General features: G+C 62.6%; 98 protein-coding genes (2 of these 98 cut by a window edge). 49 read left to right on the top strand and 49 right to left on the bottom strand.

Translation table 11 applies throughout. The features are described from left to right. Positions 1-839 carry the 5' portion of a LacI family DNA-binding transcriptional regulator gene (locus HWX91_RS09515; RefSeq protein WP_028194890.1) on the bottom strand. The gene continues 196 nt to the left of window position 1, outside the view, so the window shows 839 of its 1,035 coding nt (coding positions 1-839); it begins with the start codon at positions 837-839; its stop codon lies beyond the left edge, outside the window. A gap of 191 nt (positions 840-1,030) precedes the next feature. Between HWX91_RS09515 and HWX91_RS09510 the strand changes: the two genes are divergently transcribed. The 5 genes from HWX91_RS09510 (at position 1,031) to HWX91_RS09490 (ending at position 7,466) form a co-directional block, all read left to right on the top strand. Further along, positions 1,031-2,188: an ABC transporter ATP-binding protein gene (locus HWX91_RS09510; protein ID WP_028194889.1), complete on the top strand. Its 1,158-nt coding sequence runs from the start codon at positions 1,031-1,033 to the stop codon at positions 2,186-2,188. Positions 2,189-2,199: 11 nt separating this feature from the next. Further along, positions 2,200-4,206, top strand: a complete 2,007-nt coding sequence (locus HWX91_RS09505) for a beta-galactosidase (protein ID WP_028194888.1) — start codon at positions 2,200-2,202, stop codon at positions 4,204-4,206. A 74-nt stretch (positions 4,207-4,280) separates the two neighbouring features. After that, positions 4,281-5,534 carry an ABC transporter substrate-binding protein gene (locus HWX91_RS09500; RefSeq protein WP_028194887.1) on the top strand — a complete coding sequence of 418 codons (1,254 nt, stop codon included), beginning with the start codon at positions 4,281-4,283 and terminating at the stop codon, positions 5,532-5,534. 71 nt (positions 5,535-5,605) lie between these two features. After that, positions 5,606-6,604 (top strand): carbohydrate ABC transporter permease, encoded by a 999-nt coding sequence (locus HWX91_RS09495; protein ID WP_030100277.1) that lies wholly within the window; start codon positions 5,606-5,608, stop codon positions 6,602-6,604. A 10-nt stretch (positions 6,605-6,614) separates the two neighbouring features. Beyond that, a complete protein-coding gene (locus tag HWX91_RS09490) occupies positions 6,615-7,466 on the top strand; it encodes a carbohydrate ABC transporter permease (RefSeq protein ID WP_028194885.1) in 852 nt (283 codons plus the stop codon). A 6-nt stretch (positions 7,467-7,472) separates the two neighbouring features. Here the strand turns inward: HWX91_RS09490 and HWX91_RS09485 are convergent, their stop codons facing one another. The 5 genes from HWX91_RS09485 to HWX91_RS09465 all read right to left on the bottom strand — a co-directional run bounded on the left by HWX91_RS09485 (position 7,473) and on the right by HWX91_RS09465 (position 12,794). Next, positions 7,473-8,213: an energy transducer TonB gene (locus HWX91_RS09485; protein WP_244144033.1), complete on the bottom strand. Its 741-nt coding sequence runs from the start codon at positions 8,211-8,213 to the stop codon at positions 7,473-7,475. After that, positions 8,206-8,604: an ExbD/TolR family protein gene (locus tag HWX91_RS09480; protein ID WP_028194883.1), complete on the bottom strand. Its 399-nt coding sequence runs from the start codon at positions 8,602-8,604 to the stop codon at positions 8,206-8,208. The genes HWX91_RS09485 and HWX91_RS09480 overlap by 8 nt, the downstream gene beginning before the upstream one ends. Next, positions 8,601-9,260, bottom strand: coding sequence for a MotA/TolQ/ExbB proton channel family protein (locus tag HWX91_RS09475; protein ID WP_028194882.1), 660 nt, complete (start codon positions 9,258-9,260; stop codon positions 8,601-8,603). The genes HWX91_RS09480 and HWX91_RS09475 overlap by 4 nt, the downstream gene beginning before the upstream one ends. 37 nt (positions 9,261-9,297) lie before the next feature. Continuing rightward, on the bottom strand, positions 9,298-11,643 hold the full coding sequence (locus tag HWX91_RS09470) for a TonB-dependent receptor (protein ID WP_028194881.1): 2,346 nt from the start codon (positions 11,641-11,643) through the stop codon (positions 9,298-9,300). 233 nt (positions 11,644-11,876) lie between these two features. Further along, complete coding sequence (locus tag HWX91_RS09465; protein WP_028194880.1) at positions 11,877-12,794, bottom strand: NAD(P)/FAD-dependent oxidoreductase; 918 nt, start codon at positions 12,792-12,794, stop codon at positions 11,877-11,879. 173 nt (positions 12,795-12,967) lie between these two features. Between HWX91_RS09465 and HWX91_RS09460 the strand changes: the two genes are divergently transcribed. Beyond that, positions 12,968-13,453, top strand: coding sequence for an Rrf2 family transcriptional regulator (locus HWX91_RS09460; protein ID WP_042274091.1), 486 nt, complete (start codon positions 12,968-12,970; stop codon positions 13,451-13,453). Here HWX91_RS09460 and HWX91_RS09455 read toward each other — a convergent pair. Beyond that, positions 13,431-14,303, bottom strand: coding sequence for a LysR family transcriptional regulator (locus tag HWX91_RS09455; protein WP_028194879.1), 873 nt, complete (start codon positions 14,301-14,303; stop codon positions 13,431-13,433). The two genes, HWX91_RS09460 and HWX91_RS09455, sit on opposite strands and share 23 nt — an antisense overlap. A 200-nt stretch (positions 14,304-14,503) precedes the next feature. Here HWX91_RS09455 and HWX91_RS09450 point away from each other — a divergent pair, with 200 nt between their 5' ends. From HWX91_RS09450 to HWX91_RS09405, 10 genes are all read left to right on the top strand, one after another. After that, positions 14,504-15,469 (top strand): sugar ABC transporter substrate-binding protein, encoded by a 966-nt coding sequence (locus tag HWX91_RS09450; protein ID WP_028194878.1) that lies wholly within the window; start codon positions 14,504-14,506, stop codon positions 15,467-15,469. A 78-nt stretch (positions 15,470-15,547) separates the two neighbouring features. Continuing rightward, complete coding sequence (locus HWX91_RS09445; RefSeq protein WP_028194877.1) at positions 15,548-17,173, top strand: sugar ABC transporter ATP-binding protein; 1,626 nt, start codon at positions 15,548-15,550, stop codon at positions 17,171-17,173. 3 nt (positions 17,174-17,176) lie between these two features. Continuing rightward, on the top strand, positions 17,177-18,178 hold the full coding sequence (locus HWX91_RS09440) for an ABC transporter permease (RefSeq protein WP_028194876.1): 1,002 nt from the start codon (positions 17,177-17,179) through the stop codon (positions 18,176-18,178). Between the two features lie 45 nt (positions 18,179-18,223). Continuing rightward, entirely contained in the window at positions 18,224-19,156 is a 933-nt protein-coding gene (gene rbsK / locus HWX91_RS09435; RefSeq protein WP_028194875.1) for a ribokinase, read from the top strand. A gap of 133 nt (positions 19,157-19,289) precedes the next feature. Continuing rightward, complete coding sequence (locus HWX91_RS09430) at positions 19,290-20,393, top strand: nucleoside hydrolase (protein WP_028194874.1); 1,104 nt, start codon at positions 19,290-19,292, stop codon at positions 20,391-20,393. Between the two features lie 156 nt (positions 20,394-20,549). Beyond that, complete coding sequence (locus HWX91_RS09425; RefSeq protein WP_028194873.1) at positions 20,550-21,023, top strand: VOC family protein; 474 nt, start codon at positions 20,550-20,552, stop codon at positions 21,021-21,023. 283 nt (positions 21,024-21,306) lie between these two features. After that, positions 21,307-22,551, top strand: coding sequence for a Crp/Fnr family transcriptional regulator (locus tag HWX91_RS09420; protein WP_042274112.1), 1,245 nt, complete (start codon positions 21,307-21,309; stop codon positions 22,549-22,551). 80 nt (positions 22,552-22,631) lie between these two features. Further along, complete coding sequence (locus HWX91_RS09415; RefSeq protein ID WP_028194871.1) at positions 22,632-23,405, top strand: flagellar motor protein; 774 nt, start codon at positions 22,632-22,634, stop codon at positions 23,403-23,405. Positions 23,406-23,500: 95 nt separating this feature from the next. Continuing rightward, complete coding sequence (locus HWX91_RS09410; RefSeq protein WP_028194870.1) at positions 23,501-24,208, top strand: OmpA family protein; 708 nt, start codon at positions 23,501-23,503, stop codon at positions 24,206-24,208. A 285-nt stretch (positions 24,209-24,493) separates the two neighbouring features. Further along, a complete protein-coding gene (locus HWX91_RS09405) occupies positions 24,494-25,387 on the top strand; it encodes a sterol desaturase family protein (RefSeq protein WP_042274088.1) in 894 nt (297 codons plus the stop codon). Here the strand turns inward: HWX91_RS09405 and HWX91_RS09400 are convergent. The 6 genes from HWX91_RS09400 to HWX91_RS09375 all read right to left on the bottom strand — a co-directional run bounded on the left by HWX91_RS09400 (position 25,310) and on the right by HWX91_RS09375 (position 32,520). After that, a complete protein-coding gene (locus tag HWX91_RS09400) occupies positions 25,310-26,488 on the bottom strand; it encodes an MFS transporter (protein ID WP_042274085.1) in 1,179 nt (392 codons plus the stop codon). The genes HWX91_RS09405 and HWX91_RS09400 overlap by 78 nt on opposite strands. After that, positions 26,485-27,279, bottom strand: a complete 795-nt coding sequence (locus HWX91_RS09395) for a DeoR/GlpR family DNA-binding transcription regulator (protein WP_028194868.1) — start codon at positions 27,277-27,279, stop codon at positions 26,485-26,487. Before HWX91_RS09395 ends, HWX91_RS09400 begins: the two co-directional genes overlap by 4 nt. Positions 27,280-27,450: 171 nt before the next feature. Beyond that, a complete protein-coding gene (locus HWX91_RS09390; protein ID WP_028194867.1) occupies positions 27,451-27,894 on the bottom strand; it encodes a copper chaperone PCu(A)C in 444 nt (147 codons plus the stop codon). A 49-nt stretch (positions 27,895-27,943) separates the two neighbouring features. Next, entirely contained in the window at positions 27,944-29,515 is a 1,572-nt protein-coding gene (locus HWX91_RS09385; protein WP_028194866.1) for a PepSY-associated TM helix domain-containing protein, read from the bottom strand. Positions 29,516-29,658: 143 nt separating this feature from the next. Then, positions 29,659-32,037, bottom strand: a complete 2,379-nt coding sequence (locus tag HWX91_RS09380; RefSeq protein WP_028194865.1) for a TonB-dependent receptor — start codon at positions 32,035-32,037, stop codon at positions 29,659-29,661. An 81-nt stretch (positions 32,038-32,118) separates the two neighbouring features. Continuing rightward, positions 32,119-32,520, bottom strand: a complete 402-nt coding sequence (locus tag HWX91_RS09375) for a DUF2946 domain-containing protein (protein WP_028194864.1) — start codon at positions 32,518-32,520, stop codon at positions 32,119-32,121. Positions 32,521-32,748: 228 nt separating this feature from the next. Here HWX91_RS09375 and HWX91_RS09370 point away from each other — a divergent pair, with 228 nt between their 5' ends. Beyond that, on the top strand, positions 32,749-34,923 hold the full coding sequence (locus HWX91_RS09370) for a tetratricopeptide repeat protein (RefSeq protein WP_028194863.1): 2,175 nt from the start codon (positions 32,749-32,751) through the stop codon (positions 34,921-34,923). On the opposite strand, the gene HWX91_RS09365 is transcribed toward HWX91_RS09370, so the two are convergent. After that, the gene (locus HWX91_RS09365) at positions 34,916-35,872 is read right to left on the bottom strand and encodes a LysR family transcriptional regulator (RefSeq protein ID WP_028194862.1); all 957 of its coding nucleotides are present in this window, start codon (positions 35,870-35,872) and stop codon (positions 34,916-34,918) included. The two genes, HWX91_RS09370 and HWX91_RS09365, sit on opposite strands and share 8 nt — an antisense overlap. 104 nt (positions 35,873-35,976) lie before the next feature. Between HWX91_RS09365 and HWX91_RS09360 the strand changes: the two genes are divergently transcribed. The 8 genes from HWX91_RS09360 (at position 35,977) to HWX91_RS09325 (ending at position 43,080) form a co-directional block, all read left to right on the top strand. Further along, positions 35,977-37,092, top strand: coding sequence for an aryl-sulfate sulfotransferase (locus tag HWX91_RS09360; RefSeq protein WP_028194861.1), 1,116 nt, complete (start codon positions 35,977-35,979; stop codon positions 37,090-37,092). A gap of 30 nt (positions 37,093-37,122) precedes the next feature. Then, positions 37,123-38,451, top strand: coding sequence for a uracil-xanthine permease family protein (locus HWX91_RS09355; RefSeq protein WP_028194860.1), 1,329 nt, complete (start codon positions 37,123-37,125; stop codon positions 38,449-38,451). An 87-nt stretch (positions 38,452-38,538) separates the two neighbouring features. Continuing rightward, the gene (locus tag HWX91_RS09350) at positions 38,539-39,645 is read left to right on the top strand and encodes a porin (RefSeq protein ID WP_042274082.1); all 1,107 of its coding nucleotides are present in this window, start codon (positions 38,539-38,541) and stop codon (positions 39,643-39,645) included. A 596-nt stretch (positions 39,646-40,241) separates the two neighbouring features. Next, entirely contained in the window at positions 40,242-40,439 is a 198-nt protein-coding gene (locus tag HWX91_RS09345) for a hypothetical protein (RefSeq protein ID WP_028194858.1), read from the top strand. 108 nt (positions 40,440-40,547) lie between these two features. Further along, positions 40,548-41,117: a phasin family protein gene (locus HWX91_RS09340; protein ID WP_028194857.1), complete on the top strand. Its 570-nt coding sequence runs from the start codon at positions 40,548-40,550 to the stop codon at positions 41,115-41,117. Positions 41,118-41,175: 58 nt separating this feature from the next. Then, positions 41,176-41,364: a hypothetical protein gene (locus tag HWX91_RS09335; protein WP_035519566.1), complete on the top strand. Its 189-nt coding sequence runs from the start codon at positions 41,176-41,178 to the stop codon at positions 41,362-41,364. Between the two features lie 120 nt (positions 41,365-41,484). After that, positions 41,485-42,060, top strand: coding sequence for a carboxymuconolactone decarboxylase family protein (locus HWX91_RS09330; RefSeq protein ID WP_028194856.1), 576 nt, complete (start codon positions 41,485-41,487; stop codon positions 42,058-42,060). Between the two features lie 123 nt (positions 42,061-42,183). Continuing rightward, positions 42,184-43,080 carry a helix-turn-helix domain-containing protein gene (locus HWX91_RS09325; RefSeq protein ID WP_028194855.1) on the top strand — a complete coding sequence of 299 codons (897 nt, stop codon included), beginning with the start codon at positions 42,184-42,186 and terminating at the stop codon, positions 43,078-43,080. A gap of 15 nt (positions 43,081-43,095) precedes the next feature. On the opposite strand, the gene HWX91_RS09320 is transcribed toward HWX91_RS09325, so the two are convergent. The 4 genes from HWX91_RS09320 to HWX91_RS09305 form a co-directional block, all read right to left on the bottom strand. Then, complete coding sequence (locus HWX91_RS09320; RefSeq protein ID WP_028194854.1) at positions 43,096-44,289, bottom strand: porin; 1,194 nt, start codon at positions 44,287-44,289, stop codon at positions 43,096-43,098. A gap of 147 nt (positions 44,290-44,436) precedes the next feature. Next, complete coding sequence (locus HWX91_RS09315) at positions 44,437-45,813, bottom strand: c-type cytochrome (protein WP_028194853.1); 1,377 nt, start codon at positions 45,811-45,813, stop codon at positions 44,437-44,439. Next, positions 45,810-47,588: a GMC family oxidoreductase gene (locus tag HWX91_RS09310; RefSeq protein WP_028194852.1), complete on the bottom strand. Its 1,779-nt coding sequence runs from the start codon at positions 47,586-47,588 to the stop codon at positions 45,810-45,812. Before HWX91_RS09310 ends, HWX91_RS09315 begins: the two co-directional genes overlap by 4 nt. After that, on the bottom strand, positions 47,588-48,319 hold the full coding sequence (locus HWX91_RS09305) for a gluconate 2-dehydrogenase subunit 3 family protein (protein WP_028194851.1): 732 nt from the start codon (positions 48,317-48,319) through the stop codon (positions 47,588-47,590). Before HWX91_RS09305 ends, HWX91_RS09310 begins: the two co-directional genes overlap by 1 nt. Positions 48,320-48,700: 381 nt before the next feature. Between HWX91_RS09305 and HWX91_RS09300 the strand changes: the two genes are divergently transcribed. The 3 genes from HWX91_RS09300 to HWX91_RS09290 all read left to right on the top strand — a co-directional run bounded on the left by HWX91_RS09300 (position 48,701) and on the right by HWX91_RS09290 (position 53,331). Continuing rightward, positions 48,701-49,606: a LysR family transcriptional regulator gene (locus HWX91_RS09300; RefSeq protein WP_028194850.1), complete on the top strand. Its 906-nt coding sequence runs from the start codon at positions 48,701-48,703 to the stop codon at positions 49,604-49,606. A gap of 165 nt (positions 49,607-49,771) precedes the next feature. Beyond that, positions 49,772-51,730: an aconitase family protein gene (locus HWX91_RS09295; protein ID WP_028194849.1), complete on the top strand. Its 1,959-nt coding sequence runs from the start codon at positions 49,772-49,774 to the stop codon at positions 51,728-51,730. Positions 51,731-51,867: 137 nt separating this feature from the next. Then, entirely contained in the window at positions 51,868-53,331 is a 1,464-nt protein-coding gene (locus tag HWX91_RS09290) for an MFS transporter (protein ID WP_028194848.1), read from the top strand. Positions 53,332-53,337: 6 nt separating this feature from the next. Here the strand turns inward: HWX91_RS09290 and HWX91_RS09285 are convergent, their stop codons facing one another. After that, positions 53,338-55,704, bottom strand: coding sequence for a DNA polymerase II (locus HWX91_RS09285; protein WP_028194847.1), 2,367 nt, complete (start codon positions 55,702-55,704; stop codon positions 53,338-53,340). A 218-nt stretch (positions 55,705-55,922) separates the two neighbouring features. Here HWX91_RS09285 and HWX91_RS09280 point away from each other — a divergent pair, with 218 nt between their 5' ends. Beyond that, a complete protein-coding gene (locus HWX91_RS09280; RefSeq protein ID WP_028194846.1) occupies positions 55,923-56,348 on the top strand; it encodes a PRC-barrel domain-containing protein in 426 nt (141 codons plus the stop codon). Positions 56,349-56,434: 86 nt separating this feature from the next. On the opposite strand, the gene HWX91_RS09275 is transcribed toward HWX91_RS09280, so the two are convergent. From HWX91_RS09275 to HWX91_RS09260, 4 genes are all read right to left on the bottom strand, one after another. Then, positions 56,435-57,445, bottom strand: a complete 1,011-nt coding sequence (locus HWX91_RS09275) for a DUF2891 domain-containing protein (protein ID WP_028194845.1) — start codon at positions 57,443-57,445, stop codon at positions 56,435-56,437. 10 nt (positions 57,446-57,455) lie between these two features. Next, positions 57,456-58,409: a DUF979 domain-containing protein gene (locus HWX91_RS09270; RefSeq protein ID WP_028194844.1), complete on the bottom strand. Its 954-nt coding sequence runs from the start codon at positions 58,407-58,409 to the stop codon at positions 57,456-57,458. Then, positions 58,406-59,113: a DUF969 domain-containing protein gene (locus HWX91_RS09265; RefSeq protein WP_028194843.1), complete on the bottom strand. Its 708-nt coding sequence runs from the start codon at positions 59,111-59,113 to the stop codon at positions 58,406-58,408. The genes HWX91_RS09270 and HWX91_RS09265 overlap by 4 nt, the downstream gene beginning before the upstream one ends. A gap of 338 nt (positions 59,114-59,451) precedes the next feature. Further along, complete coding sequence (locus HWX91_RS09260) at positions 59,452-60,360, bottom strand: LysR family transcriptional regulator (protein ID WP_081832951.1); 909 nt, start codon at positions 60,358-60,360, stop codon at positions 59,452-59,454. 135 nt (positions 60,361-60,495) lie between these two features. On the opposite strand from HWX91_RS09260, the gene HWX91_RS09255 reads away from it, so the two are divergent. Then, positions 60,496-61,659: a M20 aminoacylase family protein gene (locus HWX91_RS09255; RefSeq protein WP_042274078.1), complete on the top strand. Its 1,164-nt coding sequence runs from the start codon at positions 60,496-60,498 to the stop codon at positions 61,657-61,659. 86 nt (positions 61,660-61,745) lie between these two features. On the opposite strand, the gene HWX91_RS09250 is transcribed toward HWX91_RS09255, so the two are convergent. The 11 genes from HWX91_RS09250 to HWX91_RS41285 form a co-directional block, all read right to left on the bottom strand. Further along, positions 61,746-63,068, bottom strand: coding sequence for an NAD(P)/FAD-dependent oxidoreductase (locus HWX91_RS09250; protein ID WP_042274075.1), 1,323 nt, complete (start codon positions 63,066-63,068; stop codon positions 61,746-61,748). Then, on the bottom strand, positions 63,068-64,360 hold the full coding sequence (locus tag HWX91_RS09245) for an NAD(P)/FAD-dependent oxidoreductase (protein WP_028194840.1): 1,293 nt from the start codon (positions 64,358-64,360) through the stop codon (positions 63,068-63,070). Before HWX91_RS09245 ends, HWX91_RS09250 begins: the two co-directional genes overlap by 1 nt. Positions 64,361-64,433: 73 nt before the next feature. Beyond that, a complete protein-coding gene (locus HWX91_RS09240) occupies positions 64,434-66,005 on the bottom strand; it encodes a DUF3138 family protein (protein WP_028194839.1) in 1,572 nt (523 codons plus the stop codon). A gap of 37 nt (positions 66,006-66,042) precedes the next feature. Continuing rightward, positions 66,043-66,954 carry an ABC transporter permease subunit gene (locus tag HWX91_RS09235; RefSeq protein WP_028194838.1) on the bottom strand — a complete coding sequence of 304 codons (912 nt, stop codon included), beginning with the start codon at positions 66,952-66,954 and terminating at the stop codon, positions 66,043-66,045. After that, positions 66,951-67,922, bottom strand: a complete 972-nt coding sequence (locus tag HWX91_RS09230) for an ABC transporter permease subunit (protein ID WP_028194837.1) — start codon at positions 67,920-67,922, stop codon at positions 66,951-66,953. The genes HWX91_RS09235 and HWX91_RS09230 overlap by 4 nt, the downstream gene beginning before the upstream one ends. After that, positions 67,919-69,082 carry an ABC transporter ATP-binding protein gene (locus HWX91_RS09225; RefSeq protein ID WP_028194836.1) on the bottom strand — a complete coding sequence of 388 codons (1,164 nt, stop codon included), beginning with the start codon at positions 69,080-69,082 and terminating at the stop codon, positions 67,919-67,921. Before HWX91_RS09225 ends, HWX91_RS09230 begins: the two co-directional genes overlap by 4 nt. Positions 69,083-69,279: 197 nt before the next feature. Further along, the gene (locus HWX91_RS09220) at positions 69,280-70,401 is read right to left on the bottom strand and encodes a polyamine ABC transporter substrate-binding protein (protein ID WP_028194835.1); all 1,122 of its coding nucleotides are present in this window, start codon (positions 70,399-70,401) and stop codon (positions 69,280-69,282) included. Between the two features lie 73 nt (positions 70,402-70,474). Beyond that, entirely contained in the window at positions 70,475-71,911 is a 1,437-nt protein-coding gene (locus tag HWX91_RS09215; protein ID WP_028194834.1) for an aspartate aminotransferase family protein, read from the bottom strand. 37 nt (positions 71,912-71,948) lie between these two features. Then, a complete protein-coding gene (locus HWX91_RS09210; RefSeq protein WP_028194833.1) occupies positions 71,949-73,283 on the bottom strand; it encodes a glutamine synthetase family protein in 1,335 nt (444 codons plus the stop codon). A gap of 32 nt (positions 73,284-73,315) precedes the next feature. Then, positions 73,316-74,110, bottom strand: coding sequence for a gamma-glutamyl-gamma-aminobutyrate hydrolase family protein (locus HWX91_RS09205; protein ID WP_028194832.1), 795 nt, complete (start codon positions 74,108-74,110; stop codon positions 73,316-73,318). A gap of 304 nt (positions 74,111-74,414) precedes the next feature. Beyond that, positions 74,415-74,636 carry a hypothetical protein gene (locus HWX91_RS41285; protein WP_171983793.1) on the bottom strand — a complete coding sequence of 74 codons (222 nt, stop codon included), beginning with the start codon at positions 74,634-74,636 and terminating at the stop codon, positions 74,415-74,417. Positions 74,637-75,044: 408 nt separating this feature from the next. On the opposite strand from HWX91_RS41285, the gene HWX91_RS09200 reads away from it, so the two are divergent. The 3 genes from HWX91_RS09200 to speB all read left to right on the top strand — a co-directional run bounded on the left by HWX91_RS09200 (position 75,045) and on the right by speB (position 78,302). After that, positions 75,045-75,596, top strand: coding sequence for a cupin domain-containing protein (locus HWX91_RS09200; RefSeq protein WP_028194831.1), 552 nt, complete (start codon positions 75,045-75,047; stop codon positions 75,594-75,596). A gap of 89 nt (positions 75,597-75,685) precedes the next feature. Beyond that, positions 75,686-77,179, top strand: a complete 1,494-nt coding sequence (locus HWX91_RS09195) for an aldehyde dehydrogenase (RefSeq protein ID WP_028194830.1) — start codon at positions 75,686-75,688, stop codon at positions 77,177-77,179. A 136-nt stretch (positions 77,180-77,315) separates the two neighbouring features. Further along, positions 77,316-78,302 carry an agmatinase gene (gene speB, locus HWX91_RS09190; protein ID WP_028194829.1) on the top strand — a complete coding sequence of 329 codons (987 nt, stop codon included), beginning with the start codon at positions 77,316-77,318 and terminating at the stop codon, positions 78,300-78,302. Positions 78,303-78,353: 51 nt separating this feature from the next. Here speB and HWX91_RS09185 read toward each other — a convergent pair whose 3' ends face one another. The 3 genes from HWX91_RS09185 to HWX91_RS09175 all read right to left on the bottom strand — a co-directional run bounded on the left by HWX91_RS09185 (position 78,354) and on the right by HWX91_RS09175 (position 81,528). After that, complete coding sequence (locus HWX91_RS09185) at positions 78,354-79,565, bottom strand: MFS transporter (protein ID WP_028194828.1); 1,212 nt, start codon at positions 79,563-79,565, stop codon at positions 78,354-78,356. Further along, a complete protein-coding gene (locus HWX91_RS09180) occupies positions 79,562-80,095 on the bottom strand; it encodes a MarR family winged helix-turn-helix transcriptional regulator (protein WP_028194827.1) in 534 nt (177 codons plus the stop codon). The genes HWX91_RS09185 and HWX91_RS09180 overlap by 4 nt, the downstream gene beginning before the upstream one ends. A gap of 125 nt (positions 80,096-80,220) precedes the next feature. After that, the gene (locus tag HWX91_RS09175; RefSeq protein ID WP_081832950.1) at positions 80,221-81,528 is read right to left on the bottom strand and encodes an alpha/beta fold hydrolase; all 1,308 of its coding nucleotides are present in this window, start codon (positions 81,526-81,528) and stop codon (positions 80,221-80,223) included. 368 nt (positions 81,529-81,896) lie between these two features. On the opposite strand from HWX91_RS09175, the gene HWX91_RS09170 reads away from it, so the two are divergent. Both HWX91_RS09170 and HWX91_RS09165 read left to right on the top strand, forming a co-directional pair. Then, complete coding sequence (locus HWX91_RS09170) at positions 81,897-82,577, top strand: class II aldolase/adducin family protein (RefSeq protein ID WP_028194825.1); 681 nt, start codon at positions 81,897-81,899, stop codon at positions 82,575-82,577. Between the two features lie 188 nt (positions 82,578-82,765). Beyond that, positions 82,766-83,920, top strand: a complete 1,155-nt coding sequence (locus tag HWX91_RS09165; protein ID WP_028194824.1) for a sigma-54 interaction domain-containing protein — start codon at positions 82,766-82,768, stop codon at positions 83,918-83,920. Here the strand turns inward: HWX91_RS09165 and HWX91_RS09160 are convergent. Genes HWX91_RS09160 through HWX91_RS09145 form a run of 4 tightly spaced genes read right to left on the bottom strand, consistent with a single transcriptional unit; the run spans position 83,911 to position 87,824 of the window. Next, a complete protein-coding gene (locus HWX91_RS09160; protein WP_042274072.1) occupies positions 83,911-84,690 on the bottom strand; it encodes an ABC transporter permease in 780 nt (259 codons plus the stop codon). The two genes, HWX91_RS09165 and HWX91_RS09160, sit on opposite strands and share 10 nt — an antisense overlap. A 26-nt stretch (positions 84,691-84,716) precedes the next feature. Continuing rightward, positions 84,717-85,571, bottom strand: coding sequence for an ABC transporter permease (locus tag HWX91_RS09155; protein ID WP_081832949.1), 855 nt, complete (start codon positions 85,569-85,571; stop codon positions 84,717-84,719). After that, a complete protein-coding gene (locus HWX91_RS09150) occupies positions 85,555-86,694 on the bottom strand; it encodes a PhnD/SsuA/transferrin family substrate-binding protein (protein ID WP_028194821.1) in 1,140 nt (379 codons plus the stop codon). Before HWX91_RS09150 ends, HWX91_RS09155 begins: the two co-directional genes overlap by 17 nt. Before the next feature lie 53 nt (positions 86,695-86,747). After that, a complete protein-coding gene (locus HWX91_RS09145; RefSeq protein WP_028194820.1) occupies positions 86,748-87,824 on the bottom strand; it encodes an ABC transporter substrate-binding protein in 1,077 nt (358 codons plus the stop codon). 465 nt (positions 87,825-88,289) lie between these two features. Here HWX91_RS09145 and HWX91_RS09140 point away from each other — a divergent pair, with 465 nt between their 5' ends. The 7 genes from HWX91_RS09140 (at position 88,290) to HWX91_RS09110 (ending at position 96,482) form a co-directional block, all read left to right on the top strand. Beyond that, positions 88,290-89,471: an LLM class flavin-dependent oxidoreductase gene (locus tag HWX91_RS09140; RefSeq protein ID WP_028194819.1), complete on the top strand. Its 1,182-nt coding sequence runs from the start codon at positions 88,290-88,292 to the stop codon at positions 89,469-89,471. A gap of 45 nt (positions 89,472-89,516) precedes the next feature. Further along, complete coding sequence (locus tag HWX91_RS09135) at positions 89,517-90,602, top strand: ABC transporter substrate-binding protein (RefSeq protein ID WP_028194818.1); 1,086 nt, start codon at positions 89,517-89,519, stop codon at positions 90,600-90,602. 44 nt (positions 90,603-90,646) lie between these two features. After that, positions 90,647-91,489 carry an energy transducer TonB gene (locus HWX91_RS09130; RefSeq protein ID WP_028194817.1) on the top strand — a complete coding sequence of 281 codons (843 nt, stop codon included), beginning with the start codon at positions 90,647-90,649 and terminating at the stop codon, positions 91,487-91,489. A gap of 108 nt (positions 91,490-91,597) precedes the next feature. Beyond that, positions 91,598-92,305, top strand: a complete 708-nt coding sequence (locus HWX91_RS09125) for a MotA/TolQ/ExbB proton channel family protein (RefSeq protein WP_028194816.1) — start codon at positions 91,598-91,600, stop codon at positions 92,303-92,305. Continuing rightward, positions 92,305-92,715, top strand: a complete 411-nt coding sequence (locus tag HWX91_RS09120; protein WP_028194815.1) for an ExbD/TolR family protein — start codon at positions 92,305-92,307, stop codon at positions 92,713-92,715. Before HWX91_RS09125 ends, HWX91_RS09120 begins: the two co-directional genes overlap by 1 nt. 56 nt (positions 92,716-92,771) lie before the next feature. Further along, positions 92,772-93,842, top strand: a complete 1,071-nt coding sequence (locus tag HWX91_RS09115) for an ABC transporter substrate-binding protein (protein WP_028194814.1) — start codon at positions 92,772-92,774, stop codon at positions 93,840-93,842. A gap of 327 nt (positions 93,843-94,169) precedes the next feature. Then, a complete protein-coding gene (locus HWX91_RS09110) occupies positions 94,170-96,482 on the top strand; it encodes a TonB-dependent receptor (RefSeq protein ID WP_028194813.1) in 2,313 nt (770 codons plus the stop codon). Between the two features lie 86 nt (positions 96,483-96,568). Here HWX91_RS09110 and HWX91_RS09105 read toward each other — a convergent pair whose 3' ends face one another. Beyond that, on the bottom strand, positions 96,569-97,588 hold the full coding sequence (locus HWX91_RS09105; protein ID WP_028194812.1) for a VTT domain-containing protein: 1,020 nt from the start codon (positions 97,586-97,588) through the stop codon (positions 96,569-96,571). A 254-nt stretch (positions 97,589-97,842) separates the two neighbouring features. Beyond that, complete coding sequence (locus HWX91_RS09100) at positions 97,843-98,796, bottom strand: LysR family transcriptional regulator (RefSeq protein ID WP_042274065.1); 954 nt, start codon at positions 98,794-98,796, stop codon at positions 97,843-97,845. A 151-nt stretch (positions 98,797-98,947) separates the two neighbouring features. On the opposite strand from HWX91_RS09100, the gene HWX91_RS09095 reads away from it, so the two are divergent. Continuing rightward, complete coding sequence (locus tag HWX91_RS09095) at positions 98,948-99,553, top strand: peroxidase-related enzyme (RefSeq protein ID WP_025496449.1); 606 nt, start codon at positions 98,948-98,950, stop codon at positions 99,551-99,553. 88 nt (positions 99,554-99,641) lie between these two features. Here HWX91_RS09095 and HWX91_RS09090 read toward each other — a convergent pair whose 3' ends face one another. Then, on the bottom strand, positions 99,642-100,892 hold the full coding sequence (locus HWX91_RS09090; protein ID WP_028194811.1) for an MFS transporter: 1,251 nt from the start codon (positions 100,890-100,892) through the stop codon (positions 99,642-99,644). Between the two features lie 132 nt (positions 100,893-101,024). Further along, complete coding sequence (locus HWX91_RS09085) at positions 101,025-102,008, bottom strand: LysR substrate-binding domain-containing protein (protein ID WP_028194810.1); 984 nt, start codon at positions 102,006-102,008, stop codon at positions 101,025-101,027. 335 nt (positions 102,009-102,343) lie between these two features. Between HWX91_RS09085 and HWX91_RS09080 the strand changes: the two genes are divergently transcribed. Then, the gene (locus tag HWX91_RS09080) at positions 102,344-103,072 is read left to right on the top strand and encodes a DUF899 family protein (protein ID WP_028194808.1); all 729 of its coding nucleotides are present in this window, start codon (positions 102,344-102,346) and stop codon (positions 103,070-103,072) included. A gap of 76 nt (positions 103,073-103,148) precedes the next feature. On the opposite strand, the gene HWX91_RS09075 is transcribed toward HWX91_RS09080, so the two are convergent. Beyond that, the gene (locus HWX91_RS09075; RefSeq protein WP_028194807.1) at positions 103,149-105,116 is read right to left on the bottom strand and encodes a putative bifunctional diguanylate cyclase/phosphodiesterase; all 1,968 of its coding nucleotides are present in this window, start codon (positions 105,114-105,116) and stop codon (positions 103,149-103,151) included. Positions 105,117-105,774: 658 nt separating this feature from the next. Here HWX91_RS09075 and HWX91_RS09070 point away from each other — a divergent pair. After that, a complete protein-coding gene (locus HWX91_RS09070) occupies positions 105,775-106,053 on the top strand; it encodes an HU family DNA-binding protein (protein WP_006049832.1) in 279 nt (92 codons plus the stop codon). Positions 106,054-106,360: 307 nt separating this feature from the next. Here HWX91_RS09070 and HWX91_RS09065 read toward each other — a convergent pair whose 3' ends face one another. The 3 genes from HWX91_RS09065 to HWX91_RS09055 form a co-directional block, all read right to left on the bottom strand. Beyond that, positions 106,361-107,479 (bottom strand): 3-deoxy-7-phosphoheptulonate synthase, encoded by a 1,119-nt coding sequence (locus HWX91_RS09065; RefSeq protein WP_028194806.1) that lies wholly within the window; start codon positions 107,477-107,479, stop codon positions 106,361-106,363. 111 nt (positions 107,480-107,590) lie between these two features. Beyond that, positions 107,591-108,397, bottom strand: coding sequence for a DUF72 domain-containing protein (locus tag HWX91_RS09060; protein WP_028194805.1), 807 nt, complete (start codon positions 108,395-108,397; stop codon positions 107,591-107,593). A gap of 1,193 nt (positions 108,398-109,590) precedes the next feature. Next, complete coding sequence (locus HWX91_RS09055; protein ID WP_028194804.1) at positions 109,591-110,322, bottom strand: TetR/AcrR family transcriptional regulator; 732 nt, start codon at positions 110,320-110,322, stop codon at positions 109,591-109,593. A 297-nt stretch (positions 110,323-110,619) separates the two neighbouring features. Here HWX91_RS09055 and HWX91_RS09050 point away from each other — a divergent pair, with 297 nt between their 5' ends. The 4 genes from HWX91_RS09050 to HWX91_RS09035 all read left to right on the top strand — a co-directional run. After that, positions 110,620-111,801 carry an isovaleryl-CoA dehydrogenase gene (locus tag HWX91_RS09050; protein ID WP_028194803.1) on the top strand — a complete coding sequence of 394 codons (1,182 nt, stop codon included), beginning with the start codon at positions 110,620-110,622 and terminating at the stop codon, positions 111,799-111,801. A gap of 146 nt (positions 111,802-111,947) precedes the next feature. After that, the gene (locus HWX91_RS09045; RefSeq protein ID WP_028194802.1) at positions 111,948-113,555 is read left to right on the top strand and encodes a carboxyl transferase domain-containing protein; all 1,608 of its coding nucleotides are present in this window, start codon (positions 111,948-111,950) and stop codon (positions 113,553-113,555) included. Between the two features lie 28 nt (positions 113,556-113,583). After that, positions 113,584-114,369, top strand: a complete 786-nt coding sequence (locus HWX91_RS09040) for an enoyl-CoA hydratase/isomerase family protein (protein ID WP_028194801.1) — start codon at positions 113,584-113,586, stop codon at positions 114,367-114,369. A gap of 107 nt (positions 114,370-114,476) precedes the next feature. Continuing rightward, positions 114,477-115,343: the start of an acetyl/propionyl/methylcrotonyl-CoA carboxylase subunit alpha gene (locus HWX91_RS09035; protein ID WP_028194800.1), read on the top strand. It continues 1,167 nt past the right edge of the window; the window shows 867 of its 2,034 coding nt (coding positions 1-867); the start codon lies at positions 114,477-114,479; its stop codon lies off the right edge, out of view.

Raw genomic sequence — 115,343 nt, 5'->3', positions numbered from 1 at the left:
TCGCGCGCGAGTTGAATATCGGTAATGCCGATCACGGACAGATCGCGCGGCACGTTCAGGCCAAGATCCGCCGCGGCATGCATTGCGCCGAGCGCCGGCAGATCGTTGGTCGCGAAGATCGCGGTGAGTGTCGGATCGGCTTCCAGCAGCTCGCGCGCCGCGGTGTAGCCGCCCTGGATCGTATCGGGCGCATGCTCGACCCGGCCTTTCGGCACACCGGCTCCCTGCAGCGCATCGACAAACCCCTGATAGCGGGCCGCGTGAATGCCCGAGGCTTTGCTGCCGACGATCGCGCCGATCCGCCGATGGCCGAGTTCGAGCAGATGCGTGCCGGCCAATTCACCTGCCAGACGAAAATCGACCGCGACGCACGGCAAACCCGGCGGCTCGTTGGGCCGCTCCCACATGCACAGCACCACGGGCGTGCCGCGCGATTCGGTCGTATGCAGGTCCGTGAAATCGAGGTTTGCATTTGTCACGAGCACGCCCTCGGAGAGCGTGCCGGCGATCTGATCGAGGTACGCCCGCCCGATCAGCGGATCTTCGTTGGTGTTGCAGATGATCACGAAATGTCCGCTGCTGCGCGCCGCATGCTCGACGGCGAGTGCGAACTCCGGATAGAACGGATTGGCGATGCTCGATACCATCAACGCCAGCGTCGGCGCGCGGCCCTCGGCGAGCGCGCGGGCCGCCAGATGGGGGCGGTAGCCGAGCGCGTCGACGGCTTCCAGCACCCGCTGCCGGGTGCTCGCGCCGACCCGGCCGCGATTGCGCAACACGTTCGATACCGTGGCAGGCGTGACACCGGCACGGCGTGCGACTTCGCTGAGTGTGGGCATGGCGTTCCAATATATGAGATGGCTGTCCGACATTTGCATCGCGGCTCAAGGCGCGGCACCATTTGCCGCACAGACAAAACGATATCGGAGACAGGCAAGGCCCACGATCGCATGCGATCGATTTTTTTCGGCCTTGCTGATTAAGCGCTTAATCTTCGATGTCGAGCCGATTAAATCACGGAGTTGATGCAATGGCGAGCATTTCGTTGAGAGGCGTGCAGAAGGCGTATGGCGACGGCGCACCGGTGATTCGCGACGTCGACCTGGAGATCGGCGAGAACGAGTTTTGCGTGTTTCTCGGCCCGTCGGGCTGCGGCAAGTCCACCTTGCTGCGGATGATCGCCGGCCTCGAAGACGTGACCGACGGCGACCTGTCGATCGCCGGGCGCCTCGTCAACGACGTCCCGGCGGCGCAGCGTGGCGTGGCGATGGTGTTCCAGAGCTACGCGCTGTTTCCGCATATGACCGTGTTCGAGAACATGGCCTTCGGCCTCAAGCTTGCCAAAACCCCGAAAGAAGAAATCGACCGCAAAGTGCGGGAAGCCGCGCGGATCCTGCAACTGGAGGCGCTGCTCGAGCGCCGGCCGAAGGCGCTGTCCGGCGGCCAGCGGCAGCGCGTGGCGATCGGCCGGGCCATTGTGCGCGAGCCGGGCGTGTTTCTGTTCGACGAGCCGCTCTCCAATCTCGACGCAACGCTGCGTGGCCAGACCCGAATTGAAATCGCGCGGCTGCATAAGCAGTTCGCCAAAGCCAGCGTGGTGTATGTCACGCACGATCAGATCGAGGCCATGACGCTGGCCGACAAGATCGTGTTGCTGCACGCGGGCAAGGACACCGAGCGCTACGGCAGCATCGCGCAGATCGGCGCGCCGCTTGAGCTATATCACCGGCCGAGAAGCCGCTTCGTCGCCGGTTTCATCGGCTCGCCGCGCATGAATTTTTTGCCGGGGAAGGTGAGCTCGATCGATCCTCAAGGCGTGGTCATCACGCTCGATCACACAAATGAAAACGTGCGCGTGCCGGTCAGCGGCGATGGCCTCCATGCGTCGCAGGCCGTCACGCTCGGCGTGCGCCCGGAACACTTGGAATTCCTCGGCGCGGAAGGTTCGGAAAACACGCAGGATGCCGTGCTGACCCGCACCGTGTCGCTCGTCGAACAACTCGGCGAGCACAGTTATGTCCACCTCGATCAACCCGGTGGCGCCGCGTTGATCGCCAAGGCGCCGGGCGACACCCGCCTCGCGCCGGGAGACCGCGCCGCCTTGCGCGTCCCCAGCCGCGCCTGCCACCTGTTTACCGAAGACGGCTTTGCCGCTGCTTCGCTCGAATCCGTCGAACATTACGCATAGGGGACATTCGGATGCGCCTTGGAGTCTGTTATTACCCGGAACACTGGCCGGAGTCGATGTGGGAAGACGACGCTCGCCGGATGAAAGCACTTGGCATCCAGCAGGTGCGAATCGCCGAATTTGCATGGAGCCGGATGGAGCCGACGCCCGGCGAATATGACTGGGGCTGGCTGGATCGCGCGGTCGACGTACTCGGCGCCGCCGGATTGCAAGTGGTCATGTGCACGCCGACGGCGACGCCGCCCAAGTGGCTGATCGACCGCCATCCGGACATTTTGCCGATTGGCGCCGATGGCCGTCCGCGCGCGTTCGGCTCACGCCGTCATTACGATTTTTCATCGCCTTCGTATTTCACCGCGTCGCAGCGAATCTGCACGGCGGTTGCCGAGCGTTACGGCAAGCATCCGGCCGTTGCGTACTGGCAGACCGATAACGAATTCGGCTGCCATCACACGGTTGTCAGTTATTCGCCGGCGGCAGTGGGGCGCTTTCGCGAGTGGCTCAAGGCGCGCTATCAAACCATCGACGCGCTGAACCGCGCATGGGGCACGGTGTTCTGGAGCATGGAATACCGCAGCTTCGACGAAATCGACGCGCCGGTGGCGACCGTGACCGAAGCGCACCCTTCGCACCGGCTCGATTATCGGCGCTTCGCCTCCGACGAAGTGGCACGCTACAACCGCATGCAGGTCGAGATCATCCGCGCGCATTCGCCGGGGCGGCCGGTCGCGCACAATTTCATGCAGCTCTTTACCGAGTTCGATCACTACAAGGTGGCGGCCGATCTCGATGTGGCGACCTGGGATAGTTATCCGCTCGGCGCGCTGGAAGAGCAGTGGTTTGCGCCGGACGTGAAGGCGCGCTGGCTGCGCACCGGGCACCCTGACTTCGCGTCGTTCAATCACGATGTGTACCGCGGCATGTCGAAGCTGCCGCTGTGGGTCATGGAGCAGCAGCCCGGCCCGGTGAACTGGGCACAATGGAATCCGGCGCCGCTGCCCGGCATGGTGCGGCTGTGGAGTTGGGAGGCATTCGCGCACGGCGCGGGCTGCGTATCGTATTTCCGCTGGCGCCAGGCGCCGTTCGCGCAAGAACAGATGCACGCCGGTCTGAATACGCCTGATAACCGGCTCGATGTTGGCGGCAACGAAGCCGCTCAGGTTGCCGACGAGATTCGCGCGGTGCTCGCCGCGAACGCCGACGCCAATGCCGCGATTCGCTCGAAAGTCGCGCTCGTCTACGACTACGAAGCGAAGTGGCTCTTCGAGATTCATCCGCAGGGAGCGGATTTTCACTATCCGCGCTTCGCATTCGAGTACTACTCGGCATTGCGCGCACTTGGCCTCGACGTCGATATCGTGCCGGTCGATGCGGCGCTCGACGGCTATCGTCTGATCGTCGTGCCGCCGTTGCCGGTCGTGCCGGCCGATTTCGCCGCGCGGCTGGCGAGTTCGGGCGCGCAGGTCGTGCTCGGCCCGCGTACCGGTTCGAAGACGCAGGACCTGCAGATTCCGGCCAATCTGCCGCCGGGCGCGCTTGCCTCGGTGCTGCCGCTGCGCGTGTGGCGCGTCGAATCGATGCGGCCGAATGTGACTGAAGCCGTGCGGCTTGAAGACAGCGGCAACGCGAGCGCGGAAGGCGGCGTGGCGCGCCACTGGCGCGATTTCATCGAAGGCGAAGACGACAGCGGCAACGATGCAACGGAGGCGCTCGACGTACGCGCCCGTTTTGCCGATGGCCATCCCGCTTACGTGAAAAGCGGCGCGTTCCATTACCTCGCGAGCCTGTTCGACGATGCGCTCACGGTTCGTCTGTTCGCGCGGATTGCGCAGGAGGCCGGCCTCGACCCGGTTGCGCTCGGCGACAGCGTGCGCTTTAGCCGGCGTGGTGCGCTGACCTACGTGCTGAACTACGGCGACGAGGCGCACACGCTGGCCGATATCGCCGACGACGCGTTCGTGATCGGTTCGCGCACCGTCGAACCGCAGGGTGTGGCCGTCTATCGATCAGGGAAATGATCTGAAGCGCTGAACGAAGGATTCCATGTAGTAACAACAACGACGCAAAATCACGGAGCAAAGGAGACAGCAACATGGCACTGAAACCTCGCAAGATTCTGCTGGCACTCGCGCTGGCCGCGGCGGCCGCAGGGGCCTCCGTCGTCAACACGGCGCAGGCCGGCACGCTCGCGGTCAACATCGCGTTCAAGGGCGCGAGTCAACGCGCCGTCTGGCAGTCGATCATCGACGACTTCAAGAAAACGCATCCCGGTACCGACGTGAAGGTGTCGTTCATCGACGAAGAAGCGTACAAGGTCCAATTGCCCGGTTGGCTCTCCACCGTCGCGCCCGATATCGTCAACTGGCATGACGGCGAACGGATGGCGTATTACGCGCAGCGCGGCCTGTTCGAGGATCTGAGCAGCGACTGGGTGAAGAACGGCTGGAACGACATGTATGCGTCGACGAAGGAAGCGTCCTCGTATAAGGGCAAGCAGTACGCCGCACCGACCGTGTACTACTCGTGGGGCATGTTCTATCGCAAGGATCTGTTCCAGAAGGTCGGCATTGCCGGCGAGCCGAAAACGTGGGACCAGTTTCTCGACGACTGCAAGAAACTGAAAGCGGCGGGCATTGCGCCGATTGCCGTGGCAGGCCGCGATTCATGGACGCTGGCGGGCTGGTTCGATTATCTCGATCTGCGCCTGAACGGCAACGCGTTCCATCAGAAACTGATGGCGGGCGATATCGCGTACACCGATCCGCGCGTGAAGAAGGTCTACACGACGTGGAAACAACTGATTGACGCCGGCTATTTCATCGACAACTCGCTCTCTTACGATCTGGACGCGGTGCAGCCGTTCCTGTTCCAGGGCAAGGCCGCGATGATGCTGATGGGCACGTTCATCACCGGTGGTTTCCCGCCGAGCGTGAAGCCGGAAATGGGTTACTTCCAGTTCCCGATCATCGACGCGAATGTGCCGACCGCCGAAGAGGGGCCGGTCGAATCGCTGAATATTCCGACGAAGGCGAAGAACAAGGCGGATGCGCGTGCGTTCCTCGCCTTCGTCGAAACGCCGGCAAACGGTGCGAAGCTCGCGGAGGGGCTCGGTTCGCTGTCGGCGAACAGCAAGTCGCCTGAACCCGAGGATCCAATCTCGAAGATCGGCTTCCAGATTCTCGCGAACACGAAGGGCGGCATTGCGCAGTTCTACGATCGCGACATGACGAAGGAAATGGCCGATGAAGGGATGAAGGGAATGCAGCAATTCATTTCCGATCCTTCGAAACTCGACGACATCCTTGCGCAACTGGAACAGACGCGTAAGCGGATCTACAAGAAGTGAGCGGAAGTGGCCCGTTGACGCATAAACGGGCCGCCAACCTAAGCGTCAACTCGCTACGTTCGATCGGGAGAATGATCGTGTCGCATTCCGTCACCCGTCATACCGTTGGCGGTCCTGCTGAACCCGGCGATTCCGGCTTGCCCGGTGCAGGCATGCCGGCATCGGGCGGTGCTACGCGCGGCGGGCCGCCTCGCGTGGCGCGCCGGCGCCGTCCGTCGCCGACCGCGCGACGGCAGCGCCGCGCCGCTTTTCTGTTTCTCGCGCCGGCCTGCGTGATGGTGGCGATCTACGTCGTATGGCCGATCATCTCGACCGTGCGCCTGAGTTTTTTCAATTGGGATGGGATGACCGACCCGTCTTTCGTCGGTCTCGCCAACTATATCGAGTTGTTCCATACGCCGACGTTCTACACGGCGCTGAAGAACAACCTCATCTGGCTGCTGCTGTTCCTGCTTGCACCGCCGATGGGGCTCGCCGTCGCCCTCTATCTGAACCAGGCGGTGGCCGGCATTCGCATCGTCAAATCGCTGTTCTTCGCGCCGTTCGTGTTGTCGGGCGTTGTGGTCGGTTTGATCTTCTCGTGGTTCTACGACCCGACCTTCGGCTTGCTTGCGCTGATCCTCGGGCACGGCGTGCCGGTACTGGGCGATCCGCGTTACGCAACGCTCGGGATTGTGTTCGCGGCGCTGTGGCCACAAACCGCGTACTGCATGATTCTTTATCTGACCGGTTTGACTTCGTTGAACGCCGAACAGATCGAGGCCGCGCGCATGGAGGGGGCGCGTGGCTGGTCGATGCTGTGGCACGTGATCCTGCCGCAATTGCGGCCCACCACCTTCATGGCGATCGTCGTCACGGTGATCGGCGCGTTGCGCAGCTTCGATCTGATTTCGGTCATGACCGGCGGCGGACCGTTCGAAAGTTCGACGGTGCTCGCGTACTACATGTACGACCAGGCGATCAAGTACTACCGTATCGGCTATTCCGCAGCGGTGGCCGTGGTGCTGTTCGCGATCATGCTGGTGTACATCGTTTATCACCTGCGCCGCATGCTGCGCACCGAGCAATAAGGAGCCGGTCATGTTTCCGATCCCGATCGACAAATGGAAGCCGCTCACGCGCCGCGCGTACAAACTGACTTTGCCGCTCGCGCTGCTGATCTGGCTGCTGCCGATGATCGCGGTGCTCGTGACCTCGGTGCGTTCCACCGAGGAGCTGAGCGAGGGCAATTACTGGGGCTGGCCGAAGCACTTCGCGATGTTCGACAACTATCGCGAGGCGCTGACGACTTCCCCGATGCTGCACTACTTCTGGAACAGCGTGCTGATTACGGTGCCGGCCGTGGTGGGGTCGATTGCGCTTGCGGCCATGGCGGGTTTCGCGCTGGCCATCTACCGGTTCCGTGGCAATTCCACGCTGTTTGCGACGTTTGTCGCGGGCAACTTCGTGCCGGTTCAGGTGTTGATGATTCCAGTGCGGGACCTGTCGTTGCAGCTTGGTCTGTTCAACACAGTGAGCGCGCTGATTCTGTTCCATGTGTCGTTTCAGACCGGATTTTGCGCGCTGTTTCTGCGCAACTTCATCAAGCAGTTGCCATTCGAACTGGTTGAGGCGGCGCGCATCGAAGGCGCGAACGAATGGACCGTGTTCTTCAAGATCGTGTTGCCGCTGATCCGTCCCGCGCTTGCCGCATTGGCAATTCTCGTATTCACCTTCGTGTGGAATGACTACTTCTGGGCCTTGTGTCTGACGCAAGGTGACGACGCCGCGCCGATTACTGTCGGTGTCGCGGCGTTGAAGGGACAGTGGACCACTGCGTGGAATCTTGTGTCCGCCGGGTCGATTCTCGCCGCGTTGCCCTCTGTCGCGATGTTCTTCGCCATGCAGAAGCATTTCGTGGCCGGCTTGACGTTTGGCGCGACGAAGGGCTGAGCTTCGCTAGTTCACGTTGAAATGCACACGAATGTCTTGCCGGCTTTCGACAGGATGCCCTGCCTGCATCGCCGGAAAGAAACGCCATTTGCGCAGCGCTTCAAGAAGGAGTTGGTTGAGCCGGGGATTGGGCGTCGGTTTGATGAGCTCCACATCGACCGATCCGTCGGCGTGGATCACGAAGCGGGCCGTCGCGACGGTTTGATACGCCTGCTCGCGCAAATCATCGGGCAGTTCCGGCAACGGTTGGGAAATGGAATGCGCCGCGGCGTCGCCAACTGATTTTGCGGACGGTATAGCGGTTGCGCTTTCGTCGGAGGGGGCGGCAGTGCGCGCGGGCGGCTCGGCGGCCGTCTTCGGCTCTTGCATTGCGGGCGTCGACTGAGCCGGCGGTACGTTTTGCACCGGACGCGCCTCCGGCTTCGACGGCACAGGGGGTGGCGTGCGTGAATGCGTCGACGTGTGAGCGCGCGGATCAGCAGCTTGCCGTGGTTTGCCCGCAGCGGGCTGAACGGGCGCAGGCGGAGCCACGGAAGGCGTCGCAACTGTAGCTTTCGGCGGATCGAGTTCCATCACCCGCATCTCGAGGGGCTTGTCCTGCACGCGCGCGGCGGGCGACGGACGCAACCAGTGCCCTACCTGAATCAGGAACGCTATCCATACGATTAGCGCGACCAGTACCGCCAGTGCGAACCGTATCGACGGAGAATCGCCTGCGGCGATGGCCACGCGCATCCGCTTATTCACGATGTACGGCGATCAGGAACCGCTCGGCGCCGGCACGGCGTGCGGCCAGCATTGCCTGAACCACCACGCCGTGGCCGGCAGCGTCGTCAGCGGCAATCACGACATTGCCGTCCGGTTGCAACAGCCGTTTCACCATCGGCTCGATCTGATCGAGACGAACTGACTGATGGTTCACAAAGATCGCGTTGCTGCTGTCCACGGAAATCGTAAGCGGTTCATGGGCCGCCATTTGCTGTGCGCGGCCGGCCGGGAGATTGATCTTGACGGCGTCGAGCCGTTGCATCGCGAGCGATGCGAGCATGAAGGTCGCCAGCAGAAAGAACATCACATCGATCATCGGAATGATTTCGATGCGGCCGCGCTTTACCGCGCGCGAACGCTTGAACTTCACGGCAGCGCTCCCGCGGGCGTGTCGGCAAGACGGATTTCGCCGAGCCGTGCATTGGCGAACGACTCGAGTTCGTCCATGAGCCGTTCGAGCCGGCGCGAGAAATAGTTGAATGCAAAGAGCGCAAACAGGGCAACCACCAGGCCGATCGCGGTCGCCACCAACGACTGTGCCACGCCGCCTGTCACGCCGCCCGGATCGACGAGGCCATCGCCACCGAACAACTGGAACGAATGCATCATGCCGACAATGGTGCCCAGCAGACCCAGCAAAGGCGCTGCCGTCACGATGGTTTCCAGCACCCAGAAACCTTTGCTCATGTCGCGTTCGATCTGCGAGGCAACCGATTGCGCCTTTGCTTCGCGCAGCCACAGCGGCACGGAAGGATCGGGCGCCCACGGCGCGCTCATGCGTCTGAACGCGTTCTGACTGGACGCATCCTTTAATCTGCCGGCCCAATCGAGGGCCGAGCCGGGCGCGGCGATTTCGTGCGTGATGGTGTGCGCGTTACCCTGCGTGCCCGGCAAGCGGCCAAAGCGCAGAAACACATACGCCCGCTCGAGCGTAATCGCGACCGCCAGAATAGCGAGTACCGTCAGCGGATAGATGACCCATCCGCCCACGCGTACCGCTGCCAGAACACTTGCCCAATCTTGCATGTCCTACCTCTTCGTCGCTCTGTATAGCCTGACGGAATCAGAAATTCTTGGTGATGCCGGCGTAGACGGCGAAGTGCGGGCCATACTGCGGCGCGCCCACGCCGATACCCGATCCGTCGCGCAACTCATAGACGCGGTTGAACGCGTTGACGACCATCAGCCGTGCGTCGAACTTCCCGATCAGCGGCTGATTGAAGTGCTGTATCACGCCGAGATTGACCTGCGCATAGAGCGGCAGCTTGTCGGTGTTCGCAAAGCCGCTACGCAAACCGCTTCCCACCAGCCCGTCGAACGTGAACGTCGTTCTGCCGAGATCGTAGGTCCCGCCGAATGAAGCGGTAATGCGCTGGTCGTGATCCAGGTAGACCCAGTGATCGTTGATATAGGCGAGTTCCGCCGGATCGAAATTGAACTGTGCCGAATCGATCTGGGTTCCCTGTGCGCGGCTCCACGCGAGATTCATGTACGCCGATACATTGTTCTGCTTGTAGTTGGCCGTGAACTCGACCCCATACACGCGACCCTGCCGGTAGTTGAACGGCGTGAAGATGAGCGCGGAACCGAACTGTCCTTCGTCGAGCAGGTTGGTCGACTTCTTGTAGTAAGCGTCGAGTCCGACCGTAACGTTCGAGCCCAGGCGCTGGGTCACGCCGAGATCGAAATAATGGCTGCGTTCCGGTTGTACCTGGCCGTTCTCGCTCGACGGACTCTGATTGGTCGTGCCGTTAAAGCGGCTGATAGTCGAGCCCGACACCAGTTCGAACGCCGGTGGCGTGAAATAGCGCGCGTAGCCGGCATGGAGCGTCGTTGTCGGCGTAAGCGTATAGACGAGGCCGATGCGCGGGCTAAGCTGGCTCGCGCTGACGTACTCGTCCATCTTGTCATAGCGAAGGCCATAGTTCAGCGTGAGCTTGTCGGTGAGTTTCCACTCGTCCTGCACGTAGGCGCTGTACAGATAGCCGGTCTTGCTGCTGGAATCCTGAATATTGAACGGTTGATCGGATAGCTGGTTGCCGTTGCTGTCTGTCGCGAATACGTTGACGCTGTCGTTGAACACCGCGTGTTCTTGCTGGAAGAAGATACCGGCCCGAACCGTATGCTTGTCGTTCAGCCGCCAGGTTGTGTCTACCTGCGCGCCGTTGGCCGAATTGCTGTGAAAATCCTGCGACGCCACGCCGTTGAAGAGCAGATCGCCAACCGGATCGGGATTGAACTGGGTTCGCGTGTAGCGCGTAAAGAGGGCGACCTGATAGTCGAGGGCGCCGCCATTGGTGCCCTGAAGCGCGACCACGGCAAAGTTGTTCAACTCCGATTGCGTTTCGTTCAACTGGGCTGAGTCGAAGGTGTTGTTGCCGTTGAGCGTGAAGTTGGTCTGTAGGCCTGGCGTGTTGGGAATCTCGAACTGGTTGCTGGTGGTGCCGAACATCACGCTCACGCGCGTGAGCGGGTTGATGATGTACGACATGTAGCCGAACGCATCGCCCTGCCGGGTGTGGTCGTGAATCGCATTCGCACTGGAGGTGGGATTCTCGATCCCGAGGTTGTTCATGCCGACTGAGCCGCTGAAGTAGTAGCTGAACGGCCCCTGGCTGCCGAATACATCCGCGCTGGTCTTGATCGTCTGATGGCTGCCGCCGAACACGTCGATGGACCCGCCGTTGCCTGCATCGCCGGACTTCGTGCGGATGTCCACGACGCCTGCGGTGCGGTAGCCGTACTGCGCCGGCAATGCGCCGGTGAGCAGGTTGACCTGGTCGATGATGCGAGTGTCGAGCGACTGGCCGAAACCGCTGATCGGCTCGGGAATGATGATGCCGTTGATGCGGTATTGCAGGTTCGCGTGGTCTCCGCGCACGTGCAATTGACCATAGGAATCGCTTGCCACGCCGGGCGCCTGCAGCAACACCTGGTTCAACGGCGTGTCCTGTCCCGCGGGCAGGGCGTTGATATCGGCCTGGCTGAAGCGGTACACGCTGCTGCCGGTTTCCGGCTGCAGCCCATTGCGGGCCCGATCGAGACGTTTTGCATTCACCTGAACGTCGAGTGTGTCGCTTTGAGCGAGTTTGATGCTGACCGCGCCTGGCGCGCCCGCGGTGGTGGTCGCGATGCTGCTGCCGCTCGCGAACCCCGGGGCCGTGACGACAACCGCATAGGTGCCCGGACTCACGTGAGCGATCGCGAAATGGCCGTCCGCGTCCGTTTTTGCTTCGCTGATGGCGGCGCCGCTTGCGGTCTGAATGCTCACCGTGGCGTTCCGGACGGGCTTGCCCGCTGTGTCGGTGACGGCGCCCGTCACCGAAGCGTCGTCGGGCGCGGCATGGACATGAGCGGCGATAGCGAACAGCAGCAAGGCTGCGTGAGAGACGCGCGTGCGGTTTTTCATCTTTATTTATTCAGGGTTGAGCACTGGATGGAGGCGTTTCCGTCTTGTCGACGTTCTTCGGCTACGCTGTTCGGCGCGCCAGAATGTTATATCATTACATCGGTAAACGAAAATAACAACCTGATGGCGGGCGCTGTGAGCGCTTTGGGGATGAGAGAAGGGTGTTTGACGCGCGAGTGGCGGCCCGGGTCCGGACCGCCATCGGGTTAGCGCAGGGCGCGCCGCGATAGGGCTTACTTGTGCTGTGCCAGCTCCGGCACCAGCGAATGATGCGCACCGACGCCCGCTGCCACGCCGGCCGCCGACGCAAACGTCGCGTTGGTCATCTTGTTCGACACGTCGCCCGCCGCATAGACGCCTTCTACTGTCGTCTGCTTCAGGTCGTCGACCCTGATGACGGGCCCAAGCGGCGCGTCATCGAATGCACAGCCGAGTTGTTCCGCGAGCGTGCTGTTTATGTGCGTCCTCGGTGCGACGAACAGCGCGTCGATCGCGACAACGCGTCCATCGGCCAATCTGAGCGCCTCGAGGTGTGGAGCCTGACCGAGCAGTTCGACTACCGGCGAGCGCTCGATGCGAACGTTGCGCGCCGCCAGATGGGCAAGTTGTCCTGCGTCGGGCTCGAAGGTGCCCTGCGTGAAATACGTCGTCGGACCCCAGTCGGGAATGAGGAGCGCCTGGTAAGCCGACAACGGATGATTGCCCAGTACGCCGAGACGCCGGTCCCGAACCTCGTACCCGTGGCAGTACGGGCAATGCAGTGCCGTCCTGCCCCAGCGCTCCTGCAAGCCCGGTATGACGGGCAGTTCGTCTCGCACGCCGGTCGCGAGAATAAGCCGGGAAGCCGATTCAATGCGGCCGTCCGAAAGCGCGACGCTGAAGGCGTTGTCAGTCCGTTGCGCGGTGACAGCCTCGCCTTTGACCCACTGAACCGTTGGGTAGGCCGCAAGCTGCGACGCAGCTTCGCGAATGATCTCCGCGGGCGGTTTGCCATCCTGGCCGAAGAAGCCGTGAGCGTGCGAGGCAAAACGGTTGCGCGGCAAGCCGGTGTCGATGACAAGCACGTTCCTTCTGGCGCGCGCAAGCTGCATGGCGGCCGACAGGCCCGCGAAACTCCCGCCCACAACGATCACATCATGCTGGGTATGCATATCCTTTCTCCTGGTTTGTGCCGACGTCCACACCGATGGGCCATGGTCAAAATGACGCCAACCGCTTCATGAAACATCACGAGTTGCATGATAGGGCGATGCTATACTTAACGCAACTTCGAATGTTGCGTGAGTGGGTTCGTCCGCCATGCTTCCTGAACCTGAGGCGATGAATGAGAACGGATAGCCGCCTGTCGCGAATGCTGCATGCCCTGATTCACATGGACCGGCATGATGGCCCGCTGACGTCTGAAACGATCGCGCAGATGCTGGGCACGAACCCCGTCGTCGTGCGGCGCATGCTGGCCGGCCTAAGGGATCAGGGTTACGTGCAGTCCGAGAAAGGGCACGGCGGCGGTTGGATCGTGTCGAAAAATCTTGATGAACTGACGTTGCTGGACGTCTACCGGGCCGTCGGGGAGCCGCCGATTTTTTCCGAACTGTTCACGGAAGATCATCCGGAATGTCTCGTCGAGCAAGCCGTCAACGTCCGTCTGTCAGAGACGGTTCGAGAGGCAGAAGCTGCGTTGCTTGCGCGGTTCGGCGCAATTACAGTCGGGATGCTGGTACGCGATTTCGACGAACGGTTTGCACGCAGCCAGCAGCCGGATTCGACGCGCCGGCCCGCGCGCCGGTCTAACGAAAAATCTCGGCAATGAGGTTAGCCACGGTCCGGATGCGCTCGCTATCGCGCAGGGCGGGATGCAGCACCATCCACACGTCTTGGTCGAGCGCCTTGATGTGCTTCTCGACGCAGACCAGGTCGCTCGTGGTGTCGCCCGCGAGTTGAGCCAGCACGCCGAGCCCGGAGCCCCCCAGCACGCCGTCGAATACGCCCATGCCATAGCTGCTGCGCAGCGAGGGGGCCGGCGCGCCGGGCAGGCTCTTCAACCATTGCGTGGCAGGGTGATCGGGCTGCCGGTCGTCATAACCGACGAACGACAGCTTGTCCCATTCCTTGCGCACGATCGCCGCCTTGTGGCGCAGATAGTAGTCGCGCGAACCGTAGAGCCCAAAACGGATCCTGCCGATGCGCCGGACATACAGATCGCCCTCGTCGGGACATTCGGACCACAGCGCGATGTCCGCTTCGCGGCGGGCAAGGCTATACGGCCGCCGTGAAGTCAGCACTTCGATGGCGAGGCCGGGCAGCCGATCCTGGAACGAACCGAGCAGCTTAAGCAAAATGTAAGAAGGCCATTCGACGGCATTGATCCGCACCGTGCCGTGAGCGGCTGCGCCCCCGGTCACGTCCGCGGCGCGCTCGATCTGGTGGGCGAGATCCTCCATCTGCTCGGCCCAGGCCAGCACCCGCGCGCCGAAGGCCGTGACCGTGCAGCCCGACGGGACCCGGTCGATGAGCGGCTCGCCCAGCCGCCGTTCAAGCTCGGTCAGGCGGCGCGACAGGGTCGGCGCACTCAGATCGCATGCCGCAGCGGCCGCTCGCATGGTTCCGCCGCGCGCGATCTCCACCAGAATCCGCAGGTCGTCCCAGTCTATGTGTTCCATTTTTGTAACGCTAAGTTTTAAAATTGGGCATAGCATAACGTGGATCGCGAGGATAGCATTGGACCTGGCCGTACTCGTCCCAGCATCTGGCAAGGAACCCAAGGGTTTCACCGGGGGTGGCGGCAAGTGTGGCGAACCTGCCCATCACGCGACTCAACGGCTATCAGTACGTAGACCGAACGAGCAAAAAGGAGACATTAATGATTCGTCATTTCCAACCGGCGCGGCGTCGCGCTATCGTAGCCAGCGCGGCTTTCCTCGCCGTATCGATTCTGCCGATGCCCGCAGCGTTCGCCCAGACTGCCCACAAGCCGAAAGTCGCTCTGGTGATGAAGTCGCTGGCGAACGAGTTTTTCCTGACCATGGAAACCGGCGCGAAGAACTATCAGAAGCAGAATCCCACGAAATTCGATCTCGTCACGAACGGCATCAAGGACGAGACGGATACGGCTAACCAGATTCGCATCGTCGAGCAGATGATCGTCTCGAAGGTCGACGCACTCGTGATCGCCCCGGCCGACTCCAAGGCGCTGGTGCCGGTGCTCAAGAAAGCGGTCGACGCCGGCATTATCGTGGTCAACATCGATAACCAGCTGGATCCGGCCGTGCTCAAGTCGAAGGACCTGAACATTCCGTTTGTCGGTCCGGATAACGCGAAGGGCGCGCAGAAGGTGGGTGACTATCTGGCCAAGCACCTCAAGTCGGGCGACAACGTGGCCATCATTGAAGGCGTGTCGACCACCACCAACGCGCAGCAGCGCACAGCCGGCTTCAAGCAGGCCATGGCAACGGGCGGCATGAAGGTCGTCTCGCTGCAATCGGGCGAGTGGGAAATCGACAAGGGCAACGCGGTCGCGAGCCAGATTCTCAATGCCAACCCGGACGTCAAGGCGCTGCTGTGCGGCAATGACAACATGGCAATCGGCGCGGTCTCGGCGGTGCGCGCGGCAGGCAAGGCGGGCAAGGTGCAGGTGGTGGGCTACGACGACATCGACGCGATCAAGCCGATGCTCGCCGACGGCCGCGTGCTCGCCACCGCCAATCAGTACGCCGCCAAGCAGGCCGTATTCGGTATCGATACGGCGCTCAAGGCGCTCGCCGAGCACAAGAAGCAGTCGGAATTGTCGGGCGTCGTCGAAACGCCTGTCGATCTGGTCACCAAGTAAGACCGGCACAACGCGTGGCCCGGCCCGTATGAAGGGCGGGCCACGCCGCTTGATCTTCGTCCCCGCTTTATCGATCTGATGTCTACTCCCATCCCATCCTCGACCGACGTCCCGCCCGTGCTGAGCGTGCAAGGCATCGGCAAGACCTATGCCGGGCCGGTGCTCGCCGATATCTCGCTGGAGCTGCACGCCGGCGAGGTGCTGGCGCTGACCGGCGAGAACGGCGCGGGCAAGAGCACCTTGTCCAAGATCGTCGGCGGTCTCGTCACGCCGACCACTGGCTCGATGACGCTGGGCGGCGCGGCTTACGCACCGGCCAGCCGCAAGGACGCCGAGGCGCTCGGCGTGCGCATGGTCATGCAGGAGTTGAACCTGCTGCCGACTCTCTCGGTGGCGGAGAACCTGTTTCTGAACCGCTTGCCGCAGCGCGGCCTGTTCGGCCGGATCGACCGTACGAAGCTGCGCGAAGACGCCCGGCACGCAATGGCGCAAGTCGGGCTCGACGCGATCCACCCCGACACGCTGGTGGGCACGCTGGGCATCGGGCATCAGCAGATGGTCGAGATCGCGCGCAATCTGATCGGCGATTGCCGCGTGCTGATTCTCGACGAACCCACCGCGATGCTGACCGCCCGCGAGGTCGACCTGCTGTTCGAGCAGGTCGAGCGGCTCAAGGCGCGCGGCGTGGCGCTGGTGTATATCTCGCACAGACTGGAAGAGTTGCGGCGGATCGCGCGCCGCGCCGCGGTGCTTCGCGACGGGCGGCTCGTCCATGTCGACGAAATGGCCAATCTCTCGGCCGACCGCCTGGTCACGCTGATGGTGGGGCGCGATATCGGCGAGCGGATCGATCTGGGCGAGCGGCGCATTGGCGAGGTGGCGCTCAAGGTCACGGGCATGAGCCGCGAACCGGTCGTGCGCGATGTGTCCTTCGAGGTGAAGGCGGGCGAGATTTTCGGCATCAGCGGTTTGATCGGCGCGGGCCGCACGGAACTGATGCGGCTCATCTACGGGGCCGATCGCGCGGATGCCGGCATGGTATCGATCGCCCATGGCGGCGGTCCGCTCGAACCCGTGAAAGTCTCGTCGCCCGCGGACGCCGTGAGGAACGGCATCGCACTGATCACCGAGGATCGCAAGGGCGAGGGCCTGCTGCTGACGCAGCCCATTGCCGCCAATATCTCGCTCGGGCACCTGCGCGCGGTGGCGAAGCATGGCGTGGTGGACGGCCGTCGCGAGGCGGCGTTGGCGCGCGAACAGATCGACGCAATGAGCATCCGCAGCACGGGGCCGTCGCAACCGGTGTCCGAACTCTCGGGCGGCAATCAGCAGAAGGTGGTGATCGGACGCTGGCTCGCGCGTGATTGCCAGGTATTGCTGTTCGACGAGCCCACTCGCGGCATCGACGTCGGCGCCAAGTTCGATATCTATGCGTTGATGGGCGCGCTGGCGCGCGAAGGCCGCGCGCTGGTGGTGGTGTCGAGCGATCTGCGCGAGTTGATGTCGATTTGCGACCGGATCGGGGTGATGTCGGCAGGGCGCATGACCGGCCTGTTCGAGCGCGGCAGCTGGACCCAGGACTCGCTGCTGGCTGCGGCGTTCGCAGGCTACACGAATCGTGACGCGCTGCTGCACGATCCGATCGAACCCGACGCACGGGCGCCCGGCACCCCGGCGTCCGACGAAAAATCTGTGGAGTATTGAAGCATGACCGCACCAACCAGCCTGCCTACCGTGCAGAACGAACCGCCCAAAGACGCGAAGCCGATCGGCACGCGGCTGGGATTCTCGAACTACCTCGGCCTGCTCGGCGCCTTGCTCGGGATGATCGTCCTGTTCTCGCTGCTGAGCTCGCATTTCCTCAGCTACGACACCTTCAGCACGATTGCGAATCAGATTCCCGATCTGGTCGTGATGTCGGTCGGCATGACCTTCGTGCTGATCATCGCCGGGATCGACCTGTCGGTTGGCTCCGTGCTGGCGCTCGGCGCGGCGCTCACCAGCGTCGCAGCGCTGCAGTGGCACTGGCCGGCGTTGCCCGCCGCGTTGCTCGGCATGGCGGGCGCGGCCTTGACGGGCTGCGTGACCGGGGCAATCACCGTGGCCTGGCGGATCCCTTCGTTCATCGTGTCGCTCGGCGTGCTCGAGGCGGCCCGCGGTCTCGCGTATCAGATGACCAACTCCCGCACGGCCTACATCGGCGACGCGTTCGACTTCCTGTCCAATCCGATTGCGTTCGGCATTTCTCCCGCGTTCCTGATTGCGATCGTCGTGATGATCGTGGCGCAATGGGTGCTGACCCGCACGGTGTTCGGCCGCTATCTGGTGGGCATTGGCACGAACGAGGAAGCCGTTCGCCTCGCGGGCGTCAATCCGCGGCCCTACAAGATTGCCGTATTTGCGCTGATGGGACTGCTGTCGGGTCTCGCGGCGCTGTTCCAGATTTCGCGGCTCGAGGCCGCGGACCCGAACGCCGGCTCGGGCATCGAGCTGCAGGTGATCGCGGCCGTGGTGATCGGCGGAACGAGTTTGATGGGCGGCCGCGGCTCGGTGATCAGCACCTTCTTTGGCGTGTTGATCATCTCGGTACTGGCCGCGGGTCTCGCCCAGATCGGCGCGACCGAGCCGACCAAACGCATTATCACGGGGGCCGTCATTGTGGTGGCTGTCGTGCTGGATACCTATAGAAGCCGGCGTCGCGCCGCATAATTGACCATTGGCGACCACGCATGGCGGGTCGGCGGGAGAGTGAAAGTGTCGAAAGAAGTGAAGCAGGGCCGCGTGCTCGTGGTGGGCAGCATCAATACCGATCTGGTCGCCCGTGCCCCGCATTTGCCGCGGCCGGGCGAGACGATCGGCGGACATGAGTTCTCGCAGGTTGCCGGCGGCAAGGGCGGCAACCAGGCGGTGGCGGCGGCCCGCATCGGCGCGCGCGTGGCGATGATCGGGCGGGTGGGGAAGGATGCGAACGGCGCGCAGCGGGTCCAGGATCTGGAAGCGGAGGGCATCGACTGCGCGGGTATCGAAGTCGACTCCGCGCAGCCTACCGGCGTGGCGATGGTAACGGTCTCGGACGACGGGCAAAACACGATCGTGGTGGTTGCGGGCAGTAACGGCGAACTCACCCCTGAGAGCGTTGCGCGTCAGGAAGCGGCGATCAAGGCCAGCGACGTCGTGGTGTGCCAGCTGGAAACGCCGTGGGATTCCGTCCACGCGGCACTTGCGCTGGGCCGGCGGCTGGGCAAGATCACCGTGCTGAACCCGGCGCCGGCAACCGGCCCGCTGCCCGCGGAATGGCTGCCGCTGGTCGACTACCTCGTGCCGAACGAGGTCGAAGCGGGGATACTCGCCGGCCTGCCGGTCGAATCGCAAAGCGGCGCGCGCCGGGCGGCGCTGGAATTGCAACGCGGCGGCGCACGCAATGTGATCGTCACGCTCGGCTCGCAAGGCGCCTACCTGCTGCCCGAGGGCGGCGAAGGCACGCATTTCCCGGCGCCGCAGGTGCGGGCGGTCGACACGACCGCGGCCGGCGATACTTTTATCGGTGTCTTTGCCGCGCAACTCGCCGCGCGGCAGCCGCTGGAAGGCGCGATCAGCCTCGCGCAACGCGCGGCTTCGATTTCCGTCACGCGCGCCGGCGCGCAGCCGTCGATTCCGACTCGCGCGGAAGTCGACAGCGCAGTGTGAGGCGGATGCCTGTTGTGACATGAGGCAGTTCGACCTGCAACTCTGGGTAGCTTGACGTTGAATGACCGGCACCATCTCCGGATGGTGTTCCCTTGGTTTAATCGCGATCTCCACTGGAATCAATGGACGAAACATGAAACCACAATATATAGGCATCCTGATAATATCGCTGACCATCACCGCATGCGGCGGCAACGTGACGGCGACCGATCCACTCGCCAACGCGCCGAAGGTCATCATCGACTCGGACTTCAACACGATGGGCGACGACGGCCAGTTGTTCGCCATGACCACGCAGTTGATGGGGCAGGGCAAGGTCAACCTGCTCGGGTTGACTGTCGTGACCGGCAACGACTGGTTGCTGCAGGAAGAAGCGGATGCACTGAAGGCCGTGGAGCGCATGGGCGTGCAGAACGTGGTGGGCGTCTACGGCGGCGCGGACTATCCGTTGCAATACGACGTGGCGAGCATTCGTGCGCAGCAGGCCGCCAATCCGCAAGGCTATTTCGGCGCGTGGATGCGGCCTGAACCGACCCAGCAGTCACAGCTTGTTGCGCCGCCCGATGGCTTCGCGGTGTCGACGAAACTGCAGGCTCAAAGCGCCGCGGACTTCATGATCCAGACCATCAAGCGCTATCCGAATCAGGTCACCATTCTCGAGGTGGGGCCGCCCACCAATCTCGCCACGGCGATCATGAAGGCGCCGGAGATCGTGCCGCTGATCAAGCAGATCGTGTACATGGGCGGGGCGATGGCGGTGCCGGGCAATGCGAACGCCGTGGGTGAACTGAACTGGTGGTTCGATCCGCTGGCCGTACGCACGGTGCTTCAAACGACGATTCCGCAGGCCGTCATTCCGCTCGATGTTACGGATACGGTACCGCTTACGCAGAGCATCTTCGATCAGATCGTCAACAACCCGAACAAGCAGACAGCGGTGACGAGAGCGTACGGCATCGTGAATGCCGGTTCGTTCGGCGAGAACACCCATCTGTTCGATACGCTGACGATCGCGTATTTCATGGATCCGACCTATGCCACGCAGACGAAAAGCGCTTATCTGGATATCGATGCCACGAGCGGCGAGGATCAGGGGCATGTGACGGTCTACCCCGACCAGCCCGCGCCGGGGGCGTCGCCGAACAAGATCACCTATGTCACGCAGTTCGACAACAACCGGTTTTTCAGCCTTTACGTCGACTTGCTAACGCGTCCGGTGCCGATCACGCTGCCTTGATGGCGCGAGAGGCCGGATGGGGTTGTCCGACATCGTGCAGGCAAAAAAGTTAAACTTTTCCGCACCCGGTGTCGATTTTAACGGTCCTGCTTCGTCGTCTCAGTGGTGGCGCGCGGTTTTCCTCCGCATTTTGTCCATCCTGACAGGAGATTTGCCATGACGATTCAAAAGATCACCCCTTTCCTTTGGTACTCCACGCAAGCTGAAGAGGCCGCGGCGTTCTATACGAAGATTTTTCCGGACTCACGCGTCGTCCGGGTGACGGCGGTGCCGAGTGCCGGTTCGACAAAGGTCGTCGAGTTTGTTCTCTTTGGGCAGCCCTTCATCGCGATGAACGCCTCAGGACCCGACTCGTTCAACCACGCGATCTCGCTGATGGTGAGCTGTGACGATCAGGCGGAACTTGACCGGTACTGGAATGCCTTTATCGAAGATGGCGGCTCGCCTGAGGCCTGTGGCTGGCTGAAGGACCGCTTCGGTGTCTCCTGGCAGCTCACCCCGACCGAGCAGATCAGCATGATCGCCGATCCCGATCCGGTCAAGGCCACCCGCGTTGCCGAAGCCATGATGAAAATGGTGAAGCTGGACGTCGAGGCGCTGAAAGCCGCCTATCTGGGCACGGCGAAATAACGGAAAATTATGCTGCGGTTTCACCTTGCGCGTCACTGGCGGCGCGAAGGGCGAAACGCGACGGTAGCCGGGGGCTGCAGCGCATGCCCAGCCTGATCGCGCACCGACCGCCGCTGCTTCACCAAACGTTTGCGCCGTTGCAGCTATTCGACTGACGATTGGTCAGGTTAAAGATTTGCGTTTTGCATGTCGTTATCCTGTCAAACAAGTCAGGGCCATCGGCCATACCCGCGCCTCATGAGAGCGCGGGATGGCCGAGGCAATAGCTCTCCGGGGGAACATCTTGAATCACCAACGATCGCCATGGCCGCGCACAGCGGCGCCAGGTGAGGTCATCTATGCTGAAGGCTTCGCGGGCGACGCCGTCATCTACGTGATCGCAGACGGCAAAGTCGAAATTTCCACGCAATGCGATGACAAGAAGGTCATCCTCGCCACGCTCGGCAAGGGCGAGTTCTTTGGCGAGGCGTCCTTGCTGCCCGCCGAACCGCGCGCGCATACCGCGAGAGCCATCAGCTTCTGTCAATTGACCGTGATCGCGGCGGGCGTCGTCGAAGAAGAGCTCGAACGCGTATCGCCGCTGTTGCGCCATATCGTGCGCACCATGATTCGACGCGTGAAGAAGAAGGACGATGTTCTCGCCACCAATACGCATGCCGATTTTCTTCCGGGCGTGCTCTCGTACGCGCACGTCCTCTCGTTGATGGCGGGCATCGACAACACGGACCGCGTGGACGGACGCGCGCGCCGCGCTCAAGGAGAGGAGTGTTCGGTGCCGCTGCCGGAAGTCATCAAGAAGTGCCATGCGATTGCCGGCCATTCGCGTCCGCATGTGATGGCAATGCTCAAGCGTATGGAAAAACTCAATCTGGTGACGCTCGAACCGGGCCGCTCCGATCGCCTGAGCACGCTGTCGGCGCGCTATTCCGCGCAGGACGGCGCGGCCGGGCGGCAGCTCGTCACCTTCGATCCGGTGCGGATCACGGAACGGGCCCAGCAGGTGGCGGACCACGATCTCGACGTGTCCATCAACAGCGAGCTGGAGCTGATCGAGCTGGCCGACCTCGAAGCCCTGATCGGCGTCGAGAAGAACCTGATTCTCAACAAGCTCGCGCATGCGGAAATTGCCGAAGACGTCTTCGCGTTTCGCAAGACGCGGGTCCTGAACTACGTCGAGGAAAAGGGCATTACGTATTTTTCCCGGCGCAATCCGCGGGGCACGAGCGAGCTGAAGACGCTGGCCGATCTGGAACTGGTCGACCAGCGCACGCTGTTCGAAGCCGTGAGTGCGTTCGACACCTATGACCTCGCGAAATTGCTCGCTGCGGTAACCGGCGAGCCGATCTGCGAGCGCCTCTTTTCGGTGATGACCGAGGCGCGCAAGAAGGAGGTGTCGTGGGTCATGCGCCGCGAAATCAAGATCGATCCGCTCGAGATTGCCGAGATCGAGGAGCGCTTCATCGAGACCGTGCGCGCGCTCAAGTTCTCGGCTGCCGCCGCAGCGCCGCTTGCCAATGTGGGTGCCTGACGCCTTTGCCTGCCGGCCGGACGGCCTGGTGCTTTGCAGGATTGCTGCCCGGATGACCGGGCAGCCGTTCGAGAGGATGTATGGATCTTTTGACGCTATTTGGCGCCTTGTTTGGCGTAACGGCCATCGTGGCCGGCTTTTCGCTCGAGGGTGGGCATTTCACTTCGCTGTTTCAGACGGAGGCGTTCGTTATCGTCCTCGGCGGCACGCTCGGCGCGGTGATGATCCAGAACACCTGGGCCAGGTTTTACGACGGCATCAAGCAACTGCGGTTCGCCTTTGTGAAGGCGCGCCAGGTTGACCGGGACAGCCTCGCGGTCCTGCTCGAGTGGGGCGATCAGGCGAAGCTGAACGGCATGCTTGTGTTCGAGTCGCTCGAGGTGAGCGAGGCCGGCGGCTTCAATCCGTTCGCCAAACGCGGTCTGGAGCTTCTGGCCAACGGCGTGTCGACTGCCGTACTCGAAGACGCGTTGCAACGGGAGCTGGACGCCTATGAGCGCAACCACATGGCGGCCGCGCGCATCTGGCAGCAGGCGGGCGGCTACGCGCCGACGTTCGGCATTCTGGGGGCGGTGCTCGGCCTGATTCAGGTCACCGGCCACATGCTCGAACCGGCGCAACTCGGCGAGGGGATTGCCGTCGCATTCGTGGCCACCCTGTACGGCCTCGCGTTGGCGAATCTGGTGTTCCTGCCGTTGTACGGCAAGATCCGGGCGCAGGTGGACAGCGAGTTGCGCTTCCGGCGCTTGTACCTCGACGGCCTGCTCGCAATTTCACGCAAGGAGTCGCCGCATACGATCGAAACCCGGCTGGCGGGGGACATCCGGGAACGGTCGGCCGAGTTGCTGGGTTGAGCGCATTCGACCGCGCTCGCGAAGCCGGCCGTGACCAGCCGGCACCGGCGAGCCGCGCACCTGATTAAACGCATTCGGAAACAGACGTTCCTGGCATGAACACCTCTTCGGGTAACAAGCGCCTTGCGGCGGACAAAACCGGCTATCGGCACGCTGACGGGAATGGCGACGCAGACGATGAAGCGCAGTCCGGGCGCTGGCTGATTTCCTATGCGGACCTCATCACCACGCTGATGGTGTTGTTCCTGGCGCTGTATGCGTTGCAGTTGGCAAAGAACCGCGAGCTTGAAGTAAAGATACTGGCGCAGCGTGCGGTGAAAACGGCAACGGCCGCTCAAGCGGTTCAGGCTCCGCCCGCGGTGCCCGACGCGGCAAGACGGCAACTGCTTGCCTTGCTTGCGCCGCTTCAGGATAACCGGCAGATTACGATTTCGAACGCTTCGCAGGGCGTGGAGATCGCGATCAACGCGAAGGTGCTCTTCAACTCCGGCGATGCACATCTGTTGCCGGAGTCCTTCGGCGTCTTGAACCAGATCGCGGGGGTTCTGCGCGAGCGAGCGAAGAACAACATCCTCGTCGAAGGGCACACGGACAGCGTGCCGATCTCGAGCGCGAAGTACGAGTCGAACTGGGAGCTGTCGTCGGCGCGGGCCGGCGCCGTTGTTCGATTTTTTGCGGGCCGGGGCATCGAGCCGCACAGAATGGCCGCGATCGGCAGGGCGGACAATTTTCCGCTGATCATCGGCGACGATGCGGCGGCGCGCGCCGCGAATCGCCGCGTCACCATTCTCGTGGCGTATTGAGTTGACGCACGGGTGAGCGCATACATGGTGAAAGCCCGCTTCGAACCCTGCATGGCAAGCTGGTAACCGGCGCAGCGAGCGGCACTTGCGCGCCGCGAAACAGGCTGCGAAGATCGCGTTGAATCGCGCTATCCTCTGATGTATCGGATTGTCCGACGCCTTTCGCCGCGGCTACGATTGCCTTCGGCGTTTCAGGCAGCGGGCCGACTGTTGCCGATCATGGCCAGATCGGTTTTGAGTGATCGAGCGACTGAGCGCACCGCACCGTATTGACCGGGGAATTACATGTTCGCGTCGAACCCGTTTGGCGAACTGCTGCACCATGCGAGCCAGTGGCTGCTCGGTTTCGCGCTCGTTCTGTTGACGATGGCCGCGGGTGCGGCGCTGGAGCGACGCTGGCCGGCCGAATTACTGCAATCGCGGGCCGGCAAGCGCTTCAACATCGTCTACGCGGCGCTGTATTCGGCGCTCGCGGAAGCCGTGCGGCCGCTGTTGGCGATGGTCAGCGTCGCGATCGTCAATGCACTCGGCGGCGGCTGGATCGTGCTGGTCTCGCGCGGGTGGAGCGCGGTGGCTTCCATCGTGATCGTGCTACTGACGATCGATCTGCTCGAATATGCGTTTCACCGCTTGCAGCATGCATGGCCCGTGTTGTGGCAACTGCATTCGCTGCACCACAGCGCCACCGAATTCAATATCACGGTGACGTTCCGGCATCACTGGTTCGAAGTGCTCATCAAGGGCTGCCTGCTTTATCCGTTGGTGGGCGTGCTGTTCAAGGTCGAGCCGTGGATTGTCGGTGTGACCTCGATCATTTTCATGTTCGGCAATTACTTCGCGCATATGAACCTGCGCATCGACCTGGGCCGCTTTACCGCGTGGGTCAACAATCCGCAATACCACCGCCTGCATCACTCGAACCGTGCCGAACACTTCGACCACAACTTCACGCAGTTGCTGCCGCTCTGGGATCACCTGTTCGGCACGTTGTGGCTGCCCGCGAAGCACGAATGGCCGGCCACCGGGCTCGACGACGGCGCGCAACCGCGCTCGCTGCTCGGCGCGCTGAGCTGGCCGCTGCGCGCGCACGCCGCGCCCGTTCTAGACCAGCCTCGCGCTGCGCACCGCTTTACCGCCCAGCAGGCAGACGACCATGGTGGCCAGGACGAGCACGCATAACGCGAGGCGCAAGCCGAGCAGGCCCGCGCCGAGGCCGATCAGCGGCGGGCCGACGAGGAAGCCGGCATAGCCCGCTGTGGCCGCCATCGACACACCGATAGCCGGCGTAGCCGTTGAACGGCCCGCCGCGCTGAAAATGACCGGGACGATATTCGCCAGACCGACGCCGACCATGGCGAAGCCCACGCAGGCGGTGACCACGCTCGGCAGGCTCAACACCAGCGTGAACCCGGCCACCGCCAGAAGCCCGCCGAAGCCGATCACCTTGCTCGAACCGAAACGGCGCACGGAGACGTCGCCGACGAAACGGCAGGCGGCCATCGAGAAGGCAAACGCGGAATAGCCGACCGCGGCGACGCTGGCCTCGCCTCTCAAAGCCGAGCGCAGATACACCGCGCTCCAGTCAGCCACCGCGCCTTCCACCAGCATGCAAAGAAACGCCAGCAGCGCGAGCTTCATCACGGCGCCCGTGGGCCACGCGAATCCACTCGAAGACGCGGCCACGCGCGGGCCGAGATCGCGCAATGCGAGCAGCGCGGCGGCCAGAATCAGGGCGGCGATGAACACGTCCGGCAGCACGAGACCGCCGATCACACCGACGCCGCCTTTCTGCAGCATGGCGCCGGTTGCCGCGCCGAGCAGGCCGCCTGCACTCCACGACGCATGAAACGACGACATGATTGGCGACTTCCATTGCGTTTCGATCGTGCTGGCGTGACCGTTCATCGAGACGTCGAGCGCGCCGTTCGCCGCGCCGAGCGCAAGCAGCGCGATACACAGTGTCGCCATGTTCGGGGCGAAGGCGGGCAGCGGCAGCGCGACGACAAACGCCGCGCCGAGCAGCGCGGTAGCCCGGCCGCTGCCGAAGCGCGGCGCCAGTTGTCCGGCGAGCGGCATCGCCACGATGGCCCCCAATGCGAAGGCGAACAACGCGATGCCGAGCGACGTGTCGCTGAGCGCCAGGCTTTCCTTGATGCGCGGTACTTCGACCGCCCAGGCGCCGATCCCGAATCCGTTGGCGAGAAACACGCCGAGGGTGGCCACACGCTCCTTGAGCGGCCGGGTGTCCGGTTGAACGAACGGCTTATTGAGTGTGTTCATGAGCGCGCCACCATGACGTTGTCGCAAACCGTTTCGAGCAGGGCACGCCGCTCGGCCGTCACATCCGCTTCGACGAACAGGTAGTCCACGGCGCGCGCCGGCGCCACGAAAAACGGCGCGGCGGTGATCAGCTTTTCCGATGTCAGGGCAATCGCGACCTGGCTGCTGGCTTTGACCATCGCCCGTTTGAGCTCGGCCTCTTCAGCGTCGCACGCGGCGACCCCTTCGTCCGGATCGAACGCACATGTGCCGAGGAAGCATAGGTCGGGCTTGATCTGCTGGATCTGCAGCAAGGCTGTGGCGCCGGTCGAGCCGGCTGCGTGCGCGGCGATGCGCCCGCCGATCAGAATGATGTCGAAGCCGGGCCGGTTTAGAAGCCGCGCGCACGCCTCGGGCGAATTCGTTACGACGGTGAGATCCGCGTTGTCAGGCAACGCCGCGGCAATCGCGACATTGGTCGAGCCGGTGTCCAGCAGAATGATCTGCCCGGGCCGCACGATCGACGCAGCGGTGACGGCCAGACAGGCCTTGCGGTCCACCGCTTCGTGCATGCGGACTGCAGCGCTTTTGGCGGCGGGCGAAATCAGCAGGGCGCCGCCGTAGACGCGTTTGCAATGACCCTGATCGGCCAGTTCGCGCAGATGGCGGCGCACCGTGTGCTCGGATGTCTGGAGCTCCGCCGCGAGTTCCGAAGCGAGGACGCGGCCCCGTGCTCGTAGCCGTTCCAGAATCAGCTGTTGCCGTTCCACGGGCAGAAGCCCGTCCACCGCGTCTTGCCGGGTTCGTTGCATGACGTTACCTTGCTCGGTTACGAAACGATCATAATCGAGCAAAATATAGCTTAATCGAGCATCGCGTGCAACGCCGGAAAACGGGGGCGGGTTGGGGCCGCCGGGTGCGGCATGCAGCGTCAGTCCACGCGTTGCCGGCGGACCGTCGATCCGCCGACATTCCGGTCTCGGTTACTGGCTCATCGTCCCCGCGCTTTTCACGGCGCAGTTGGCGGTGACTTTCTCGCCGTCGCTGAACGAGAACGTCAACGGGATCGTCGTGCCGACCTTGAGCGGCTGTTTCGGGTGCTCCAGCATCACGTGATAGTTACCCGGCGCAAAAACGAGGGAGCCGTGCGCGGGCACGGCCACCTGATCGACCATCGCCATCGACGAGGTGCTGCCCTGGCTTTGCGTTTGATGCAGCATGGCCATGCCGAACGCGTCGGCGCTGACGCCGACGAGATTGACCGGCTGCTCGCCCGAGTTGCTGGCCTTGAAATAGCCGCCCGACGGCAGATCGCCCGGCAATGCGCGGATCCAGCAGTCCGAGATGCTCGCCGCGGTGCCCGCGAAGGCCTGCAGGGATGCTCCGCTCAACAACGCGGCGAGTAGCAGTTGGCGTGATGCTTTCATGATGTACTCCTTGCTTTTGACAGCGGTAATGAAGCGCTAAGTGGATTGCCTACGCGGCTTGCCGCGCGGCGGGGCCGAAAATCGTGCGGTCCGCAAGCCATACCGCGAGCAGCGTGAGACCCATTAATGGAAAGACGATGCCGAGCAGAACGAGGCCGGTTTTCCAGCCACGCATCGGCGGTGCGGCGCGCTCGCGCGAGGGTGCGCCGAGCGAGCGCTGGGGGCGCCGTTTCCACCACATCACGCAACCGGTCACGGCCATCCCCGCCAGCCCGAGCGAAATCGCCGCGCAGAGAATCTGATTGGCGACGCCGAAATAGCGGCCCATATGCAGCGACGTGCCGTACGACACGGCCTTCGACACCACGCCGTAATCGCCGTAACGAATGTCTTTCAGCACGGCACCGCTGTACTGGTCGATGTAAAGCGTGCGCTCGTCTTTCGGGTCGGCGGGAAAGTACGAAACCGTATAGACACCCGTCGCGGAGGTGGGCAGCACGATGTCGTAGCCGCTCGGGACACCGAGCGATGCAACGAGCGCGACGATGCGCCCGAGGGGCAGCTCCTGCACCGTGTGCGGATCGGCCGATTGCGGTACCGGAGTGTTGCCGACAGCCCATGGCGTGAGCGGCAAGGGCAGGTCGTCCATCACCATGCCCGGCATCGAATCCATGTTCGCTTCGTGTGCGCTGTGCTCGCCGTGCCCGCCGTGTTCAGTGTGTTCGGCGTGCTCATCGTGTTCGGGGACCGCGGCCCGGGCAGCGTGAGCCGCATCGATGGATTGCGTTCCGGCACGGCTATCCGCCATGGCCGCCTGTCCGGCGGCGCCGGCGCCCATGCCCGGCAGCGCGGAACGCAAGGGCAGGCCGCCCCATGCGCCCGGTGGCGCGCCGAGATTGGCGGCGCTTGCAAGTGCCTTGAACTGCTTACCCCATGAACCCGTCCACGGCAGACCGCTCAGCACGAAGACGAGCGCGCCGAGCGCGAGCCAGATACCCATCACGGCGTGCAGGTTCTTCCAGAGCGGGCGGCCTTTTAGCGAGAAACGCGGCACCAGCGCCGCGCGCGCGGTGGTTTTCTCGCGCGGCCACCAGAGTGCGACGCCGGTACCGATCATCACCAGCGTCCAGCACGCGGCCAGCTCCATCAGCAATTCGCCGGGCTTGCCGAGCAGCAGCTTGCGGTGAAGCATGCGGTCCACCTGCATGAAGCGGTGCTCGACGCTCAGCGTGCCCAATACTTCGCCGTTGTACGGGTTCAGATAGACACTCTGCTTTTCGCCGTCGGCGAGACGGAAGATGAACTCGGTGCTGCGGTTCGGTGCGTTGGAGATAGGCGCCGTCACCGCGCGCGCATTGGCCGGCATCGCCGCGCGTGCTTTGGCGAGCAGGACTTCTTCAGTCAGTCTGGGCGTGGCCTGCGGTTCGACGATCAGGCGGTGCGGGTAAAGCAGCGGCTCGATTTGCGGCTGGAAGCAATACAGCGTGCCGGTGATCGCAAGCACCACCAGAAACGGCATCACAAAGAGAGCGGCGTAAAAGTGCCAGCGCCACAGTGTCCGGTAACCGGCGTTCGCAGCGCCGGTCGACGAAGTCGTGTGTTGAGCAAGGGTGGTGGACATTCAATCCTCCTGAAAACAGACAATGAGTCGATCGGTTTGCGCAGCGACGCATGGGCCGGTGTGCGCCTCGCGAGCAGCTCGACCCGGATCACAGGACGACAGGTCTACAGCGCGAGTGCAAATGGCCCGGCCACACTGGGTGTTCACATGCGCAGCTTCGCTTCGACGTAAAACGTGCGGCCCGGATACGGGTGGTAGACGAAATAGCGTTCGTCGAACAGGTTGTCCACGCCGATACCGATCTCACTCAGCTTCGTCGGCTTGAACGTCAGCTTCGCGTCGACCACCGTGTACGAACTGGTGCCGCCGAATACATCGGGATTCGTGTCGGTATTGGTGAGCGTGTTGTACTGACGGCCCGAGTAGCGCGCGGCGAGCGTGAGCGCCGCGCGTTCGTCGATGTGATACGTTGCGGCGAGATTGACGCGCCACAGCGGAATCCGATAGAAGTACTTGCCGACGCTGGCCGGGTTCTGCGCATTCGCGAGGATCTTCGACTGCGTGTATGCCACGCTTCCCAGCAGATCCAGACCGTGTACTAACACATCCTGTCCCACGTAGCTCGTTTCCACGCCACGCGAGCGCACCTTGCCGATGTTCTGGAAGTTCGTCACGTTCGGAATCACGGTCGTATCGGTCTGGCTGAAGATCGTGTTCTTCACGTCGTCCTGAAACAGCGAGAAGCGGAACACGCCGTTCCAGTGTGCCCATTCGGCGGTCAGCTCTTTCGAGAGATCGTCTTCGGGTTTCAGGTTCGGATTGTTGTTGACGATCGATGAACCGTTGATTTGCCCCTGGAACATCTCACCCACAGTCGGAAACCGATAGGCACGGCCGACCGAGGCGCGCAAGGTGAGATCGTCGGTAACGTCGAACGATAACGAGGCTTTCGGCGAGAAGTGATGCTGGCTCGCGTCGGCGTACGGAATGCTTGCGCCGGGCAGCGCCTGCGAGCCGCCGTACGCTTGCCAGTCTTCGTACCGTACGCCGTAGACCAGCTTCCAGCGCGGCAGGAAACGCCATGCATCCTGCGCGTACAGCGCCTGGGTTTGCGTCTTGCCGGCGAACGCATTGGCAAACGAGGTGGCCGAACCGTCGCGCCAGTTCAGCGTGTTGTAACTCTCGTTGTCGAGGAAGTAGTTGTCGTAGTGGTAGCCGAAGCTCAACGCGTGGTTCATTAACCCCGCTTGCGGCGTGACTGGGGTATAGGTGGTGCGCAGATCGAGCGTTTTCCAGCCGGTGCCGTCGCCAAAGATCACGGTGCCTGGCCCGTTGCCCGGCGCACCGGAATTCGCGGTGCGCGCGACGCTATTGCCTACGTCGTAGTACGAAGCAACTGCTTCGCCGTTCCAGCCGGTGGCGTTGCGTGTTTTCAGCGTGAGCCCGTATAGCCAGTTCTCGCTGTGGCCGAGACTCGGTGCGAGCGCGGCCGCCGGAATCGTGTACTCGTAGCCGCCGATCGCGACCTTGCCGCTGTATACGGGGTTGCCGTTTGCGTCGCGCAGGAAAGTCGAGGTCGCGCTGTTATAGGTCTGATGCCAGTAGCCGAGCGTGAAGGCGCCCTGCAGCGTCGGCGTGAAGTCGTATTGCATCTTCAGCTTGAACTGGTCCTGCACCGTATGCTCGATCCCTTCGCCGTTCACGCCGAGCACCGCGGTCGGCGTATTGGTCTGGTTGTTGTAGAAGTACGCCCCGGTCACCGGCGTGTCGCCGGCCTTCGCGGGCGTGCTGGACCTGGCGAGCGTGGCGAATTGCAGTGGCTGGCTGGTGTTCTCCAGGTGATTCACGCCCAGAAAATACGAGAACTTGCCGATCCGGTCGCCGATCGAGGCACTCGCTTCGCTGCCGTTGAAATTCTGGTTCACGCCGAACAGGCTGAAATGCTGGGTGAAGGCCTTGACGTCGGCGTTGGCTTCGAACTGCTTTGGCATGCGGGTGCTGATGAGCACCGTGGCGCCGAGTGAATTGCCCGGATAGAGCGCGGAGAACGGCCCGTAGAGCACGTCGACCTGCTGGACCTCGTCGGGAAATACCATCGACCAGCGTGGCGGAAACGAATAACTGTTGCCGAGCAGATTGCTGAGCAGCAGACCGTCCGCATAGACCAGACCGCGCGCGCTCTGCGAGTTGCTGGTGCCGCGTACGGCGATGATCGAATTCAGGTCGCCGATAAAGCGCTTGCGCACCGCGAGGTTCGGCATGTACTTCAACACGTCTTCGGTGTTGACGACATTCCAGTTGTCGAACTGCTCGCGCGTCACGGTCTCGACCGAGGCCGGCAGGTTAGGGTCGACGGCGCGTGGTGCGGCAACGGCATTGGCAGTAACGCTGAGCGCGGGCAGGGTGGCATCGGCGGGGGCGTTCTGCGCGTGAGCCGGAGAGGCGATCAGGACAGGCACGAAGGCGGGTGCCAACACGGGAAAATACACTGGAAAGTACGACAGCGGCCGCCGGCCGGACGGAATGCGCCGCGCGCCACGGCGGGCGCAGAAGGGCAGCCTTCGCAGAGCGAAGTTGAACATGAACGTTTCCTTGATGCATTGAACAGGCGATCGCGCGCGCCCTCAACGGGTGCGAAGACGCGCGACCGGTAACAACGGCGATCAGGAAACGGCGGGGGGATCTCGTGGGCGCCCGGACGGGAACGCGCCAAGCGGTGTGAAGCGGGTGGAGAGGGCGGACGGCGCGGTGCCCGCCAGCGCGAGCGCGGCAGGCGGTTCGACGACCGCGATGCCCGGCAGGGCGACGTGGTGTTCGAGCAGGTGGCAGTAGCCGCATGCGCCGAAGGCGTCTTCGTGGCTGAGATGGACCGGTGCCGGGCTGGTTTGGGTGGACGGGCTCGCGAGGCTCTGGGTGCGCGGCTGGAGCGCCGAACACAGCACGGTGAAAGGATCGTGCGCGCGGTTCGACACCAGCATCTGACTCACGATCGGCGCGAACACGACGAGCCACATGGCGATCAGGCCAAGCCATGCGGTCATGCGGTTGCGGGAACGTAGAGTCATGATGGTCAACGTAAGGACGCGGGCGATTCTAGCATTCCCGCGCAGTCTTTTCTCGTCTGATTCCGCTTATAGCGCGGGATTAGAAGCCCGAAACCCGCTCATTTCCGGGCCTTGCCGCGCGGCCGTTTGCCGTAAGCTGCGTGGTACAGGTTGCGCTTTCCGGGCGGACGCTTCGGGCCGGCCCGAATACCGCCGACCCGAATACCGCCAGCCCCACTACGACGACTCATGGCATCCACGCAGACATTCACGCCGACGCGGGCATCCCCGATAAGCGACCTCAATCAGCAGGCGGCGTCGCTCTGCTCGGCCGGACAATTCGCCGAGGCCCTGGCGCTGGTGAAGCCAATCCTCGACCCGCATGCCGCCGTACCGGAAGACGCGCGGGCCGACGCGTTGAATATTGCCGGAGCCTGCGCATATGGGATGGGCAATCTGCCGGACGCGGAAAACCATTGGCGCCAATGCCTGCGCGCCAGACCCGATTACGCCGAGGTGTACGGCAGTCTCGGCATGCTGCTCAAGTCGCTCGGGCGGCTCTCGGCGGCCAAGGCGGTCTATCGGCAACTGGTCGCATTGCGGCCCGGTCAGGCCGACGCACACAATAATCTCGGCACCGTGCTCTACGGTCTGGGCTACAAGGACGAGGCGGAGGCCTCGTATCGCCAGGCGGTCACGATCCACCCCGGCTATGCCCAGGCCCATTACAACCACGCGATCGTGTTGCACGAACTGCACCGCCTGCATGAAGCCGAAGCCGCCTATCGCCACGCGCTAATCGGGCTGCCCGCGCATGCGGAGGCGTACAACAATCTGGGCAACGTGCTGATGGGTCTCGGACGTGTCGACGACGCCGATACCGCGTACCGGCAGGCGCTGACCCTCAAGCCCCAGTATCCCGAGGCGCTCAACAATCTCGGCGGCGCACTGAAGGCCGCGTTGCGCCTGCCCGAAGCCGAACTCGCTTGCCGGCTCGCGCTGGCGATTCGCCCGGATTATCCCGAGGCGCACCTCAACCTCGGCGCGGTGCTGGCGGATCTCAAGCGTCTGCCCGAGGCCGAGGCGGCCTACCGGCAGGCCATCGCGCATCGCCCGGACTATGCGGAGGCTCACTATAACCTCGGCCTCGCGCTGTCCAATCTGGAGCGTCTGGCCGAAGCCGAAACGGCCTACCGGGAGGCGATTCGCTGCGGGCCCGAGATCGTCCATGCGTACAACAACCTGGGCTGCGTGCTGCGTTTGCTCGACCGCTTGCCCGAAGCCATCGAGGCATTCTCGCAAGCACTCGCGCTGCGCCCCGATCTGGCTGAAGCGCACTACAACGTCGGGACCGCGCTGGCGCAACTCAAACAGCTACCCGAGGCCGAAGCCGCTTACCGTCGCGCGCTGGCTTTACGCCCCGATTATGGCGACGCCAGATTCGGTCTGGCCGTGCTGTTGCTCGGCATGGGCCGCTTCGAAGAGGGTTGGCGCCTGTACGAGTGCCGCTACGACCAGCCGGGTTTCGTGCATCACAAGACGCGTTCCATGTTGAGCTGTCCGCAGTGGCAAGGCGACACGCTGGCCGGCAAATCTTTGCTGGTCTGGCAGGAAGACGGGCTCGGCGACATGCTGCAGTTCGGCCGCTATTTCGCGTTGCTGAAGGCGCAAGGGGCCGCGCATATCGCCTTTGCGTGCGCACCGGCGTTGCACCGGCTGATGGTTGCGGTGGACGGCATCGACGCCGTGCTCGATCACGACACGGCACTGGCCCGCGTGGCTGCCTCCACCTACGACTGCTGGACGAGCCTGTTGAGCGCGCCGCTGCATTTGCGCACAACGGTCGATACGATTCCGCGCGCGCTTCGTCTCGCGGCCGAGCCGTCGCTCGTCGAAAAGTGGCGCCCGATACTCGAGACCATGCCGCCCGGCCGCAAAATCGGCCTGGTCTGGAAGGGCAACCCGAAACACCATAACGACGCGAACCGGTCGATCCCCACGTTGACCACGCTCGCACCGCTCTGGAGCGTGCCCGGCATCAGCTTTGTGAGCCTGCAGAAAGGCCAGGGGGAGGATGAGGCGCGCAATCCGCCAGCCGCTCAGCCGCTGCTGGAGCTTGGCTCGATGGTGAACGATTTCGCGGACACCGCCGCGATCATCGAGCAACTCGATCTGGTGATTTGCGTGGATACGTCCACCGCGCATCTGGCCGCGTCGCTGGGCAAACCGTGCTGGGTGATGCTGCCGGAGAAAGACATCGACTGGCGCTGGATGCACGGGCGCAGCGATTCGCCGTGGTATCCGCACACGCTGCGGCTGTTTCGCCGGGCAGCGGGCGAAGCGTGGCCCGTGACGGTCGAACGCGTGCGGCAGGCGTGTGTGGAGCGCTTCTGCGTTGCGAACACGTCCGGACTCCTTAGCTGACTCGTTGCGCACGTTTGCGGCCGGATTGCGACGCGGTGTGGAACTGGCTCTCGGTTTGCTCGATCGCGTGGCCGAGGAACTGCAGGAACATGCTCATCGCGACGGTCGTGGTCAGGTCCGAGCGTTGATAGAGGCAACTGAACGACTTCGCGCCGGCATCGGCGAGCGCGGTCCACGCGAGCCTGCGCTGCGCGACATCTTCCGCTACGTTCTCGCCAATCAGGAAGCCGATGCCGATACCGTCGGCGATCAGCCGGCGCACCATCGAAACCGAACTCGTCTCCACCAGCGGGCGTGCCTTACGTTGCTCGCGGTGATCGATCTGATCCACCATGGCCCGCAACTCCGTATCCGGGGTCATCAGAATGAGCGGGTAGTCGAGACAGTCGCGCAACCGGGGCCGCTTGCCGAGCTTCGTGAGCGGATGCCCCGGCGGCGTGACGAGCCCGAGGTGCTGGGAAAACGCGCGCACTTCCACGACGCCAGGCGGCGGCTTGCGGCGCAAGCCATAGCCGATGTCGGCTTCGCCGGTCTCCACCCACTTGAGGATGCTTTCGCCATTGCCGGAGCGCACGCTATACGTGACGCCCGGATAGCTTTTCATGGCCGCCTGGATAGCTTCGGGCACCAGCCGCTCGGCCGTCGACGGCGACACCGCGAGGTTGATATGTCCGCGGCGCAGCGAGCGCAAATCCTCCACCTGCGTCATCGCGTTGTCGAAATCGCGCTGACCGCGCCGCACCGCAGCAATAATGATCTCACCGGCCGTGGTGAGTTGCATGCCGCGCGGCAAACGGTCGAACAGCGGCGAGCCGACCTGCTCCTCCAGGTTGAGGATTTGCTGGTGCACAGCGGCAGCGGTCAGGTGCAGCGAGTCGGCCGCTTTGCGGATCGAACCACGTCTGACCACTTCGTCGAAACAACGGAATGTCTGCGATATTGGACGCATAAATCAACCGTATAGTTTTTCCATACGGCCCGTTAAGAATAATCAGGTTTTATTGACGGAACGGATAGCCTAGATTTCGCTTCATCATCTTAACGGAGCGAATCGTGACCACGACAGTCGATCAAATTACCCAGCGCCGCCGCGGCGTCGGCCTCATCGCCCACGACCCCAGGGTTTCATTCGGCGGGTATACGCTGATCGCTCCGCAAACGGCGGGCGGCCACGTCTATCTGATCGATATCGAGGGCGCGGTGGTGCACGAGTGGAAGATGCCGGTGCGGGCCGGCCGCCACGCGGTGATTCTTCCTAACGGCAATCTCGGCTACAACGGCAACCATGCAAAATCGGAAAACCGTTACGCGCCGTGGTCGATGTGGCACGGCGGCGATTTCTCCGAAGTTACGCCTGAGGGCGAGGTGGTCTGGCATTACGAAGACCCGGCGCACCACCATGACGCGCAGTGGCTCGCCAACGGCAACCTGCTGTACGCCGCGTGCGCACCGGTGCCGGCGGGGTTTGCCGAGCGCGTGCCGGGCGGCACCGCGCACGGTCCCGAAGAAGTCATGTATGGCGATGTGATCCGCGAAGTGAATCGCGCGGGTGAACTGGTCTGGGAATGGAAGGCCTGGGAGCACCTGAAGCCCGAAGATTTTCCGATCGCGTCCGGCTTCGGCCGGTATCACTGGCCGCTCGTGAACGGCCTGGGCGTAAATGCAAAGGGCGAGGTGCTGATGAGCCTGCGCACCACGTCGGGCATCATCGCCGTCGATCGCAGGAGCGGCGAGCTCACGCTGCATATTCCGCCGAGCGTGGTATCGCACCAGCACGCTCCGGTGGCGCTGGCCAACGGCAACATTCTCACGTTCGACAACGGCAATTTCCGCAGCGGCGCGCATGTGGCTTTCTCGCGCGTGCTCGAGATCGATCCGAAGAACAACGAAGTCGTGTGGTCGTACGCCGACGACATGGTGAATGCGTTCTACAGCGCGTTCATGGGTAACGCGCAGCGGCTCGCGAACGGCAACACGCACATCACCGAGTCCGCGACGGGTCGTCTCTTCGAAGTGACGCCCGCGGGCGAGGTGGTGTGGGAATACGTGATCCCGTGGTTCGGCGAGTACCCGGACGAAGCGGCGCGCAAGACCGGCCCCGGCCAGTTGAACAGCGTCTTCCAGACCTTCCGCTACAGCCGCGAGCAATTGCCGTGGCTGCGTGCCTGAACGCCGCCTTTTCGATCCCCCGGGGGTAACGTGAATTCTGACCCAGCCACACATAGCGTCGATACGCGCTTGCCCGCATGGCAACTCGTGCTGTTCGGCCTGCAGCATGTTCTGTCGATGGCGGCTTCGCCCGTCACCGCGGTTTTTCTGGTGTCACGGATGCTGGCGCTTTCGCCGGGCATGACCGTGCAACTGATCGGCGCGACTTTCTTTGCCTGCGGTGCCGGCACGCTGCTGCAATCGCTTGGGGCCGGGTCGATCGGTTCACGGCTGCCCTTCGTGATGGTGCCGGGCGGCGCGCCCGCCATGCTGTTCGCCGTAATCGCCACGCAGACGGACCTGCGCACGGCCGCTGGTGCGGCGATTCTCACCAGCCTGTTCTACTGGCTCGTGTTGCCGGTATTCGCGCGCTGCCTGCGCTTTTTCCCGCGTGTCGTGGTGGGGACGATGCTGCTGCTCGTCTCGGTGAGCCTCATCAAGATCTACGCCGGGATCATCGTCGGCCAGCCGGGAACGCCTGGCTTCGCGCGGCCGCAGTCATTGGGGCTCGCACTGCTCACGATCGTGGCCACGCTGGCGGTGGCGCGTCTGTTCAAGGGCACCGCGGGACGGCTCGCCGTGCTGCTGGGTCTCGCGATCGGCACCTGTGCCGGTTGGGCGATTGGACTGATGCCGGCGGGCGGCATGTGGGCCGGTCCAATTTTCACGTTGCCGGTCTTGCTGCCTTTCGGCATGCCGCGCTTCGATGTGCTTGCCGCGCTGCCCATGCTGATTTTCAGCGTCATTTCGATGGCCGAGGCAACCGGGCAGACGGTGGCCGTGGGCGAGATCACGGGCAAGAGGATCGACATGCGCCGCGACGTGCCGAGAACGATTCGCGGCGATGCGGTGGCGTCGCTGCTCGGCTCGCTATTGGGTACCTCACTCATCATCACGAGCGCGGAGAATATCGGTGTCGTGCAGACCACCGGCGTGCGCTCACGCTACGTGACCGCGACAGCGGGCGCGATGCTGATGGTCATCGCGCTGTTTGCGCCGCTCGGGCGCTTTGCCTACGCGATTCCCGCGCCGGTGGTGGGCGGCACGGCACTGATCGTATTCGCGATGATCGGTGTGATGGGCGTGAACCTGCTCGGCAAGGTCGACCTGCATGCACGCGGCAATCAGTACACGCTTGCGGCCGCGCTGGTGGTGGGCCTGCTGCCGATTCTTGTTCCCAACGTGTATGCGTCGTTCCCCGGCTATTCGCAGATCATCCTGGGCAACGGCATGGCCGCGGGGACACTCACCGCAATCGTCGTCAACCTGGTGTTCGGCGCATGGCGTGTGAGGCCGGTGGAGAAGGTCCAGGCAATCTGATCGCGGGTTTCAGTGCCTGCCTTTGGTTTTTTTAGCTTTTAACGCAAGCCCTCGCAGTTCTCCCTCAAACGCTTCAATCCTTTTTCCATGAAAACCAATTTCGCTTTCCGCGCGACGGATGTCGCGTGCATGGCCGCGCTCGTCGTTTCCACCGCGGCCAACGCCCAAAGTAGTGTGACGCTATATGGAAGTCTCGACGCGGGCCTCGGCTACGTGAGCAATCTGCACGGCGCGCATGCTTATATCGCCGAGCAGGGCACCTTTCAGGCCGACCGCTTCGGCTTCCAGGGCGTCGAAGATATCGGCGCGGGCCGTTCGGTGGTATTCAGGCTCGAAAGCGGTTTCGTCACGACAACCGGTGCGTCGGCGAGTAGCAGTACCTTCTTCAATCGTCAGGCCTACGTAGGGATATCCGATCCGATGTTCGGCACCGTGACGCTCGGCCGCCAGACCGACTGGAATTTCGATTGGCTCGGCTCGGTGTCGACCGGTCAACTGCTCGGCGACTTCTCCGCATTTCACCCCGGCAATCTCGACGGCCTGGGAAGCACCTTGCCGGTACAACTGTCGAGTACGGTGAAATGGAAAAGCGCGAACTACAGCGGATTGAGTTTCGGCGCGCTATACGGGTTTCCCGGCGCTTCGGCCAGCAACACGAATGGGCGGACCATCAGCTTCGGCGCCCACTATACGAATGGGCCGCTCAAGCTGGTGGCGGTCTACTCCGAATACCGCGATCGTTTGTTGCCGCTCTCTAACGGGCTCGGTCTGACTTCGTTCGAAGGACAAACGCTCGCGCCCGGCGCGAGCTTCAACGCGAAACAGGTGCGCGACGCGGGAATAGGCGGATCGTATCGCTTCGAACGCGTGACGCTGCATGCACTCGCGACGGATGTGAGGATTCAGTCGGCCGGCGGCAGCGAGCACTTTCGCACCGTGGACGGCGGCGTCAACGTGCGCCTGACACCGGCGGAAGAAATCGCGGCGGGAGCCTGGTCCGCGACGCTTGCCGGGCATCGCTGGACGCAACTTACGGTGGCGAACGTGTACTCGCTGTCGAAAACGACGCAAGTCTACGCGGACTTGATGTTCGAGACCGCCGGTGGCGGGGCCGTGGCGAATACGCTTGGGATCGGCGCGGCGTCGGGCGGCAGACAGACGGTGTTTCTGAGCGGGATACATCACCTGTTCTGATTCGAACGTGGAGCGATGCCGATGGTGGCCGCCGGCTTCGACGTGGCCGGTGGTGTGTCGGGTCGCGCAGCCCGATCCGATAAGAAGGCAAGCAGCTTTTGTCGCTGATCAGAATATTAGGTATTGCGACAATGCGCGTGGGTTGTAATAAATATTTCGCAATGTATGGGTATAAGGTCGCCGCATTAAAACGCTGGTCCGTAAATATAATATTCACGTATAAATAGAAGCCAGGCGACATAGAAGTGAATTGATATTGTTATGTAAGCGATCTTTTAAAATCCCGGGAGATCGGTCGAATTCGCCTGTCTGCCTTGCGAGGCGGTGATCCGTGGCCTTAGGCGAGACGCGTCCGGACGTCATTCAATACAAAAATATTAAGCAGACGAAACAGAAATCAACAGACAAAATGGCTGTTTTGATAAAACGCAAGCGGCATATTGCAATTGAAAATTTACCGGTTATGATGGCGGCTCCGTGAAGCGGTTTCTCGAATGATCGCTCTACGGAGGCGGCAGAAATATTTGCCGGGCATTCAGGCTGGAGGGGGGTAATTAATGCTCCCCACGTCAGATAGACCAAATCGAGGAGACGATATGTTGAGTCCCCATGAATTCGCTACCTTAATGCTCATCAAGAACGCGCCGGATCAGATCGAATTGGGCCGCGCCGAGCTCGACGCGCTGATCGAGCGACAACTCATATCACTGGAAAACCTCGCGTCGGGACGCTCACGTCCTCAGATCACCAGCGAAGGCGATTCCATTCTTAAGGCGGTCGCCCGGATGCGCTAGGCATCGGCGATATCTGCTGCGATTTATTCGTTATCGCGATCCACCGAAATCTGTCGGCCCGTCCGGGTGGGCGTTCGCGCGTCGGATCGAAAATTGAGGAATTCAACCATGAGTCTATTGAGTCCCGAGCAGGCTGTTGCCATCAAGACCAACGTCGACACGTTCTTGGAGGTGGCCGGAAAGATTTTTGAGGGTGTCGAAAAACTGGCCGCACTGAACCTGCAAGCGCTCAGGGCCACGCTGGCCGAGACGCAGGAGAACATGAGCAAAATGTCCGCTGCGGGCGAGCCGCAGCAATGGTTCACGCTGCCGGCAGATTTCGCCGGCCCCTGCGCGGAAAAATCGCTGTCGTACGGCCGGCAGGTGTTCGACATCGCAGCGGCTACGCAGGCTGAAGTCACGCAACTCGTCCAGGCCTACTACGAGCGGTATAACGATCGCGTGCAGACTCTCGTCGACGAAGCGGCGAAACGTGCTCCCTCAGGGTCGGAAGCCGCGATCGCCGCATGGAGATCCGCGATTGCCGCCACCACGACCCTGTGTGAAACACTGCAGAAAACGGGGCAACAGGCCGTGAAGATGGCGGAGAGCAATCTTGAGGCGGTTACCGCCTCAGCGTCGAAACCGGCACGCAGCAACGGCGAACTGACTCCTGTAGCCGCAAGTACCAGGCGATAGCAGTGACGCGGGCAGCAACACCCGCAGTGAAGCTGGCCGTTCCGCCATGGAGGGTGCGATGAGTGAAGCAGTGGGAATCGTGATGGGTTCGTTCGTGCTGGCGATGGCGCCCGTGTTCGTCGCCGCTCATTATTACCGCGAGCTGATGCATCGAAAGCGGCTCAGGCAACTGGATCATTTTCATTACTGGCCGTACTGGAGCATGAGGCGGCCGGAGCGCGCCAATCAACGCACGCGGGGCAGGTGAGGGCGTGACGGCGGCTCGAAATTTATTACATCCGAGGTAATTGGCGAGCCGCACGCACACGCCTAATCTTCGGTCGTCGCGCCGCTCATCCCGAGCGGCGCATACGATCGAGGACCTGTCATGTCGACCTTCCAGATTCATACGATTGATTCCGCACCCGAACCATCCCGGCCGGTGCTGCGGCAACTCCAGCAGAACTTCGGCCTTATCCCCAACATTGCGGGAGCCATGGCTGAATCGCCGGTGCTGATCGGCGGCTTCATCGGTATCTTCCAGAAAGTCCATTCGGGCACGTTTACGGAAGCGCAGATCCAGACCCTTTTGCTGACTAACGCGGTGACGAACGCGTGCTCGTGGGCCGTTGCGTTTCACACGGCTCTCGCGCTGAAAGAGGGGCTTTCATCCGCCGATGTCGAAGCGATTCGCGATGGCCGGACGCCTGCCGACAAGAAGCACGCGGCGCTCTCGACGCTGACGAAAACGGCGATCGAAAAGCGCGGACACCTGAGCGACCATGAAGTGAACCAGTTTATCGAGGCGGGTTTCCGCAAGGACCAGGTGCTCGAGGTTCTCACGGTGCTGGCTGCTTCCACGATCACGAACTACACCGGCAACATCACGAAGCCGGCACTCGAAGCACCTTTCCAGGAGCACGCCTGGACCGCGCCGGTCGCCTCTCGCCGAGCCGTTCAGTAACAGGGAAGGGAGTATGCTGATCGACGCGGTTCTAACTACCGCGTGGCGCCGGACATCCACGGATGCGCCGGCGCCGCCGCTCACCCAACCCGATCTGCACCGACTGGCGAAAAAAATACACCGATGAATCCCGCGAATCCCGAACGGAAGACGCCGTCGAATGAACTTGGCGCGTTGTTGCGTCACTGGAGAGACATGCGCGGTATCAGCCAGTTGGACTTATCGTTCAACGCGGGCGTGTCGCAGCGGCACATCAGCTTTGTCGAAAGCGGCCGCAGCGTGCCGAGCCGTCAGATGCTGCTGGATCTCGCCCAGGCGCTCGATATCCCTCTGCGCGAACGCAACACGCTGCTGCTGGCCGCAGGCTATGCACCGATGTATGCCGACAGCGCGTGGAATGCACAGGAGATGCGCAGTGTCACCAGCGCACTCGGGCGCATGCTGCGGCAGCATGAGCCGTTTCCCGCGCTCGTGATGGATCGCTACTGGAATGTGCTGATGACCAACGATGCGGCGCCGCGTTTCTTCAATTGCTTTATCGACATGGCGGCGCGCAAGGGGCCGCGCAATATGCTGCATCTGATTTTCGATCCGGACGGCATGCGGCCGTTCGTGGCCGATTGGCAAACAGTGGCGGATAGCCTGATTCAGCGCGTCTATCGGGAGTCGGTCGGCCGTGTGGTCGACGAGCAGACACGCGAGTTGCTCGCCGCGTTGCGCGCCTATCCGGATGTGAAGCCGGATGTGAAGCCGGATGTGAAGCCGAACGTAAAACCGGACGTGCAAGCGGACGCGAAATCTTCCCAGGACTCACTGGGAGCCGGCGCCGCGACAGCAGGCATGCCGGTCATACCCATCGGCTTCGTCAAGGACGGCAAGGTCCTCAACTACTTTTCAATGGTCGCCACGGTGGGCACACCACGCGCCGTCGCCGCGCAGGAACTGCGTATCGAATGCATGTTCCCCGCGGACGACGAAACGGAAGCACGGCATCTTGAACTGATCGACGCGCTCCCGTAACAGCACTGAGCCTCGTCAGAACCGGTGCCGCAAGCCAATACTGACGATCGCCTGCGACTGCGTGTCCGACGAGTGGCCGTTGCCCTTGTCGCTGACCGATGCGGTTGCCGCGACCGGATTGCCGAGCGCATCCAGCGTGACACCGGACGCGTGCTGATAGCCGCCCATCAGATACACCGTGGAGCGCTTCGACATGTTGTACTGCGCGCCGAGCGTGACGTTGTGATATTGCGCACGCTCGTCGACACCTTGCACCTCGCCGCCACGCGTGTAGCTATAGCCCGCGAACAGTTGCACGGTCGGGCGGATGGTCCACTGTCCGAATACGCCCGCGACGTTGAATGTTGCATGCCCGTTGAACAATGAATCGGCGCCCGAGCGGTATTGCACATTGCTGTAGTTCACGCCGAGAATGGCCGGTCCGAAGTTGTACGTCGCGCCCGCGGCGATGATCTGTTGCGATTGCGCGCTCGCGTAACCTTCATTGATCGACGAGTTGAACAGGCCGTCGTCGGTGCCGCTCCATTTGCCGTATGTCGAATCCTTCGTTCCGCTCTTGCTGTTGTCCGAACGCTCATAGCCGACGCCCACATGCAACGGGCCATTGCCGTACCCGGCGCCCACGCTCCACGTGTTCTGCTGCTTCAGGCTGCCCGGTTGGCCGCCGAACCCATACAACGCGCCGAACGTGAAGCCCGAGTAGTTCGCGCTCGTGTACTTGACCGAGTTGTTGACCCGCGCGGTCTGATCGAGATCGTCGATGTCGCCCGGATGCGCGCCAAAGCCGCCGACCATCGCGACCGGCGCAACCGGCGCGACGAAGTCGTTCAGCGACGTGTACTGGCGGCCGAGCGTGACCGTGCCGTATTGCTGGCTGCCAATCCCGACGAACGCCTGACGGCCGAACAACCCGCCGTTCTGGCCGGTCTTGCCGTTCGTGATGTCGAAACCGTCCTCCAGCAGGAACAGGGCGTTCCAGCCGCCGCCCAGGTCTTCCTGACCCTTGATGCCGAAGCGGCTGCCGGAGAGATTGCCACTCGTTACCGCGACGTTCGAGTGTCCCGAGTAAGCGCCGGTGGTGCCGGTGCGTTCGTTGCTGCGATACGTGATACCCGCATCGACGATGCCGTACAGCATGACGGAACTCTGCGCGGACGCAATACCCGCGAAAGACAACAACAGGGGTGCAGCAAGCAAGTGCTTTTTCATCGTAGTGGTAACTTGGTTGGATCGTCGATCTCAGGTCGCCTGCATGGCGATCTCTCTTTTTTTCCGCGCACCCGCAGTCCGCTCCTGAACAACGGAGCAGACTGCGGGAAGCGGGGGAAGCGGCTTGCGATTTCTGGCGGCGCGAGCTTATCGGCTTAGTGAAGCGCCGGGAGGCATCTCCGGCGCCGTCACCTTGACGGTCTTGCGGACCTTGGCGACATCCGCGGCACTGACCGTCGAACCGGTGTTGCCCCAGCTATTGCGCACGAAGTTCGTGACGTCGGCGACTTCCTGATCGTTCAGACGCCAGCCGAAAGGCGGCATCGTGAACGAGGACGGCGCGCTCTTCGTGCCTTCGAGCGTGTTGCCGGTCAGCAGCACGTGAATCAGCGAGGTCGCGTCCTTGCCCTGCACGACCGGATTGCCGCCCAGTGCCGGGAAAACGCGCGTGTAACCCCGGCCGTCGCTGCGGTGGCAGGCGGTGCAGTTGTCGCGGTAGACGGCGGCGCCGGGAGCCGTGGCGTCGCCGGTACGCAGCGCGTGAGCGGCCGTATCGTTGTACACGTATGGCGTTTCCTGCGGATCGGTCGACGGCAGCGTCTTCAGGTAGCGCGCGATCGCGCTCAGGTCGGCGTCGCTCATGTGCTGCATGCTGTGCTGAACGACGTCGGTCATACCGCCGAATGCCGCGCTGTGCTGGGTACGTCCGGTCTTCAGGAACTGCACGAGATCGGCCTCGCTCCAGCCGCCGATACCGGTACGCGGGTTGCCCCGCAGGCTCGACGGAACCCAGCCGTCGATTGCCGCGCCGCCGGCAAGAAATTCGCTTCCGTCCAGATCGCTCAATGCGCGCTCCTGCATCGTCACCGCGCGCGGCGTGTGGCAGGCGCCGCAGTGGCCGAGACCCTGCACGAGGTACGCACCGCGCGCTATCACCGGATCGGCATAGTGCTGCGCGTCGAACGTCATGGGCTGCGGCGCGAACAGATGACGCCAGATGCCGAGCGGCCAGCGCATCGACAGCGGCCAGACGATATCGACCGCACGGTTCGCCTGGTTCACCGGCGCGACACCCTGGGTGAAGTACGCGTACAACGCGTGCATGTCGTCGTCGCTCAGGCGCGCATACGACGGGTACGGCATCGCCGGATATAGCGTGTCGCCGTTGGGCCGCACGCCCGCGCGCACCGCGCGATCGAACTGCGCGAAGGTCCACGAGCCGATACCGGTATCGCGATCGGGCGTGATGTTGGTCGAGTAGATCGCGCCGATCGGCGTGTCGAACTTCAGGCCGCCCGCGAATGGCTTGCCCGATTGCGCCGTGTGACACGCAATACAATCGCCGGCACGCGCGAGGTATTCGCCGTGCGCGATCAACGCGGCGTCGGCGGATTGCGGCGGAGTGGGTGCCGGAGTTGCCGCTTGCACGGCAAGCGGTGCGCACAGCGCCGCAACGGCGCAAACAGACGCCGCGCTCACGCGCTTGAATGCCTGTCCCAGGCGTTGGATGTCGATTTTCTTCATACGCTCACCAGCGGCCCGGGGTTCTTCAGATACTGCTCGCGGATCGCGCGCGCCGACCAGTAGGCAAGCGCGGCGACGAGGCCGGTCGGGTTGTAGCCGATGCCTTGCGGGAATGCCGACGCGCCCATCACGAACACGTTGTGCACGTCCCAGCTCTGCAGATAACGGTTCAGCACGCTGGTCTTCGGATCGGTGCCCATAATCGCGCCACCGACCAGGTGAGTCGTCTGGTAGCGGCGCGAATCGAAGTGCGCGCCGAATTCGCGCGTATAGACGCCGATGGACTTCGGCCCCATCTGTTGCGCGATCTTGTGCATCTGCCCGGTCACGTATCGCGCCATCCTGATGTCGTTGTCCTTCCAGTCGAAGGTCATGCGCAGCAGCGGCTGGCCGTACGAATCGCGATAGGTCGGATCGAGATCGAGGAACACGTCGCGGTACGACATGTTGGAGCCGTGCGCATCCATCGAAATGGTGTGCGCGTAGTGGTCCTTCACCGATTTCTTCCAGTCCACGCCCCAGTTCGGCGTGCCCGCCGGTGTCGCGATGCCGCTGATCGGTTTGGTGCCCGCCTGGTTCACCCACAACGGCGAGCCGCCGACGAAACCGAGCGGGCCGTGATCGAAGTTGTCGGCGTTGAAGTCGTCCACCGCGACGCCATTGCCACCCGCGCCGATGAACGGATTGGTGAAGGTGTCCTTGTCGAAGAACGCCGTGATCGTCGAGAGGTTCTGGTACGCGAAATTGCGGCCGACCACGCCTTCGCCCGAAATCGGGTCGTACGGCTTGCCGATGCCCGACAGCAGAAGCAGGTGGACGTTGTGATACTGGAACGCCGCGACGATCACGAGATCGGCGGGTTGAAAGACTTCGTTGCCCGCCGGATCGACGTACGTCACGCCCTTGGCGCGCTTTTTCGTATCGTCGAGTTCGACGCGCAGCACGTGGCAGCGCGAACGCAGTTCGAAGTTCGGCAACGGCTTCAGCGCGGGCAGAATGTTCAGATTCGGCGAGGCCTTCGAATACATGTAGCACGCGTAGCCGCTGCAGAATCCGCAGAAGTTGCACGGCCCCATCTGCACACCATACGGGTTCGTGTACGGACCCGACGTATTCGCCGAAGGCAGGCGGTAAGGGTGCAGCCCGAGTTCGCGCGCGGCCTTGCCGAAGCGCTCGGCCGAGTAAGTGTTCAACTGCGCGGGAAGCGGGAAGTTGTCGCTGCGCGGCGCGTCGAACACATTGCCGTCGCCGACTATCTTGCCGTTGACCTTATAAGCCTGGCCGGAGGTGCCGAACACCTTCTCGGCGAAGTCGAAATGCGGTTCGAGTTCTTCGTAGCTGACGCCGTAATCCTGGATCGTCATGCCTTCCGGAATGAAGCGCTTGCCGTAGCGTTCTTCGTAGTGGCTCTTCAGACGCAGCTCTTCCGGCGTGATGCGGAAATGCACACCCGACCAATGCAGGCCGGCGCCGCCGACACCTTCGCCCGGCAGGAATGCGGCAAGCTGACGATACGGCAGCGCCGTTTCGCCGACGTTATGACGGATCGAGACGGTGGTCTTCGAAAGATCGAGGAACAGCTTCTTGCGAACGTTGTAGGTCAGCTCGTCGATCGTGTTCGGGTACGCGCCGTCCGGATAGGTGTCGCGATACTCGCCGCGTTCGAGCGCGACCACGTTGAGGCCGGCCTCGGTGAGTTCCTTCGCGAGGATCGCACCGGTCCAGCCGAAGCCGATGATTACCGCGTCGGCGTGGGGTTTGGTTTGCGTGGTCATCAGGTGCGCTTTCCTTCGATCGATACGGGGCCATACGGATAGGCCTGGCCGTCCTGGTTGACGAAGTCCATGAAATCGGCGCGCGCGCCGGGGAAACCGATCATCTTCCAGCCGCCCATGTCGCGATTGCCGCCGTGGACCGGGTCGCAGAAGTAACCTTCGCGAGTGTTTTGCAGTAACTGGCCGAAGAAAACGGTAGCCGGGACGTCCGCCAGATCGATCTTTCCGGTCTCGAGCGCGGCGAGCACGGTGTCACGCGTGGGCGCGTCGAGGGCGTCGAACGGATGCGAATAGGTTTTGCTGCAATAGGCGTTCACCGCGGCGATGCCCAGCCGGTACAGATCGCGCGGCACGAGCTTCAACTGGTAGCCGAGCTCCGGTGCGCCTTGCTGGAAGGGGCCTTGCATATACCAGAGCGCGCCGTGCGCGTACGGCGTGTCCATCTGCCGGTCGATGAATTCGGGCACGCCGGCTTCGACCGCTCCGGGGCCTTCGCCGTCGGCGGGAATCAGACGGTCGACCGCCGCGTGGACGAAGGCCCATTCCTTCGCGTCGAAGAAATGCGGCTTGTAGTCGGCACCGGAAGCCTGGCCTGCGGCGGCGGCGCCGCTCGCGCCCTGGGCGCCCGTGCCCGCCTGCTTGACTTCGCAGCCGGCGAGCGTTCCGGCGGGAACCAGCGCGATGGCCGTGCGTAAGAAGCCGCGGCGGGAGGTAAGAGGAGATTGAGCCATATTGTTCTTTGTCACGAGAAGGGAGCGCGCCATGACGCTCCGAGGCAGTCATCGGATTGCGGCGTCATGGTAAATGGAACCGGTTCCAAAGTGTTTCTACTTTTTTACAATAAGCTGTTTCCTGAAGTGATTAAATGCTGCTTTTTGACAAAAAGCGCTTTTAAATCATAGGTGTTTTTTAGTCAGTGTGGCTTGCGGGTGCAGCGGCGGGCAGGAGTTGAAACTGACGCGAAAAAGCGACGCTTCGGGATGCACGCGGCAAAGCAAGCCTTCCTGGTGGCATGCCGGCGCCGCCCGCCGGCGTGTGCGGCCCTCCCGGGAAGTGCTTTGGCGAATCAGGCAACGCACGTCACAATCGAGGCATTCCCGCCAGGCGAGCCCATGGAAAACCTTCTGAAGAAACTCGATCTCACCTCGCTGCGCCTGTTCGTCGCCGTCTGCCAGGAGCAGAACATCGCGCGCGCGGCCGAGCGCGAGTTCATTGCGTCGTCCGCCGTGAGCCGGCGCATTGCCGAGATCGAGGCGCTGATCGGCTTACCGGTGATCCAGCGGCAGTCGCGTGGCATTACGGTGACGCCGGTCGGCGAAACCGTGCTGCGCTATGCGCTGGCGATCATCGGCAGCATCGAACAGATGAGCGCGGAGTTGTCACGGTTTTCGTCGGGAGCGAAGGGGCGGGTGCGGGTGGTGGCGAATCTTTCGTCGATCGTGCAGTTCTTGCCCGAAGACGTAGCGGCATTCGGGCGGGTGTTCCCGGAGGTGTCGATCGAACTGGAGGAGGAGAACAGCGCGGACGTGCTGCGGATAGTCGGCGAACATGGCGCGGACTTTGGCATCTGCAACCCGGTGGCGGGCAGCGAAGCCTTCGAGCAGGTGCTGTATCGGGAAGATCGCCTCGCGGTGCTGGTGCCGTTCGGTCATCGTCTCGCCGACGCGTCGCACGTGGCGTTCGAGGCCTTGCTCGACGACAGCTTTGTCGGCCTGCGCAGCGAGAGTGCGCTGACGCAACTGCTTGCCCAGCAGGCGGCGGCCGGCGCGGGGCGGCAACTCGACGTGAAGATCCGCGTCAGCAGCCTCGACGCGCTGTGCCGGATGGTCCATGCCGGCCTCGGCATCGCGATCGTGCCCGAGCAGGTGGGGCTGCTCTATGTGAATGCGCTCGACGTGCGTCTGCTGTCCCTGAGCGATGCCTGGGCGTTACGGCGTCTCGTCATGATCTTCAAGTCGCGCGATCAGTTAAGCGCGAGCGCGGCGGCGCTTGTCGGCTTCCTCGGCGGCGGGGCTTAGCGGGGCGATCGGGCCGGCACCGCGACCGCGGCTGCGTCACGATGCGTCACGACAACGCGAGGAAGAACGGCGCGCCGATCATCGCCAAACGAGACGTCTGCGTTGCTCGACCAGCACTTCGGCATCGCCGTTGCGCGCCGTATAGTGCGTGCAAGGAGAATGCTGATGAGCGACACGATTCGTCTGGACGGCCGCGTGCTGTACCTGTCCCAGGACCCCGCTGTGATCGAGGCACAACTGGCGGGTGAAAACTTCACGCGTGCCAGCGCCGGTCCGCTGCGCGACAACGTCTCGACCGACGAAATCACACCGGTCACCGTCATGCTCACCTATGACGAACGCCTCGGCCAGTATCCGTACGTGGGCTTCAAGGCAGGCGAGCGCCTGCCGGTTGGCCGCAATGCGGTCAAGGACGGCGGCTTTCAGGTAACGGTTGCGGGCAAGCGCTACGGCAAGGGCTCTTCGCGTGAATCGAGTCCATTGGCGGAGTTGTCGGCGGGCATCCGCCTGATCGTTGCCGAGAGTTTCGAGCGCATCTATCAGCAGAATTGCGACAACATCGGTATCCTCACTACCACCGATTTCTCCGTGCTCGATCGCCTGATCGCAGGAGAGGCGGTGCCGATCGACGAGTTTCTCAAGGGCCGCGACGCGCTCACGCAGCAGATCATTCGCAGCGGCGGATTGCTCGCGTACAGCAAGTTCGCCGACTGGCCCGCGCCGCGTGTGCGGAGCGGGGAGAATGCCGAGTCCGCAGCGGGCGTGGCCGAGCCGAAGACGCTGGTCGAGAAGATCATCGAGCGTCATCTTCATCCTGGCATTGAACACGCGCAGCGCGGCGACGGTGTGTTCATCGCCGCCGACTGGCGCTTCAGCCACGACTACTTCACCGGCATGTGCGCGCATCTGATGCATCGCGCGTTCGGCAAGCCGGCGCCGCTGCATGAGCCGGACCACATCATCGCGTTTCAGGATCATCTGGTGCTCGCTTCACAAAGCATTCCGCACGTCCGCGACGGATTGCTGCCGGGTGTCGCCAATCTGATGGAAGGGCACACGTCGTTCTCGCGCGACTATCCAGTGCGCTCGCACGGCGCGCTCGATAACTCGCCGGGTTCCGAGGGTATCTGTCACGCGGTGATGGCCGAGCAGTACGCGTTGCCGGGGCAGGTGGCGTGCGGCACCGATTCGCACACGCCGCATTCGGGCGCGCTCGGCTGCCTCGCATTCGGTGCGGGCGCGACAGAAATCGCCAATAGCTGGGTGACCGGCTATGTGCGCTGCAAAGTGCCGGAAACCTTGCGCATCGAGATCGACGGCGTATTGCGCGACGGCGTGACCGCGAAAGACGTCGTGCTGCATCTGTTGCAGATGGACGCGATCCGCTCGGGCGGGGCGATCGGTCTGGTGTTCGAATACGGCGGCGCGGCGGTGCGCGCAATGTCGATCGACGAACGCGCCACGCTGACCAATATGGTTGCGGAACTGGGCGGCTTCACGGGCATCGTGGAACCGGACCAACGCACGGTGGCGTTTCTGAAGGAGCGTCGCGGGGTCGACTTCAGCCTTGAAAGCTGGATGAAAAGCGATGCCGGCGCCACGTATCGCGACACGATTCGCATCGACGCTACCGCCATCGAACCGATGCTCGCGCGTCCGGGCGATCCGGGCAATGGCGTGCCGGCGCCGCAACTTGAGAGCGATGTCGCGATCGATATCGCGTATGGCGGCTCGTGCACGGCAGGCAAGCGCGAAGACTTCGACTTCTATCACGAGGTATTGCGTTGGGGTGTGGAGCACGGCATGCATGTGCCTGACAAGACGCGCCTGTTTCTGCAATTCGGCACGATGGCAGTGCGCGCCTATTGTGAGGAACAAGGCTATTTACCGGTTTTCGAGCGCGCGGGGGTGACGCTCGTGATGCCGGGCTGCGGCTCGTGCGCGAACTGCGGACCGGGGCAGTCGGCCAACGCGAACGAGGTAACGATCAGCGCGATCAACCGCAATTTCCCTGGCCGCTCCGGTCCGGGCAACGTGTGGCTCGCGAGCCCCTACACCGTTGCAGCGAGCGCGCTGGCTGGAAAAATCACCACCTTCGAACAATTGAAGCGCGCACGCGGCTAGAATGCTGGCCGGACCTTGGGGCCCGGCATCGTGGTGCGTGCGATACGCAAAAGTAACCAGAAGGCCGGCACGAGACCGGACCCGGCGAGCATCGTCGTGCATCGCCTGCATGAGCGCACTACCAGGAGACAAACAATATGGCATCCCCCGATCACGCCGGGTCCGTCGCGCGCAGCACCGGCGGCGCGGCGTCTTCCGCAACGGCTGCGGCGTCTGCTGCGTCCATCACGCTCGACGCCGGTAGCATCTCCGCGCGCCTCGACCGGCTGCCCGCCACACGCTCCATCTGGAAGCTGGTGGTGCTGCTAAGCCTCGGCTTCTTCTTCGAACTGTACGACCTGCTGTACTCCGGCTATGTCGCGCCAGGCCTCGTCAAAAGCGGGCTGTTGACGGCGACCACGCACGGTCTGTTCGGCTCGACCGGTGTCGCGAGTTTCATCGCCGCGCTGTTTAGCGGGTTATTCATCGGCACGATCGCGTGCGGCTTTCTGGCGGATCGCTTCGGGCGCCGCGCCGTGTTCACGTACTCGCTGCTGTGGTACACGGCGGCCAACGTCGTGATGGCGTTTCAGGAAACGGCCACGGGTTTGAACTTCTGGCGCTTCGTGGCGGGGATCGGCATCGGCGTCGAACTGGTGACGATCGGCACGTATATCTCGGAGCTGGTGCCCAAGCAGATCCGCGGCCGGGCTTTCGCGTGCGAACAGGCCGTCGGTTTCACGGCGGTACCGGTAGTCGCGTTTCTCTCTTACGTGCTGGTGCCGCGCACGCTGCTTGGTCTCGACGGCTGGCGCTGGGTGGTGCTGATCGGCGCGCACGGAGCGCTGTTCGTGTGGTGGATCCGACGAGCGTTGCCGGAAAGCCCGCGCTGGCTCGCGCAACAAGGGCGTCTTGCCGAAGCCGATCGCGTGATGAGCGAACTTGAAGCGAAGGTGCGCGGCGAATATGGCCGTGAACTGCCGCCGCCCGCAGCGCCGGTGCCGGTTGCGCCGCGCGGCAGCTTTCGCGATATGTGGGTGCCGCCGTACCGCGGCCGTACCGTGATGATGACGCTCTTCAATATTTTCCAGACGGTCGGTTTCTATGGTTTCGCGAACTGGGTGCCGACGTTGCTGATCAAGCAGGGCATTACGATCACCACAAGCCTGATGTACTCGAGCGTGATTGCGCTGGCCGCGCCGATCGGTCCGATTATCGGCCTCTTTATCGGCGACCGCTTCGAGCGCAAGACGGTGATCGTGGCGATGGCGGCCGTGAATATCGTGTGCGGCTTGTGGTTCAGCCAGGCATCCGGCGCGGTGTTGCTGGTGAGCCTCGGGGTGTGTCTGACGCTCGCGGGCAACATCATTTCGTACAGCTACCATGCGTACCAGGCCGAACTCTTTCCGACCAGCATTCGCGCGCGGGCGGTGGGCTTTGTTTATTCGTGGAGCCGTTTCTCGGCGATCTTCACGGCCTTTCTGATCGCGGCGGTGCTGAAGCACTTCGGCACCACTGGCGTATTCGTCTTCATCGCCGGTGCGATGCTGATCGTGATGCTGGCGATCGGTCTGATGGGGCCGCGTACAAAGGGGCTGGAGCTGGAGAAGATTTCGAAGTAGAACGAGTCAGAACAACTGTTCCTGCCCCGACATCAACGTCGTGAAATCGTCGCGCAACAGCGGCAGGATCGCATCCGCAACCGGTTGCAACTGCCGCGTCAGATAGTGTTCGTAGTCGATCGCCGAGCGCAAGGTCTCGAGCGGTTCCGGTCCGGCGGTTGTCATCACATAGCTGATCCAGCCGCCGTTCTGGTATTGCAATGGACGTCCCTGTTGCCGGTTGAACTCGTCGGCCACGCGTGCCGCGCGCACATGCGGCGGCACGTTGCGTTCGTACTCGCCGAGCGAGCGGCGCAAGCGCTTGCGGTACACGAGCTGATCGTCCAGTTTTCCCGCCAGCGTATCGCGCACATAGTCGCGTACATAGTCCCGATACGGCTGTTGCCTGAAGATTCGCCCGTAGAGTTCCTGCTGGAACTGCTGGGCAAGCGGCGTCCAGTCGGTGCGCACCGTTTCGAGCCCTTTGTAGACGATGTTTTCGCTGCCGTCCGGCAAAACAGTCAGCCCGGCATAGCGTTTCTTGCTGCCTTCCTCGGCGCCGCGAATCGTCGGCATGAAAAAGCGCTTGTAGTGCCGCTCGAATTGCAGCTCCAGCGCGCTCTCGAGTCCGAAGCGTGCCTGCAGATCCTGCCGCCATTGCGCATTGATATGCTCGACCAGCGCGCGGCCGATCCGGCTCGCATCTTCTTCGCTGTGCGCGTGCTTCAGCCAGACGAAAGTCGAATCGGTGTCGCCGTAAATGACTTCGTAGCCTTGCGCCTCGATCAGCTCGCGCGTGGCGTGCATGATTTCGTGGCCGCGCATCGTGATCGACGACGCGAGGCGCGGGTCGAAGAAACGGCATCCGGTGGAACCGAGCACGCCGTAGAAAGCGTTCATGATGATTTTCAACGCCTGCGAAAGCGGCCCGTTGTGCGCGCGTTTGGCGGCTTCGCGTGCCTGCCACACCTGGCCGACGATCGAAGGCAGGCAATGGCGCGTGCGCGAGAAGCGTGCGCCGAGAAAACCCGGCACCGATTGATCGTCGGCGGGATTCAGCATGCCTTCCACGAGCCCTAGCGGGTCGATCAGAAACGTCCGGATGATCGACGGGTAGAGGCTCTTGTAGTCGAGCACCAGCACGGAATCGTAGAGGCCGGGCCGCGAATCCATCACGAAGCCGCCGGGGCTCGCGGCACCGGCTACGTCGCCAAGATTCGGCGCGACGTAACCCTGACGATGCATGCGCGGCATATATAGATGCGTGAACGCCGCGACCGATCCGCCGCTGCGGTCCGCGGGCAGGCCGGTCACGGTTGCGCGCTCCAGCAGGAACGACAGCAGTTCGGTTTTCGCAAAGATGCGCGTGACCAGTTCGCAATCCTTCAGGTTATAGCGCGCCAGGGCCGGCTTGTCCTCGTCGAAACGGCGCTGGATTTCGTCCATGCGTTGATAAGGATTGTCGATCGCCTTGCCTTCGCCCAATACGGCACGCGCCACATATTCGAGGCTGAACGAAGGGAAACTCCACGTCGCGGAGCGCAAGGCTTCGATACCGTCGATGATCAATCGTCCCGCGGCGCCCGCGAAGAAATGATTCTGTTTGTGGCCGTGCTCGCGCCATTCCATCACGGCGCCACCGCGGCCGAGTCGCAGCGGCACGCGATACTGTTCGGCGTGCTGCTGCAACACACGCAAGTCGAACTGCACGAGGTTCCAGCCGATGATCGCATCGGGGTCGTGCCGTTCCAGCCACGTATTCAGTTTTTCCAGCAGCTGTGCGCGGCTTTCGCAGTATTCGAGGTCGAAGTCGATACCACCGGCGTCACCGTTCGGCGGTCCCAGCATATAGACCTGACGCTGTCCGCATCCTTCGAGCGCGATGGAATAGAGTTCGGCGTGCGCGCTGGTTTCGATATCGAGCGACACCAGCTTCAACGACGGACGGTAGTCCGTAGCCGGTTTCAATTCGCCGTTCATGAGCGGGCCGCCATGCTGCGCGTCGCCGCCGAACCATACCGGCGCGGTGATGAAGCGCTCCATCATGTAGCGCTCGGGCGGGAAAATATCCGCCTCGTAGACGTCGACGCCGCCTTGTTTCAAGCGCTTCTCGAGGCCTGTCAATTGCCGGTATTGCGGACAGTAGAGTCCCATGACCGGCCGATGCTGGAAATCGCATAGATCGAGCGGACGCAGATCGAGCGGCGCCTCACGGCGCAGGATTGTTTCCGCGCGTTCCCGGTGCGCGGCCGGAATGAACGCCACTGAAGGCTGAGGGCGCAAACGGATGTGACGGGGCCCGCCGTCTGTTGCCAGCCAGAAATCCACTTCCGTGCCGGCGGGAGTATCCCGCCAATGTCGGGTCAGAATGAAACCCTGTTCAAGCTCAGTCAAACTGCCACCTCTAAACGGGCGTCATCGCCTGGCTCGATTTTACCGTTATGCGCTTTGAGCCGTGCCGCCACTCTTTCGGTGGCAACGATGAGTGATGGGTCGGTTCAGATGAACGCGCTGGATGCAGACGCGCCGGCTAGTCTGTATGATCGTTTTGCAGCGATTCCTTCGGCGTGGATCATGCGCCGGTCAAGCCCATCAGAAACGGAGTGAACGATATGAAGTTGAGCAAGCTTGTTATTGTGGTCGCGGTAGCTGCAACCAGTTTTGGCGCGCAGGCCCAAGTGGCCGGCACGCAGCCCTTAAGCGTCACGGTCGAGCAATCGAATGCGCTGCTGAGCGGCTGGAGTGTGAAGAAGAGCATTCTCGGCAAGGGCGTGTATAACGATCAGAACGAAAAGATCGGTACGATCCGCGATCTGGTGGTCGCCCCCGATGGCTCGCTGTCCGCCGCCATTGTCTCCGCGGGCGGATTCCTGGGCGTGGCGTCGCATGACGTAGCCGTGCCTATCGCCGCACTGGATATTCGTTCGGGGAATTTCTATCTGGCAGGCGCGACGAAAGATGCGTTGAAGGCGACGCCCGCGTTTCAGTACAACAAGGTTCAGTCGCCGCCGAAGCCTAAAAAGCTGACTGGCCAGTAATGTGTCGAGCCGGCGAGTTCGCCGGCCGGGGTCGTTAAGCGCGCTTCAAATCCGGCCCGCTTAACGACGGTTCTGCTAAAGCACGCTTATGCTTCCAGCGCGAGCGTGGCGAACGTGCCCAGCCAATGTTCGCCCATGTAGTCGCCGGCCACGTGCGGCAGGGCGCTCTGAAGATGACGCTCGGCCGAATCGAACAATACGGTGCGGCGCACGTCGCCGGCCGGCAACGCGCGCGCCAGCGAACGCTGGCACCACGCGCGGCTCAGGTTCAGGCCATCCAGGTGGGCAATCTTGCCGTCGGTGCGATCGGTCACGGTGACAGGTTCAAACAGCGTGGCCGGCTTCTTCGCACCGAGATCCGGCAGAAAGCGCCTGAACCATTCGCTGAATTGCGCGGGCGGCAACACCCGCCGCATCAGTTCCGCTTCCATTAGCGAAGGCGACAGGAACTCGTCGCCGGCCGGCTCCCAGGCCTGGCACGCGACATCGTTCAGGAACCAGCGTTCCGCCGTGTTGACCAGCAGCGCTTCGAGCGATTCACGCGAGGTTTGCCGCGCGAAATCGAGCGTGAGCGCAAGTGCGAATGCCATGTTGAAGTGCGTGCCGACGCGCAACGGGTAGGTCGCTTTCGGCAGAAATTCCTCGAAGCGCTCGACAAAGGCTTCGGTCAAGGGTGCAAAAACCTTGGACCAGCGCGCCGCTTCCGACAGCTTCAGCGTGTGCAGTTGCGCGCTTAGTGCAAGCAGCCAGGCCCATCCATACGGGCGCTCGAAACCGCGGTTATGCGCCAGATCGAGATACGCCAGTTCGCCGGCCACATTCGCCGGGGTGAAATGCTCGTCGACCACCGCGACAATGCGCGCTGCTTCAGGCAGATCGGGGAAGCGGTCGAGCAGATGCAGGATGAGCCAGTAACCATGCACGCACGAATGCCAATCGTAGCTGCCGTAAAAAATCGGATGCAGTGCGCGCGGGCCCTGCACGTCTTGCGGACCGGCAAGCGAATGGGTCAGCTTGTTCGGATACTCGCGCGTGAGATGGGCGAGTGCGAGATTGGCGAATTTAGACGCGAATTCGGGCGTGAGTTGAACAGTCATCGGCGCCTCCTCAAAAGCGGAATACGAACAGGTACAACAGTATGGTATTGACGATCAGCAATAGTAAAGCAGTTGGCCACTGCGCCTTGATCACGCCATTCTGGTCTTTCAGTTCAAGCAGCGCAGCCGGCACGATATTGAAGTTGGCGGCCATTGGGGTCATCAAAGTGCCGCAGAAGCCGCACAACATGCCGATCGCACCGAGAATGGCCGGGTTGCCGTGGAACTGATGCACGATCAATGGCAGGCCGATGCCGGCTGTCATCACCGGAAACGCGGCAAACGCGTTACCCATGATCATCGTGAAGATCGCCATGCCGAATGTATAAGCCGCGACCACCGCGAAAGCGGAGTCGACCGGAATCCACGTTTTCACGAGATCCGACACGACGTGGCCCACACCGGCAATCGCAAACAGCGCGCCGAGGGCGGCCAGCATCTGCGGCAGAATCGCGGCCCAACCCACGGTATCCATGGTGTGCCGCGCGTCTTTCAACGCATGCACCGGCGAGTCGCGCAACATGAACAGCGCGGCGCCGAAGGCGACCAGCGTGCCTAGCACCAGTGAAATCAGCGTGACGTTCTTCGGCTCGACGAACGGTACATATTTCAGCGTCAAGGTGCCGAGCAGGGTAATGACCGGAATCAGCAGCGCCGGGATGAAAAGCTTATTGCCGAAGCGCCGTGCGTTGGCTTCGCGGCGCGTGGCGGCCGCTTCGCTATTGCCGTCGGTTTTGCCTTTGCCGAGCTTGCCGGACCCGGCGATCAGGGCGAGTGCAATCGCGAGACAGCCGGTCACGAAATGCGGCAGTTCCCCGCCGAACATAAAGGTGATCGCGTAGATGCCCCAGAACAGAAAGTTGACGATACGGCGTGGATTCGAGCGGTCTTGCAGATTGAAGAGCGCGAACGCGGCAAACATCAAACCGGCCAGCACGTAGAGGGATTCGAGCTTGATCGTCATCGTGCAATACCTCGTTGCTGTCCTGCCGCCGCGCCCAGCGCATTCATCTTATGCGAGAGATTGCGATCGAGCAGCAGCAGGCGCACGACGTGAATCACGAGTGCCGCCACCGCCGTGGGAATCGCCCATACGGACACGTGCAGGGGCTCGACGACGATGCCGTTCTGCTCGAGAAAACCTTTGATCAGCAGGATCGACTGGATCGCAATGAAAATATCTTCGCCGAAGAACACGGCAATGTTGTCGACCGCCGACGCATTCGCGCGAATCTGCTGACGCACCGCGTCGGGCAGTTCGCCATAGCGGTTCGCGGCGGCCGCCTCGGCCATTGGCGCGATCAGCGGACGCACCATCTGCGCATGGCCACCGAGCGAAGTGAGCCCAAGCGCGGCCGTGATCTGGCGAATCACGAAATAGAGCATCAGCACGCGGCCCGTGGTGGCGGCGTGCAGGCGCGAAATCAGGTGTTTGGCCTGTTCCTTCAGGCCGTTGCGTTCGAGCAGCGCGATCACGGGCAGCGTGAGCCAGATCAGGCCCATGTAGCGGTTATCGGCGAATGCCTTGCCGAACGCGCTGACGATTTCCACCGGTTGCAAGCCCCCGGCGATGCCGGTGGCGACTCCCGCGATCGTCACCACCAGTAGCGCATTGAAGCGCAATGCGAAGCCGAGTACGACGATCGGCACGCCAATCAAGACCCACATGCTGTTCTCCTGTGTCGCTGCTATGCCGTTGTTTTGCCGCTGTGCGTGTTGTTTCAGATGCCTCGCGCAGACTGGTTGCGCCCGCGATGCGACGGGTTGCGCCAGGTTGCAATGACGCGTAGGCGAGGAAATCTAACACGATAATTTATCGATAAATAGTCGACAAAATGCCGTTTTCGGGTAAACGCCAGGTGGCAGGTTGATAGGCCGGTGAGTTTGCAGGGTGGGAACGGGACGTGTGGTGCGGGAGGCGTGGCTCAAGCCGGCAGCCTGCCTTGCGTCAGCAGGGGCAGCGCGGCACTGCGCAGCGGAGTCCGGTTTCGCGCCGCGCCGCGCGTTCAGGCTGGCAGCGCGTTGTTCTTCAGACAGTCGATGAAATATTCCGCCGCATCGCCCAGCACGCCATCCTTGCGATGAATCAGGCTGAGCGCGAGGGGCGGCAGTGCGAAATCGAGCGCGACGCGCTCCAGCGTGCCGCACTCGATTTCCTCGTTCAACTGGAAATCCGGCCAGACGCTCACCACGCCCGCTTCGCTGGCGAGTTCGGCATAGAGCCGCCGCGCGGTGCAAACCGTGATCCTCGAAGGCGGCGCCAGCGTCCCGCCTGTATCACCCGCGCGCGCGGTTAGCGCGGCCCAGAATGCGGGCACGCTTTTGCGCGTGTAGTTGTAGAGCCAGTGCGCTTCCCGCAAACCGGCAAGCTGTGTTGCGCCCGCCAGCGGATCGCCCGACTTGACCGCCAGCGATTGCGACACCGTGCCGAGCGGTGTCACGCGGAACTCGTTGCTGGGGTCCCCTTCGCCGGTAAAACCGATGCACATGTCGAATGAGCCGTCGCGCAGGCCGTCGATGAGACGCGTGGTCTGGTACTCGTGCACGTCGAGCTGCACATCGGGAAATCGCTTGCGGAAAGCGTGAATTGCTTCAGGCACGACGATCGACGCCGCGAGCAGCGACACGCCGATCTCGAGTGTTCGCCCGGCCGACGACTTCATCTCCTCCAACTCCTGCTCGGCCCGTGCGATCTCGGTCACGACAGTTCGCGCACGCCGGAGCAGCGCTTCGCCATACGGTGTCAAACGAATTCCCGAGCCACTGCGCAATAACAGTTGCACGCCGAGGCGCGCCTCCAGTTCATTGATGCTCTTGGTGACGGCCGGCTGCGACAGGCACAGCGCATCGGCGGCGGCCATCAGCGTGCCGTGCTCGGCAATCGCCACGAGGGTGCGTAATTGAGTGGTTTTCATGGTGTCCGCGGCCCATAAGCGTTGGCTATGTACATAAAAAACTGGAAATTGACCAGTCGCGGGGCTGGCTAGTATAGCCACTGCGCCGCTGGCCACGAGGCGCGCGGCCGGCAGCACTCAAGACAAGGAGCGAAAGTGGGACTGAAACTAATCGATGCGGACATCGACGAACTGGTGGCATTGCGGCGAGACATTCACGCCAATCCGGAGACGGCTTTCGACGAGACACGCACAAGCGAGCTCGTTGCCGCGAAACTGCGCGCCTGGGATATCGAAACACACACGAGTATCGGCAAAACGGGCGTGGTTGGTGTGATTCGTGGCACGCGTACGGCGCCCGGCATGGGGCGCACCATCGCATTGCGCGCGGACATGGATGCGCTGCCGATGGAAGAAGAGGGCCGTCCGTTGCACCGCTCGTTGCGGCAAGGGGTATTTCACGGTTGCGGCCACGACGGCCACACCGCGATGCTGCTCGGCACGGCACGCCATTTCAGCCGTCATCGCGATTTCGCCGGGACGCTCGTGCTGATTTTCCAACCCGCCGAGGAAACCGGCGGTGGTGCGCTGGCCATGCTGGCCGACGGGCTCGAAAGCCGGTTTCCGTACGACGAGATCTACGGCATGCATAATGCGCCGCATTTTGCGCCGGGTACGTTCGGCGTACGCGACGGCGCCATGCTGGCGTCGTGCGACGAGATGCGGATCGACGTGACCGGCGTTGGCGGTCATGGCTCGTCGCCTGAAAAGACCCGGGACCCGATCGCGGCTGCCGCGCAACTCATTTGCGCGCTGCAGACTGTGGTGAGCCGCGCGATCGATCCTGCTTCGGCTGCCGTACTCAGCATCGGCAGCATTCATGCGGGCACCACGTCGAACGTGATTCCTTCGCATGCGCAGATGACGGGCACCGTGCGCACGTTCGACGAAAGCGTGCGCGAACGGATGAAGGCGCGCATCGAGTCGATCTGCGCGGGCGTCGCACTCGCGACCGAATGCGAGATCGCGGTGACGTTCTATGGCAGCTCGCCTGCGACGATCAATCATCGTGTGCAGGCCGAAGCAGCGGCAGCGGCGGCGGAGCAAGTGTTCGGCGCGGAGAACGTGCTGCACGATTTTCCGCCGCTCAACGGCTCGGAGGACTTCTCCGAGTTTCTATTGCGTCGCCCCGGCGCCTATGTGCTACTTGGACAGGGCGGGGTCTATTGCCATCACCCCGAGTTCGATTTCAACGACGACGTGCTGCCGCTCGGCGTACGCTTCTTCGTGACGCTGGCCCTCGCGCGTCTCGACGCCTAGCCCATCCTTTCGCATCAGCCGCATCAGTTGCAGCGCGTTGGCGCGAATACTGCGGGCGCAGCAGCGATGACGCATCCGGATATCGCCTAGAACAACTCCAGAATCCGGTGATACATCATCCCAAGTTCCAGCGCCGGTCCGCGCAACGCCGGCCCACCCGGAAAGCGCGCATGCCGCAATTGAGCGAACAGATCGAAGGCCGCTGTCTCACCGGCCATGGCCTTCGCAACGACGCGCCCGGCGATCCCGGTCAGCGCCACGCCGTGACCGGAAAACCCCTGCACGTAGAAGTAATTCGGATCGATCGAGCCGAAATCGGGTGCCCGATTGCGTGTCACGTCGACAAAACCACCCCACGCATAGTCGATTCGCACATCGTCGAGCTGCGGAAACACGCCGATCATGCGCTGGCGAATCTCTTCGCCGAGTTGTGCGGGCGACGCACCGGTCGAACTCGCGCGTCCACCGAACAGCACCCGATGATCCGCCGACAGACGGAAGTAATCGAGGAAGAAGTTGTTGTCGCAAATCGCTTCGCGCCCTTTGATCAGGGCATCCGCGCGTTCTTTACCGAGCGGCTCCGTGGCGACGATATACGACGCGATCGGCGCGATACGCGCGGCCACCGGCGCGGGCAGCACGCCGCCGAGCGTGGCGTTGCCGCACGCGGCGACGAAGCGGCAGCGCACTTCACCGCCGGCCGTCCGCACAACGGGTCGCGCGCCGCGCACAACTTCGATCACCGGCGAATGCGCGAACAATTGCGCGCCTTCACGACGCGCTGCATCGGCAAGACCGAGGCAGTATTTGAGGGGATGCAGGTGGCCGGAGAACGGATCGTAGACCCCCGCCAGATAACGTCGCGACGCGACCCGTGAACGCACCTCATCGGTATCGAGCCACGAGAGTTTCGTGTAACCCCAGCGTTGCGCGGCCGACTCCATCCACGAACGCAAATCCGGCACGCGTTTGGGCTTGGTCGCGACCGTCAGATAACCGGCGGTGAAATCGCAATCGATGCCGTAACGTTCAATGCGCTCGCGCACCAAAGCGACGCCTTCCACCGACATCGCCCACGCGGCGCGCGCACCGTCGAGACCGAGCTGACGCTCGATGATCTCGTCTTTCGCGAAACCCACCAGGGTCTGTCCGCCGTTGCGGCCGGACGCTCCCCAGCCGGGGCGGTGCGCATCGAGCACGATCACCGACAGGCCGCGCGCCCGGCACTCGAGCGCCACCGACAAACCGGCGAAGCCGGCGCCGATCACGCAGACGTCGGCCTCCACAGTGCCGTCGAGCGTCGGATCGTCGGTAAGCGGACGGGTCGCGCTCGCCTCGTAGTACGAGTTGGCGATCAGCGCATCGGCGCGGTGGTCGAGGGTGTTGAAGCCGGGAGTCGGAGCGTTCATCAGAGCAGATCCTTCATTCGATACCAGGCCATCGCGAGCACGAGGGCAGGGGTGCGAAGTGTAGCGCCGCCGGGGAAGTCGCGGTGACGAATCTTGCCGAACAGATCGAAGCGCGATGCCTGGCCGTCGATCGCCTCGGCGATCAGCTTGCCGGCGAGGCCGGTGGTGTTCACCCCGTGACCGGAGAAGCCTTGAGCGAAATATACCGTCGGCGACAGGCGCCCGAAATGCGGCGCGCGATTCATCGTAATGTCGACGAAGCCGCCCCACGCGTAGTCGATTTTGACATCGTCGAGTTGCGGGAAGGTCTTCAGCATATCGCGGCGCATCGCCTCGCCGAGGTTGCGAGGCGCGAACGTCGAGTAGCTGACTTTACCGCCCCACAGCAAGCGGTTATCGGGCGCCGGGCGGAAATAGTCCAGTACGAAGCGGCTGTCGCACACGGCTGCTTTCGCCGGCATCAATGCTTCGGCGCGATCGGGGTCGAGCGGTTCGGTGGCGATCACGTAGGTGCCGACCGGCATGATCTTGCTGGCGATGTCCGGTGCGAGTTGGCCGAGATAGGTATTGCAGGCAAGCACAACGAATTGCGCATTCACCTGGCCGCGCGCTGTTTCGGCCACATGCCGGCCGTTTTCCCCGCGCAACGCGGTGACGCAACTGTCTTCGAAAATCCGCACGCCGGCCTCGCGTGCCGCACGCGCCAGGCCGAGCGTGTAGTTCAGCGGGTGCAGATGGCCGCTGTCCGCGTCGAACAGGCCGCCAAGATAGCGTTGCGATTGAACATACTCGCCGACGCCATCGGCGTCGACATAGCTGAAGCGCTCGTAACCGAAGCGCCGTTGCGCTTCGTCGCGCCATTTTTGCAACGCGTCCGTATCGCGCGGCTTGTTCGCCGCCGTCAGATAGCCGATGGTCAGATCGCAATCGATCTGATGCTTCGCGACGCGCTCCTTGACGATATCCAGGGTTTCAAGCCCCATGTCCCAAACACGCTTCACGTCATCCGCGGGCATGAACTTCGCGAATGTATCGATATCGCAGGCGAAGCCGCCGATCAACTGGCCGCCGTTGCGGCCGCTCGCGGCCCAACCGACTTTCGATGCTTCGAGCACCGCGACCGAGTGGCCGCGTTCGGCAAGGTTCAACGCAGTCGAGATGCCGGTGAGGCCCGCGCCGATCACACAGACGTCGACGTTGAGCGTTTCTTCGAGCGGAGGGTGGCGCGTGCTGTCGTTGGCGGTTGCTGCGTAATACGAGGCGACGTGAGGCTGGTTTGAGAATCGGAGCATAGGCAGAGCATGCGGAAGAGGCCTTGGCGCGTGACCCGCCATAAGGCCGGGCCACGCGGTGAGGCGGGTCGTATTAGAACGAGTAGATGAACTGCGTCGCGAGCAGGTCGTTGGACTTGCCGTACGAACCGTCGTTCTTCAGGAACACCTGTTTGTTCGCCCAGTCGTGGCGGTATTCCACCTTGACCGTGATCTGCTGGGTCGGGTAGAACAGCAGATCGAGCGAAACGTCCTGACGGGTGGCCCCCTTGCACTCGAAGCCCAGACCGCCGTTCGCCTTCGAATTGGCCAGACAGTCCGCGCCAATGCCGAAGCCGTCAGCCGTGTCCATGCCGTTCGAGTTCAGCGCAATACCACCGCCGCCGCCACCGTTCTTGCTGTCGACAAGCAGGTCGTAGCGCACCGTCGCACCCATGCGACCCACCACCGGCAGATTGAACTTGCGGTGCGCGAGCAGCGACAGGCCGTACCACTGCGCCTGACCGCCGTTGAACGCGGCATTCTGCTGCTGACCGTAATCGACTTCGGCGTTGTACTGCACGTCGGCGAGGGTATAGGTCAGGTCCGCTTCACCGAAGAAGAATGTGCCGCCCGCGCTGGGCGACTGGCCGCCTACGCCGTAGGAGACCGCACCGGTGTTCGCATCGATCGCGCTGGGCAGCGTCTGACGTCCGATATTGAACGACCCGCCAATATCCAGTGCGCTCGACCACGTGTAGTCGGTACGCGCGGTGAAGGTCGGGATCTTGTTGCTGGTCGTGATCGGGTCGCCCAGCGCGTTGGTGCCGATCTGGGTGGTCGCGCCATACGTGCGGTACTGCTCGTTGCCGAGGAAGAACTTCCACGCCCAGTTACCCGTCGTATAGTTCGCGCCGATCCCGATGTAGCTGCCCGGGTCGGAGAAGTCATACAGCAGGTTGTGCGTGAGCGTGAGCATCTGGTTCGACTGCTGTACTTCATAGCCGCCGAAGCTCGGAATCAAACCGGCCACGAGCGTCGTGGTCGCCGTCAGAGGTACATTGACGACCGCCGTGTTCAGGATGTTGTTGCCAATATCTCCGTGCTCGTTCTGCAGCAGCGTAATACCGTTGCCGCGGTTCGGCATCAGGGTGATCTCGGCCGACGGCGCCATCGGGCCGACACCGAAGGTCTTCTTGATGTCCAGGTACAGATCGCCGAACGTGCTGTTGAAGTAGTTGTAGCTGCTTTCGTGGTTCGCGAACAGGAACGACGAGCTGCTCTGCGCGCGGTTATACAGGTACGTCGGATCGATGTAACCCGTCACCGACAAACCCGCGATCGGGCCCGTGTTCGCCGCGTCCACCAGCGAGTCGACCTTCAGCTGCTGATTGGCGATCTGCTGCTTCATCGCATCGACCTGATCGTTGGTCAGCGTCGCCTGGGCCTTGCCGTAATCCGGCGAGGAGATGTCGACCGGTGCCGCCACCACAGCCGGAGCCGGCGCCGCGGTGCTGGCTGCGGCTGCCTTCGGCCTGGACGCTACCTCGGAACGCAACTGCTTCACCTCCTTTTGCAGTGCGTTGAGTTGGGCCTGGAGCGCCTTGATCTGGTCGCTGGTGGCGTCTGCCATGGCAAAGCCAGGCAAACTCCCCGCCACCAACAGACAGATGAGCTTCTTTCTCATGCAAATTCTCCTTATTGGTCGTATTGCAAAGGACTTCTTATGCGCGTGCCGTATCGAGTGACTTCCGTACGGTGGCTTGTTGTGGTGCTGACGGTAACGGGTCGGCGGCATCGGCGAGTGCGAACGCCATCTGCATGTCGCGGTTGCGCCTGCGCTCACGCACCTGCATCCAGCGGTTCACGGCGATCACGCCGACCGTCACCGTGGTGATGAAGATCGTCGCAAGCGCGTTCATTTCCGGATTCAGGCCAAGACGCACACGCGAGAACACGACGAGCGGCAACGTGGTGGAGCCCGGACCGGACAGGAACGCGGAGAGCACGAGATCGTCGAAAGACAGCGTGAACGACAGCAGCCAGCCGGACATCAGCGCCTGCGAGATCAGCGGCAGCGTGATCAGGAAGAACACCTTGAAGGGCGTGGCGCCGAGATCGAGCGCGGCTTCTTCGAGCGACCTGTTGAGTTCCTTCACCCGCGATTGCACGATGATCGCCACATACGAAACGCACAGCATCACGTGGCCGATCCAGATCGTGAAGAGACCACGCCCCTTCGGCCAGCCGAGCATCTGTTCGAGCGCGACGAACAGCAGCAGCAGCGAGATGCCCTGAATCACTTCAGGAATCACGAGCGGCGCGTTGATCATGCCGGCGAACAGCGTGAAGCCGCGAAAGCGTCCGAAGCGGGCCAGCACGAAACCCGCCCACGTACCGATCACCACCGATGCACACGCGGTCAGCAGACCGATTTTCAGCGACAGCCACGCTGCATTGAGCAGTTCGCCGTCCTGCAGCAGTGCGCCATACCATTTGAGCGAGAAGCCGGACCAGACCGTGACGAGCTTCGATTCGTTGAACGAATACACCACCAGGCTGATGATCGGGATATACAGGAACAGAAATCCGAACGTCAGCACGCTATTGGAAAGCGTTTTATTTGGCTTGATCATTTCGCGCCCTCCAGTTCCTTGACCTGGTAGTACTGGAACACGGCCATTGGCACGAGCAGCAGTAGAACCATGGCGACGGTGACGGCGGATGCCATCGGCCAGTCCATATCGTTGAAGAATTCATCCCACATCACGCGGCCGATCATCAGCGTGTCGGCGCCGCCGAGCAGCTCGGGAATCACGTACTCGCCGACTGCCGGAATGAACACCAGCAGACTGCCGGCGATGATGCCGTTCTTCGACAGCGGCAAGGTGATGCGCGTGAACGCGGTCCACGGTTTGCACCCGAGGTCATAGGCCGCTTCGAGCAGCGTCAGATCCATCTTCACCAGGTGCGCATACAGCGGCATCACCATGAACGGCAGGTACGAATAGACCATGCCGATATACACGCCAATATCCGTGTGGTAGAGGCGCAACGGCGAATGAATCATGCCGATGGCCATCAGCGTGTGATTGAGCAGGCCGTCGTCCTTCAGGATGCCGATCCAGGCGTAGACGCGGATCAGGAACGACGTCCAGAACGGCAGCATCACGCCCATCATCAGCAGGTTGCGCTTCGTGGGTTCCGAGCGGGCGATATAGTACGCAATCGGATAGCCGATCAGCAGGCAGAAGAAGGTCGAGATCGCCGCCATCTTCAGCGAACTGATATACGTCGCGACGTACAGATCGTCTTGCAGCAGGAACGCGTAGTGGCCGAGCTGCATCGCGAAATGCACCATGCCGTCCTTGACCGTCACGAGATCCGTGTACGGCGGAATGCCCAGGCGCAGATCGGCGAAACTGATCTTCAGCACCAGCACGAACGGCAACGCGAAGAACACCGTGAGCCACAGGAACGGCACGCCGATCACCGTCGTGCGGCCCGACGGCACCAGCAACGGAAGGCGTTTCTTCAGCCAGCCGGTGAGACGGCCGCTGGACGGCGCGCCGAGCGCCGCGGGGGAGGTAGTGGGATTGCTCATTGCGTCAGCACCACGCCGCTAGCCGGCGACCAGTAGACGAACACGTCGTCGTTATAGGAAGGGGCACCCTCGCTCATCAGGTGCGAGCTGGAGAGATTCGACACGACCGTCTTGCCGCTCGGCAGGCGCACGTGGTACAGCGAATAGCTGCCCATGTACGCCACGTCGGAAACCACGCCGCGCGTCCAGTTGTGCGGCGTAGCCGGTTTTTCGCGCGACACCTTCACGCGCTCCGGGCGCACCGAAATACCCACCGGCATGCCGAGCGGCCCGGTAATGCCGTGGCTCACGTAGATGCGTGTTTCGAGGTCTTCGCTCTCGACGAAAATATGGTCCGGCTCGTCCGCCACCACCGTGCCTTCGAACAGGTTGGTCGAGCCGATGAACTCCGCCGAGAAGCGGCTGTTCGGAAACTCGTACACCTGGCTGGGCGAGCCGATCTGCACGATGCGGCCTTCGCTCATCACCGCGAGACGACCGGCCATCGTCATGGCTTCTTCCTGATCGTGCGTGACCATCACGCAGGTCACGTCGACCTTGTCGATGATGTTCACCAGTTCCAGCTGGGTCTTCTGGCGGATCTGCTTGTCGAGCGCCGACATCGGCTCGTCGAGCAGCAGCAGCTTGGGGCGCTTGACGAGCGAGCGCGCCAGCGCCACGCGCTGCTGCTGTCCACCGGAGAGCTGATGCGGCTTGCGTTGCGCGTATTTACCCATCTGCACGAGATTGAGCGCGTCGGCAACACGCTCCTTGATCTCGTTCTTCGGCGTGCCCTCCTGCTTGAGGCCGAAGGCAATGTTCGCTTCGACCGTCATGTGCGGGAACAGCGCATACGACTGGAACATCATGTTGACCGGCCGCTTGTACGGCGGCATCGCGGCAAGATCTTCGCCGTCGACGAAAATGCGCCCGGACGTCACCGTCTCGAGCCCCGCGAGCATGCGCAGGAGTGTGGACTTGCCGCAGCCGGAGCTGCCGAGCAGGGCAAACAGTTCGTTCTTGGCAATACTCAGGTTGACGTTGTCGACAGCCGTGCTGTCGCCGAATTTCTTCACGACATTTTCGATGCGAACGAATTCGTCCGATTTCGATTTTGTCGTCGGGGCGGGGCGGGCCATCTGGGTGGCGCCGGCTACGCTATGGGATGTCGTCGAGTTCATGATGTAACCATTCCTTGCGGATCGCGAGCGCAAGTGTCTCCATACGAGGCGCGGAAAGCGACTCGCAAGATGCGCTGCGATCGGAAAACATGGGACTGCGCGTGGACGGCGCAGGCTGACTACCGTTACTGCCATTCATGCGCTCAGGGTTCGAGCGATCCCTGAGCGCGGGATCAAAGTGATTGGTTTGGCTTTAATTAATGGCCGGTTTTAAGCTGCGCCCAAAGACGGTTTTCGAGGCGCAGAATGTCGGTGGGCATCGGCTTCATGAGCGTCATTTTGCTCAGGACTTCGTCGCCCGGATAAACAGTCGTATCTTGCGCAACCGCTGGCGTAACGAATTGACGTGCCGCCTTGTTCGCAGTCGGATAGAACACTTCATTGGTGATCGCTGCGTTGACCTTCGGGTCTTCGATGTAATTGATCCACTTCAACGCGGCTTCCGGATGCGGTGCGTCTTTGGGAATCACCATCACGTCGAACCACAGCAAACCGCCTTCCTTCACATTCGAGAACTTCACCTGATACGAACGCTTGGCTTCCGCGGTACGGCGGCTGGCGATGCCGACGTCGCCGGACCATGCCACCGCCACGCACACGTCGTTATTGGCGAGGTCGTTGATGTAGCCGGAAGAATTGAACTGGGTGATGTACGGGCGGACTTTTTTCAGCACTTCGTACGCGGCCTGGTAATCGGCGGGATTCGTGCTGTTCGGATCCTTGTGCATGTACTGCAACGTGGCCGCGAATACGTCAACCGCCTGATCGAGGAACGACACGCCGCAGCCTTTCAGCTTCGACAGATTCGCTGGGTCGAACACGAGTGCCCAGCTATCGACCGGCGCGTTCGCACCGAGTGCCTTCTGCACGGCTTGCACGTTGTAGCCGATACCATCCGTGCCGTAGGCCCAAGGCACACCGTACTGGTTGCCCGGATCGGCGTCGCCAATCATCTTCATCAAAACGGGGTCAAGGTTCGCAAGGTTCGGCAGCTTCGACTTGTCGAGCTTCTGATAGACGCCGGCCTGAATCTGCTTGGCCATGTAGTTCGACGTCGGGACTACGATATCGTAGCCGGAGCTGCCCGCGAGCAGCTTCGCCTGCAACGTATCGTCGCTATCGTAGTTATCGTATTTGACATGGATGCCGTCCTGTTTCTCGAAGTTCGGAATCGTGTCCTTCGCGATGTAATCCGACCAGTTGTAGACATTCAGTTCCGTGTCGGCCGCAAGGGCCGGCGTGACCGACAACGCCGCAAAACCCGTGAAGGCGAGAAACGCGGCCCCCGCGACCGCATGACGAAGATGACAAACGCTCATGGTTTTTTCCCTTGATGTGAAGAACCGGCATGAGCGTGTATCGTGGGTGCACGCATGCCGGAACGAACTGCCGTTACGAAATTCCGAGTTGTTGTGCGGTCGCGTCGATGGCTTTTTTGGCCTTCGAAACGATCTCGTCGATTTCCAGCTTATTGATCACGAGCGGTGGCGACAGCAGCATCCGGTCGCCGGTAGCGCGCATGATGAGGTTGCCGTTGAAGCAGAAGTCGCGGCAGATCGTGCCGACGTCACCGCCATTGGCGAAACGCTTGCGCGTTTTCGGGTCTGCCGCGAGTTGCAGACCGGCCACCAGACCCGCGCCGGAGATTTCGCCAACGATCGGGTGATTGGCGAAGGTGTCGCGCAGCTTCTTCTGGAAGTACGGACCCGTGTCGGTCTTGACGCGTTCGACGATTTTCTCGTCGCGCAGCAGTTTCAGATTGGCGAGTGCCACGGCGGCGGCCACCGGATGGCCGGAATAGGTGAGGCCGTGATTGAAGTCGCCGTGCTCGATGATCGCCTTGGCCACGCGATCATGCAGACCGACCGCGCCCATCGGTACATAGCCGCTCGTCAGGCCCTTGGCCAGCGTGATCAGATCCGGCTCGAAGCCGAAGTGCTGATGCGCGAACCATTCGCCGGTGCGGCCGAAGCCGCCGATGACTTCGTCGGCAACCAGCAGGATGTCGTACTTGCGGCAGATGCGCTGGATTTCCGGCCAGTACGTCGCGGCCGGGAAGATCACGCCGCCGGCTCCCTGGAAAGGCTCACCGATAAAGGCGGCTACGTTGTCCGCGCCGATTTCGAGAATCTTCGCTTCGAGTTGTTGCGCACGGGCCAGCGCGAATTCTTCCGGCGTCAGATTGCCTTCTGCTTCGCCGAAGAAATACGGCTGGTCGATATGAACGATGTTCTCGACTTTCGAGGGCATCTGTTCATGCATATAACCCATGCCGCCCAGCGTGCCGCCGGCGATCGTCGAACCGTGATAACCGTTCTTGCGTGAAATGACGACCTTCTTCGACTGCTTGCCTTGCGTTGCCCAGTATTGGTGAACGATGCGCAGCACGGTGTCGTTGCCTTCCGAACCGCTGTTGCAATAGAAGAAGTGATTGAACGGTTCCGGCGTCAGCTCCGCGAGCAAGGCCGAGAGTTCGATGACCGGCGGGTGCGTCGTCTTGAAGAAGGTGTTGTAGAAGGGCAGTTCCTGCATTTGCCGGTACGCGGCGTCGGCCAGTTCCTTGCGGCCATAACCGACGTTCACGCACCACAACCCGGCCATGCCGTCGATGATCTTGTTGCCTTCCGAATCCCACAGGTACACGCCTTGCGCCTTGACGATCACGCGGCTGCCGGCGCGATTGAGCGAACCCATATCCGAAAACGGATGGATGTGATGGGCCGCGTCGAGCGCGCGGTATTCAGCGGTGCTGCGTTGCGCGGCTTGTGCGCTCGCGGCGGGGAGCGCCGCGGGTTGCACGTAAGCGACTTCTTCTGTTCTGTAGCTCATACTGCCTCCAGGTTTTTATGCGTTTGCGGCTGACGTCTTAAACGTGCAACAGCAAATGTCGGCGTTCCCACGAACTGATCACGCGGAAGAACGCTTCGTATTCGGTTTCTTTCAGTGCCAGGTAGGCCTTGACGAATTTTTCACCCAGCACTTCGGCGATCGGTTCGCAGGCGCCCATCAACGTCAGACCCTCTTCGAGGTTGCGCGGCAACTGGTACGGCAGCTCGTAACCGTCGCTGAGCAGCGGTTCGGTGGCTTCGAGCTTTTGCGTCATGCCGAGATAGCCGGCGGCCAGCGTTGCGGCAATCGCCAGATACGGATTGCAGTCGACGCCAGGAATGCGGTTCTCGATGCGGCGCGCGGCCGGCCCCGAATGCGGAATCCGGAAACCCACGGTGCGGTTGTCGTAACCCCATGCCACGTTGATCGGCGCGGCCATGAAGCGCGACAGGCGGCGGTACGAGTTGATGTACGGCGCGAAGATCGGCATCAGCGCCGGGGTGTATTTCTGCAGACCCGCGATATAGCTCGTAAACAACGAGGTGGGCTTGCCGTCCGGACCGGTGAACAGGTTGTGGCCGGTTTCTTCGTCTACGAGGCTCTGGTGCATGTGCATGGCCGAGCCCGGTTCGCCTTCCATCGGCTTGGCCATGAAGGTCGCGTACATCTTGTGGCGCAGCGCGGCTTCACGCACCGTGCGCTTGAACAGGAACACGCTGTCGGCGAGTTTCAGCGGATCGCCGTGCATGAAGTTGATTTCCATCTGCGCGGCGCCGACTTCGTGAATCAGCGTGTCGACTTCCAGTTCCTGTACTTCGCAGTACTCGTAGATGTCTTCGAAGAGCGGATCGAATTCGTTGACCGCTTCGATCGAGTACGCCTGGCGTCCGGTCTCCGGACGGCCGGTACGGCCGATCGGCGGTTGCAGCGGCAGATCCGGGTCCTTGTTCATATCGACCAGGTAGAACTCGAGTTCGGGCGCGATAACCGGCTTCCAGCCTTTGGCCTTGTAGAGTTCGAGCACACGGCGCAGCACGCGGCGCGGCGAGATGGCGACCGGCGTGCCGTCGAAATGAACGCAGTCGTGGATCACCTGGGCGGTCGGATCGACGGCCCACGGAATCATGCGGATGGTGCTGGGGTCGGGCACGCACACCATGTCCGGGTCGGTGACGCCGGTGAGCGTGCCGTCTTCCGGATAGTCCCCCGTGACGGTCTGGATCATCACCGCCTGCGGCAAGCGCATGGACTCGCCGGATTCGAACTTGCTGCGCGGAATGATCTTGCCGCGTGCGATCCCGGCCATATCCGGAATGATCGCTTCGATTTCGGTGACGCGGTTCTGTTTCAGGAAGTCGTCGATTTCATGCATGGTTATTCTCTCAGTTTTGGTGCGCGACCGGCTCAGGCATGCGTGGCAGCGGCGGATGCCGCGCCATAGCCGGCCTTGGTGCGCATTCGATCGCGGCAGGCGTCGCCGAAGGCGCGGAAGATCGCGGTGGAAAGCGCGTCGTTGGCATGCTTCCATTCCGGGTGCCACTGCACACCCAGCGCGAAGGCACGCGCATCTTTCACACTCACCGCTTCGATCAATCCATCAGGGGCGGTGGCTTCGGCCACCAATCCCACGCCCAGCCGCTCGACGCCCTGACCGTGCAATGAATTCACACGCGCTTCACTCGTGCCGCCCGCGAGGCGCTGCAACAAGCCGCCCTGCGTCAGCGTGATCGAATGCGACGGTGCGTATTGCACGTCGAGGTCGTCTTCCTTGTTCTCGCGATGGTCGTTCAAGCCGGCCACCGCGTGAACGCTTTGATGCAACGTTCCGCCGAACACCACGTTCATTTCCTGGAAGCCCCGGCATACCGCCAGCACCGGTACACCCGCGGCGATCGCCGCGCGCAGCAGCGGCAGCGTCGTCGCATCGCGTGCGGCGTCGTGCAACGTGCCGGGCGCGCTGGGTTGGCCGCCGTAGCGGTGCGGCTCGACATTCGAATAGCTGCCGGTGAACAGCAGCCCGTCGACAGCGTCCAGAATGTCCGCGGTGGACTGACGCTCGCCGAGCGCCGGCACCAGCATGGCCAGCGCCTGTGAGCCGTCCACGATCGCGGCGATGTACTTTTCGCCGGTGACGTGCGATGGGTGAACTCCCATCATCGTTCTGTCGGCGCTGATGCCGACCAGGGGTTTGTTTCGCATAACTGATAGACGTGTGTGTTCCCCGCGGAACGCGGCATGAACAACGTTAAACACAGCGCGGCACGATTCCGCAGCCGGACGCGAGGCGTCAGGCCACCGGGGCAGTGCGGGCGGCTTTCGTCAACTGAACGCGCCGCGCGTGGTAATCAGGCTGGCCGTTCGATTCGCTCCGCTGCGGCGCGCAACGTCTCTGATCCGCGTGAAATGCATAGGCGGCAGACAGCACCGCACAGGCACGAACGCACGGCTCGATAGAGCGCGTTCACGCAAACGGATGAATCGAACGGCGAAAAAGGGGGAGGCGCTACGGCAGCAGCGAGGCGACTTCGTCCGTGCGCACAGCAATGAAGGCGCGCGCGGAGATGGAGTTGTGACGTCGTACTGAACGACGGGACAGGATTGTGAAGACGGACAGGAAGCGGCGGAACGCAAGGCTGCCGTTGCTGCCGTCGGCGATGGCGCCGTCAGCGCGAGGACAACTCGCCTGACTTCGATTCCATCTCACCAAAGGGCCTCGGACTCTCACGATTACACTCTAATGTCTATTGAACGACTTGCTCAAAAACGCTCGGGGCGTTTAAAGAAACAGGACGCTGGGATGGTCGGAGCTACCGGTTGCGAAACTGCTTCGCTGCGCCACAAAACACATTCTCGTATCTCGTGACACCGGCATGACGACCGCCTGTGAACCATCGTATACGAGCCAATAATGCCGTCAAATCATTTTTATAAAAGATTTATCAGGGCTTTCCCGGGGGTGTCATAAGAACACGCAGGCATGGGAACATTCGTTGCGGCTACTATATTTCGGAAGCCTTTCAGGGGTTTTCCCCAGCGGCGCGAAGATTAAAGTGATTAGAATATTCAACACTCGCGGGCAACTGTTGCCCGAGTCCACGGGTTCCGATCGTCTTCCATGTCAGAGAATTCAGCGATGTCTATTGAAGTAGCAACCCGTCTGCAATACATCCGTAAGAAGAATGGCCTGTCTCAGCGTGAACTGGCAAAACGGGCGGGGGTGACCAATGGCACGATTTCGCTGATTGAACAGAACCGCGTGAGTCCGTCGGTCGGGTCGTTGAAGAAACTGCTCGAATGCATACCGATGAGTCTCGCCGAGTTCTTCACCTTTGAAGTCGAGGCGGAGCGTTCGGTTGTATCGCGCCGCGCCGACATGCCAAATCTCGGCAATGAGTCGATCGAGTTCTATCTCGCGGGCTCCAGTGTGAAAGACCGCAACATGGGCATTCTGCGCGAGGTCTATCAACCGCTGTCGGATACGGGGCCGGAAATGCTGGAGCACGAGGGGCATGAGGGCGGAGTGGTGGTCAGCGGTCAGATCGAACTGACGGTGGACGGCGTCACGTGGCTGCTCGACCCTGGTGACAGCTATTACTTCGAAAGCCGCCTGCCGCATCGTTTTCGCAATCCCAGCGCGGAGCATCTCTGCGAGATCGTGTCGGCCAACTCGCCGCCCACGTTCTAAAGACTCCGCGCCAACGCGCCGCGACGCAGTTCCAAGCCGCCTGAGGTCGATGCCGGCGTGCGTCGAGCGCATAACATTGAGGCATCCTGATGGACAAGAAATCTCTCGCCTTCTGGCAAGACAAAGCCGCTACGCTTTCTATTGAAGGCCGTGCGTTTATCGACGGCGAATACCGTGCTGCCGCGGGCGGCCGTACGTTCGACTGCCTGAGCCCGATCGACGGCAGGCTGCTTGCCAAAGTCGCCGACAGTGGCGCGGCGGATGTCGACGCCGCCGTGGCGGCCGCGCGCCGCGCGTTTGATGCCGGCGTGTGGTCGGACCTCAATCCACGCAAGCGCAAGGCGATTCTGTTGCGCTGGGCGGCGTCGATCCGCGAACACATGGATGAACTCGCGCTGCTCGAAACGCTGGACGCAGGCAAGCCGATTGCCGACACGACCACGGTGGACGTGCCAGGTGCGGCGTACTGCGTCGAGTGGTTTGCCGAAGCAATCGACAAGGTCGGCGGCGAAGTCGCGCCGGCCGATCATCACCTGGTGGGTCTCGTCACACGCGAGCCGATCGGCGTGGTTGCCGCGGTGGTGCCGTGGAATTTTCCAATCCTGATGGCTTCCTGGAAGTTCGGCCCGGCGCTCGCCGCGGGCAACAGCGTCGTGCTCAAGCCTTCGGAGAAATCGCCGCTCACCGCGATTCGCCTCGCCCAGCTCGCGCTGGACGCCGGTATTCCCGCCGGTGTGTTCAACGTGGTGCCGGGCGCGGGTGAGCCTGGCAAGCTGCTGGCACTGCATCAGGACGTGGACTGTCTCGCCTTCACCGGCTCGACCAACGTAGGCAAGCTGATCATGCAGTACGCCGGCCAGTCGAATCTGAAGCGCGTCTGGCTCGAACTCGGCGGCAAGTCGCCGAACATCGTGATGCCCGATTGCCCCGACCTCGATCGCGCGGCGAATGCGGCGGCCGGTGCGATCTTCTACAACATGGGCGAAATGTGCACCGCCGGTTCCCGCCTGCTCGTCCATCGCGACATCAAGGAGGTGTTCCTCGACAAGCTGATCGCCGCCGCGCGTAGCTATACACCGGGCAACCCGCTCGATCCGCAAACCTCGATGGGCGCGATCGTCGACAACGTGCAGCTCGAACGCGTGCTCGGCTATATCGAAGCGGGCCGTGCCGAAGCAAAGCTGTTGCTGGGTGGATCGCGGGTCAGGCAGGAGACCGGCGGTTTCTATATCGAACCGACCATCTTCGAGATTCCGGCTGCCGGGGCCAAAGTTGCGCGCGAGGAAATCTTCGGGCCGGTGTTGTCGGTGATCACGTTCGACACGGTCGAAGAGGCGATCAGGATCGCTAACGATAGCGAGTATGGTCTTGCCGCCGCATTGTGGACCTCGAACCTCACCACCGCGCATGAAGTGTCGCGCAAGCTGCGTGCCGGCACGGTATGGGTCAACTGCTATGACGAAGGTGGGGATATGAACTTCCCGTTCGGCGGCTACAAGCAATCGGGCAACGGACGCGACAAGTCGTTGCACGCGCTGGAGAAGTACACCGAGCTGAAGTCCACGCTCGTTCGGCTGCGCTAAAGGATTCGCAAGCCAGCGCGGCGGCTTGCAGGAATGCAGCCGCCACGTTCCCAATGAATCCGGGGCCGGACGTTGCACACATCACCAGGAAGCCCCGTGTGCAACGCCGGCATGTTTATCAGGTATCAGGTCATCCATGACTGAACTCATCTACGGCGACGGTGCGATCCGTCGTGCGTCGCTTTATGGCTCGTCGATCGAGAACACCTATGCGGGTGTGTTGTCGTTCATGCGCCGCAAGTACACTCGCGAACTCGACGGCGTCGACGTCGTGGTCTCCGGCGTGCCGCTCGATCTGGCTACCACGTTCCGCTCGGGCGCGCGTCTCGGCCCGGCGGCAGTGCGCGCGGCGAGCGTGCAGTTGTCAGAGTTGCATCCGTATCCGTGGGGTTTCAATCCGTTCGACGATCTCGCCGTGACGGATTACGGCGATTGCTGGTTCGACGCGCACAATCCCATGACGATCAAGGAATCGATCGTCGAGCATGCGCGGACGATCCTGCGTTCGAACGCGAAGATGCTGACGCTCGGCGGCGATCACTACATTACTTATCCGCTGCTGATCGCGCATGCGGAGAAGTACGGCAAGCCGCTTTCATTGATCCATTTCGACGCTCACTGCGATACCTGGGCCGACGACAGCCCGGACAGCCTGAATCACGGCTCGATGTTCTACAAGGCGGTGAAAGACGGCCTGATCGATCCGAAGACCTCGGTGCAGGTCGGCATTCGCACATGGAACGACGACTTCATGGGGATCAATATCCTCGACGCCGCGTGGGTCCACGAACACGGCACGCGCGCGGCGGTGGAGCGGATCACGTCGATTGTCGGCGAGCGGCCCGCGTATCTGACCTTCGATATCGACTGTCTCGATCCGGCCTTCGCGCCAGGCACGGGTACGCCGGTGGCGGGCGGTTTGTCGTCGGCACAGGGGTTGGCCATTGTGCGCGGGCTCGGCGCGTTGAATCTGGTGGGCGCGGATGTGGTGGAAGTGGCGCCCGCTTACGACCAGAGCGAGATCACGGCGATCGCCGCCGCGCATATTGCCTGCGATCTGTTGTGTCTTTGGCGGCAGCGGAAAGTGGCTGAACACGTGGTTGAACAGGCAACTGAACGTTAGGCACTTCAGTTGAACTGAAGAGGTTTGAAACGGAACCGGCGCAGTGCAGGCTCAGCCCATCGACGACGATCGATCGGGTTGACGCCTGCCTTCGCGCAAGCCGAGCGTATAGGCGACGAGTGTGCCACTCATGATCGCCAGTTGCCACATCAGCATATCGCTGCCGCGCGCTTTCATGGCGAAACCGGCGATAAGCGGCCCCACGATCGAACTCGCGGTGAAGGTGATCGACACCAGCCGCATGTTGCGCGTGAGCGCGGCTTTGTCGCTGCAGGCCGCGGCAATCATGCCGAGCGTGATGTACGCGCTGTTCATGCCGCCGAGCAGCAATGCGCTCGCGTCCGCGAGCCACGAGGCGGGCGCGGCGAGCGCGAAACCGAAGATCGCCAGCGTGCTGAGCGCGGCGCAGACGATCACCGTGGCAGCCAGACCCGCGCGATCGGCGAACCAGCCGACTGGAAATTGCAGCGCCATGCCGCCGATACCGAATAACGTGAGGAGCGTGGCCGTTTGCGTGGTGCTGAGGCCGTGAGCATCGGCAAAGAGCGGGAAGAGGCCGTAGAGCGCGCCATCGCCGATGCCGCCCGCGGCGACGACCACCATGCCGAGACTGACCAGGGGGCCAATCGGGACGCGTTTTGCAACGCTATGTTTTCCAGCCCTGCTGCTTCGCGCGGACCGGGCTGCGCCGGCAGCCGGCCGCGCATCGTCCGATGCGGTTAGCCACAGCGGCAGGGCCGCCGCGAAGGTGAAGGCCGCGCCGGCCGCGAACGTAATGCGTCCGTCGACCGCGCACCACACCGCCAATGCCGGGCCAATGACGCCTGCGCTGGCAATTAGCGCTTCGTGCACGCCGACTACACGTCCACTCGATTCAGCCGGCACCAGCCGGTAGAGCCACGTTTCATTGGCGATCCAGCGCAAGCCGATACCGAAGCCGGTCAACAGGCCGGGTACGAGCCATAACGGCCAGCTCAGCGAGCTCATCGTGGCGAACGCAAGCACCGTGGCGGCGAGACCCAGTGACACCGTGCGCTTTGCCCCGATACGCTCCACCAGCCACGGCGCGATCAGCAGGCCGGCGAGCATGCCAGTCCATTGCGAAGCGGAGAACAGGCCGGCGCGCGGTGCGTCGAGGCCCTGATGGGCCAGCCACACCGGCAGCACCATGAAGCCGATGCCGAACTGACCGATCTGCGAGAGCGCTGAGACCGCGGTCAGCGCCGCGATCGCCGGCCAGCGTACCGGCGCGGCGGCACTCATAGGCTGCTCTGCGCGGGCATCGGCAGGCCCTGTTCGCGGCATTCGACGGGGCAGCCGGCTTTCAGGCAGGGGCCGTCGTCGCAGAGGCGGCATAGTTGCATGGCGTGTGCAGGATCGCGGGTCTCGTGCCACAGGATCTTGATCAGCAGGTTTTCGAACACCTCGCGCTCACGCTCGTCCAACTGCCCGACGATCCGTTGGAGTATCCGGTCGCGTGCCGATTGCAGACGTTTGACTTCGCGCTTGCCGGACGCCGTTAAGGCAAGCGCGACGGAACGCTTATCCGCACCCGTTTTCTTTTCGACGAACGCTGCCTCCACCAGACCGGCGACTGCACGCACCGCGGCCGGATGCGAAAGATCGACCGCTTCACGCAGCACTTCGATGGATGAATCGGGATACTGACCGATCGCGTTGAGCATGGCGCGGGCCGTGGAACCCGCCAGTGCCGGCTCGGTAGGCTGCGCGTTCATTTCGTCCGTGACCAGCAGGGCGAGCACGCCAAGCAGATTTTCTGTGCGCTGCGTCATGGGGATGCCTCAATGTGTGCAATGTGCATATATGTATGTTGCACACATTGAAGGTGACGCGCAAGCGGTTTTTTGTGACCGTCAATGGGTCGCCGCAAGTCGTGCCGAAGATGCGCGGCGCCGTATCAGGACTGTGGCTGCTGCTCGACTGGCGAGCACACCGGCGTCACAGGCTGGCCTGCCAGCACCTTCCTGACGAAAGGTAGCGAATCCTCCAGCGACGTGTTGACCGTGCCGTTATGTTCGCGGCCTGCATACAGATGCGCCTCGACCGTGGTGCCTGCCGCGCAGGCGTCTTTTGCCAGCGAGAGTTCCAGCGGCGCGAGACCGTCGTCCGCACCGATCCCGATGAACACCGGCGACTTGATCTTCAGGGTCGGAAACTTCAGATAGTCGTCCCACCATGCCTGTAAGCGTGCGTTGGCGCCTGGTTTCACGGTGTTCGCGGTGCTCAACCCGGCGAGCGCAGCGTCGTCTTCGAGCGACGCGAGGCAACTTATGCGCGACTGTTCGAGAATGGGCAGTGCCGAATCGGTGAGGATGTCGGAAGCCTTCAACGCAGGGTCGATCTGTTGCGCCGACAGCACGGAATAGAACTGGTACGCGAGCGTTGCATCGATCCGATTGGGGTCACGCTTATAGGCCGTCTTGAACGGGGTAAGCGTTGCAAGGGTTTGCTTCGGTGCGTTGTAAATCACACCGGTTGCGACCGTGCCGCGAATATTCAGTTCGGGCGCGTATGTGCTCGCGTAGCCGGCCGCGGCGAATACCGCGGAGCCACCCTGTGATTGCCCGACCAGCACCACCTGATTGGCGAGTCCGGGCACGCTGTGCAACACCGCCCGCACGCTATCGAGCATCGTGTAGCTATTCGAGCGATTGTTCAGTTGCGGATTGGGCCCGGGCGTGCCGAGCCCTTGATAGTCGGTTGCCACTACCGCGAAGCCTTGCTGAAGCCACGCATTCAGATAGCGTACGTCGCGATACGAGCGTCCGAACCACGAGGGCGCGCAGATATCCGCCATACCGAAGGTGCCGTGCCCCCACGCGACGATCGGCCATCCTCCCTGCGGCGGCTGGCCTTTGGGCAGGAACAGCGCGCCTGATACGGCAATCGGTGTTTTACCGCCGACGCCATCCGTTGAACTGTATAGCAGTCGCAATTGCTGACCGGCATTGGCGAGGCCGAGCGTGGGCGGCAGTTGTTCCGAGCGGAGCAACTCGCCTGGCTGCGCGGGAATCTCGTTCTCCCACGTATAGAACGCGGACACGCGGCCGTCGCCTTGCAGCGGATCGGGGGCCGGTGCTCTTGCGCCTGCGGCGAAAACCAGACTTGAAACCAGCAATGCCGCTAATGGCGCGGCAAACCATCTGCCGGGTTTGACACGAGCCGATGCGCGTGTAATCCGCGCTCGAATATTTTCTGCTTTCATGCTGATGCCTTGAACGATGGTGAGAGGAGTGCGGGCCACACGAAGCCTACTGGCGTGAACTCAGTGGACCCGGGCGGCTTTCAACGCAAGTTCTGAACCATCGTTGCTCGTGGACGTTGGAACCCGCCTGACATCGACCTGCAACGATGCGGCGCGAGCGGTGCGTGGGTCCCGTTTGCATCGTGCGCAACAGCCGTTGATGATGCGCTGTTGGTCCAGCAGCACAATGACTTCGGTCGGGCACAGGGCGTCATGTGCGGTGCGCGGCGAAAAGGCTGCTGCATATGAGACCGTGAGAGATGCGTGGATTGGCACGCTTGCTGCTAACTACCGCTCGCATCGATCCCTCACTTGTCCAAGGACCCATCATGTCAGTCACACAAACGCTGGAAAGCGGCGAACTGGTCGCCTTCGTCGAACGCATCCGGCGCGAGTTCGCGCAAGCCGCGCGTGTCCTCAAGGAAACCCGCACCTTGTCTGCCACCAACACCTTCCAGGCTTATCAGCGTGTGCCGGGCACGGACCTCGTCGTAGCCGTGTCGGCGCCCACGCCGTGGGCGCAATCGCAGGAGGTTCAGGCGGTCGTGGTGTCGTTCGACGGCAAGGTGATCCACGGCGATCCGAAAGCGTCGGGCCATGGTCCGCGCTATGCAGGCGTGTTCCAGGAAGCGCCCGAAGTCGACGTGGTCATTCACGTGCATGGTCCGTATCTCGGGGCGTGGGCTAGCGCGCATCGTCCGTTGCCGATTCTGTATGCGCCGGCTCAGCGTCATACGAAGGCCCGCGAAATTCCGGTCTATATCGACCGGCGGCCGGGCGAACCGCGTTTCATCGTCGACACGATCCGGCGCGATCCGAACATTCCGGCGATTCTCGAGGCAAACGGCGGCGCGACCTTCTGGGGTAAAAACATCCTCGACGTCTCGCAGTACATTCTGATTCTCGAAGAGGGGGCGTACTTCCAGGCCCTCGCAGAGTCGCTTGGCGGGTCGAAGGAGTTCGGCCCCGGCGTGCTCGAACAGCAATGGAAGATGACCGGACTAGCTTGAGAACCGGCCTGAACGGCAACGAGTGACGACAGGCGGCGCGCAGCGATCAACCGCGCCGCTGTCGTATCGACGCAGCCGGGCAGCGTTATTGCCGGTTCCGTCATACTGTTAGCTCGATGTATTGGTTCGCAACGCACGATCGGCTTGATATTGTCGAGGCTCCCTTTGGATTCCTTGCTGGTCGATCAATGGCTGTCTTCAGTTTCCCCGATCCCACGTCGCACGCCATTACGATACGTGCGAAAGCGCTGACATTCGACGACCCGAAGTCGCTGGTGCTGCTCGAACGTATCCATCTGGTCGCGCCGAGCGACGCCACCGTACTTGTCACCGGCGAAAGCGGCACAGGCAAGGAACTGATTGCACGGCTCGTGCATTCACTGAGTGAACGCCGTGACGGGCCGTTCGTGGCGGTAAATTGCGGCGCCTTCTCGGAGACGCTGATTGAGAGCGAACTGTTCGGTCACGAACGAGGCGCGTTCACCGGCGCGATCAGCAGCCAGCCTGGCTGGTTCGAATCCGCCAACCGCGGCACGCTGTTTCTCGACGAAGTAGGAGACTTGCCGCTTGCCGCCCAGGTCAAGCTGCTGCGTGTATTGCAGGAGCGCGAAGTGGTGCCGGTAGGCTCGCGCAAAACCGTCAAGATCGACGTGCGTCTGGTCACGGCGACCAACGTGAATCTCGAAGCCGCGGTACGCGCCGGGCACTTTCGGGAGGATCTGTATTACCGCCTGAACGTCGTCAAACTGAGCCTGCTGCCATTGCGTGAGCGGCCAGGCGATATCGGACCGTTGATCCAGCACTTTCTCGAGAGCTACGCGAGGCGCTTGCGAATCACGCCGCCGGCGCTCACAGATGCCGCGCTCGAACGGCTTCACGCACACTCGTGGCCGGGCAATATTCGCGAGCTGGAGAACGTGATTCATCATGCGCTGCTGGTGAGCAGCGGCGGTTTCATCGATGTCGCCGATCTGCAGTTTTCCGCGCTCTCGCTGGCGCCTCACACACCGGCAGCAGATGCGCCTGCGGCAACGGCGGCGCTTGCGGCCAATCCTGCGCGCCGTCCGCGTGATATCGCGGAAGCCACCGGCGCTTTGCGCGAGGCCATCGTCGATCTGCTGGAACTCGGTACGCCCAGGCTTTGGCAGCACATCGAAGACACGGTCTATCGCAGCGCCTTCGAATTCTCCGAGAACAATCAGCTGCGTACCTCACGTCTGCTCGACTTGTCGCGCAACATCGTGCGGGCACGGCTCGCGCAACTCGGCATCCTCAAGCTGCGTGACGCCGGCGAGCCGGATTCCGCCGACGCGAGCGAAGCCGGCGACCGCCGTCAGGCGTGATCGCGCCAGCGCAGCAAACGCTGTGCGACGCGCTCGCACAGCATGCCCATTGCCACCGCCAGCACCGTGACGCCTGTCACGCATACCAGCAGCACGTCAACGCGCGCGCCGGCCTGCGCTGTCTGCATCAGATTGCCGACGCCAGCCCCGGCGTTGAATAACAGTTCGCTGCTGGTCGCCGTAATCCATGCGAACGGTACCGCTTGCAGAATGCCGGCGAACACGTCCGGCAACGCACCTGGAATCAGCACGTCGCGCAGCCAGCCACGCCGCGTCAATTCGTACGACTGCGCGAGTTCGAAATAGCGCTGATCGATACGGCGCAGTCCATCGAAACTGCTTGTCACCATCGGATAGAAAGCCGCGAGGAAGACGATGAATACCTTGGCGACCTCGCCCGTGCCGCACCAGAGGCTGATCAATGGAATCAAGCCGAGCAGCGGGACGTGGCGCAGGGCCTGAAATAACGGATGCACCAGTTTTTCGGCACTGCGCGACAACGCGGTCAACGCGCCTACCGCGACACCGGCGATCGTACCGGTGACAAGACCCAAGGTAGTACGACGCAGACTCGCGCCGAGGTCGACGACCAGTTCTCCGCTTCTGGCCAGTTCGAGAAGGGCGCTGAACACCTGCTCGAGCGGCACGAACGCGTACTGATGCACGGCATCACGATAAGCGGCGAGTTGCCAGAGTCCGAGTAGGACAAGCGGCAGAACAAAGCCGCGGGCGCGTCGGCGTAGCGGGGACGTAGCGTGCAGGGCGATCATGGAGGGCGTTTTATCGGAAGAAGAGTTCAACGGTTAGGCGTTTGCCAACGCAACACGCGGCGCTGCACGAGGGCGATGCTCTGATCGAGGGTGAAGCCGATCAGGCCGATGGCGATTACGTCGACCATCACGATGTCGATACGCAGCATCTGCCGCGCCATTTCCATCATTTCGCCAATGCCGCTGTCGGCGCTCAGCAACTCGACCGCGACCAGCGCGAGCCATGAACGCGCAATCGCAATGCGAATGCCGGTGAGTAGCGACGGAATGGCCGAAGGCAATAGCACGTCGCGCAACAACCTGGCGCGACCCAACCCATAGTGACGCGCCATTTCGATCAGATCGCGCGGTACGCCTTGCACCCCGCCGTAGGTGGCTAGCGCGACGGGAAAGAATACGGCCTTGGCGACCACGACTACCTTTAACGGCTCGTCGATGCCGATGAGCAGAATCAGGATCGGGATCAGGGTGAGCGTCGGCACCTGCCGCAGGATGTCGAAGAGCGGGCGTACGTAGTCGGAGAAGGTACGGTTCACGGCGAGCAGGGTGCCGCACACGATGCCGGACAGGCAGCCCCACGCGAAACCGGTTGCCAGACGACGCAACGTGATCAGCAGGTTGTCCTGCAGGTCGCCGCGGGCAGCAAGCGTACGGAAGGTGTCGTAGACCTTGTGCGGCGGGACGAGGAGTTGCGGCGCGAACCAGTGCCGCGCGCTTGCGTACCACCAGAGCAGAAACAGCAGTGCCGGCGAAACCCACCACAGCAACCACGAAACGCGGCGCGTCAAGGCACGCGCCTGGGCGAACGCTGCGGATGGCGTGGATGGTATGGGTGGGTTGGATGCCGTGGCATCCACCACCGTATCAGCGGTTTGCGACATTCGTCGTAGCGCTCGCATCCCAGTAGTGCTCCAGCTTGAGTTCCTTCAACGCGTTGTTCACGAACTGTGGCGCGAGCAGGCTATTGACGTCCACGCCGCCGGACGTGAGTCTGGCCTGCTGGCTGTAGGCCGACACATCGCGGTAATGCGCGCTGAGCGACGGTGTGAAAAGCGGCGCCCATTGTTCTTTCCACGGCTGTTTTTCGTCGTCGTACTCGCGCCGCACCACGTTTTCAGGTTGACCCGAAGCACTGAGAATCTTGATGAACGCATCGCGATTCTGCGCTTGCGAGATCCAGTAAGCCGCTCGTACATAAGCGGTTGCGACCAGTTGCGTGACGTCGGGGTACTGACGCACGAAATCGTCGGAGGCCCAGAGTTCCGCGCGCATCTTCCATGCGTCGGGAGCTTCCTTGGTCGACCAGATGATCTTGCCGACCTGCTTGTCCACTAGCGGATAAGCGTCCGAGAGCGTAAAGAATCCGTCCACCCGGCCTGCGCTGACGGCGGCGGCGCCCGCTTGCGGATCGAGGTTGTAGATCTTGAAGTCGGACAGTTTCAGCCCGTTGGCCGCCAGCAGTTTGCCGAACGTGACTTCCCACGGGCGGCCGCGATTGAGCGCAATCCGCTTGCCTTTCAGATCGACGATCGACTTCGCCGTCGAATTGGCCGGCACCACCAGATAGGTGTTGCTGCCCACGCCGCCCGGCACAATCAGTTTCGTATGCGTGCCGGACGCGTTGACCACGACCGAGGGCAGGTCACCGTAGCCGGCGAAGTCGATGCTGTGATTCGTGAAGGCCTCGTTGACCAGCGTGCCCACGGCGGCGGTCGAGACCGGCACCCATTGCAACTGGATATGGCGTGCGGCAAGCGCTTTTTCCAGCGACTTGTCGGCGTCGATTAAAGCGGACGCACCCGCGTACTGCGTTTTGCCGCCGCTCGAATAGGCGACCACGGCGATTCGCACGACTTTCGGCGCGTCCTTGGCGCGTGCGAGGCAGGGGCCCAGCAGCGCGGCAGCGGTGAGCGGCAGCGTCATCGACCATGCGACGAACGCGCGCCTTAACGCACGCCTTAACGCAGGCCTCAACAACGGAGAGAGAGCAAATGAGCGTTTCATGATGTGCGGATCAGACCTTGAACGTAATGTGTGGAAGCGGGCGGTGCATTCATTCATGCCCGGCGCTTAAGTGGCGAATGCAGCGCATCGGCCATCGGGCGCGGATCGATCCAGTCGGCGATCTCGAAGTCGGCTTCGAGGAAACCCCACTCGAACAGGAACTTCTTGAAGTCGTCGAGCGCCGCGACCGATTCGGCTTCGAGGTTCACGCCGAGATGGTGATGCAGGTTGCCGCCATAGGCCGCGTGAACCCACTCGACCGCCGATGCGGTTTCGTGCGATACGTACTGCGCGGTTTCGTCAGGATGCGTGCGCGCCCAGTCGCCCGCGGCGACCACGAGCTTCAGAAAACCGGCGACGATATCCGGATGATTGGCGAGCACTTCCGCGTTCACCGTGAGCGGACGCGGCGTGCCGTTGTTATTGCGGATATGCGGTTCTGGATGAAACCCGATATCGATTACCGCTTGCGCACCGATCAGTTGCGCAACCTCCAGGCCAACCGAGCCCTTCACGTAGATCGCATCCACCGCGCCGCGCAGCAGGGCGCTCGCTTCGGCGGCATACAACGCGCGGCTCGAAAGGCCGAGCGGCAAGGTAAAGAGCTCCGTAGCGGGATCGTCTCCGACAGCCTGCAGCGTGCGGGCTTCAACATCGATCAACTCGACATCGCGCGTTGTCATGCCCTCCAGGCTCAGTGCATTGAGGAAGCCACGCAATGCGGATGCGCGAAAAATGTCGATGCGATCAGTCGGGCGGCGCGGAATCGCGAGGCGCCGGCCGCGTAGCTGCTTCACCGACTGAATGCCGGAGCCCGGCAGCGTCAGGATCAACTGCGATTCATCGACCCACGATAAACCGATCACGCGCGTATCCGCTCGATGCGAGCGCGCCCACATCGCCGGGATGCTGCCGCCCTGACGAAACGACATCGCCAGCGTGTGGTCGCTGATCGACGACGCGTCGTGTCCGGCCGAGTCGCGCAATGAGCGGATCGCGACGCCGTCGGCCGACGATTCGCCGTTGAGCCAGCCGAGATGCACGGCGATGCCGAGCGGCGTCGGTACCGGTGAACGTGCGTACCAGAAGGGATGCTGTTTGTCCGATGACGAATCGGGCCTGTCTGTCATGTGTGTTTTCCATATCGAGGTTCGTCTTGCGCACTGGCCGGCGCGCGAAAGCGGTAGCGGCGGCGCGGACGGATAAATGCAAATTCCAGGCCAGGCACGCGCGGTCGCTGTGGCAGGCCTTGGCAGGCATGCGGCTCGGCTGCGCACGCCGGGGCAGGCTGCGCGGATCGAGTGGCGACCGCGTGGGCGAGTGTTGCTGCAGCAGCAGTTGCGCGAAGCGGTGTTGCGCTGGCAACACGTGGGGTGCTGATGCAGCACCTGGTGCGCGCTCCGTCAGAGCAGGGATCGATGCGTGTTGATGCGGGCCGATGAGGCCGCAACGCGTGTGGCCGTCGCGCATTCGCATGCCGCTCGGAGACCGGGTCATTGCAATTGGCATAGGCCGTGCTTAGAGAGGTGCCGAACCGGTTGCGGCTCGTGTCAGTGCGAGTCCGACCTGACGCTTAAACCAAGGAGAACAGATCAATGGCTGTCGAATTTCTGTGGCGCTTGCCGATGCATGGCGACGGCAGACGCGCGCACGACCGGCATACCCGTGGTGAATGGAATAACCAGACGGCCTCGCGGGTCGCGCCGAAAACGGATAGCGACGAGTTCGGCTACATCGACTACCTGTCCCAGGTGGCGCGCGCAGCGGACCTGGTCGGCTTTCATGGCGCGTTGATTCCGATCTTCCGCTTTACGGAGGAGCCGTGGGTGGTGGCCGCCGCGCTGGCGCGTGAAACCCGCAACCTGCGTTTGCTGATCGCGATGCAGCCATGGTTCATGCATCCGGCGTATGCCGCGCAAATGGCCGCCAGTCTGCAGCGGATCAGCCGCAGCCGGGTGGAGTGGAACATCGTGACGGGCGGCGGCGGAGCCGATCAGCGCGCGTACGGCGACTTTATCGATCACGACAGCCGTTACGCCCGCACCGATGAATTTCTCGACGTGGTGAAGGGCTACTCCGCCGGAGAGCCCTACACGCACAAGGGCCGCTTCTATCAGGTCGAAGCAGGCGGCCTGGTCGCGCCGCTCTCCAGTCAGCCCGTGCCGCGCATCTATCTGGCCGGCGCCAGCGACGCCGCGATGGCGGTGGCCGCCAAACACGGCGACGTGCATCTGAGTTGGGGCGAGCCGCTGGCCAAACAGAAAGAGGTGATCGACCGCGCCCGCCAGGCGCTCGATGCGCAAAACGCGGAGCGCGATCTGCGCTTCGGCATGCGCATCGACATTCTCGCGCGAGAGACGGAAGAGCAGGCGTGGGCCGAGTTGCGGCAGATGTTCGCCACCGTCAGCGCATCGACGCAACTGGGTGGCACGCGGCGCGCATCAGGCGTGGGCGATTCGGAGTCGGTTGGGGCAAAGCGGCAGTTCGCGCTGCACCAGGGCAATACCCAGCATTTCGACAATCTGATTGTCGGGCCGAACCTGTGGGCCGGTATGTCGAAGATCCGCGGCGGTCCCGGCTGCGTGATCGTGGGCAGCCACGAGCAGGTCGCCGAGCGGCTGGCCGAGTACGTGGACATTGGCGTATCGACCTTCATTCTGGCGAGCAATCCACATCTGGAAGAAGCGTACCGCGTGGGCGAGGAGGTTCTACCGCTGGTGGCGGGAGCGATCGATGCGCGCAGAACGGCCTCGGCATTGCGGGTCGCGCTGGCGTAAGCCGGTGGCGCTCAGGTCCACAGACAACAACCAAGGAATTCAACGATGAGTACAACCGTTGCGCAAGCCGCGACGTCCACTGCACTGTGGTACACCCGCTGTCCCGTGCCGACCGCGCTCGGCATTGCGGTTCACCGTGGCTGGTTCGACGAGGAGTTCGGACCGGACGGCATCACCCTGAATTCGCTGCAGGAGACCCGCGAGCCCGCCAAACGCGAGTCGCATTTCGATCACAGCTTGCCCTCGTCGTTTCGTCAGGGCGGCAACATCCCGGCGCTGTGGGCACGTTCACGAGGCGCAGCGACGCGCGTCGTCGGCCTTTCCTGGACCAATGAATTCCAGGCGATCGTCACGCTGCCTCGCAGTGGCATCCGCCACGCGCGCGATCTGCGCGGACGGCGTCTCGGTCTGCCCCAGCATGCGATCAGTATCGACTTCTGGCGCGCTGCGGCGCTCAAGGGCTTTCTAACCGCGCTTGAGCTCGAAGGTCTCGGACACGGCGACGCGCAATGGGTCGATCTACCCGAGCCGACGCGCGCCGAGGCCGAAGCGCGGATCGCTATCGGCCGCCTGGAGGACGCGCGAGGCAGTGCATCGTCGTTTCGCCGGCCGCATGAGTACGGGCTCGAGGTTGCTGCGCTGGTGCGCGGCGATGTCGATGCGATTTTCGTGAAGGGCGTGGCCGGACTCGAAACCGTGCATCTGATCGACGGGCACGTGGTGATCGACCTGGGCGCGCATCCCGATCCGCTGGTGCGTATCGGCAACGGCACGCCGCGCACGTTGACAGTGGATCAGGCGCTCATCGACGCGCGCCCCGATCTCGTCAGCCGGTTCGTGTCCGTCGTGGTGGCGGCCGGCGACTGGGCGACGAAACATCCGGCCGAGACCGTTGCCTACATCGGCCGTGAGACCCGTTCATCCGACGAGTGGGTGCGCTACGCGTATGGCAGCGAAGTGCACCGGCATCTGGAAACCAATCTCTCGCAGACCTCGATCGACGGTCTGGTGGCGTTCAAGGACTTCCTGTTCGAGTGGGGCTTTCTCGAACACGACTTCGATGCGCGCGCCTGGGTCGAGCCGCAACCGTACACCGACATATCGAAGTATCGCCGTGCCTGGGTCGCTTAGTTGGAGCGCTCTTGCGCGGCACGCAAACCAGTAAGGAGTAGACCGTGACGTTTCTCACCATGGAGGGTTCGGGTACGCCTGCGCGCCGTCATGCGGCGCGCTGGCGCGGCTCGGCGGTGCAGCGGTTCAATGCGCCCGCGGCCACGCAGCCGCAGCAGCAGCAGCGCGTGCCTGCGGTGCAGCATGAGGTTGAACGTGAGGTTGAACTTGAGACCCGCGCGACACACAGGACATGGGGCGAGACCGGCGCCGCCGCGCTGCTGATCCTCGCGTTGCACGCAGGATTCCTGCTTGTGGCACGACATGGACACGATGCACCGCCCGCGCCTGTCGTGCCGCCCAGGCCGCTGCCGATGACGGTCGAGCTGACGCGGCCACCGGTGCCCTTGCCACAGGCGAAGCAGGCGCCGCCGCCCGTGCCGCAGCCGCTCAAACAGCAGGCGCCGCCGCCACGCCCGCTGACGCGAGCCGCGCCGAAGCCTTCGCCCGCGCCACTCGCGCCACTGGTGGCAGCCGCGCCGGCACCGGCCCCGGCCGACACAGCCGTCGTGCATGTTCCGGCGCCATCTGCGCCCGTGCCGGCGGCACCACCCGCGGCGCTGGCCGAAACCGCGCCGATCGGCAACGCCGCGTATCTGCACAACCCGGCACCCGACTATCCGCCGATCGCGCAGGACCAGGGATGGGAAGGACATGTGCTGCTGCGCGTGCATGTGCTGGCGAACGGCAAACCTGACTCGGTCGATATCAAGACCAGCAGCGGCCGCAGGATGCTCGACGACGCTGCATTGGCCGCGGTCCGGCACTGGATTTTCGTGCCGGCCAAACGGGGGGACGAAGCGATCGACGGCTGGGTCAACGTACCGATCGACTTCAAGCTGGGTTGACCTGCGCTATCCGCATGGCGGCCGAAGCGCGTGCTGACTCTTCAACACCGGATCCGGATCTTGAACGGAGTTTCGCCCCGGATTTTGAACTACAAGGAATCGATCATCATGAATGGCATTTCAACGACTTTTATCGTGCAGGGCGCCCTCTGGCTGCTGGGGATTTTCTCGGTGGTGACGTGGACCCTCATTGTCGTCAAGGCTCTGCAAAGCGTGCGCGCGAGCGTGCAGAGCCGGCGCTTTGCCCGGCAATTCTGGGCGGCCAGCAGTTTCCACGCGGCCGCCGCGGTGGAGCCCGGGTTGAGCCCGGTGGGCCGCGTGGCCGCGACCGGCTTCGAGACCTTGCAGCGCGCCGACGAAGGCAATGGTCAGGACCTCGAACACAGCTGGAGCCGCCACGATCTGCTGGAGCGTCACCTGCGCCAGCAGATCCAGAATGAACGCCGCCGTCTCGAAGCAGGTCTCGCCGTGCTCGCATCGATCGGCAGCACCGCGCCGTTTGTCGGCCTGTTCGGCACCGTGTTCGGCATTATTCACGCGCTGACGGCGATCACACACAGCGCGTCGGCCAGTATCGACGTGGTGGCGGGCCCAATCGGCGAGGCGCTGGTGGCAACCGGCATCGGCATCGCGGTCGCAGTGCCGGCCGTGCTTGCGTATAACTTCTTCGTACGCCGGGTGAAAGCGGCCTGCGCCGATCTCGACGGCTTTGCCACCGATTTCGTTACGCTCGCGCAGAAGGCCGGATTCCGCGTGCAGGGCGCGGCCGCCCGTGCGCAGCCGAGTCTGAAAACCGTCAACGAGGCATTCGCATAATGGCTTTCTCATCCTCTTCCGATAACGACGACGTGCTGAGCGAAATCAACATCACACCGCTCGTCGACGTGATGCTCGTGCTGCTGGTCGCGTTCATCGTGACCGCACCGCTGCTGAACAATGCAGTGCACGTGAATCTGCCCAGAACGGTCGCCACCGCAGCCGCCGACCAGAAACCGGCGGTGACCGTCAGTGTGGACGCAAAGGGCGTGGTGTACCTCGACAAGCGGGCCACCGATCTACACCTGATTGGCGCCGAACTGTCGGCGCTCAAGGCGAACAACCCGGACGTCGCACTCAATCTGCAGGCCGATGAAGGCGTGCCCTACGGCACCGTAGCGAAGCTGATGGCGGCGATCGAGCACGCCGGCATCAGCAGGCTATCGGTATTGACGGCCAACAACGGCTAATCAATCGCGTCGGCTTCTCAACCTCGCGATCTCGCGATTCCTCACCGGAACACTTCATGAGCACTTCGGTTTTAGACAACATCCAGTCGATCTGGTACACGCGCTGTCCGGTGCCGACGCCACTTGGCATCGCCGCGCATCTCGGCTGGCTCGACGATGAATTCGCGCGCGACGGCATTACCGTACGCTCGTTGCAGGAAACGCAGCACGCGGCGCTGCGCGCCTCGCACGTCGATCACACATTGGACAATTCGTTTCGCCAGGGTGGCAGCATTCCAGCGCTGTGGGCGCGCTCGGGCGGGGCGGATACCCGGGTGATCGCGCTAACGTGGGTGGACGAAGCGCAGGCGATCGTCGCGTTACCCGAATCGGGCATTCGCACGGCGAAGGACCTGCGTGGGCGCCGCGTCGGTTTGCCCAGGCGTGCGGGCGAGAGGATCGATATTTTTCGCGCGGCGGCGTTGCGCGGTTTCGTCAGCGTGTTGGAACTCGAAGGCTTGTCCGCGCGCGACGTCGAGCTGATCGACGTGGCGGCTGTCAACGTGCGCGAGCCTGTGGATGGCGGCGCGTTGCCCACGGCTTCGTTCAGCAATCCGGGCAGCGTCAGCAGCCGCCGTCTCTATTCCGCGGAAATCGCGGCGCTGGTGCGGGGCGAAGTCGACGCCATCTATGTGAAGGGTTCGCTCGGTCTGGAGAGTGCCTATCTGATTGGCGCACGCATCGTGATCGACATCGGCTTTCATCCGGAGCCGAAGGTTCGCATCAACAACGGCTCGCCTCGGCCGTTGACCGTCAATGCGGCCACACTCGACAACCATCCGGAGATCGTTAGCCGCTTTCTGGCACGGGTGATCGACGTGGACGGCTGGGCGCGCGGGCATAAGCAGGAAGTACTCGGCTATCTGGGCCGGGAAACCGGCTCCGGAGACGACTGGCTGCGACTTGCTTATGGCGACGACGTACATCAACGCCTACGTACCGATCTTGACGATACGTCGATCGCCGCGCTCGACGATTTCAAGCGTTTCCTCGTGGAATGGGGTTTTCTGCCGGCTGACTTCGATATCCACGCGTGGATCGATCCGCGCGCGCTCGCCCAATCGCATCGTTACGCGGCGCCGCGTTAGCAGCATGAGTTGCGAAGTGTGCTGTCGCTCTTGCGCCAGAACAGATTCGGAATCCTGATGGACTGATTCAGAATCATCTTTTCCCATCGCTAATCCGTAGCCGTTCGCGTCGAGGTGCTGCGTATGCAACACCTCAACACCATCTCACGGGTGCACCAGCAGCAATACCCCCTCGCTTCATTCACACAAGCCTTGCGTGACGGACCTCTTCGCCTGGCATCCGACTTGCATTAGAGAACGCCATGCGTGGTGCATCGCTCGCGCACGAAGATGGGAGCCCCGTTGCGGGCGAAATCAAACAACGATTGAATAAGGATAGCGAAGTCAATGTTCAAGAGAAAAACACTCGTCGTCGCGCTCGGGGGAGTGCTTGCCGGTGGCGTGCTGATATCGCCTGCATGGGCCGTTGATAACGCGTCAACCGGTGCGGCAGGCGGCGCTTCTGCTGACGCAGCCGGACCAGCGGTACAGGGGAAGCCGAAAGCGAAGAACGCGAACAAGGCCGTGGCCGATACCAATCTGGGAACTGTCACGGTGACCGCGCGCCGACGCAAGGAAAGCCTTCAGGAGGTGCCGGTTGCGGTGACCGCATTGAGCGGCGACAGCATCAAGAATAATGAACTACGGGTGGTTAACGACATCACCAGGTACGTGCCGAACTTCACGGCGCAGTCCACCGAAGGGCGTGAAAGGCCGCGTTGGTTCCTGCGCGGCGTCGGCAGCAACGATCCGTCGGATCTGTCGTTGAGCCCGATCGGTGTCTATTTCGACGACGTTTATATCAACAGCGTGTTTGGCCAAGGCTTTCCGCTCTTCGACCTCGACCATATCGAGGTGTTGCGCGGTCCGCAAGGCACCCTGTGGGGCAAGAACACGATTGGCGGCGCAGTCAGTCTGACGTCGAAGAAGCCGACCTTCGACGTGGATGGCTACGGCAAGGTCGGTATCGGTCAGTACAACAGCCGCCTCGCCGAAGCCGCGATCGGCGGTCCGATCGGCAGCAACGACGTGCTGGCGGCACGCCTTTCGGTCTATCACGAGAACGGCGATAGCTTCTACACCAACACCGTGTCGGGCGGCCGGTTCGGCGGCTTCCACGATAACGCGGTGCGCTTCCAGTTACTGGCGGTACCGACTTCGAATTCCGACTTCCTGCTGAATATCCATGGCCGCAATTACACGGGCGGCGGCGACCCATGGCACGCACAAGGGGCCGGCGCGAACGGTGCCAACCAGTTCGGTTTCGTCGGGTCGAGCGACCCGCAAACGGTTTCACTCAATGCGCCGTCGAGCGATCATATTGCCTCGTATGGCGGCTCGCTGACCGCGCATTGGCATATCAACAGCGCGTTGACGCTCACCTCGATTACCGCGCTGGAAGGCCTGAACCGCTGGTATCAGGACGATGAAGACTATTCACCTTACGACGCCGCGCGTTCGCACGATACGCTCGCATCGCATCAGTTCTCACAGGAGTTCCGTCTCGAGTCGCCGCAGAACGATCGCCTGAGCTGGATCGCCGGCGCGCATTTCTTCACCGAGGAACTGAGCGAGGAGGGGGCGGGCGGCGGCTTGCCGGATGCGCCAGGTGGTCCGTCTGCAACGTATTACCACCTGACTGAACTGACCCAGCATACGCAAAGCGCCGCCGTGTTCGGCAGCGTGAAGTATCGTTTCACCGATCGCTTCAACCTGACTGGCGGCCTGCGCTATACGATCGAACGCAAAACGATCAATCTGACCGGCTTGCAGAATAGCGGCCCCGTTTCGTTCAGCGATGTGAACAACTGGTGGGACCCGTCGTCGATCACGTCGCCACTTGCCGTCAGCGCGCGGCAGAACCAGACCAACACGTGGCGCGCGCCGACCTGGGATTTGACGCCCGAATACGCGATCAGCAACAACGTGCGGGCCTATATCCGTTATGCGCGCGGCTTCCGCTCAGGTGGCTACAACGGCAGCGCCTATACGCAAAGCACGGTTTCGACAGTCACGCCCGAGTACCTGACCGACTATGAGGCGGGCATCAAAAGCGAATGGTTCGACAAGCGCCTGACCGTGAACGCCAGCGTCTTCCACTACGACTATCGCGACATTCAGGTGTTTGCACTGGCGCCGAATCCATTGGGCGGCGCGCCGGTGTCTACCTTGTCGAACGCCGGGCAGGGGCGCGCCGATGGGTTTGAGCTGGAATTGAAGGCGCAGCCGACTAACAGCCTCTACCTGTTCGCTAACCTCGGGCTGCTGAATACGCGCTTCACCGAGTTTGCCAATGTGCCAACCGCAGTGGGCAATTCGTTCGCACGTTCGCCGCACACGACGATCGACGTCGGCGGCGAGTACCGTGTGCCGTTGCCGGTCGGCTCGATTGCAGTAGGGGGCGATATCAACTATCGCAGCACCGAGTACTTCAGCGCGACGCGTCAGACTATTCCGCAGTTGTGGCAGTCGGGCTATACCGTGATGAATGCGCACGTGTCCTATGTGTCGTCGAATCAGAAATATATCCTGACCGGCTACGTGACGAACCTGACTAACAAGGTCTATAAAAAACTGGAGTTGTTGCCGTCTTATGGCGCGTATCCGGTGCTGTATGGCGACCCGCGTGTCTTTGGCTTGACGTTTACCGCCAGGATCTGACCGGGAACCGTACGGCGTGGCGTAGCAGTCCGGCTGAACGGCGGACTGTCACGCCACAACTTTCGTGGCGCGCAGTCGTGCGGGTGTCACTTCGCCAATCTCGCCCTCACGGTGTACTCGCCTTCTTCACCCGTGTCTTCCGCCATATGAGCCATCGCCGTCTCGAAGTCGGGCGGCAGTGGCTCGACCGGATAGCCGCGCTTTTCCCATGCGTCGAGACCGCCCTTGAGCGCGCGGACGTGGTGGATGTTCTTCCGGTGCAGCTGATTGACGATCCGCTTGGCCGTTGCTTCGTTAGGGCAGACGCAATAAACGACAATCGGCCGCTTCAGTAACTCGGGATCCAGCGGCTCCGGCGAGTCGAGGTCGAGCAACTGCGCACCCGCGATCCGGTGCGATTCTTTCGCGCGTATGCTGCGTGGCCGCGCGTCGAGGATCAGTGGTGGCTCATTGGATTTCATCAACTCGTCGAGTTGATCAGGCGAGATGCGCACGTGCGCGAGCCAGCGTCGAAATTGCCAGCGGCGTACGCAGCGATAGAGGAGTGCGGCAACGAAGATCGCCGCGAATGCGTCGAAAATCGTGCCGCCGTTGTGGCGCACGAGCAGCACGAGTTGCACGATCTGATCGTGCAGTGCCGCGCCGCCGATCACCCACACGCTGGCCCACAACGCCGCGCCGATAAAATCCCACAGCAGAAATACACCGACATTGATGGGTGTGGTGCCGAGCAGCGGCGCCGAGACCAGGCCGAGGCCGGGCAGGAACTTCGCGACGGTGAGAATCGGCGCGCCGTACCGTTCATAAGTGTTGCGGGCGACACGCACGGTGGTGTCGAGCGAGAGCGAGAAGCGCACCAGTTGATTCAGCAGGCGCCGGCCGTACGTCCGCCCGGTGAAGAACCATAGCGTGTCCGCGATCAGGGTTGCGCCGACAGCGGCGCCCACGACGCTGGCGTAAGTGGTCTGTCCCATTGCGGCCATGGTTCCGCCGAGGATCAGCATCGGCGCCGCTGGAATCGGCAGGCCCAGTTGCGTGACGAGCACGCTCATGAAGACGGCCCATACGCCCAGCGAGGGTGGAATCGCAACCGGAAAATGCCACACAACCACGCTCCTCTTGATACCCTGGAAGGATTTGAAACAGTCGGCGCCGAGTCCCTGCTCAGGTTTCCGCTCGGTTCCTGCTCAGTCGGCGTGCGCTGCGAATACGTCACGCATTGCTACTTCCTGCCGGACGGCGGGAAACGGGATGAGGCAGCACGTTCAACCGGCCGCCGCGCATGCAGCCGCGCACCTTGTGGATTTAAGCACAGGTTTGTGAAAAGACGCTGCGAAGCGGGCTGAACACCCGCGGAAATTCAAGGGGGCGGGGCGGCCACATGTGCCGCCCCGCCGCCGAGCAACCGGTCCCTGTCGCTCCTTAGCGCGGCGCGCAAACGCGGCGTTGCGAAATCGATAAAACTTCGGGTTTTCAGCGGCAATGGCCCTTGTCCCGCGTGCATCAGGCTCACCGGTATCGGTTCGGGTTCAAATTCCCGCAGCACCAGTTGCAGCTTGCCTTCTTCGACGGCCCGCGCGGCCTGGTATGAAAGCACGTGGGTGAGGCCCACACCGGCGACAGCCGCATCGATGGCGGCCTCAGCATTATTGACGGACAGCCGTGGATGGACCGGCACGGCCTGCTGTTTCGCGCCGCGCGGCGCGAAGGTCCAGATCGGCCCGGACGGCAGCGAGTCGACATTGATGCAGGCAAAGCGGGCGAGATCGGCGGGGCTTTCCGGTACGCCGGCTTGCGCGAGGTAACGTGGGCTCGCGCACACCACCCGGCAGACCGTGCCGACCTGGGTCGCGACCATGCTGCTGTCCGGCAGTTTGCCGATGCGCAGGGCAACGTCGATATGTTCGTCGAGCAGATGCAGCGTGCGGTCAGCCAGAACCAGACGCACGGCGATCTGCGGGAAGGTCGCGAGGAAGTCGTTGATGATGGGCAGCAGGTGCAGGCGTCCGAACACCATCGGCGCCGTGACGACGAGCTCGCCACGCGGCGTGCTGTACTCGCCCGCGGCCGCGCTTTCAGCTTCGCTCACCTGTTCGAGGATCTGCTTGCAGGCGGCGAGGTAGGCCTCGCCCGCGTCGGTCAAGGTCAGCTTGCGGGTGGAACGCACCAGCAGCCGCACGTTCAGATGCGCCTCCAGTTCCGCCACCTTGCGGCTGACGGTGGGCAGCGGCGTCCCCAGTTTGCGGCTCGCGGCCGAAAAACTGCCGGTCTCCACCGCGGCCACCAGAATTGAAATTGCCTCCAGACGATCCATGGATCCTCTCGGTCTTCGAGAATTAATCCAGCGAAAATACAGGAATACATGGACGTCTGGAAGGCGGGTTATGGGAATGCGCGTCGCGCAACTGTGTTTCGCGGCCCGGTTGCTACAATCGCCGCATAGACAGAGACAACGGAGACACCGCATGGCAACGCTTCAGCCGATCAGCCGCTACCCCGTGCCCGAACCGGGCGAATGGCCGGACGATATCCGGGCGCGCATCCTTGAAGTGCAGGAGAAAGCGGGTTTTGTTCCAAACGTGTTTTTGACGTTGGCGCACCGGCCAGACGAATTCCGCGCGTTTTTTGCGTACCACGACGCGTTGATGCTGAAAGAGGGCGGCTTAAGCAAAGGTGAGCGCGAGATGATCGTGGTCGCCACGAGCGCCGTGAATCAGTGCCTGTACTGCGTGGTCGCGCACGGCGCGATTCTGCGCATTTACGAAAAGGCGCCGCTACTGGCGGATCAGGTGGCCGTCAATCATCGCAAGGCGGATATCACGGCGCGCCAGGCGGCGATGCTCGACTTTGCCCTGAAGGTTTGCCGTGACTCCGGCGCGGTCGGCGATGCCGATTTTCAGATCTTGCGGGAGCATGGTTTTTCCGATGAAGACGTGTGGGATATCGCGGCCATCACGGCATTCTTCGGTTTGTCGAACCGGATGGCCAACGTCATTTCCATGCGCCCGAACGACGAGTTCTATCTGATGGGGCGCGTGCCGAAAGCAGCGGCGGATGCGCCCCGCAAATAGCCTCGGAGCGCTTGCCGCGGGTCCGCGGCTGACAGGCGGCGTGCGGCTGCGTGTTCACGCACGCTTGCCCCTACGTCCACGCGCTCGCCTATACGCCCGCCGGCTCGGCCCTGATGGCCGGCGTACCGACCGTCCTGTCGTCGATCGGGAAATGCAGCATCGCGGCGATGAGTCCGGCGACCATCGTGGCTTCCCACAGCAGCGAATAGGAGCCGGTCAGATCGAACACCAGGCCACCTAGCCACGCGCCGAGAAACGAGCCGATCTGGTGGCTCAGAAAGCAGACCCCAAAGAGGCTGCCGAGGTGCCGCGTGCCGAAAACTTTTGCCACGAGCCCGCTCGTAAGCGGCACGGTTCCGAGCCAGGTGAGCCCCATCACGGCCGCAAAGATGACGACCGACGCGGAGGTTTTCGGCAGCAGGAAGAACGCGCCGATCGTCACGCTTCGAATCAGGTAGAGCCAGCCGAGCACATGGTGCTGCCGGAAGCGGCCGCCGAGCCAGCCGCATCCCCAACTGCCCGCCATGTTGAACAGGCCGATCAGTGCCAGCGCCGTGGCGCCCAGTCCGATCGGCATATGACAGAGCGTCAGATATTCAGGCAGATGGGTGGCGATGAACGCGAGTTGAAATCCACAGGTGAAGAAGCCGAGTGTGAGAAGCAGGTAGCCGCGATGCCGCATGGCCTGGCCGAGCACCTTGCGAAGCGGTGCGGCGGGTGGCTCCTGAACGAACGTGCCGACACGCTGGCGCCGATCGAGCGCCATGCCGAGCGGTGCGACGAGCAGCATCAGAAAAGCCAGCGCGAACAGCGAGGTGGCGATACCGGCACTGAGGCGGATGCTCTGCGTGAGCGGAATCATCAACACCTGGCCTGCCGAGCCGCCCGCGCTGACAAGACCCATCGCCATGCTGCGTTTTTCGGGCGAGGCGACGCGGCCGACCGCCGGCAACACCACGCCGAACGTCGTGCAACTGACACCGATCCCGACCAGCAGGCCCATGCCGACGATCAGCATTGGGCCGGACGGCGCGACTGCCGCGATACCCAGGCCGGCGGCGAACGTCGTCGCACCGAACGCGACTACCGGCGCCGAGCCGTAGCGGTCGGCGGCGGCGCCCGCGAACGGTTGCGCGAAACCCCACACCAGATTGTGCAGCGCGATGGCGAAAGCGATCAGCGTGACGGGTAGGCCGCGATCGAACGAAAATGGCCCGATGAAGAGGCCGAAGGTCTGCCGGATACCCATTGCGGCGCTCAGAATCAGCGCGCCGGCGATGATCACGAGCGTCGTGTGGCTCAGCGGGAAGGCGAAGCGTTTGCTATTGGCGGTGGACATGGTTCTGATCTCCTTCGACACCATGGTCGCAGCGAGCGTCAGACGCGGCAAAGGAAATGATTTTGACGACAGGTGAGTGTGGCTCACCTGTTCGGGGTGACGTCGCGGTCAGAGATTCGGAGACTTAGCGCTTCAGCGATAGGGGTGAGGCGGTTCAGTGACTTCGCTACCGGACGGATTGGCGAATTGCGCTGCCTCGCCGAGCAGCCACTGTTTGAAGTCGAGCAATTCCGGGCGATGCGCCGCGCTATCCGCGTCTTGCGCGCTCACGAGCCAATAAGCGTTGGCTGAGGCGATGGTTTGTGGACAGGCCTCGACCAGTGCGCCGCTCGCCAGATCGCGGTCCATCAGCGGACGTCTGCCGAGTGCGACGCCGAGACCCATGCTCGCGGCTTCGAACGCGAGCTGGATCGTGTCGACGCGCAACCCGTCGCTGAGGTCGACGGGGGCGCCATCGACGGGGGCGCCATCGACGGGGTCGCCCTCGACGGCGACACCATCGAGCCACGCCTGCCAGTCCTCGCTGGCCGAGTTCACGTGAATAAGTGTCGCGCGGCGCAGATCGAGATGCCCGTGCCCGTTGCGCAGATTGTCCAGATAGGCGGGACTGCACACCGGCACGAGGCGTTCGCCGAACAGACGGGTCCAGGCGGTTCCCGCGACCGGGGCACGGCTCAGGCGAATGGCGAAATCGAAGCCGTCGACGGGAAAACCGACCTGACGATGCGATGTGTCGACGGTGATGTTCGCGTCCGGCCAGCGCGAGCGAAACGCGCCGAGCCGCGGCAGCAGCCAGCGCGAGGCTAGCGTGGGCGCGCAACTTAGCGCGATCGGGCGATTCGCGCGGTGGTTCGGCAGGCGCTGCGTGCCGATTGCGATCAGCGAAAACGCTTCGGATACGTACGACAGATAATCGGCGCCCGCTGCCGTAAGCGAAATGCCACGCGGCTCGCGCGCGAACAGTTCCACACCGAGCGACTGCTCGAGGCCAACGATGCCGTGACTGATCGCGCTAGGCGTGACGTTCAACTCGGCGGCGGCGAGCTTGAAACTCTGATGCCTGCCGGCCGCCTCGAAGAAGCGAAGCGCGGGCAGAGGTGGCAGACGAAGCGGCATGGTGCATCCCCAAGGCGGCGGGCGCCGTAATGGTAACGGTGACGGTGCAAGAGCGCGTCGGTGCGCGCGGGTTGATTCGCGAAAGGATACCTTGCAATAGGGTTTCGATTGTCAGCCGAGGGGCGGCTACGGCTTGCCACGGTCTTGTCCGTTTGCCGAACGGCGGCGCCCGGATGCGGTCGCGGACACGGCGGACGGCGCGCAGAAAAATTTCATCGACATTGTCGATTTGCCGGCACGCCGTTCGTCGTCGCTCTATGAGGGCAAAAAAATGCGCGCTTGCCGTACGCCGCAATCGTGCCCTTTGTCCTTTTTTACGTGAGAGGAGGTGGCTGATGAGCAATGTAGACCCATCCGCATCAACGCTGAAACCGGCCCGCCTGCTGGCCGATTCGCCGCGCCGGTTTCCGGGCGAGAGCGCGGAATATCGCCGTGCCCGCAACGATCTGCTGGCCGAGGAAATCGAGTTGCGCCGCCACATCGAACGCGTGGCCGCACAGCGCCGCGCGCTGCCGCCCGGCGGGGTCGTGCCGCAGGATTATCGCTTCGAGGGCGAAGCGGGCATGGTCACGCTGGCGGAGATGTTCGGCACGCACGACACGCTCGTCACCTACAACTGGATGTACGGCCCGCAGCGCGTGCGGCCCTGTCCGATGTGCACCTCGCTGCTGAGTGCTTACGACGGCGAAATGCCCGATATCCTGCAACGCGTGGCTTTTGCCGTGATCGGGCGCTCGCCGATCGACAAGCTGGTGGCATTCAAGAAAGAGCGCGGCTGGCGGCATCTGCGGCTGTATTCGTCGAACGGCAATACTTTTAACCTCGACTACGCCGATGAAGATCCGGAAGGCGGCGATGTTCCCGCCTTCAACGTGTTCACGCGTTCAGGCGGCACGGTGCGGCACTTCTGGGGCGCGGAGATGGGGCCGTGGACCGCGGACCCCGGTCAGGATCCGCGCGGCGCCCCCGACGTGATGCCGATCTGGACGGTGCTCGACATGACGCCCGGCGGCCGTGGCAGCGACTGGTATCCGAAGCTGGAATACGACACCGTGCCGCGCTAGTCGCGCGTGGGGCATGCGTGGGGCATCTGACGCGCATCGCGCTGATTCTCGCAAAGCAGGTGTAGGCGAGCGTTGTTCACGTCGCAAGAACGTGACTCTGCGCGCGCGCCGCCTCCAGGTAGGTCGGCACCGCGCTCGCCCGCATCGGCCTGCCGAACAGATAGCCCTGCATGGCGCGAGCGCCCAGCGCCTTGACGACGTCCGCTTGCGATGAGGTTTCGAGTCCTTCGACGATGCATTCGAGTCCGAGGTTTCTGCACAGGTCGAGCACGGACTTGACGATCTTCTTCGATGCGCTATTGGAATCCACATCGGTCATGAAGCTGCGGTCGATCTTGATCGTATCGAAAGGCAGGCGATGCACGTAGCTGAGGCTTGAATAACCGGTGCCGAAATCGTCGAGCGAGACGCGGCAGCCGGCTTGCTTGATCATCGTGAGCGAACTGTGGGCCTGCTCGAAATCGCGCGTGACCGCGGTTTCCGTGATCTCGAAGTTGACATGGTGCGCGGGCACGCCGCTGGCCAGCACGATATCGACCAGACGGCGGGCGCGCGGCGAAGTCGAAATATCGATCGCGGAGAGATTGAACGACAGATAGAGATCGGACGGCCAGCGCGATACTTCATCGAGTGCCTTGCGCAGCAGTACTTCGGTGACGCGCAGAATCAGATCGGTACGCTCGGCAATCCGAATGAATTCCTCCGGCTTGACCGCGCCCAGCCGCTCGTTGTGCCATCGCCCGAGCGCCTCCATGCCGATCGTGCGTTGCGAGTGCGCGTCGTAAATCGGCTGAAACTCAAGGAACAGTTCGGATTCCAGGTTCGCATGGCGGAGTTCCTGGGCGACGAGACTCGAGCGCCGGATCCGTGTTTCGTGTTCGGTCGAGAAGATCACCGGCGTCCCGCGACGGCCTTCCTTGCCGACGTACAAGGCCGCGTCGGCGCGCTCGAAAACCTGCTGCACTGTCGTGCCCGCTTCAGGAAACGCGGCCCAACCGATCGTTCCTGTCAGTTCGGCAACATTGCCGGCCACCCGATACGGCTGGCTGAGCGCTTCGCAGATACGCTCGCCCAACTCGACGAGTGTCTCGTTCGCCAGTTTGTGCTGAGCCAGCACGCCGAATTCGTCACCGCCCAGGCGCGCGAAGAAGATGCCGGGCTCGGCCAGCGCCAGCAGGCGTACGCCGACTTCCTGCAGCACGAGATCGCCGCTTGCATGTCCGTAGATGTCGTTGACCTGTTTGAAGCCGTCGAGATCGATCAGTCCGACATTGAAACCGCCGCCGATGCCAAGCGCCTGTTCCGATAGCGCGCGCAGCGACGCGAAGAAGCTGCGCCGGTTGGGCAGGTCGGTCAGGCTGTCGATGCTCGCGAGCCGGAAATTGTCGTCGCTGAGTCTTTGCGTGTTCTGCTGGCTCACCTGCAATTCGTGCTGCGCGTGCACCACACCGACAAAATTCCGGTAATAGAGTTCGATGATGAAGGCGAGTGCGACGCCGACCAGCATCATGTCGACCGCCATCGCGATGAAGACAGACGAACCCGTGGCAACGAGAAACGTCGAAAAGCTTAGGATGACGATTGAAAGCGGAAGCAACGCGGCCGCTCGCAGATGGTTCAGGCAGAACACGCAGCCGATCACCGTCGTCGCCATGTAGAACGCGACGTGTGCCTGCTCATAGGGCGAGCCGTAGGAAAACAGTAGCAGTGACCAACTGCTGAAGGCGACGCCGAAGATACCCGAGAGCCAGATCAGCTTGCGCAGTTCGAGCACGGCCTGCGCGTGCGTCAGCGTCCGGTGCCGGACACGCCACCAGCGCACGCAACGGATGATGCACAGTGCGCAAAGCGCCCCAGGACAATAGATCGACAACCATGCGGGTGCCGACGCCAGATGCGTAACGGCGACCGCCAGCGTGTTCACGAGCAGAATGAAATAGAGCAGCGGAACCTGGCGGCTGAATGCCTGGAGTTGCGCGCGTACGAGTTCAGGGTCGCTTCTCGCGACCGACAGCGCCTCCCTCAATCTGGTTAATCGAACCATTCCCGTCCTTGTAACGTTTGCGCCGCACACGCAGCTTTGTATATCGGCGGCGTAGCGCCAAACCTTGAGGGCGTTTTCACGGGAAAAAAGCGCGCGCCAGGATTGGGCGGTAAATACGCCCGGAGGGCCGCGCAGGGTTGAGTCATTTGTGCTGCATCAATCTACGCACGAGCCGTTGGTTTTCGGCGCCGGGAATGGGCGGATTCGTCGTGCCGGCCTGCCCGGCGCGGGCGATATCACAGGACGGAGCGGTGGCGCGGGACCATGCGACGAGCGTTGCGCATGTTGCAATATGGAGAATTTTCATTGTTTTAATCTTCCCGGATTTTTTTATTACTGAGCGCGCATGGTGCTGAATGTCGAATCTCTACGATCCACCATAACATAGTAAAAAAGCATGGCGGCGATCACTTTGCCGACCCTAAAGCACTGAAATTGCAACGGATTGTGATACGGCCTGAGGCGCTGTAAAGCGGGAGAAATGCGTAAGCGCGCGATTCTTATAGGACTTTGGCGCAAAAAAACGTCAAATTGCCGCTGGGCGGGCGATACAAGGCTTACATCCAACGTTTGCGCGAATATGCGCCTATGCGTTAGTGTGTCGGTCCCGGCGCAACAGATGTGGCGCCGGTTCCATGATTACCATACGGGAAGTGCTATGAACAAACAGGAACTGATTGATGCAGTCGCCGCAGCGACGGGCGAAAGCAAAGCGGCCACCGGCCAAACCATCGACGCTATCGTCGAAGCGGTGACCAAAGCCGTGGTGGGTGGCGATACGGTGCAACTGGTCGGTTTCGGTTCTTTCTCGACCGGCGCGCGCGCAGCACGCGTGGGTCGCAATCCGTCGACCGGTGCCGAAATCCAGATCGCCGCAGCCAAGACGGTGAAGTTCACCGCCGGCAAGGCATTCAAGGAAGCCGTCAACGCGTCGTAATGCAACGCGCCTCGCGCCGGAGCATCCACGCGCGTTGTTGTAACGCGCGGCGTCCGATGCATCGGGTGTGAGGAATCACGCGCTGCCTGACCCCGTGAGCGTGTTTAAACGGTGGTTAGTGCGGCGCGTGTGGCGCTGGTTGCCTGGACGTTGCCTGGATGTTGCCTGGACGTGGAGCGGGCATGAGTTGCGCGCTGACGTTCATGCCGTCGTTGCTTGCTTCTGGTTTTGCGTCATGCACGCTCGCCTCCTCGCCGTTAGTTCCGGTTACCGGTTGGGCGAGATCGTGCAGGCCACATTGGCGAGTTCAGCCCGCGCGCCGTTTTCGGGTTGCTTCTGCCAGCGTTGCGAGCACCGGCTCGGTTTGCGCCCAGCTCACGCAGGCGTCCGTAATCGATACGCCGTGACGCAGCGGCACACCGGTTTTCAGATCCTGACGGCCTTCTTCCAGATGACTTTCGAGCATGACGCCGATAATGCGGCGCTCGCGCTGTGACAGTTGCTGCGCCAGATCCTGTACTACCTCCAGTTGACGCAAATGCGACTTGCCCGAGTTCGCATGCGAACAGTCGATCATGACCTGCTCGCGCAGCCCGGCTGACCTGAGTGCCGCGCAGGTGGCTTCCACGGATGCGCTGTCGTAATTCGGCCCTTGCTTGCCACCGCGCAGGATAACGTGTGCGTCGTCATTGCCACGCGTTTCGAAGATCGCCGCCATCCCCATCTTGGTCATACCCATGAACGCATGGCTCGCGCGTGCCGCGACGATCGCGTCCGCGGCGATCTGCACGCCGCCGTCGGTGCCGTTCTTGAAGCCGATCGGGCAGCTCAGCCCCGAGGCAAGCTGCCGGTGACTCTGGCTCTCCGTGGTACGCGCACCGATGGCGCCCCACGCGATCAGATCCGCGATGTATTGCGGGCTGAGCAGATCGAGAAATTCGGTGGCCGTAGGCAAACCGAGACCGCTGATGTCGAGCAGCAGTTGCCGCGCGAGACGCAGGCCTTCGTTGATGCGGAAGCTGCCATCGAGACGCGGGTCGTTGATATAGCCTTTCCAGCCTACCGTTGTGCGCGGTTTTTCGAAGTAGACCCGCATGACGATCAGCAGATCGTCCCTGTAGGTTTGCGCCGCGGCTTTGAGCTTGCGGGCATATTCGATCGCCTGGTCGTGGTCGTGAATCGAACACGGGCCGACGATCATCACGAGCCGGTCGTCACGGCCGTGCAGAATATCGGCGATTTCCGCGCGGGTTTTCTCGACGAGCGTCTGCACCGAAGGCGGCACGGGCAATTCGTCCTGCAGCAGGGCGGGGGAAATCAGCGGACGTACCGCGCCGATACGAACGTCGTCGATGCGCGTGGTGTCCTGGGTGGCGTCGGCCGAGCCGACTTCCTGATCGTGCAAAGGATTGTCGATGGCGCTCAAAATATTCTCCCGGACTTGTATGTGAAGCGGCCTTGCGGCCTGAAGGCGTGGGGGCGGTGCGTTGCCTGGTTGCCGGGATTATGACACTCGCGCGTGCCGACTGGATGACCGTTATTCGAGGCGTTTGATCAACGCCATGGCGGCGGCCGGGTTGCGTTCCTTGAAGCCGCTGATGACATAGAGGTAGACGTCGCGAGCGGTGGTTTTCGCGGGCGGCGCGGCCGAGGTTTCGAGGTCGACCGGCGTCGTGCCTGCGGCGAGCTGGCGGGCGCGTTCTGCCCAGGCGTCGAGCGCTTTGGCCGAATAGCCTTTGGCTTCCTTGTCGCTGGTGCCCATGATGCGGGCGTAGACGAAGGGCGCGGTGATGTCGGCGATTTGCGGGTATTCGCTGTCGGCGGCCAGCACGATGGCGACTTTGTACTTTCTGGCTAGCGCGATGAATTCGGGGGTTTTGAAGGTGTCGTTACGCACTTCGATTGCGTGTTTCAGCTTTTGGCCTTCTATGCTGGCGGGCAGCAGTTTCAGAAAGGCTTCGAAGTCTTCGGGGTCGAACTTTTTGGTGGTGGCGAATTGCCAGTTGATTGGGCCTAGCTTCTGTTTTAGCAGTAGCACCCCGCTGGCGAAGAAACGTTCGATGGTTTCGTTGGCGTCTGCCAGGATTTTTCGGTTGGTTGCGTAGCGGGGGGCTTTTAGCGAGAAGACGAAGTCTTCCGGGGTTTCCTGATACCACTTCTCGTAGCTTGCCGGTTTTTGCAGGCCGTAGAAGGTGCCGTTGATTTCTATCGATGTGAGTTTTTTGCTCGCGTGCTGGAGCTCGCGGGTTTGGGTGAGGTCCGAAGGGTAGAAGGTGCCCCGCCAGGGGGCATAGGTCCATCCGCCTATGCCGATGCGGATTTTGCCGGTTTTCGGTGAGGGCATTTGGGGGCTCGGTTTTTAGCTTCGCTGGGAGGGGTAGATTAGCGTATTTTTTGGTTTTTTTGCCTGCTCGGCGGGTTTGTTGTTGATCTGACTCTTTGGCGTTGCTTTTTTGTGTGTCCGTGGTCTGCTCTGTTGTTGGTCTTTTGGTGCTTTGGCCTTTCCTTGCTTTGTTAGTGGTCTATTAGCGTTGCCCCTGTGCGGGGCGGCACCTACTTTTCTTTGCCTGCCGCAAAGAAAAGTAGGCAAAAGAAAGCGGCTCAAACCGCTAATTCTTAAGCGGGTCCCCCGCGCAGCCACGGTAGTGGTGCATCTGGAATCCGTGCCCCCGCACACTCCGCGTTAGCGACAAGGCGCTCATCAGCTCCCACTCCGCACTACGTGCGTCGCGGACGGGGCTGCCTGGGAAACCAGCGGCTTCGCTTCGCGCAGCGGGAGCCGTCGGCTTCGCCTCGGCGAGGTACTCCCGCTTTGATTGGCCAACCCCACTTCAATGAAATGGCGTGCGTCGCATTCGCGGTGCAATCGCGATCGCTGCCGCCGTTGTGCTGGCAGCAGCGAGGCAACGGCGAATCAGGGTACAAGGGAACAAGGGTACAAGGGAACAAGGGAACAAGGGAACAAGGGAACAAGGGAACAAGGGAACAAGGGAACAAGGGAACAAGGGAAAGCGGGAAAGCGGGAAAGCGAACGCATCTGGTGGCAGCGATGCAACGACGAACCGGGAACGGGGTAAATGGGTGGAGCAAAAAACTTGGTGGGCGGTGTTATGAACTGGGTATCGGCGCGCGCAGCGCCGCCGGAGGTATGATGGCCTTGTCGTTAGGGCTGAATGTGCGAGGGCACGGATTCCAGATGCACCACTACCGCTACTGTGCGGGGGACCCGCTTAAGAATTAGCGGTTTGAGCCGCTTTCTCTTGCCTACTTCTCTTTGCGGCCGGCAAAGAGAAGTAGGTGCCGCCCCGCACAGGGGCAACGCTAATAGACCACTAACAAAGCAAGGAAAGGCCAAAAGACCAACCCAAACAGACCACTAACAAACCAAGGAAAGGCCAAAAGACCAACCCAAACAGACCACTAACAAACCAAGGAAAGGCCAAAAGACCAACAACAGAACGGACCACTAACAAATCAAGGAAAGGCCAAAGAGCAAGACCAAAAAACAAACCCGCCGAACAGGCAAAAAACCACCCCCTACACCCCACCCGCCGCGCGAGCGGCCTCATCAAACCGCCGATTCGCCTCAGCCACGTCAGCCCTGAACTGCTGCAACGCACTGACAGCCAAATCCACCGGCATTAACGCCGCCCACAAAACATCGATCAACTGATCCGCGGTAGCGTCAATATCAATATGCCGATTCGCCAGAGTGGCATCCCAAAGCACATGTTCCATCGGCCCGAACACCATCGACCGTAGCAGCCTCAGTGGCATGTCGGCGCGGATCTGCCCACTCTCCTGGCCTCGTGCCAGCACCCGCATCAACGGCGCCGTGTAGCGCCGCTGCAATTCGGTCAGCGCCTCACTCAACTCATGATGCCGGGCCCGGCCCTCGGACAACACCAGGGCGCACAGATCAGTGCCGTTAACCAGCATCAGCCGCAAATGCGTGCGCACAATAAATGCAAACTGCTGCCGCACCGTGCCGTCACGCGGCAACCCGGACTCGATCGCTTCAATGATCTCGTCGTACCAATCGCCGATCACCCGCGCGCATAACTCGCGCTTGCCGCGGAAATAACTGAAGACAGTCGCCTCGGAAATGCCCAGGCGCTGCGCAATCTCCGCCGTCGTCGCGCGCTCGTAACCCTTCTCGGAGAAGACGTCGCGTCCCGCCTCCAGAATCTCCTTCACGCGCTGCTGCGACTTGCGCCCGGCCGGTTGGCGGCGCGAGGCAGGTAACTCGGCCTTCAAGGCAACCGTCATATGAGTTAAGTTCAGTTTTGTGGGGCAGATAGCCCCGGTAGCGACAATATTATCACGCTATAGCCTCGCCACAAGACCAGAGAATGCGGGCAGGCCAGTTTCTGAGTGTTACTCAAAATACCTATTGACGCTTACGTAAATCTAGCGTGAAATGCGGCTTGAACATTTCGCGCCTCGTGCAGGACGGTGCTGGCAGCGCAGAACGCCCAGAAGGCCGCCGCCGTCCGCTGAGCCGCATTCGGACCAGCCGCGCCTACCCAGGCTGAGCGGCCGCCAACGAACTCTGGAGACACCGCAATGAGCAACCTGCCCGGTTTGCAATTCCCGCTCGGCGAAGAAATCGGAATGCTGCGTGACAGCATTGCAGGCTTCGCCGCCAAAGAAATCGCCCCGCGTGCCGCGGAAATCGATCGCACGGATCAGTTCCCCATGGACCTGTGGCGCAAATTCGGCGATCTGGGCGTGCTCGGCATGACGGTCTCGGAGGAATACGGTGGCGCGAATATGGGCTACACGGCGCACATGATCGCGATGGAAGAAATCTCGCGCGCGTCGGCATCGGTCGGCCTCTCGTACGGTGCTCACTCGAATCTGTGCGTCAACCAGATTCATCGCAACGGCACGACGGCGCAAAAGGAAAAGTATCTGCCCAAACTGGTGTCCGGCGAGCACGTCGGTGCACTCGCCATGAGCGAGCCGAACGCGGGCTCGGACGTGGTCAGCATGAAACTGCGCGCGGACAAGAAGGGCGACCGCTATGTGCTGAACGGCACCAAGATGTGGATCACCAATGGCCCGGATTGCGACACGCTGGTCGTCTACGCGAAGACCGATCCTGAAGCGAATTCGCGCGGTATCACCGCGTTTATCGTCGAGAAGGGCATGAAGGGCTTCTCGGTCGCGCAAAAGCTCGACAAGCTTGGCATGCGTGGGTCGCACACCGGCGAACTGGTGTTTCAGGATGTCGAAGTGCCGGAAGAAAATATTCTCGGTCAATTGAACGGCGGCGCGAAGGTGCTGATGAGCGGTCTCGATTATGAGCGCGCCGTGCTCGCCGGTGGTCCGACCGGCATCATGGTCGCGGTCATGGACGCGGTCGTGCCGTATATCCACGATCGCAAGCAGTTTGGTCAGCCGATCGGCGAATTCCAGCTGATTCAAGGCAAGGTCGCCGATCTGTACACCACGCTGCAAGCGTGCCGCGCGTATCTCTACGCAGTGGGCCGTCAACTCGATACGCTCGGCAAGGAGCACGTGCGCCAGGTACGCAAAGATTGCGCGGGCGTGATTCTCTACACCGCTGAAAAAGCGACGTGGATGGCCGGCGAGGCGATCCAGATTCTCGGCGGCAATGGCTATATCAACGAGTACCCGGTCGGCCGTCTATGGCGCGATGCCAAGCTCTATGAAATCGGCGCGGGCACGAGCGAAATCCGCCGCATGCTGATTGGCCGTGAACTGTTTGCCGAGACGGCTTGAACCAAATTTTGCATGGGACCAGAGTCAGCGCTATAGGAGCAGCGTAAGCGCTTTGCGACCAGATTCGGCGCTAATGCGTCAACTCTGGTCGGGACGCTAACTCTGGTCAACGCGCTAACTGTGGTCGACACCGGAGAAGCCACGCAATGCCGATCATCGAATCAAAGCTGAACCCGCGCTCGGACGACTTCCGCGCCAATGCGGCGGCGCTCGAAGCGCTGGTCGCCGATCTTCGCGCGAAGATCGAGAAACTCGCACTGGGCGGCGGGCAAGCTGCGCGCGACAAACATACGGGCCGCGGCAAACTGCTGCCGCGCGACCGGATCGAGAAACTGCTCGATCCGGGTACGCCGTTTCTCGAGTTCTCGCAACTCGCGGCCTATGGCATGTACCACAACGACGCGCCCGGCGCGGGCGTCATCACGGGCATTGGCCGCATCGCGGGACAGGAATGCGTGATCGTCTGCAATGACGCAACGGTCAAAGGCGGCACGTACTATCCCATCACCGTGAAAAAACACGTGCGGGCCCAGGAGATCGCCGCCGAAAACCATTTGCCATGTGTCTACCTGGTCGACTCGGGCGGGGCGAATCTGCCGAATCAGGACGACGTGTTCCCCGATCGCGATCACTTCGGCCGCATCTTCTTCAACCAGGCGAATCTGTCCGCGGCGGGCATTCCGCAAATCGCCGTCGTGATGGGTTCGTGCACGGCGGGCGGCGCCTATGTTCCCGCCATGAGCGACGAGTCGATCATCGTCAAGAATCAGGGGACGATTTTTCTGGGCGGGCCGCCGCTGGTCAAAGCCGCAACCGGCGAAGTAGTGAGCGCGGAAGACCTGGGCGGCGGTGACGTGCACACGCGGCTGTCGGGCGTGGTCGATCATCTCGCGCAGAACGATGCGCATGCGCTGGGCATTGCGCGCAGCATCGTCGGCAATCTGAATCGCACGAAGCAGGTGCCGGTGGCGTTGCAGGAGCCGAAGCCACCGCGTTATGACGTCAAGAGCATGTACGGCGTGATTCCCGTCGACACACGCAAGCCGTTCGATATTCGCGAAGTGATTGCGCGCATCGTCGACGATTCGGCTTTCGACGAATTCAAGGCCCGTTACGGCACCACGCTCGTCTGCGGCTTTGCGCATATCTGGGGGCATCCGGTCGGCATCATCGCGAACAACGGCATTCTTTTTTCGGAGTCGGCGCTCAAGGGCGCGCACTTCATCGAGCTATGCTGCCAGCGCAAGATTCCGCTGGTGTTCCTGCAGAACATCACGGGCTTCATGGTCGGGCGCAAGTACGAAAACGAAGGCATCGCACGTAACGGCGCGAAGATGGTGACAGCGGTAGCCACGGCGAAGGTGCCGAAGTTCACGGTGATCATCGGCGGGTCGTTCGGCGCCGGCAACTACGGCATGTGCGGCCGTGCGTATTCGCCGCGTTTCCTGTGGATGTGGCCGAACGCGCGCATTTCGGTGATGGGCGGCGAGCAGGCGGCGTCGGTGCTGGCTACGGTCAAGCGTGACGGCATCGAAGGCAAGGGCGGTTCGTGGAGCGCCGAGGAAGAAGAGGCGTTCAAGCAGCCGATTCGCGATCAATACGAACACCAGGGCCACCCGTACTATGCAAGCGCGCGTCTGTGGGACGACGGCGTGATCGATCCGGCGCAAACGCGCGACGTGCTCGGTCTGGGCCTGTCCGCGACGATGAACGCGCCGATCGAAGACACGCGTTTCGGCGTGTTCAGAATGTGACCAAACGCTACGCGCAGGAGCTGCAACGATGCAATACGAAACGCTGAATCTCGGTTTCGCCGGGCAGATCGCCACGGTCACGTTGAATCGGCCTGACGTCCGCAATGCGTTCAACGAAACCATGATCGCCGAGGTGACGTCGGCCTTCACGGCGCTCGATGCTCGCGACGACGTCCGCGCGGTGGTGCTCGCCGCGAACGGCAAGGCGTTCTGTGCGGGCGCCGACCTGAACTGGATGAAGAAGATGGCCGCTTACTCGGACGCGGAGAACCGCGCCGACGCGATGCTGCTCGCCAACATGCTGGCGTCGATCTATCGCTGCAGCAAACCTGTGATCGCGCGCGTGAACGGCGACGCGTACGCGGGCGGCATGGGTTTGATCTCGGCGTGCGATATCGTCGTCGCGGTAGAGAGCGCACGTTTTTGCCTCTCGGAAGCGCGTCTTGGCCTGATCCCGGCGACCATCGCACCGTACGTGATCCGCGCGCTGGGCGAGCAGGCGTCGCGCCGCTACTTCACCACCGCCGAGCAGTTCGATTGCGCGACGGCGTATCGCCTCGGGCTCGTCAGCGAAGTGGTGGGCATCGAGCAACTCGACACTACCGTGCAGCAGATCGCCGAAACGCTTTGCGCAAACGGTCCGCAAGCGGTGCGTGCCTGCAAGCAGCTGGTGCAGGATATCGCCGGGCACGAGTTGAACGAAGCGATGATCGAAGACACGGCGGCGCGCATTGCGCGTACGCGCGCCGGGGCGGAAGGCCGCGAAGGCGTTGCGTCGTTCCTTGAGAAGCGTACGCCGTCCTGGCGCAGTTGAAGCATCGCGAAGGCACTTATTCCGAGGCTCAGGCAGGCCTCCACCAGAACACCCCGGCCCCCGACGGGACACGTCGGGACACTTCGGGACAATCACCGAGACACCTCATGTTCAACAAGATCCTGATTGCCAACCGCGGCGAGATTGCATGCCGCGTCGCCGCGACCTGCAAGCGGCTCGGCATCGCGAGCGTGGCCGTGTATTCCGATGCGGACGCCAACGCGAAACACGTGGCCGCCTGTGACGAGGCGGTGCACATCGGCGGATCGACCGCGGCGGAAAGCTATCTGCGGGTCGAACGCATCATCGAAGCCGCGCGCGCCACTGGCGCACAGGCGGTGCATCCGGGCTATGGCTTCCTGTCGGAAAACGAAGACTTTGCGCATGCCTGCGAAGCGGCCGGCATCGTCTTCATCGGACCGCCGGTCGAAGCGATCGCCGCGATGGGCTCGAAGGCGGCCGCGAAAGCGCTGATGCATGCGGCTGCCGTGCCGCTCGTGCCGGGCTATCACGGCGACGATCAGGATGCGCAACTGCTGCATCGCGAAGCCGATGCGATCGGCTATCCGGTCTTGCTGAAGGCGAGCGCGGGTGGTGGCGGCAAAGGTATGCGGGTCGTCGAACGCACTGAGGATTTCGCGGCGGCGCTGGCATCGTGCAAGCGCGAAGCGGCCAGCAGCTTCGGCAACGATCGCGTGCTGATCGAAAAATATCTGACGCGGCCGCGTCACGTGGAAGTGCAGGTATTCGCGGACCGTCACGGCGGCGCGGTGTATCTGTTCGATCGCGATTGCTCGGTGCAGCGGCGTCACCAGAAAGTGCTCGAGGAAGCGCCGGCGCCGGGCTTGTCCGCGGAGATCAAACGCGAGATGGGCGAGGCGGCCGTGGCCGCCGCGCGCGCGGTGAATTACGTCGGGGCGGGGACGGTCGAGTTCATCATGACCGGCACCGGCGATTTCTACTTCATGGAGATG

This window comes from Paraburkholderia fungorum, assembly GCF_902833645.1.
Taxonomy (GTDB): domain Bacteria; phylum Pseudomonadota; class Gammaproteobacteria; order Burkholderiales; family Burkholderiaceae; genus Paraburkholderia; species Paraburkholderia fungorum.
The sequence above is the reverse complement of the archived record's forward strand: the minus strand, read 5'-3'. Positions and strand labels throughout refer to the sequence as shown.

Bases quoted from the DNA above. Each gene is read 5' to 3' on its own strand.
- HWX91_RS09125 (WP_028194816.1), top strand. From the start codon at position 91,598: ATGAATGGCATTTCAACGACTTTTATCGTGCAGGGCGCCCTCTGGCTG.
- HWX91_RS09135 (WP_028194818.1), top strand. From the start codon at position 89,517: ATGAGTACAACCGTTGCGCAAGCCGCGACGTCCACTGCACTGTGGTAC.
- HWX91_RS09120 (WP_028194815.1), top strand. From the start codon at position 92,305: ATGGCTTTCTCATCCTCTTCCGATAACGACGACGTGCTGAGCGAAATC.
- HWX91_RS09410 (WP_028194870.1), top strand. From the start codon at position 23,501: ATGAACACCTCTTCGGGTAACAAGCGCCTTGCGGCGGACAAAACCGGC.
- HWX91_RS09390 (WP_028194867.1), bottom strand. From the start codon at position 27,894: ATGAAAGCATCACGCCAACTGCTACTCGCCGCGTTGTTGAGCGGAGCA.
- HWX91_RS09140 (WP_028194819.1), top strand. From the start codon at position 88,290: ATGGCTGTCGAATTTCTGTGGCGCTTGCCGATGCATGGCGACGGCAGA.
- HWX91_RS09380 (WP_028194865.1), bottom strand. From the start codon at position 32,037: ATGTTCAACTTCGCTCTGCGAAGGCTGCCCTTCTGCGCCCGCCGTGGC.
- HWX91_RS09450 (WP_028194878.1), top strand. From the start codon at position 14,504: ATGATTCGTCATTTCCAACCGGCGCGGCGTCGCGCTATCGTAGCCAGC.
- HWX91_RS09310 (WP_028194852.1), bottom strand. From the start codon at position 47,588: ATGACCACGCAAACCAAACCCCACGCCGACGCGGTAATCATCGGCTTC.
- HWX91_RS09260 (WP_081832951.1), bottom strand. From the start codon at position 60,360: ATGAAAACCACTCAATTACGCACCCTCGTGGCGATTGCCGAGCACGGC.
- HWX91_RS09495 (WP_030100277.1), top strand. From the start codon at position 5,606: ATGATCGTGTCGCATTCCGTCACCCGTCATACCGTTGGCGGTCCTGCT.
- HWX91_RS09460 (WP_042274091.1), top strand. From the start codon at position 12,968: ATGAGAACGGATAGCCGCCTGTCGCGAATGCTGCATGCCCTGATTCAC.
- HWX91_RS09265 (WP_028194843.1), bottom strand. From the start codon at position 59,113: ATGTGGGTCTTGATTGGCGTGCCGATCGTCGTACTCGGCTTCGCATTG.
- HWX91_RS09210 (WP_028194833.1), bottom strand. From the start codon at position 73,283: ATGCATGAAATCGACGACTTCCTGAAACAGAACCGCGTCACCGAAATC.
- HWX91_RS09200 (WP_028194831.1), top strand. From the start codon at position 75,045: ATGTCTATTGAAGTAGCAACCCGTCTGCAATACATCCGTAAGAAGAAT.
- HWX91_RS09325 (WP_028194855.1), top strand. From the start codon at position 42,184: ATGAATCCCGCGAATCCCGAACGGAAGACGCCGTCGAATGAACTTGGC.
- HWX91_RS09300 (WP_028194850.1), top strand. From the start codon at position 48,701: ATGGAAAACCTTCTGAAGAAACTCGATCTCACCTCGCTGCGCCTGTTC.
- HWX91_RS09365 (WP_028194862.1), bottom strand. From the start codon at position 35,872: ATGCGTCCAATATCGCAGACATTCCGTTGTTTCGACGAAGTGGTCAGA.
- HWX91_RS09505 (WP_028194888.1), top strand. From the start codon at position 2,200: ATGCGCCTTGGAGTCTGTTATTACCCGGAACACTGGCCGGAGTCGATG.
- HWX91_RS09100 (WP_042274065.1), bottom strand. From the start codon at position 98,796: ATGGATCGTCTGGAGGCAATTTCAATTCTGGTGGCCGCGGTGGAGACC.
- HWX91_RS09180 (WP_028194827.1), bottom strand. From the start codon at position 80,095: ATGACGCAGCGCACAGAAAATCTGCTTGGCGTGCTCGCCCTGCTGGTC.
- HWX91_RS09375 (WP_028194864.1), bottom strand. From the start codon at position 32,520: ATGACTCTACGTTCCCGCAACCGCATGACCGCATGGCTTGGCCTGATC.
- HWX91_RS09240 (WP_028194839.1), bottom strand. From the start codon at position 66,005: ATGAGAAAGAAGCTCATCTGTCTGTTGGTGGCGGGGAGTTTGCCTGGC.
- HWX91_RS09195 (WP_028194830.1), top strand. From the start codon at position 75,686: ATGGACAAGAAATCTCTCGCCTTCTGGCAAGACAAAGCCGCTACGCTT.
- HWX91_RS09350 (WP_042274082.1), top strand. From the start codon at position 38,539: ATGAAAACCAATTTCGCTTTCCGCGCGACGGATGTCGCGTGCATGGCC.
- HWX91_RS09115 (WP_028194814.1), top strand. From the start codon at position 92,772: ATGAGCACTTCGGTTTTAGACAACATCCAGTCGATCTGGTACACGCGC.
- HWX91_RS09090 (WP_028194811.1), bottom strand. From the start codon at position 100,892: ATGTCCACCGCCAATAGCAAACGCTTCGCCTTCCCGCTGAGCCACACG.
- HWX91_RS09430 (WP_028194874.1), top strand. From the start codon at position 19,290: ATGAAACCACAATATATAGGCATCCTGATAATATCGCTGACCATCACC.
- HWX91_RS09295 (WP_028194849.1), top strand. From the start codon at position 49,772: ATGAGCGACACGATTCGTCTGGACGGCCGCGTGCTGTACCTGTCCCAG.
- HWX91_RS09095 (WP_025496449.1), top strand. From the start codon at position 98,948: ATGGCAACGCTTCAGCCGATCAGCCGCTACCCCGTGCCCGAACCGGGC.
- HWX91_RS09185 (WP_028194828.1), bottom strand. From the start codon at position 79,565: ATGAGTGCCGCCGCGCCGGTACGCTGGCCGGCGATCGCGGCGCTGACC.
- HWX91_RS09320 (WP_028194854.1), bottom strand. From the start codon at position 44,289: ATGAAAAAGCACTTGCTTGCTGCACCCCTGTTGTTGTCTTTCGCGGGT.
- HWX91_RS09465 (WP_028194880.1), bottom strand. From the start codon at position 12,794: ATGCATACCCAGCATGATGTGATCGTTGTGGGCGGGAGTTTCGCGGGC.
- HWX91_RS09345 (WP_028194858.1), top strand. From the start codon at position 40,242: ATGTTGAGTCCCCATGAATTCGCTACCTTAATGCTCATCAAGAACGCG.
- HWX91_RS09415 (WP_028194871.1), top strand. From the start codon at position 22,632: ATGGATCTTTTGACGCTATTTGGCGCCTTGTTTGGCGTAACGGCCATC.
- HWX91_RS09455 (WP_028194879.1), bottom strand. From the start codon at position 14,303: ATGGAACACATAGACTGGGACGACCTGCGGATTCTGGTGGAGATCGCG.
- HWX91_RS09335 (WP_035519566.1), top strand. From the start codon at position 41,176: ATGAGTGAAGCAGTGGGAATCGTGATGGGTTCGTTCGTGCTGGCGATG.
- HWX91_RS09055 (WP_028194804.1), bottom strand. From the start codon at position 110,322: ATGACGGTTGCCTTGAAGGCCGAGTTACCTGCCTCGCGCCGCCAACCG.
- HWX91_RS09305 (WP_028194851.1), bottom strand. From the start codon at position 48,319: ATGGCTCAATCTCCTCTTACCTCCCGCCGCGGCTTCTTACGCACGGCC.
- HWX91_RS09385 (WP_028194866.1), bottom strand. From the start codon at position 29,515: ATGTCCACCACCCTTGCTCAACACACGACTTCGTCGACCGGCGCTGCG.
- HWX91_RS09290 (WP_028194848.1), top strand. From the start codon at position 51,868: ATGGCATCCCCCGATCACGCCGGGTCCGTCGCGCGCAGCACCGGCGGC.
- HWX91_RS09220 (WP_028194835.1), bottom strand. From the start codon at position 70,401: ATGAGCGTTTGTCATCTTCGTCATGCGGTCGCGGGGGCCGCGTTTCTC.
- HWX91_RS09470 (WP_028194881.1), bottom strand. From the start codon at position 11,643: ATGAAAAACCGCACGCGCGTCTCTCACGCAGCCTTGCTGCTGTTCGCT.
- HWX91_RS09440 (WP_028194876.1), top strand. From the start codon at position 17,177: ATGACCGCACCAACCAGCCTGCCTACCGTGCAGAACGAACCGCCCAAA.
- HWX91_RS09400 (WP_042274085.1), bottom strand. From the start codon at position 26,488: ATGAACACACTCAATAAGCCGTTCGTTCAACCGGACACCCGGCCGCTC.
- HWX91_RS09275 (WP_028194845.1), bottom strand. From the start codon at position 57,445: ATGACTGTTCAACTCACGCCCGAATTCGCGTCTAAATTCGCCAATCTC.
- HWX91_RS09075 (WP_028194807.1), bottom strand. From the start codon at position 105,116: ATGGTTCGATTAACCAGATTGAGGGAGGCGCTGTCGGTCGCGAGAAGC.
- HWX91_RS09395 (WP_028194868.1), bottom strand. From the start codon at position 27,279: ATGCAACGAACCCGGCAAGACGCGGTGGACGGGCTTCTGCCCGTGGAA.
- HWX91_RS09150 (WP_028194821.1), bottom strand. From the start codon at position 86,694: ATGAAACGCTCATTTGCTCTCTCTCCGTTGTTGAGGCCTGCGTTAAGG.
- HWX91_RS09280 (WP_028194846.1), top strand. From the start codon at position 55,923: ATGAAGTTGAGCAAGCTTGTTATTGTGGTCGCGGTAGCTGCAACCAGT.
- HWX91_RS09330 (WP_028194856.1), top strand. From the start codon at position 41,485: ATGTCGACCTTCCAGATTCATACGATTGATTCCGCACCCGAACCATCC.
- HWX91_RS09270 (WP_028194844.1), bottom strand. From the start codon at position 58,409: ATGACGATCAAGCTCGAATCCCTCTACGTGCTGGCCGGTTTGATGTTT.
- HWX91_RS09175 (WP_081832950.1), bottom strand. From the start codon at position 81,528: ATGAAAGCAGAAAATATTCGAGCGCGGATTACACGCGCATCGGCTCGT.
- HWX91_RS09245 (WP_028194840.1), bottom strand. From the start codon at position 64,360: ATGCTCCGATTCTCAAACCAGCCTCACGTCGCCTCGTATTACGCAGCA.
- HWX91_RS09060 (WP_028194805.1), bottom strand. From the start codon at position 108,397: ATGCCCTCACCGAAAACCGGCAAAATCCGCATCGGCATAGGCGGATGG.
- HWX91_RS09445 (WP_028194877.1), top strand. From the start codon at position 15,548: ATGTCTACTCCCATCCCATCCTCGACCGACGTCCCGCCCGTGCTGAGC.
- HWX91_RS09490 (WP_028194885.1), top strand. From the start codon at position 6,615: ATGTTTCCGATCCCGATCGACAAATGGAAGCCGCTCACGCGCCGCGCG.
- HWX91_RS09110 (WP_028194813.1), top strand. From the start codon at position 94,170: ATGTTCAAGAGAAAAACACTCGTCGTCGCGCTCGGGGGAGTGCTTGCC.
- HWX91_RS09500 (WP_028194887.1), top strand. From the start codon at position 4,281: ATGGCACTGAAACCTCGCAAGATTCTGCTGGCACTCGCGCTGGCCGCG.
- HWX91_RS09340 (WP_028194857.1), top strand. From the start codon at position 40,548: ATGAGTCTATTGAGTCCCGAGCAGGCTGTTGCCATCAAGACCAACGTC.
- HWX91_RS09170 (WP_028194825.1), top strand. From the start codon at position 81,897: ATGTCAGTCACACAAACGCTGGAAAGCGGCGAACTGGTCGCCTTCGTC.
- HWX91_RS09235 (WP_028194838.1), bottom strand. From the start codon at position 66,954: ATGATCAAGCCAAATAAAACGCTTTCCAATAGCGTGCTGACGTTCGGA.
- HWX91_RS09205 (WP_028194832.1), bottom strand. From the start codon at position 74,110: ATGCGAAACAAACCCCTGGTCGGCATCAGCGCCGACAGAACGATGATG.
- HWX91_RS09405 (WP_042274088.1), top strand. From the start codon at position 24,494: ATGTTCGCGTCGAACCCGTTTGGCGAACTGCTGCACCATGCGAGCCAG.
- HWX91_RS09475 (WP_028194882.1), bottom strand. From the start codon at position 9,260: ATGCAAGATTGGGCAAGTGTTCTGGCAGCGGTACGCGTGGGCGGATGG.
- HWX91_RS09080 (WP_028194808.1), top strand. From the start codon at position 102,344: ATGAGCAATGTAGACCCATCCGCATCAACGCTGAAACCGGCCCGCCTG.
- HWX91_RS09230 (WP_028194837.1), bottom strand. From the start codon at position 67,922: ATGAGCAATCCCACTACCTCCCCCGCGGCGCTCGGCGCGCCGTCCAGC.
- HWX91_RS09155 (WP_081832949.1), bottom strand. From the start codon at position 85,571: ATGTCGCAAACCGCTGATACGGTGGTGGATGCCACGGCATCCAACCCA.
- HWX91_RS09165 (WP_028194824.1), top strand. From the start codon at position 82,766: ATGGCTGTCTTCAGTTTCCCCGATCCCACGTCGCACGCCATTACGATA.
- speB (WP_028194829.1), top strand. From the start codon at position 77,316: ATGACTGAACTCATCTACGGCGACGGTGCGATCCGTCGTGCGTCGCTT.
- HWX91_RS09510 (WP_028194889.1), top strand. From the start codon at position 1,031: ATGGCGAGCATTTCGTTGAGAGGCGTGCAGAAGGCGTATGGCGACGGC.
- HWX91_RS09045 (WP_028194802.1), top strand. From the start codon at position 111,948: ATGCCGATCATCGAATCAAAGCTGAACCCGCGCTCGGACGACTTCCGC.
- HWX91_RS09370 (WP_028194863.1), top strand. From the start codon at position 32,749: ATGGCATCCACGCAGACATTCACGCCGACGCGGGCATCCCCGATAAGC.
- HWX91_RS09160 (WP_042274072.1), bottom strand. From the start codon at position 84,690: ATGATCGCCCTGCACGCTACGTCCCCGCTACGCCGACGCGCCCGCGGC.
- HWX91_RS09425 (WP_028194873.1), top strand. From the start codon at position 20,550: ATGACGATTCAAAAGATCACCCCTTTCCTTTGGTACTCCACGCAAGCT.
- HWX91_RS09050 (WP_028194803.1), top strand. From the start codon at position 110,620: ATGAGCAACCTGCCCGGTTTGCAATTCCCGCTCGGCGAAGAAATCGGA.
- HWX91_RS09145 (WP_028194820.1), bottom strand. From the start codon at position 87,824: ATGACAGACAGGCCCGATTCGTCATCGGACAAACAGCATCCCTTCTGG.
- HWX91_RS09250 (WP_042274075.1), bottom strand. From the start codon at position 63,068: ATGAACGCTCCGACTCCCGGCTTCAACACCCTCGACCACCGCGCCGAT.
- HWX91_RS09215 (WP_028194834.1), bottom strand. From the start codon at position 71,911: ATGAGCTACAGAACAGAAGAAGTCGCTTACGTGCAACCCGCGGCGCTC.
- HWX91_RS09225 (WP_028194836.1), bottom strand. From the start codon at position 69,082: ATGAACTCGACGACATCCCATAGCGTAGCCGGCGCCACCCAGATGGCC.
- HWX91_RS09040 (WP_028194801.1), top strand. From the start codon at position 113,584: ATGCAATACGAAACGCTGAATCTCGGTTTCGCCGGGCAGATCGCCACG.
- HWX91_RS09070 (WP_006049832.1), top strand. From the start codon at position 105,775: ATGAACAAACAGGAACTGATTGATGCAGTCGCCGCAGCGACGGGCGAA.
- HWX91_RS09315 (WP_028194853.1), bottom strand. From the start codon at position 45,813: ATGAAGAAAATCGACATCCAACGCCTGGGACAGGCATTCAAGCGCGTG.
- HWX91_RS09085 (WP_028194810.1), bottom strand. From the start codon at position 102,008: ATGCCGCTTCGTCTGCCACCTCTGCCCGCGCTTCGCTTCTTCGAGGCG.